Annotated in this window: 101 protein-coding genes, 3 tRNA genes, 4 pseudogenes and 1 CRISPR repeat array (1 of these 109 running past the window's edge); of the genes and pseudogenes, 54 read left to right on the forward strand and 54 right to left on the reverse strand. The window is 72.3% G+C overall.

The genetic code is table 11. The features are described 5' to 3' along the window. Positions 1-107: 107 nt before the first annotated feature. Complete coding sequence (locus ACFV57_RS02575; protein ID WP_385224872.1) at positions 108-515, reverse strand: hypothetical protein; 408 nt, start codon at positions 513-515, stop codon at positions 108-110. A 176-nt stretch (positions 516-691) separates the two neighbouring features. Between ACFV57_RS02575 and ACFV57_RS02580 the strand changes: the two genes are divergently transcribed. Both ACFV57_RS02580 and ACFV57_RS02585 read left to right on the forward strand, forming a co-directional pair. Beyond that, positions 692-1,903 carry a sensor histidine kinase gene (locus ACFV57_RS02580; RefSeq protein WP_385224874.1) on the forward strand — a complete coding sequence of 404 codons (1,212 nt, stop codon included), beginning with the start codon at positions 692-694 and terminating at the stop codon, positions 1,901-1,903. Positions 1,904-1,923: 20 nt separating this feature from the next. Continuing rightward, complete coding sequence (locus tag ACFV57_RS02585; protein WP_385225136.1) at positions 1,924-2,556, forward strand: response regulator; 633 nt, start codon at positions 1,924-1,926, stop codon at positions 2,554-2,556. Here the strand turns inward: ACFV57_RS02585 and ACFV57_RS02590 are convergent. From ACFV57_RS02590 to ACFV57_RS02610, 5 genes are all read right to left on the reverse strand, one after another. After that, entirely contained in the window at positions 2,514-2,798 is a 285-nt protein-coding gene (locus ACFV57_RS02590) for a Uma2 family endonuclease (RefSeq protein ID WP_385225138.1), read from the reverse strand. The genes ACFV57_RS02585 and ACFV57_RS02590 overlap by 43 nt on opposite strands. Before the next feature lie 24 nt (positions 2,799-2,822). Further along, entirely contained in the window at positions 2,823-3,149 is a 327-nt protein-coding gene (locus tag ACFV57_RS02595) for a hypothetical protein (protein WP_385224876.1), read from the reverse strand. A gap of 75 nt (positions 3,150-3,224) precedes the next feature. Beyond that, on the reverse strand, positions 3,225-3,809 hold the full coding sequence (locus ACFV57_RS02600; RefSeq protein WP_385224878.1) for a TetR family transcriptional regulator: 585 nt from the start codon (positions 3,807-3,809) through the stop codon (positions 3,225-3,227). 112 nt (positions 3,810-3,921) lie between these two features. Beyond that, complete coding sequence (locus tag ACFV57_RS02605) at positions 3,922-4,929, reverse strand: aldo/keto reductase (RefSeq protein ID WP_385224880.1); 1,008 nt, start codon at positions 4,927-4,929, stop codon at positions 3,922-3,924. Positions 4,930-5,156: 227 nt separating this feature from the next. Next, positions 5,157-5,639 carry a transposase family protein gene (locus ACFV57_RS02610; protein ID WP_385224882.1) on the reverse strand — a complete coding sequence of 161 codons (483 nt, stop codon included), beginning with the start codon at positions 5,637-5,639 and terminating at the stop codon, positions 5,157-5,159. Between the two features lie 65 nt (positions 5,640-5,704). On the opposite strand from ACFV57_RS02610, the gene ACFV57_RS02615 reads away from it, so the two are divergent. Beyond that, positions 5,705-6,289: a DUF3995 domain-containing protein gene (locus ACFV57_RS02615; RefSeq protein WP_385224884.1), complete on the forward strand. Its 585-nt coding sequence runs from the start codon at positions 5,705-5,707 to the stop codon at positions 6,287-6,289. 94 nt (positions 6,290-6,383) lie between these two features. On the opposite strand, the gene ACFV57_RS02620 is transcribed toward ACFV57_RS02615, so the two are convergent. Beyond that, the gene (locus ACFV57_RS02620) at positions 6,384-7,832 is read right to left on the reverse strand and encodes an MFS transporter (protein WP_385224886.1); all 1,449 of its coding nucleotides are present in this window, start codon (positions 7,830-7,832) and stop codon (positions 6,384-6,386) included. 101 nt (positions 7,833-7,933) lie between these two features. On the opposite strand from ACFV57_RS02620, the gene ACFV57_RS02625 reads away from it, so the two are divergent. Further along, positions 7,934-8,812 carry a helix-turn-helix transcriptional regulator gene (locus ACFV57_RS02625; RefSeq protein ID WP_385224888.1) on the forward strand — a complete coding sequence of 293 codons (879 nt, stop codon included), beginning with the start codon at positions 7,934-7,936 and terminating at the stop codon, positions 8,810-8,812. Here ACFV57_RS02625 and ACFV57_RS02630 read toward each other — a convergent pair. Next, positions 8,785-10,263 (reverse strand): MFS transporter, encoded by a 1,479-nt coding sequence (locus ACFV57_RS02630; protein WP_385224890.1) that lies wholly within the window; start codon positions 10,261-10,263, stop codon positions 8,785-8,787. The two genes, ACFV57_RS02625 and ACFV57_RS02630, sit on opposite strands and share 28 nt — an antisense overlap. 160 nt (positions 10,264-10,423) lie before the next feature. On the opposite strand from ACFV57_RS02630, the gene dusB reads away from it, so the two are divergent. From dusB to ACFV57_RS02645, 3 genes are all read left to right on the forward strand, one after another. Further along, positions 10,424-11,551, forward strand: a complete 1,128-nt coding sequence (gene dusB / locus ACFV57_RS02635) for a tRNA dihydrouridine synthase DusB (protein WP_385224892.1) — start codon at positions 10,424-10,426, stop codon at positions 11,549-11,551. Between the two features lie 430 nt (positions 11,552-11,981). Next, a complete protein-coding gene (gene ppdK / locus ACFV57_RS02640; RefSeq protein WP_385224894.1) occupies positions 11,982-14,720 on the forward strand; it encodes a pyruvate, phosphate dikinase in 2,739 nt (912 codons plus the stop codon). A gap of 537 nt (positions 14,721-15,257) precedes the next feature. Next, complete coding sequence (locus ACFV57_RS02645) at positions 15,258-16,199, forward strand: ArsR/SmtB family transcription factor (RefSeq protein WP_385224896.1); 942 nt, start codon at positions 15,258-15,260, stop codon at positions 16,197-16,199. A 113-nt stretch (positions 16,200-16,312) separates the two neighbouring features. Here the strand turns inward: ACFV57_RS02645 and ACFV57_RS02650 are convergent, their stop codons facing one another. From ACFV57_RS02650 to ACFV57_RS02660, 3 genes are all read right to left on the reverse strand, one after another. Further along, positions 16,313-17,266: a TauD/TfdA dioxygenase family protein gene (locus tag ACFV57_RS02650; protein WP_385224898.1), complete on the reverse strand. Its 954-nt coding sequence runs from the start codon at positions 17,264-17,266 to the stop codon at positions 16,313-16,315. 159 nt (positions 17,267-17,425) lie between these two features. Further along, complete coding sequence (locus ACFV57_RS02655; RefSeq protein ID WP_385224900.1) at positions 17,426-17,569, reverse strand: hypothetical protein; 144 nt, start codon at positions 17,567-17,569, stop codon at positions 17,426-17,428. A 105-nt stretch (positions 17,570-17,674) separates the two neighbouring features. Beyond that, a complete protein-coding gene (locus ACFV57_RS02660) occupies positions 17,675-18,121 on the reverse strand; it encodes a GNAT family N-acetyltransferase (RefSeq protein ID WP_385224902.1) in 447 nt (148 codons plus the stop codon). 248 nt (positions 18,122-18,369) lie between these two features. Between ACFV57_RS02660 and ACFV57_RS02665 the strand changes: the two genes are divergently transcribed. After that, entirely contained in the window at positions 18,370-19,302 is a 933-nt protein-coding gene (locus ACFV57_RS02665) for an SGNH/GDSL hydrolase family protein (protein WP_385224904.1), read from the forward strand. Between the two features lie 18 nt (positions 19,303-19,320). On the opposite strand, the gene ACFV57_RS02670 is transcribed toward ACFV57_RS02665, so the two are convergent. From ACFV57_RS02670 to ACFV57_RS02680, 3 genes are all read right to left on the reverse strand, one after another. After that, a complete protein-coding gene (locus ACFV57_RS02670; RefSeq protein WP_385224906.1) occupies positions 19,321-20,226 on the reverse strand; it encodes a carbohydrate ABC transporter permease in 906 nt (301 codons plus the stop codon). A gap of 3 nt (positions 20,227-20,229) precedes the next feature. Beyond that, positions 20,230-21,144 (reverse strand): carbohydrate ABC transporter permease, encoded by a 915-nt coding sequence (locus ACFV57_RS02675; RefSeq protein ID WP_385225140.1) that lies wholly within the window; start codon positions 21,142-21,144, stop codon positions 20,230-20,232. Between the two features lie 104 nt (positions 21,145-21,248). Continuing rightward, on the reverse strand, positions 21,249-22,565 hold the full coding sequence (locus ACFV57_RS02680; RefSeq protein ID WP_385224908.1) for an ABC transporter substrate-binding protein: 1,317 nt from the start codon (positions 22,563-22,565) through the stop codon (positions 21,249-21,251). Positions 22,566-22,596: 31 nt separating this feature from the next. Here ACFV57_RS02680 and ACFV57_RS02685 point away from each other — a divergent pair, with 31 nt between their 5' ends. After that, complete coding sequence (locus tag ACFV57_RS02685; protein WP_385224910.1) at positions 22,597-22,728, forward strand: hypothetical protein; 132 nt, start codon at positions 22,597-22,599, stop codon at positions 22,726-22,728. A 224-nt stretch (positions 22,729-22,952) separates the two neighbouring features. Beyond that, positions 22,953-23,255 (forward strand): putative quinol monooxygenase, encoded by a 303-nt coding sequence (locus ACFV57_RS02690; RefSeq protein WP_385224912.1) that lies wholly within the window; start codon positions 22,953-22,955, stop codon positions 23,253-23,255. A 67-nt stretch (positions 23,256-23,322) separates the two neighbouring features. On the opposite strand, the pseudogene ACFV57_RS02695 reads toward ACFV57_RS02690, so the two are convergent. Then, a pseudogene (locus ACFV57_RS02695) lies at positions 23,323-23,478 on the reverse strand (RidA family protein); the annotation flags it as partial. Between the two features lie 106 nt (positions 23,479-23,584). On the opposite strand from ACFV57_RS02695, the gene ACFV57_RS02700 reads away from it, so the two are divergent. Both ACFV57_RS02700 and ACFV57_RS02705 read left to right on the forward strand, forming a co-directional pair. Beyond that, complete coding sequence (locus ACFV57_RS02700; RefSeq protein ID WP_385224914.1) at positions 23,585-23,968, forward strand: winged helix-turn-helix transcriptional regulator; 384 nt, start codon at positions 23,585-23,587, stop codon at positions 23,966-23,968. 46 nt (positions 23,969-24,014) lie between these two features. Next, positions 24,015-24,143: a hypothetical protein gene (locus ACFV57_RS02705; protein ID WP_385224916.1), complete on the forward strand. Its 129-nt coding sequence runs from the start codon at positions 24,015-24,017 to the stop codon at positions 24,141-24,143. 34 nt (positions 24,144-24,177) lie between these two features. On the opposite strand, the gene ACFV57_RS02710 is transcribed toward ACFV57_RS02705, so the two are convergent. Then, entirely contained in the window at positions 24,178-24,303 is a 126-nt protein-coding gene (locus tag ACFV57_RS02710; protein ID WP_385224918.1) for a hypothetical protein, read from the reverse strand. 76 nt (positions 24,304-24,379) lie between these two features. On the opposite strand from ACFV57_RS02710, the gene ACFV57_RS02715 reads away from it, so the two are divergent. The 3 genes from ACFV57_RS02715 to ACFV57_RS02725 all read left to right on the forward strand — a co-directional run bounded on the left by ACFV57_RS02715 (position 24,380) and on the right by ACFV57_RS02725 (position 27,482). Next, positions 24,380-24,520, forward strand: coding sequence for an EthD domain-containing protein (locus tag ACFV57_RS02715; protein WP_385225142.1), 141 nt, complete (start codon positions 24,380-24,382; stop codon positions 24,518-24,520). A gap of 253 nt (positions 24,521-24,773) precedes the next feature. Further along, positions 24,774-26,510: a DUF4157 domain-containing protein gene (locus ACFV57_RS02720; protein ID WP_385224920.1), complete on the forward strand. Its 1,737-nt coding sequence runs from the start codon at positions 24,774-24,776 to the stop codon at positions 26,508-26,510. Positions 26,511-26,636: 126 nt separating this feature from the next. Continuing rightward, positions 26,637-27,482, forward strand: coding sequence for a TrmH family RNA methyltransferase (locus ACFV57_RS02725; RefSeq protein ID WP_385224922.1), 846 nt, complete (start codon positions 26,637-26,639; stop codon positions 27,480-27,482). 23 nt (positions 27,483-27,505) lie between these two features. Here the strand turns inward: ACFV57_RS02725 and ACFV57_RS02730 are convergent, their stop codons facing one another. Next, positions 27,506-28,387, reverse strand: coding sequence for an alpha/beta fold hydrolase (locus ACFV57_RS02730; protein ID WP_385224924.1), 882 nt, complete (start codon positions 28,385-28,387; stop codon positions 27,506-27,508). Between the two features lie 109 nt (positions 28,388-28,496). Between ACFV57_RS02730 and ACFV57_RS02735 the strand changes: the two genes are divergently transcribed. After that, the gene (locus tag ACFV57_RS02735) at positions 28,497-29,021 is read left to right on the forward strand and encodes a CGNR zinc finger domain-containing protein (RefSeq protein WP_385224925.1); all 525 of its coding nucleotides are present in this window, start codon (positions 28,497-28,499) and stop codon (positions 29,019-29,021) included. A 134-nt stretch (positions 29,022-29,155) separates the two neighbouring features. On the opposite strand, the gene ACFV57_RS02740 is transcribed toward ACFV57_RS02735, so the two are convergent. Then, positions 29,156-29,911, reverse strand: a complete 756-nt coding sequence (locus ACFV57_RS02740) for a TetR/AcrR family transcriptional regulator (RefSeq protein WP_385224927.1) — start codon at positions 29,909-29,911, stop codon at positions 29,156-29,158. 310 nt (positions 29,912-30,221) lie between these two features. On the opposite strand from ACFV57_RS02740, the gene ACFV57_RS02745 reads away from it, so the two are divergent. Then, on the forward strand, positions 30,222-30,917 hold the full coding sequence (locus ACFV57_RS02745; RefSeq protein WP_385224929.1) for a DUF2306 domain-containing protein: 696 nt from the start codon (positions 30,222-30,224) through the stop codon (positions 30,915-30,917). Between the two features lie 19 nt (positions 30,918-30,936). Here the strand turns inward: ACFV57_RS02745 and ACFV57_RS02750 are convergent, their stop codons facing one another. Then, on the reverse strand, positions 30,937-31,128 hold the full coding sequence (locus tag ACFV57_RS02750) for a DUF397 domain-containing protein (RefSeq protein ID WP_385224931.1): 192 nt from the start codon (positions 31,126-31,128) through the stop codon (positions 30,937-30,939). Positions 31,129-31,131: 3 nt separating this feature from the next. Beyond that, positions 31,132-31,983, reverse strand: a complete 852-nt coding sequence (locus ACFV57_RS02755; RefSeq protein ID WP_385224933.1) for a helix-turn-helix domain-containing protein — start codon at positions 31,981-31,983, stop codon at positions 31,132-31,134. Between the two features lie 194 nt (positions 31,984-32,177). Here ACFV57_RS02755 and ACFV57_RS02760 point away from each other — a divergent pair, with 194 nt between their 5' ends. Continuing rightward, positions 32,178-32,600, forward strand: a complete 423-nt coding sequence (locus ACFV57_RS02760) for an ATP-binding protein (RefSeq protein WP_385224935.1) — start codon at positions 32,178-32,180, stop codon at positions 32,598-32,600. Here the strand turns inward: ACFV57_RS02760 and ACFV57_RS02765 are convergent. Continuing rightward, complete coding sequence (locus ACFV57_RS02765; protein WP_385224937.1) at positions 32,587-33,342, reverse strand: protocatechuate 3,4-dioxygenase subunit beta; 756 nt, start codon at positions 33,340-33,342, stop codon at positions 32,587-32,589. The genes ACFV57_RS02760 and ACFV57_RS02765 overlap by 14 nt on opposite strands. A 200-nt stretch (positions 33,343-33,542) precedes the next feature. Beyond that, on the reverse strand, positions 33,543-35,486 hold the full coding sequence (locus ACFV57_RS02770) for an APC family permease (RefSeq protein WP_385224939.1): 1,944 nt from the start codon (positions 35,484-35,486) through the stop codon (positions 33,543-33,545). A gap of 526 nt (positions 35,487-36,012) precedes the next feature. On the opposite strand from ACFV57_RS02770, the gene ACFV57_RS02775 reads away from it, so the two are divergent. Continuing rightward, positions 36,013-36,522, forward strand: coding sequence for a hypothetical protein (locus tag ACFV57_RS02775; RefSeq protein WP_385224941.1), 510 nt, complete (start codon positions 36,013-36,015; stop codon positions 36,520-36,522). A gap of 118 nt (positions 36,523-36,640) precedes the next feature. Here the strand turns inward: ACFV57_RS02775 and ACFV57_RS02780 are convergent, their stop codons facing one another. Then, positions 36,641-37,579, reverse strand: coding sequence for an oxidoreductase (locus ACFV57_RS02780; RefSeq protein WP_385224943.1), 939 nt, complete (start codon positions 37,577-37,579; stop codon positions 36,641-36,643). 208 nt (positions 37,580-37,787) lie between these two features. Between ACFV57_RS02780 and ACFV57_RS02785 the strand changes: the two genes are divergently transcribed. Next, positions 37,788-38,510: a hypothetical protein gene (locus ACFV57_RS02785; RefSeq protein ID WP_385224945.1), complete on the forward strand. Its 723-nt coding sequence runs from the start codon at positions 37,788-37,790 to the stop codon at positions 38,508-38,510. 19 nt (positions 38,511-38,529) lie between these two features. Here the strand turns inward: ACFV57_RS02785 and nirD are convergent, their stop codons facing one another. Genes nirD through ACFV57_RS02800 form a run of 3 tightly spaced genes read right to left on the reverse strand, consistent with a single transcriptional unit; the run spans position 38,530 to position 42,835 of the window. Beyond that, positions 38,530-38,898 (reverse strand): nitrite reductase small subunit NirD, encoded by a 369-nt coding sequence (gene nirD / locus ACFV57_RS02790; protein ID WP_385224947.1) that lies wholly within the window; start codon positions 38,896-38,898, stop codon positions 38,530-38,532. Continuing rightward, entirely contained in the window at positions 38,895-41,543 is a 2,649-nt protein-coding gene (nirB, locus tag ACFV57_RS02795; protein WP_385224949.1) for a nitrite reductase large subunit NirB, read from the reverse strand. Before nirB ends, nirD begins: the two co-directional genes overlap by 4 nt. 2 nt (positions 41,544-41,545) lie before the next feature. After that, a complete protein-coding gene (locus ACFV57_RS02800) occupies positions 41,546-42,835 on the reverse strand; it encodes an NAD(P)/FAD-dependent oxidoreductase (protein WP_385224951.1) in 1,290 nt (429 codons plus the stop codon). 90 nt (positions 42,836-42,925) lie between these two features. Between ACFV57_RS02800 and ACFV57_RS02805 the strand changes: the two genes are divergently transcribed. Next, the gene (locus ACFV57_RS02805; protein ID WP_385224953.1) at positions 42,926-43,504 is read left to right on the forward strand and encodes a LuxR C-terminal-related transcriptional regulator; all 579 of its coding nucleotides are present in this window, start codon (positions 42,926-42,928) and stop codon (positions 43,502-43,504) included. Positions 43,505-43,742: 238 nt separating this feature from the next. Here the strand turns inward: ACFV57_RS02805 and ACFV57_RS02810 are convergent, their stop codons facing one another. From ACFV57_RS02810 to ACFV57_RS02820, 3 genes are all read right to left on the reverse strand, one after another. Further along, complete coding sequence (locus ACFV57_RS02810) at positions 43,743-45,227, reverse strand: hypothetical protein (RefSeq protein ID WP_385224955.1); 1,485 nt, start codon at positions 45,225-45,227, stop codon at positions 43,743-43,745. Positions 45,228-45,569: 342 nt separating this feature from the next. Then, on the reverse strand, positions 45,570-46,373 hold the full coding sequence (locus ACFV57_RS02815) for a GNAT family N-acetyltransferase (RefSeq protein ID WP_385224957.1): 804 nt from the start codon (positions 46,371-46,373) through the stop codon (positions 45,570-45,572). Beyond that, a complete protein-coding gene (locus ACFV57_RS02820; protein WP_385224959.1) occupies positions 46,370-46,999 on the reverse strand; it encodes a TetR/AcrR family transcriptional regulator in 630 nt (209 codons plus the stop codon). Before ACFV57_RS02820 ends, ACFV57_RS02815 begins: the two co-directional genes overlap by 4 nt. A 143-nt stretch (positions 47,000-47,142) precedes the next feature. Here ACFV57_RS02820 and ACFV57_RS02825 point away from each other — a divergent pair, with 143 nt between their 5' ends. Continuing rightward, complete coding sequence (locus tag ACFV57_RS02825) at positions 47,143-48,084, forward strand: beta-ketoacyl-ACP synthase III (protein WP_385224961.1); 942 nt, start codon at positions 47,143-47,145, stop codon at positions 48,082-48,084. Positions 48,085-48,133: 49 nt separating this feature from the next. Here the strand turns inward: ACFV57_RS02825 and ACFV57_RS02830 are convergent, their stop codons facing one another. Further along, positions 48,134-50,179: a glycoside hydrolase gene (locus tag ACFV57_RS02830; protein ID WP_385224963.1), complete on the reverse strand. Its 2,046-nt coding sequence runs from the start codon at positions 50,177-50,179 to the stop codon at positions 48,134-48,136. A gap of 168 nt (positions 50,180-50,347) precedes the next feature. On the opposite strand from ACFV57_RS02830, the gene ACFV57_RS02835 reads away from it, so the two are divergent. The 4 genes from ACFV57_RS02835 to ACFV57_RS02850 all read left to right on the forward strand — a co-directional run bounded on the left by ACFV57_RS02835 (position 50,348) and on the right by ACFV57_RS02850 (position 54,389). After that, on the forward strand, positions 50,348-51,259 hold the full coding sequence (locus tag ACFV57_RS02835; RefSeq protein ID WP_385224965.1) for a glycerophosphodiester phosphodiesterase: 912 nt from the start codon (positions 50,348-50,350) through the stop codon (positions 51,257-51,259). Between the two features lie 207 nt (positions 51,260-51,466). Further along, the gene (locus ACFV57_RS02840; RefSeq protein WP_385224967.1) at positions 51,467-53,086 is read left to right on the forward strand and encodes an alpha/beta hydrolase-fold protein; all 1,620 of its coding nucleotides are present in this window, start codon (positions 51,467-51,469) and stop codon (positions 53,084-53,086) included. Further along, a complete protein-coding gene (locus ACFV57_RS02845) occupies positions 53,086-53,418 on the forward strand; it encodes a hypothetical protein (protein ID WP_385224969.1) in 333 nt (110 codons plus the stop codon). Before ACFV57_RS02840 ends, ACFV57_RS02845 begins: the two co-directional genes overlap by 1 nt. Before the next feature lie 185 nt (positions 53,419-53,603). Further along, the gene (locus tag ACFV57_RS02850) at positions 53,604-54,389 is read left to right on the forward strand and encodes a sulfite exporter TauE/SafE family protein (protein WP_385224971.1); all 786 of its coding nucleotides are present in this window, start codon (positions 53,604-53,606) and stop codon (positions 54,387-54,389) included. A gap of 73 nt (positions 54,390-54,462) precedes the next feature. Here the strand turns inward: ACFV57_RS02850 and ACFV57_RS02855 are convergent, their stop codons facing one another. Beyond that, the gene (locus ACFV57_RS02855) at positions 54,463-54,795 is read right to left on the reverse strand and encodes a cupin (RefSeq protein ID WP_385224973.1); all 333 of its coding nucleotides are present in this window, start codon (positions 54,793-54,795) and stop codon (positions 54,463-54,465) included. Between the two features lie 323 nt (positions 54,796-55,118). Here ACFV57_RS02855 and cutA point away from each other — a divergent pair, with 323 nt between their 5' ends. Next, positions 55,119-55,415, forward strand: a complete 297-nt coding sequence (cutA, locus tag ACFV57_RS02860; RefSeq protein ID WP_385225144.1) for a divalent-cation tolerance protein CutA — start codon at positions 55,119-55,121, stop codon at positions 55,413-55,415. A gap of 1 nt (position 55,416) precedes the next feature. Further along, positions 55,417-56,481 (forward strand): trypsin-like serine peptidase, encoded by a 1,065-nt coding sequence (locus tag ACFV57_RS02865; protein ID WP_385224975.1) that lies wholly within the window; start codon positions 55,417-55,419, stop codon positions 56,479-56,481. Between the two features lie 116 nt (positions 56,482-56,597). On the opposite strand, the gene ACFV57_RS02870 is transcribed toward ACFV57_RS02865, so the two are convergent. Next, positions 56,598-57,302: a vancomycin high temperature exclusion protein gene (locus ACFV57_RS02870; protein WP_385225146.1), complete on the reverse strand. Its 705-nt coding sequence runs from the start codon at positions 57,300-57,302 to the stop codon at positions 56,598-56,600. A gap of 146 nt (positions 57,303-57,448) precedes the next feature. On the opposite strand from ACFV57_RS02870, the gene ACFV57_RS02875 reads away from it, so the two are divergent. From ACFV57_RS02875 to ACFV57_RS02890, 4 genes are all read left to right on the forward strand, one after another. Next, positions 57,449-57,937, forward strand: coding sequence for a gamma-glutamylcyclotransferase family protein (locus ACFV57_RS02875; protein ID WP_385224977.1), 489 nt, complete (start codon positions 57,449-57,451; stop codon positions 57,935-57,937). Between the two features lie 76 nt (positions 57,938-58,013). Continuing rightward, positions 58,014-59,057 carry an adenosine deaminase gene (locus ACFV57_RS02880; protein ID WP_385224979.1) on the forward strand — a complete coding sequence of 348 codons (1,044 nt, stop codon included), beginning with the start codon at positions 58,014-58,016 and terminating at the stop codon, positions 59,055-59,057. A gap of 156 nt (positions 59,058-59,213) precedes the next feature. Further along, the gene (locus ACFV57_RS02885; protein ID WP_385224981.1) at positions 59,214-59,669 is read left to right on the forward strand and encodes a MarR family winged helix-turn-helix transcriptional regulator; all 456 of its coding nucleotides are present in this window, start codon (positions 59,214-59,216) and stop codon (positions 59,667-59,669) included. A gap of 113 nt (positions 59,670-59,782) precedes the next feature. Further along, entirely contained in the window at positions 59,783-60,241 is a 459-nt protein-coding gene (locus ACFV57_RS02890) for a nuclear transport factor 2 family protein (protein WP_385224983.1), read from the forward strand. Positions 60,242-60,258: 17 nt separating this feature from the next. Here the strand turns inward: ACFV57_RS02890 and ACFV57_RS02895 are convergent, their stop codons facing one another. Then, the gene (locus ACFV57_RS02895) at positions 60,259-62,439 is read right to left on the reverse strand and encodes a molybdopterin oxidoreductase family protein (RefSeq protein ID WP_385224985.1); all 2,181 of its coding nucleotides are present in this window, start codon (positions 62,437-62,439) and stop codon (positions 60,259-60,261) included. 248 nt (positions 62,440-62,687) lie between these two features. Here ACFV57_RS02895 and ACFV57_RS02900 point away from each other — a divergent pair, with 248 nt between their 5' ends. The 6 genes from ACFV57_RS02900 to ACFV57_RS02925 all read left to right on the forward strand — a co-directional run bounded on the left by ACFV57_RS02900 (position 62,688) and on the right by ACFV57_RS02925 (position 70,988). Then, a complete protein-coding gene (locus tag ACFV57_RS02900) occupies positions 62,688-63,650 on the forward strand; it encodes a sirohydrochlorin chelatase (protein WP_385224987.1) in 963 nt (320 codons plus the stop codon). Further along, the gene (locus ACFV57_RS02905) at positions 63,647-64,978 is read left to right on the forward strand and encodes a deoxyguanosinetriphosphate triphosphohydrolase (RefSeq protein WP_385224989.1); all 1,332 of its coding nucleotides are present in this window, start codon (positions 63,647-63,649) and stop codon (positions 64,976-64,978) included. Before ACFV57_RS02900 ends, ACFV57_RS02905 begins: the two co-directional genes overlap by 4 nt. A gap of 316 nt (positions 64,979-65,294) precedes the next feature. Next, a complete protein-coding gene (locus ACFV57_RS02910) occupies positions 65,295-66,575 on the forward strand; it encodes an NAD(P)/FAD-dependent oxidoreductase (RefSeq protein ID WP_385224991.1) in 1,281 nt (426 codons plus the stop codon). An 87-nt stretch (positions 66,576-66,662) separates the two neighbouring features. Then, positions 66,663-67,625 (forward strand): pyridoxal-phosphate dependent enzyme, encoded by a 963-nt coding sequence (locus tag ACFV57_RS02915; RefSeq protein ID WP_385224993.1) that lies wholly within the window; start codon positions 66,663-66,665, stop codon positions 67,623-67,625. Between the two features lie 115 nt (positions 67,626-67,740). Next, positions 67,741-69,654, forward strand: a complete 1,914-nt coding sequence (gene dnaG / locus ACFV57_RS02920) for a DNA primase (protein ID WP_385224995.1) — start codon at positions 67,741-67,743, stop codon at positions 69,652-69,654. Between the two features lie 137 nt (positions 69,655-69,791). Further along, complete coding sequence (locus tag ACFV57_RS02925) at positions 69,792-70,988, forward strand: RNA polymerase sigma factor (protein ID WP_385224997.1); 1,197 nt, start codon at positions 69,792-69,794, stop codon at positions 70,986-70,988. 103 nt (positions 70,989-71,091) lie between these two features. Here ACFV57_RS02925 and ACFV57_RS02930 read toward each other — a convergent pair whose 3' ends face one another. Together ACFV57_RS02930 and ACFV57_RS02935 are read right to left on the reverse strand one after the other, a co-directional pair. Next, positions 71,092-72,531 carry an FGGY family carbohydrate kinase gene (locus ACFV57_RS02930; protein WP_385224999.1) on the reverse strand — a complete coding sequence of 480 codons (1,440 nt, stop codon included), beginning with the start codon at positions 72,529-72,531 and terminating at the stop codon, positions 71,092-71,094. 111 nt (positions 72,532-72,642) lie between these two features. Continuing rightward, on the reverse strand, positions 72,643-72,942 hold the full coding sequence (locus ACFV57_RS02935) for a YtxH domain-containing protein (RefSeq protein ID WP_385225001.1): 300 nt from the start codon (positions 72,940-72,942) through the stop codon (positions 72,643-72,645). Between the two features lie 255 nt (positions 72,943-73,197). On the opposite strand from ACFV57_RS02935, the gene ACFV57_RS02940 reads away from it, so the two are divergent. The 3 genes from ACFV57_RS02940 (at position 73,198) to ACFV57_RS02950 (ending at position 73,605) form a co-directional block, all read left to right on the forward strand. Further along, positions 73,198-73,270 (forward strand) — tRNA-Asn (locus ACFV57_RS02940). A 5-nt stretch (positions 73,271-73,275) separates the two neighbouring features. Further along, positions 73,276-73,348 (forward strand) — tRNA-Asn (locus ACFV57_RS02945). A gap of 180 nt (positions 73,349-73,528) precedes the next feature. Further along, positions 73,529-73,605: transfer RNA gene (locus tag ACFV57_RS02950), tRNA-Ile, on the forward strand. Between the two features lie 435 nt (positions 73,606-74,040). Then, positions 74,041-74,740: direct repeats of the CRISPR family, unit length 29 nt; unit sequence GGGAACAGCCCCGCACGCGCGGGGACCAC. Between the two features lie 142 nt (positions 74,741-74,882). Here the strand turns inward: ACFV57_RS02950 and cas2e are convergent. From cas2e to ACFV57_RS02970, 4 genes and pseudogenes are all read right to left on the reverse strand, one after another. Next, positions 74,883-75,248, reverse strand: coding sequence for a type I-E CRISPR-associated endoribonuclease Cas2e (cas2e, locus tag ACFV57_RS02955; protein ID WP_385225003.1), 366 nt, complete (start codon positions 75,246-75,248; stop codon positions 74,883-74,885). Next, positions 75,245-76,192, reverse strand: coding sequence for a type I-E CRISPR-associated endonuclease Cas1e (gene cas1e, locus ACFV57_RS02960; protein WP_385225005.1), 948 nt, complete (start codon positions 76,190-76,192; stop codon positions 75,245-75,247). The genes cas2e and cas1e overlap by 4 nt, the downstream gene beginning before the upstream one ends. Continuing rightward, positions 76,189-76,281: pseudogene (locus ACFV57_RS02965) on the reverse strand (type I-E CRISPR-associated protein Cas6/Cse3/CasE); the annotation flags it as partial. The pseudogene ACFV57_RS02965 and the gene cas1e, both read right to left, overlap by 4 nt. A gap of 146 nt (positions 76,282-76,427) precedes the next feature. After that, complete coding sequence (locus tag ACFV57_RS02970) at positions 76,428-80,051, reverse strand: helix-turn-helix domain-containing protein (RefSeq protein WP_385225007.1); 3,624 nt, start codon at positions 80,049-80,051, stop codon at positions 76,428-76,430. Positions 80,052-80,110: 59 nt separating this feature from the next. Between ACFV57_RS02970 and ACFV57_RS02975 the strand changes: the two genes are divergently transcribed. The 6 genes from ACFV57_RS02975 to ACFV57_RS03000 all read left to right on the forward strand — a co-directional run bounded on the left by ACFV57_RS02975 (position 80,111) and on the right by ACFV57_RS03000 (position 86,150). Further along, the gene (locus ACFV57_RS02975; RefSeq protein ID WP_125047189.1) at positions 80,111-80,290 is read left to right on the forward strand and encodes a hypothetical protein; all 180 of its coding nucleotides are present in this window, start codon (positions 80,111-80,113) and stop codon (positions 80,288-80,290) included. An 842-nt stretch (positions 80,291-81,132) separates the two neighbouring features. After that, positions 81,133-82,641: a type I-E CRISPR-associated protein Cse1/CasA gene (locus tag ACFV57_RS02980; RefSeq protein WP_385225009.1), complete on the forward strand. Its 1,509-nt coding sequence runs from the start codon at positions 81,133-81,135 to the stop codon at positions 82,639-82,641. Beyond that, complete coding sequence (gene casB / locus ACFV57_RS02985; protein ID WP_385225011.1) at positions 82,638-83,201, forward strand: type I-E CRISPR-associated protein Cse2/CasB; 564 nt, start codon at positions 82,638-82,640, stop codon at positions 83,199-83,201. Before ACFV57_RS02980 ends, casB begins: the two co-directional genes overlap by 4 nt. Then, a complete protein-coding gene (locus ACFV57_RS02990; protein WP_385225013.1) occupies positions 83,198-84,541 on the forward strand; it encodes a type I-E CRISPR-associated protein Cas7/Cse4/CasC in 1,344 nt (447 codons plus the stop codon). Before casB ends, ACFV57_RS02990 begins: the two co-directional genes overlap by 4 nt. Further along, on the forward strand, positions 84,538-85,443 hold the full coding sequence (cas5, locus tag ACFV57_RS02995) for a CRISPR-associated protein Cas5 (protein WP_385225015.1): 906 nt from the start codon (positions 84,538-84,540) through the stop codon (positions 85,441-85,443). Before ACFV57_RS02990 ends, cas5 begins: the two co-directional genes overlap by 4 nt. Then, complete coding sequence (locus ACFV57_RS03000; RefSeq protein ID WP_385225017.1) at positions 85,440-86,150, forward strand: type I-E CRISPR-associated protein Cas6/Cse3/CasE; 711 nt, start codon at positions 85,440-85,442, stop codon at positions 86,148-86,150. The genes cas5 and ACFV57_RS03000 overlap by 4 nt, the downstream gene beginning before the upstream one ends. Positions 86,151-86,505: 355 nt before the next feature. Here ACFV57_RS03000 and ACFV57_RS03005 read toward each other — a convergent pair whose 3' ends face one another. Then, positions 86,506-87,726 carry an alpha/beta hydrolase family protein gene (locus ACFV57_RS03005; protein ID WP_385225019.1) on the reverse strand — a complete coding sequence of 407 codons (1,221 nt, stop codon included), beginning with the start codon at positions 87,724-87,726 and terminating at the stop codon, positions 86,506-86,508. A gap of 94 nt (positions 87,727-87,820) precedes the next feature. Here ACFV57_RS03005 and ACFV57_RS03010 point away from each other — a divergent pair, with 94 nt between their 5' ends. After that, on the forward strand, positions 87,821-88,417 hold the full coding sequence (locus tag ACFV57_RS03010) for a TetR/AcrR family transcriptional regulator (RefSeq protein ID WP_385225021.1): 597 nt from the start codon (positions 87,821-87,823) through the stop codon (positions 88,415-88,417). 95 nt (positions 88,418-88,512) lie between these two features. On the opposite strand, the pseudogene ACFV57_RS03015 reads toward ACFV57_RS03010, so the two are convergent. From ACFV57_RS03015 to ACFV57_RS03025, 3 genes and pseudogenes are all read right to left on the reverse strand, one after another. After that, positions 88,513-88,770: pseudogene (locus tag ACFV57_RS03015) on the reverse strand (aminotransferase class I/II-fold pyridoxal phosphate-dependent enzyme); the annotation flags it as partial. Positions 88,771-88,985: 215 nt separating this feature from the next. Beyond that, positions 88,986-89,996: a LacI family DNA-binding transcriptional regulator gene (locus ACFV57_RS03020; RefSeq protein WP_385225023.1), complete on the reverse strand. Its 1,011-nt coding sequence runs from the start codon at positions 89,994-89,996 to the stop codon at positions 88,986-88,988. Between the two features lie 132 nt (positions 89,997-90,128). Further along, on the reverse strand, positions 90,129-90,551 hold the full coding sequence (locus tag ACFV57_RS03025) for a hypothetical protein (RefSeq protein WP_385225025.1): 423 nt from the start codon (positions 90,549-90,551) through the stop codon (positions 90,129-90,131). Between the two features lie 841 nt (positions 90,552-91,392). Here ACFV57_RS03025 and ACFV57_RS03030 point away from each other — a divergent pair. Continuing rightward, entirely contained in the window at positions 91,393-91,818 is a 426-nt protein-coding gene (locus tag ACFV57_RS03030; RefSeq protein WP_385225027.1) for a hypothetical protein, read from the forward strand. 15 nt (positions 91,819-91,833) lie between these two features. On the opposite strand, the gene ACFV57_RS03035 is transcribed toward ACFV57_RS03030, so the two are convergent. Both ACFV57_RS03035 and ACFV57_RS03040 read right to left on the reverse strand, forming a co-directional pair. Further along, on the reverse strand, positions 91,834-92,151 hold the full coding sequence (locus ACFV57_RS03035; RefSeq protein WP_385225029.1) for a hypothetical protein: 318 nt from the start codon (positions 92,149-92,151) through the stop codon (positions 91,834-91,836). Positions 92,152-92,564: 413 nt separating this feature from the next. After that, entirely contained in the window at positions 92,565-92,996 is a 432-nt protein-coding gene (locus tag ACFV57_RS03040; protein ID WP_385225031.1) for a PucR family transcriptional regulator, read from the reverse strand. 222 nt (positions 92,997-93,218) lie between these two features. On the opposite strand from ACFV57_RS03040, the pseudogene ACFV57_RS03045 reads away from it, so the two are divergent. The 4 genes and pseudogenes from ACFV57_RS03045 to ACFV57_RS03060 all read left to right on the forward strand — a co-directional run. After that, positions 93,219-94,025 (forward strand): annotated as a pseudogene (locus ACFV57_RS03045) (FAD binding domain-containing protein); the annotation flags it as partial. 48 nt (positions 94,026-94,073) lie between these two features. Next, positions 94,074-97,028: a molybdopterin-dependent oxidoreductase gene (locus ACFV57_RS03050; protein WP_385225148.1), complete on the forward strand. Its 2,955-nt coding sequence runs from the start codon at positions 94,074-94,076 to the stop codon at positions 97,026-97,028. A gap of 117 nt (positions 97,029-97,145) precedes the next feature. Next, entirely contained in the window at positions 97,146-97,553 is a 408-nt protein-coding gene (gene trxA, locus ACFV57_RS03055) for a thioredoxin (RefSeq protein WP_385225033.1), read from the forward strand. Further along, positions 97,546-98,142, forward strand: coding sequence for a histidine phosphatase family protein (locus ACFV57_RS03060; RefSeq protein WP_385225035.1), 597 nt, complete (start codon positions 97,546-97,548; stop codon positions 98,140-98,142). Before trxA ends, ACFV57_RS03060 begins: the two co-directional genes overlap by 8 nt. Before the next feature lie 124 nt (positions 98,143-98,266). Here the strand turns inward: ACFV57_RS03060 and ACFV57_RS03065 are convergent, their stop codons facing one another. Both ACFV57_RS03065 and ACFV57_RS03070 read right to left on the reverse strand, forming a co-directional pair. Then, positions 98,267-99,298 (reverse strand): rod shape-determining protein, encoded by a 1,032-nt coding sequence (locus ACFV57_RS03065; protein ID WP_385225037.1) that lies wholly within the window; start codon positions 99,296-99,298, stop codon positions 98,267-98,269. A gap of 87 nt (positions 99,299-99,385) precedes the next feature. Then, positions 99,386-100,453: a helix-turn-helix transcriptional regulator gene (locus ACFV57_RS03070; protein ID WP_385225039.1), complete on the reverse strand. Its 1,068-nt coding sequence runs from the start codon at positions 100,451-100,453 to the stop codon at positions 99,386-99,388. 62 nt (positions 100,454-100,515) lie between these two features. On the opposite strand from ACFV57_RS03070, the gene ACFV57_RS03075 reads away from it, so the two are divergent. After that, the gene (locus ACFV57_RS03075; protein ID WP_385225041.1) at positions 100,516-102,858 is read left to right on the forward strand and encodes an ATP-binding cassette domain-containing protein; all 2,343 of its coding nucleotides are present in this window, start codon (positions 100,516-100,518) and stop codon (positions 102,856-102,858) included. Here ACFV57_RS03075 and ACFV57_RS03080 read toward each other — a convergent pair. The 7 genes from ACFV57_RS03080 to ACFV57_RS03110 form a co-directional block, all read right to left on the reverse strand. Beyond that, positions 102,838-103,446, reverse strand: coding sequence for a hypothetical protein (locus ACFV57_RS03080; protein WP_385225043.1), 609 nt, complete (start codon positions 103,444-103,446; stop codon positions 102,838-102,840). The genes ACFV57_RS03075 and ACFV57_RS03080 overlap by 21 nt on opposite strands. Before the next feature lie 40 nt (positions 103,447-103,486). Then, positions 103,487-103,720, reverse strand: coding sequence for a Trm112 family protein (locus ACFV57_RS03085; protein ID WP_385225045.1), 234 nt, complete (start codon positions 103,718-103,720; stop codon positions 103,487-103,489). Between the two features lie 114 nt (positions 103,721-103,834). After that, positions 103,835-104,884, reverse strand: a complete 1,050-nt coding sequence (locus tag ACFV57_RS03090) for a hypothetical protein (RefSeq protein WP_385225150.1) — start codon at positions 104,882-104,884, stop codon at positions 103,835-103,837. A 7-nt stretch (positions 104,885-104,891) separates the two neighbouring features. Then, complete coding sequence (locus ACFV57_RS03095) at positions 104,892-105,686, reverse strand: class I SAM-dependent methyltransferase (protein WP_385225047.1); 795 nt, start codon at positions 105,684-105,686, stop codon at positions 104,892-104,894. Then, positions 105,683-107,308, reverse strand: coding sequence for a condensation protein (locus ACFV57_RS03100; protein WP_385225049.1), 1,626 nt, complete (start codon positions 107,306-107,308; stop codon positions 105,683-105,685). The genes ACFV57_RS03095 and ACFV57_RS03100 overlap by 4 nt, the downstream gene beginning before the upstream one ends. Further along, positions 107,305-111,933, reverse strand: a complete 4,629-nt coding sequence (locus ACFV57_RS03105) for an alpha-(1->3)-arabinofuranosyltransferase family protein (RefSeq protein WP_385225051.1) — start codon at positions 111,931-111,933, stop codon at positions 107,305-107,307. Before ACFV57_RS03105 ends, ACFV57_RS03100 begins: the two co-directional genes overlap by 4 nt. Next, positions 111,930-112,495: the 3' portion of a class I SAM-dependent methyltransferase gene (locus tag ACFV57_RS03110; RefSeq protein WP_385225053.1), read on the reverse strand. It continues 160 nt past the right edge of the window; 566 of the gene's 726 nt are visible here — the last part of the coding sequence; the start codon falls outside the window, past its right edge; it ends in the stop codon at positions 111,930-111,932. The genes ACFV57_RS03105 and ACFV57_RS03110 overlap by 4 nt, the downstream gene beginning before the upstream one ends.

Raw genomic sequence — 112,495 nt, forward strand, 5'->3', positions numbered from 1 at the left:
CTGCGCCCCCTGCGGGGGCCGCCGCCGCTCTGCCGGCCTCCACCGCCGGCGGGGCGGTAATCTCCAGCCCGGCCGGCGTCCGTTTTCCGCGAGATCGTCGCGTGGCGTCACCGGGGCGATCGCACGGCGAGCGTCGCGCAGGTGATCGCCAGCGGCAGCTCCGCGCCGACCGCCATGGCCAGCGCGCCCGCCAGCTCGCTGCCCGGCCCGGCCGTCGCCACGTCGACGCACGCGTCGGCGACGAGCAGAACCGCTGCCGCCGCCGCGGCGCCCCGGTGGCCCGCCCGCCCGTTCATCAGCCGGGTACCGGCGATCAGCAGGCACGCCGCCTCGACCGCGTCCAGCGCCACCCAGGCCGCCGCCTCCGCGGGCGGCAGGGTCCCCGCGAGGTAGCCCATCCACGGCAGCAGGGCCAGACCGGCTCCGGTCATGACCCGGCCCGCCCAGGTGCGGCGGCTTGCGGCCAGGCTGAACGAGCTTGCTCCGTATGGGGAGTTGAAGGCGACGAGGGTCATCGGTGTGCCTCTTCCGGGCTGCGGTGAACCCGGCCTTCGGGCTCACGGTCAACCCTCCTTCCGCGGCCGCGGAAGGTCAGTAACGCCCGTTGCCGACCTGGGGTGGCACCAGTTGCACCCCCGAAGCGGAAACCCGCTACATGGTCGCCCGCCGGACCCCCGCATAGCGTTGGTCCATGACCATCCCGCCCCGATTGCGCCGCGCGCTCGTACGGCTGCGGCGCGACTTGCTCTTCCTGGGGGCCGGGCTGCCGCTGCACATGGTGCCGGCGCTGCTGTTCCTGTGGGCCGCCACACAGTTCGCCGGGCTGACGACGGGCACTTCGGACGCCGCGCCCTACCTCCTGCCGATCGCGCTGACGCTGCTCGTCGTCTGCGCCTACGGCCTCACCGAGGCCCAGCGATGGCGTTTCCGCACGCTGTGCGGGATGGACCTGCCAAGGTTGCGCTTCCGTGAGAACAAGCGGCAGTGGGCCTACAACTGCCTGATCGGACCGCTTCTGGGCGTCCTCGAAGCCCTCGTGCTCACGGTGTTCGCGGCGGGCCTGTCGGCGGCGACCAGCTCGCTGTGGATCTGGACGCTCGGGGCACAGTGGCGGCTGGACCACCGCGGTTACGCCACCCCGCTCGGGTACGTCACGGCCGCCGGTCTGCTCGTGCTGGCCGCCGTGCCCGCCCTGGCCGGCGGCCTCGTACGGCTGGAGAACGTCGTCGGCCGGGCGGTGCTGTACGTCAGCCGGTCCGAGGAGCTGAAGCGGCGGGTCGAGGACCTGACGGTGAGCCGGGCGGGGGCGGTGGACGCCGCCGACGCCGAGCGCCGCCGTATCGAACGGGACCTGCACGACGGCGCGCAGCAGCGGCTCGTCGCGCTCGCGCTGAACCTCGGGCTGGCCAAGGCCACGCTCAAGGATCTGCCGCCCGAGGCGCGGCAGGTCATCGAGGAGGCGCACCGGGAGGCCAAGGAGGCCATCGAGGAGCTGAACAGCCTGGTGCGCGGTCTGCATCCGGCCGTGCTGGACGAACTCGGCCTGGACGCCGCGCTGTCCGGGCTCGCGGCACGCGCGCCGCTGCCCGTACGGCTGTGGACGGACCTGCCGGACCGGGCCGCGCCGCCGATCGAGGCGGTCGCCTACTTCGTCGTCTCCGAGGCCCTCAACAACGTGGCCAAACACGCGGACGCGACCCGGGCCGACGTGACCGTGACCCGCCTGGGGGAGATACTTCGGGTGGTCGTCGCCGACGACGGGGTGGGCGGCGCCGATCCGTCCCGGGGGAGCGGTCTGAAGGGGCTCGCCCAGCGCGTGCGCTCCGTGGACGGGGCGTTCCGGATGAGCAGCCCCGTCGGGGGCCCCACCACCATGACCGTGGAGTTGCCGTGCACGACCTGACACCCGCCGTACGCCGCGCGGTGATCGCCGAGGACTCCGTCCTGCTGCGGATCGGCCTGGTGAAGGTGCTGGAGACGGCCGGCTTCGAGGTGGCCGCGGAGGCCGGCGACGCGCCGGGGCTGCTGGCGGCGATGGCCGAGCACCGTCCCGACCTGGCGGTCGTGGACGTCCGGATGCCGCCCGGCTTCACGGACGAAGGGGTGCGCGCGGCCCTGGAGATCCGGGAGCGGTGGCCGGACACCGCCGTACTGATGCTGTCGCAGTACGTGGAGGAACGCTACGCCGCCCATCTGCTCGCCTCGAACACCAGCGGCATCGGCTATCTGCTCAAGCAGCGGGTCGCGGACGTCGAGGAGTTCATCGAGGCGCTGCGCCGGGTCGCGGACGGCGGGACCGCGCTGGACCCGCAGGTGGTGGCGCAGCTGCTGGTGCGGCGCCGGAGCGACCCGCTGGAGCGGCTGACCGGCCGCGAACGGGAGGTCCTGGCGCTGATGGCCGAGGGCCGGTCGAACGCGGGCATCGCGGCGGCCCTGGTGGTGAGCGAGTCCGCGGTGGCGAAGCACATCAACAACATCCTGGCCAAGCTGGATCTGCCGAGGGCGGACGCGGATCATCGGCGGGTGCTGGCGGTGTTGCGGTTCTTGGGGGTGTGAGGACTGCGGCGCTTTCGCCGCACGGGCTCACGGGCGAAGAACGCGGGCACACGCAGCTCCTCGCCGAACTCGGCCGACTCCCGCTCGGTATAGCCGTCCTCGCCCGGCTCCCAGAACACGGTGGTCCGCTGCTCCTCCATGTCGACCAGGAGATACACCGGCACGCCGGCTTTCCCGTACGTCCCGAGCTTGTCCCCGTAGTCGTGGTGACGCGTCACCGGACAGGTCAGCTCGACGGCCAGGGAAAGATGGTGACCGTCGAGGTGTTACTCGTCCGTGTGGAACGCGCTCTCGGCGACGACATACATCTCCGGTTGCAGGGCGCGCTCCTGCGCCGGGAAGGTGAAGAGGCAGGGGGCGCCCATGAGGACATGTCCGTCCGGAGTGAGCGGCGCCAGCTGCGATTCGATCGCCAGTATCGTGAGCGTGTAGTAGGGCGGCGGCCACGGCGACAGGACGATGCTGTCGCCGACGATCTCCGCCCGGTGGCCGTCGGGTACGTCGATGCTCAGGAGGTCATGGAGCACTCTCCGGAACCAGGTCGGGTCGTGCGGAACGCCTTCGGTCGTCTGCCGTTCGAGCATCAGTGTCATGACACACCTTCCCCCGTTGAGTGATCAGGCCGATACTCAGCGTAGGGGCTGCCACTGACAACGACCGCCGGTCCGTCAACTCCCCAGCCCCCGCAACATCAACTCCACCACCGCCCCCAACGCCTCCTCGATCCCCGGCCGTGACCACTCCGCCGCGTAGCACGGATCGTGGAAACGCCTGGTCGCGTCGAAGATCGCGCGGGCCAGGGTCGCCGAGTCGCCCGGCGCGAACGCGCCCTGGTCGATGCCGTCCTGGATGATCGCCGCCAGCTGGCCGGTCAGATCGGCTACGTGCTGTTCCACTACGCCGCCGCTCTCGCCGACCAGCGTCATGTAGGTCGCGAACAGTTCGGGGTCGTCGCCCGCCTTGCGCCGCTTCGCGGCGAACAGCGTGGTCACCCAGCGGCGCAGCCGCTCCGGCGCCGGCCCGTCCTCCGTGACGATGGCCCGCAACTGCCCGCTCGTACGGTCCAGCCAGCGTGCCGTGACCGCCTCGCGCAGCGCCGCCTTCGTACGGAAGTGGCGGTAGACGCTGCCATGGCTGACGCCCAGCGCGCGCGCCACGTCGACGACGGTGGCCTTGGCCGGGCCGTAGCGGCGCAGCACGTCCTCGGTGGCTTCGAGGATGCGTTCGGGGGTCAGGGTCTCGGCGGGTGGCATGGCGGGCGTACGGGCCTTTCGGTCGGGGGCGCCGTGCGGGGCGTCCTGGTACGGACGCGGCGGCGTCCTTCCACGGACCGTACCCGCACGGCCCCCGAGTGTGCCCCTAAGGTCAGCGCTCGCTGTCCAGAAGGGCCATCTGCTGCGCCGGGTAGCGGTCGCCGGCCGCGGCGCCCGCGGGGACCGCGCGCTCGATGGCCGCGAGGTCGGCGGCGTCCAGCGTGACGTCCAGCGCGCCCAGCGCTTCCGCCAGCCGGTCCCGGCGGCGGGCGCCGACCAGCGGCACGATGTCCTCGCCCTGGGCGAGCACCCAGGCGATGGCGGTCTGCGCGACCGTGGCGCCCTTCGCTTCGGCGATCTTGCGCAGCGCGTCGGTCAGGTCGAGGTTGCGTTGCAGGTTCTCGCCCTGGAAGCGCGGGCTGGCCGCGCGGAAGTCGTCCGCGGCCAGCTTGCGGTCGCGCCCGAAGTGGCCGCCGAGCAGGCCGCGGGAGAGCACGCCGTACGCGGTGATGCCGATGCCCAGCTCGCGCGCGGTGGGCAGGATCTTTTCCTCGATGCCGCGGGAGATGAGCGCGTACTCGATCTGGAGGTCGGCGATCGGGGCGACGGCGGCGGCCCGGCGCAGGGTGTCGGCGCCCACTTCGGACAGGCCGATGTGCCGTACGTGACCGGCCTCGACCAGCTCGGCGATGGCGCCGACCGTCTCCTCGATCGGCACGTCGGGGTCGAGGCGGGCGATCCGGTAGATGTCGATGTGGTCGGTGCCCAGGCGCTGGAGCGAGTACGCGGCGAAGCTCTTCACCGCTGCCGGGCGGCCGTCGAACCCGATGAAGTCGCCTTCGACGGTGCGCTGCGCGCCGAACTTCACGCTGGTCAGCGCCTGCTCGCGGCGGGCCGCCGGCGCGGTGCGCAGCGCCTCGTTGATCAGCAGCTCGTTGTGGCCCATGCCGTAGAAGTCGCCGGTGTCCAGCAGGGTGACGCCGGCTTCGAGGGCCGCGTGGATGGTGGCGACGGATTCGGCGCGGTCGCCCGGGCCGCCGTACACGGCGGACATGCCCATGCAACCGAGGCCGAGGGCCGAGGACTGCGGGCCTGTGGTGCCGAGGGTGCGGGTCTGCACGGGTGCTCCTCAGGAACGGAGGGGGTGGGTGGGGTGCCGCCGCGCGCCGCGCCGGACGCGCCGCGTGGCGGCACATCAACCATGACATGAGCGATGACAGATTTCAATATCTGTCATTCGCTGCTCATGCTGACCCCTGGCCCCCGGCCCCTGGCTCTTGGCTCCTGACGACGCGGTACGCGATTGCCGTCGAGGCGTGCCGGCCTGGCGGTCCGACCGGCGAGTGATCAGCAGGTGACCGTCCAGACGGGAACGGACCCGGCGCTCGTGCGCGGCCGGGTGGGCCTGCGGGCAGCGCGGTCGGAGACCAGTCCGGCGATGGCGGCGTGCGTCTCGGCGTAGTACTCGCGGCGGCCGAGGTGGCGTTGCAGTGGCCGGATCTCATGGATGGCACGGGTGACGGTGGGACGGGTCACGCCGTAGAGCTCGGCCAGTGCGGCGTGAGGCAGCTGCAGGCGCAGATAGACCACCGTGACCAGGACCCGGCCGGTGAAGACAAGTGGGTGATCCGGCCTCGCACCCACCGTGCGCTTGCGCTCGTCACCCCGGCGTTCACGCGGTGTGGACTCACGCCGGGCCGTCCACGGCGCGGCCAACTCCTCGATCAGTCCGCCGAGATGTTCTCGATCAAGGCCGCAGAAGGCGGGATGAGACAGAGCCGCACGGGTCCGGTAACGCATCACGACATCGCCAACCCGTGAGGTCACCATCAGGTCATGGCCGGACTGCCGATACGGCGTACGAGCCGTTGGACGGGCAGGGCACAATTGCGATCATGAGTCTGCGTCGTGAAACGGCGAGCTCCCCGGCCCGATGGCCTGGGTATGCCGCTGCCGTGTGGGGGTTCGCGTTCGCCGTTCCCAGCTTCTACTGGGCGATGGGCGGTCTGGCCGGGGCCGCCTCCACGATCTCACCGTCACTGGTCGAGCTGGCACGCGAGCGCAATCCCGGCTTCATCACGGTGTTGTGGGTGACCGGAGTGCTCAAAGTCGTCGGCGCAATGATGGGCCTGGCTCTGGTGCGCCGCCGCACGTGGGGACGCGGCATGAATCGCCTCCTGCAGTTGTCCGCGTGGGGCGCGGGGGTACTGCTCGTATGGCATGGAGCACTGTTCGTCGGGCAGGGACTGCTCGTACAGGCACATGTCATCGAACTCGCCCCGGAACTCCTGCCGGTCAGCCGCTGGTACACCTACCTGTGGGGGCCTTGGTTCGTGGCCGGCGGGCTCACCTTCGTATGCGCCGCACGGACTCACTTGAGCGGGGCGGCCGACCGCCGGGATGCCGTGATCGCGGGCATCGTCGGCGGCCTTGGCGCGCTGGCGCTGTCCGTGACAGCCCTGATCGCCGGAATCGGATAGGCGGCCCGGAACGGCCGCAACAGGACTCGGCCGCCTACCGCCTACGGCGGATCTCCGCTATCGCGTACCGCGTCGTGAGTCCCGGCTCCCGCCCCTACCGCACCACCCGCGGCAGCCGGAACGAGAGCGCCACATTGAGCCCCACCGTCGCCACCTGCGCGAGCAGCGCGATGATCAGCGCGTCCCGTACGCCCAGCGACGGCAGCAGCGCGAGGAAGAGCGTGCCGAGCGTCGCGACGCCCAGGGCCAGCCCAGCCTGCTGGGTGGTGACCATGGCGCCGCCGCCCACTCCGGCCTGCGCGGCGGGCAGTTCGCTGAGCACGATCCGCAGCAGGATCGGCAGGACCAGGCCCTGGCCCATGCCGAGCAGCGCCATGGCCGCCGCCATCGCGGGAGCGGACACGTCCGGCCACTGCGTACGGAAGACGAGCGCCAGCGCGAGCAGTGCGGCGGCCTGGATCAGCGACCCGGCCAGCACCACCCGCCGCCCGAAGCGGGCCACCAGCCGCGGCCCGGCCAGCGACGCGACGAAGTACGTCGCGCACAGCGGGACGAGGGCGAGGCCGGCTGCCAGCGGCCCGTACCGCAGGCCGTCCTGAAGGGCGACCGCCACCACGAACATGAACCCGCCGAAGCCGATCGAGAACGGCAGGATCACGCTCAGCCCGCTGCTTACGGAGCGCAGGCGCAGCAGGGACGGCGGCACGAGCGGGGTACGTCCGGTCCGTTCGGCGCGCCGCTCGACGACGACGAACGCCGCGGCGGCGAACGGGAAGACGGCCGGCAGCAGCCAGGACCACACCGGCCAGCCCGCCGCGCGGCCCTCGGTCAGCGGCAGCAGGAGGCTGACCAGCGCGACGGCCAGCAGCACGGTGCCGGGCACGTCGACCCGGCTGGGGTGCGGCGAGCGGGTCTCGGGGACGGTGCGCAGTGCGAGCAGCAGCGCCACCGCGGCGATCGGCACGTTGACCAGGAAGACCGCGCGCCAGCCGGTCCCGGCCAGGTCGACGGCGACCAGCAGCCCGCCGAGCACCTGCCCGAGAGCGCTGGAGACGCCGGCCGTACCGCCGTACAGGCTGAGCGCCTTGGCGCGGCGTGCCCCGCTCGTCGTGGCCTGGATGGTGGCCAGCACCTGCGGCAGCATCAGCGCGGCCGCCGCGCCCTGCGCGACGCGCGCCACGACCAGTGTCCAGGCGTCCGGCGCCAGGCCGCAGGCGAGCGAGGTGATCCCGAAGGCCGCCAGTCCCCACAGGTACAGCCGCCGCCGCCCGACCATGTCGCCGAGCCGGCCGCCGACGACGAGGAGCACCGCGTACGCGACGCCGTAGCCCGCGACGACCATCTCCAGCAGGGCCGGGCCCGCGCGCAGGTCGCGGTCGATGGTCGGCAGCGCGACGTTGACGATGAAGAAGTCGATCATCGGCAGGGCGGCGCCGAGCAGTACGGTGACCAGGCCGAGCGGGGTCAGGGCGGGGTGGGCGGGACGGGCGGGGGCGGACTCCGGAGTCCGCGTGGGGACGGTTCGTACGTCGGTATCACTCACGGGGATGACGATCGTCCGCCGCCAAGGGGGGTACCAGAGTCTCTTTATCCTGGTACCGGCGCTACCTGGCAACCCGCTGAGCACTCGGGCATCCTGGGATCATGACCGCCACCATGCCGGAGAGAACAGGGCCCGCGCGGACCGACGGCGACGTCAGGCGCGGCGAGCTGGCCGCCTTCCTGCGCAGCCGCCGCGAGCGGATCACCCCGGAGCAGGCCGGTCTGCCGCGCGGCCCCCGCCGCCGTACGCCGGGCCTGCGCCGTGAGGAGGTCGCCCACCTCTCCGCGGTCGGCGTCACGTGGTACACGTGGCTCGAACAGGCGCGGGACATCAAGGTCTCGCCCCAGGTGCTGGACGCCGTGGCCCGCGCGCTCCAGATGGACCGGGCCGAGCGCGGCCATCTCTTCGCGCTGGCCGGCGTGGCCGACCCGGTGCGGGGCAGCGAGTGCACGAGCGTGTCACCGGCGATGCGGCAGATGCTCGACCGGCTCACGCCGTTCCCCGCCGCCGTCCAGAACAGCCGGTTCGACCTCCTCGCCTACAACAGCACCTACGGGCGGCTGCTGTGCGACCTGGACGCGCTGCCCGAAGAGGACCGCAACTGCCTGTGGCTGGCGTTCACCCACGCGGAATGGCGGGCGAGCCTGGTGGACCTGGACAAGACGCTGCGCGTGATGGCCGCCAAGTTCCGCGCCTCCATGGCGGGCCACGTCGCCGAGCCGCCTTGGAAGGCGATGGTGGCGCGGCTGAAGGCGGCCTCGCCGGAGTTCTGCGAGATCTGGGCGCGTCAGGAGGTCGTACGGCCGGTGAGCCAGTCCAAGCTCTTCCGCCAGCGGGACGTCGGCCTGCTGCGGCTGTCCTCCACCAACCTGTACACCGGCCCCGCCCCGGGGCCCAAGATGATCACCTACACGCCCGACGACGAGGCGACGCGCGAGAAGCTGGAACAGCTTCAGGCTTTGATCCGCGCGGCAGGCTGACCGCCGGGCCCCTGCGGCGGGGCCTGGTCCCGCGTGGACTCCAGGCGGTCCGCGGTGCGGCGCGCAGTGCCCTGGGCCCAGCGGCCGGTGGTCAGCGCGCCCAGCAGCAGCACGGCCGCGCCGCACCCGGCGATGATCCACCAGGCGGGGCGGCTCGCCTCGACGAAGTGGCTGCCGGTGGCGGCCGCGCGGGTGCCGCCGGCCAGTACGGCTCCGATCACCGCGACGCCCAGCGTCTGGCCCACCTGCCGGCTGGTGGAGGCGATCGCCGCGGCCACCCCGGCCTGCGTACGCGGCATCCCGGACACCGCGGTGTTGGTGATGGGCGCGTTGACCAGCCCGAAGCCGATGCCGAAGAGCACGTACCCGGTGAAGAGCAGCGGTGTGCTCGCCTCCGCCTCGAAGGCCGCGAACAGCACCCCGCTGACCGCTATCGCCAGCCCGGCCAGCAGCAGCGGCGGCCGCGGCCCCACCGAGCCGACCAGCCGCCCGGACAGCGGCGCGCAGACCAGCGTCATGCCCGCCATCGGCAGCATGTGCAGCCCGGCGTCCAGGGCGGACAGGCCCCGGACGTCCTGGAGGTAGAGCGTGTTGACGAAGAGGAAACCGCCGAGCGCGGCGAACGCGCAGATCGCCACGACCGTGGCCCCGCTGAACGGCGCGCTGCGGAAGAACCGCAGGTCGATCAGCGGTTCGGTGCGGCGCCGCTCGTACAGCAGCAGACCGGCGAGCGCGGCGACGGCCGTCGCGGCGAAGCCGAGGATCAGCGGCGAGGTCCAGCCCGCCGCCGGCGCCTCGATGATCGCGTACGTCAGCGAGCCGAGCAGCGCGATCACCAGCAGCTGACCCACGGGATCGAGGCGGCGCGCCTTGGGCGCGCGCGACTCCGGCACGTACCGCATGGTCAGGAACAGCGCGACCGCCCCGATGGGGACGTTGAGCCAGAAGATCGCGCGCCAGTCGACGCTCTGCACCAGCAGCCCGCCGACGATCGGCCCGGCCGCCATGCTGATGCCGAGCACACCGCCCCACACGCCGATGGCGCGGGCCCGCTCCCGGGGGTCGGTGAACGTGTTGGTGATGATCGACATGGCGACGGGGTTGAGCATCGAGCCGCCGACGGCCTGCACCATGCGGAACGCCACCAGGCACTCCAGGTTCGGCGCCAGGCTGCACAGCAGCGAGCCGAGCGAGAAGACCACCAGGCCCGCCTGGAAGACCCGGCGCCGGCCGAGCCGGTCCGCGGTGGAGCCGGCCAGCATCAGCAGCGCGGCGAGGACCAGGGTGTAGGCGTCGATCGTCCACTGCAGGCCGGAGAGCGTGGTGTCCAGGTCCTTCTGCATGGACGGCAGCGCGACGTTCAGGATGGTGTTGTCGAGGCTGACGATCAGCAGGCTCATGCAGCAGATCGCCAGGACGAGCAGGCGCCGGCGACGGCTGAGCTCAGGCATAGATGAACGGTACAACGAAGGGGGCGCGACGGCTCCGGCGAGGCGTGGCTGCGGGTACGCGGCCAGGGGACCTACGGCTCTGGCGAGGCCGCCCCGCCGGTGCGCGACAATGGGAGGTCGCCCCCTCCACCCGCCGACCACCGAAGGAAACCCGCTCCTCATGACTCAGCTGCAGATCGGCCCGCACGCGGTGCAGCCGCCCGTGGTCCTCGCGCCGATGGCCGGGATCACCAACGCCCCCTTCCGGACGCTGTGCCGGGAGTTCTCGGGCGGCAAGGGCCTGTTCGTCAGCGAAATGATCACGACGCGGGCGCTGGTCGAGCGCAACGAGAAGACCATGCAGCTGATCCATTTCGACGAGACGGAGAAGCCGCGCTCCATCCAGCTCTACGGCGTCGACCCGGACACCGTCGGCAAGGCCGTCCGCATGATCGCCGAAGAGGACCTGGCCGACCACATCGACCTGAACTTCGGCTGCCCGGTGCCGAAGGTGACCCGCAAGGGCGGCGGCTCGGCCCTCCCGTACAAGCGCCACCTGCTGCGCTCGATCCTGCGCGAGGCGGTCTCCAACGCGGGCGACCTGCCGGTCACCATGAAGATGCGCAAGGGCATCGACGACGACCACATCACCTACCTCGACGCGGGCCGGATCGCGGTCGAGGAAGGCGTCACGGCCATCGCGCTGCACGGCCGGACCGCGGCCCAGCACTACGGCGGCACGGCCGACTGGGACGCCATCGCCCGTCTGAAGGAGGCCGTTCCCGAGATCCCGGTGCTGGGCAACGGGGACATCTGGTCGGCGGACGACGCGCTGCGGATGGTGCGCGAGACCGGCTGTGACGGCGTGGTCGTGGGGCGCGGCTGCCTGGGGCGGCCGTGGCTGTTCGGCGATCTGGTGGCGGCCTTCGAGGGCACGGGCACGTACGCGCGGCCGACCTTCAAGGAGGTCGCGGCCGTGATGCTGCGGCACGCCATGCTGCTGGGGGAGTGGCTCGGGGACGAGGCGCGCGGTGTCATCGACTTCCGCAAGCACGTCGCCTGGTACACGAAGGGCTTCGCGATCGGCTCGGAGTCGCGCAAGAAGCTGGCAATCGCCTCGTCGCTGGACGAACTGGACGCTCTGATGAGCGACCTCGACCTCGACCAGCCCTGGCCCGCGGGTGCCGACGGACCGCGTGGCCGCACATCTGGCCGGAACCGGGTGGTCCTGCCGGACGGCTGGCTGGACGACCCGTACGACCGTGCGGGCGTCACGGCCGACGCGGAACTGGACACCTCGGGCGGCTGAGCTGTTGAGGGGGTGTGCGGGCCCGGACCGGGGCGTGGCCGCGGAGGCGGCGGCAGGTCCGATTCCGGGTCCGGATGACGGGACCGGAGCGGGTGCGACGGCGTGATTCTCGCCACCCCTGATAGGGGTGGCGCTCAGATGAGCGGTTCGCGGGGGAGTGCACCTCTCCAATTAGTGGCACTGGGTGCCACCCATCTCGCGTTCGCATGATCAAGCGAATATCGCAATCCGTAGCCGACCGGCGAGTCTTCGCTAGCTGTGCGCAACCATGACTTCAGGACTTGAAGTCATGGTTTCGGCCGTCGCGACTTTCGATCTGCTGGCGGACGACCGGTTACGGGCGTATGTCGACCGAGTGGACGTACCCAGACACCTTCGATCTGGGTATGTTCCTCGCCGTCAGGGCAGCCGTCGGCGAGGAGTCAGTCCCGTGCCGGAAACACAAGATCCCCACGTAACCCCGTCCGAGCCTTCGAAGTTCGTCTACGACTTCACCGAGGGCAACAAGGACCTCAAGGACCTTCTCGGTGGCAAGGGCGCCAACCTCGCCGAGATGACCAACCTGGGGCTTCCCGTTCCGCCGGGGTTCACCATCACCACCGAGGCGTGCAAGGTCTACCTCGACAGCGGCCAGGAGCCCGCGGCACTGCGTGCCGAGGTCAGTGAGCACCTGGAAGCGCTCGAAGCGACCATGGGCAAGAAGCTCGGCCAGGCCGACAACCCCCTTCTGGTGTCGGTGCGTTCCGGGGCGAAGTTCTCGATGCCCGGCATGATGGACACCGTGCTGAACATCGGCCTGTCCGACGCGTCGGTTTCCGGCCTCGCCCAGCAGGCCGGTGACGAGCGCTTCGCGTGGGACTCCTACCGCCGCCTCATCCAGATGTTCGGCAAGACCGTGCTCGGCGTGGACGGCGACCTCTTCGAAGAGGCGCTGGAGGAGGCCAAGCAGGCCAAGGGCGTACGCGTCGACGTCGACCTGGACGCGGCCGACCTGAAGAACCTCGTCGGCCAGTTCAAGGACATCGTCTCCAAGGAGACCGGCCGCGACTTCCCGCAGGAGCCCCGCGAGCAGATGGACCTCGCCGTCCGCGCGGTCTTCGACTCGTGGAACACCGACCGCGCCAAGCTCTACCGCCGCCAGGAGCGCATCCCCGGCGACCTCGGCACGGCCGTCAACATCTGCTCCATGGTCTTCGGCAACCTCGGCCCGGACTCCGGCACCGGCGTCGCCTTCACCCGCGACCCCGCCAGCGGCCAGCAGGGCGTCTACGGCGACTACCTCCAGAACGCGCAGGGCGAGGATGTCGTCGCGGGCATCCGCAACACCGTGCCGCTCGCCGACCTCGAAGGCATCGACAAGCCGTCGTACGACGAGCTGATGCAGATCATGGAAACGCTCGAAACGCACTACAAGGACCTGTGCGACATCGAGTTCACCATCGAGCGCGGCAAGCTGTGGATGCTCCAGACCCGGGTCGGCAAGCGCACCGCCGGCGCCGCCTTCCGCATCGCCACCCAGCTTGTCGACCAGGGCCTGATCGACGAGGCCGAGGCGCTCCAGCGGGTCAACGGCGCGCAGCTCGCCCAGCTGATGTTCCCGCGCTTCGACGAGAACGCGAAGACGCAGCAGATCGGCCGGGCCATCGCCGCCTCGCCCGGCGCCGCCGTCGGCAAGGCCGTCTTCGACTCCTACACCGCGGTCAAGTGGTCCCGCTCCGGCGAGAAGGTCATCCTCATCCGCCGCGAGACCAACCCCGACGACCTCAACGGCATGATCGCCGCCGAGGGCATCCTGACCTCGCGCGGCGGCAAGACCTCGCACGCCGCCGTCGTCGCCCGCGGCATGGGCAAGACCTGTGTCTGCGGCGCCGAGGAGCTGGAGGTCGACACCAAGCGGCGCTGCCTGACCGCGCCCGGCGGCATCGTCGTCGAGGAGGGCGACGTCGTCTCCATCGACGGCTCCTCCGGCAAGGTCTACCTCGGCGAGGTGCCGGTGGTGCCGTCCCCGGTCGTCGAGTACTTCGAGGGCCGGATGCACGCCGGCGCCGACGACGCCGACGAGCTGGTCAAGGCCGTGCACCGGATCATGGCGTACGCGGACCGGGTGCGCCGGCTGCGCGTACGGGCCAACGCCGACAACGCCGAGGACGCCGCCCGTGCCCGCCGCTTCGGCGCCCAGGGCATCGGCCTGTGCCGCACCGAGCACATGTTCCTGGGCGAGCGCCGCGAGATGGTCGAGCGCCTGATCCTCGCCGACACCGACGCCGACCGCGAAGCCGCCCTCGGCGGCCTCCTGCCCCTCCAGAAGGCCGACTTCGTCGAGCTCTTCGAGGCGATGGACGGCCTGCCGGTGACGGTCCGCCTGCTCGACCCGCCGCTGCACGAGTTCCTGCCCGACATCACCGAACTGTCCGTACGGGTCGCCCTCGCCGAGTCCCGCAAGGACGCCAACGAGAACGACCTGCGCCTCCTGCAGGCCGTGCACAAGCTCCACGAGCAGAACCCGATGCTGGGCCTGCGCGGCGTGCGCCTCGGCCTGGTCATCCCCGGCCTGTTCGCCATGCAGGTGCGGGCCATCGCGGAGGCCGCGGCCGAGCGCAAGAACGCCGCCAAGGGCGACCCGCGCGCCGAGATCATGATCCCGCTGGTCGGCACCGTCCAGGAGCTGGAGATCGTCCGTGAGGAGGCCGAGCAGGTCATCGCCGAGGTCGAACAGGCCCGCGGCGTCGACCTCAAGCTGACCCTCGGCACGATGATCGAACTGCCCCGCGCCGCCCTGACCGCAGGCCAGATCGCCGAGTCCGCCGACTTCTTCTCCTTCGGCACCAACGACCTGACCCAGACGGTCTGGGGCTTCAGCCGCGACGATGTCGAGGCCAGCTTCTTCACCGCCTACCTGGAGAAGGGCATCTTCGGCGTCAGCCCCTTCGAGACCATCGACAAGGACGGCGTCGGCTCCCTGGTCCGCAGCGCCGCCGAAGCCGGCCGCGCCACCCGCCCCGACCTCAAGCTGGGCGTCTGCGGCGAACACGGCGGCGACCCGGAGTCGGTGCACTTCTTCCACGAGGTGGGTCTGGACTACGTCTCCTGCTCCCCGTTCCGCATCCCGGTCGCCCGCCTCGAAGCGGGCCGTGCGGCGGCGGAGTCCCTGGGCAGCGACAGCCGCTGACCCCCTGACGACCGGAGCCGGCCGGGACCCTACCCTCACCCCCGCTCCCGGCTCCGGACCCCGACGAGGGCGGCACCTGTGCGGAGGTGCCGCCCTCGCTTTTCTCCGGACTCCCCCCTCGGGAGCTGCCGTCAGCCATGTCGGCCTGGTTGACGGCCTTCCACGGCAAATGCTGAGCGGTCGGTTATTGCCTCGTCACCCCCCACGGGATCGAGCAATCCGTTCCATTCGCACTGCCGTCGAATTGAGTAACAGCTTTCCGGTGACCGGGGTGTTGGCGCGACCCCTTTCAACTCTGGCCAAAAGGACGTGGTGACAGGCTGTGTCTGCGTGCATACTCAGATGGCCGGGGGTCGACTAGGGAGCATTGGTGGGGGTTCGGTGCTACGCGTCCATTTCAGTGGACCGGATCTGGCACGGGTGCGCATTGCCGCGCGCCCTGACGTGCTGTGGGAGACCGTTTTAAGCTTTCACCGACTGCGCGACCGGCGGCCCGGGCAGGCCTTCGGCAAATGGCGCTCCGAGGCGCGTTGCAGGTTGAATGGTGAAACACGGCTGCTGGCGCCGCTCGTTCCCACGCGCGGCTATTTTCCGGATTTTTTGACGCCGCCGGAGGGCCTGCTCGGCCTCGGCGAAGGGCTCGAAGCGCTCCGCGCAACCCCGCCCGCGCGACTGCACGCCGAACTTTCGCGGCTGCCCGCCACCCGCCCGCTGCCTTCGTGGCTGCGGGCGCTCAGCGAGGGCGATTCCGCGGAGCTCGGCCGGCTCACCGGCGCGCTGCGCAGTTATTACCAGAACGCGGTCGAGCCGTACTGGCCGCGGCTCCAGGCCCGTATCGAGGCGGACCGTGCCGCCCGCGGCCGGGCGCTCGTGGACGGCGGCGCGGACCACCTGCTCGCCTCGCTCCCGCCGACGATGCGCTGGCGGCCGCCCGTCCTCGAAGTGGACTACCCGGTGGACCGCGACCTGTTCCTGAACGGCCGGGGGCTGCTCCTGCTGCCGTCGTACTTCTGCCGCCGTACGCCCGTCACCTTCCACGACCCCGACCTCACGCCCGTCCTCGTCTACCCCCTCGAACACCCCACGCCCCGCGTCATGCCGACGGTTGCGCCCGCCCACTCGCTGGGCAAGCTCGTCGGGCGCACCCGTTCGGCGATCCTGCACGGTGTGGGCGGCGGCTGTACGACGAGCGAGCTGGCGCGGCGCGTCGACGTGTCACTCGCCTCGGCCAGCCAGCACGCGACGGTACTGCGGGACGCGGGGCTGGTGCTGACGCTCCGTCATGGAAACGCCGTGTTGCACACGTTGACGCCACTGGGCGCGGCGCTGCTGCGGGGCGGGCCGGAGGTGGACGTCCGGGGGGTGGACACCCGGGGGCTGGAGATCAGAGGGCTGGAGATGCGGGGCGCGGAGATCAGGGGGGAGGAGGGGCGGGAGGCCGAGGTCCGGGGGGCCGGGGTGCGGGAGGTGGATGTGTGAGGAAGGGGTGCCGAAGGGGTGCAGTAACGTTCCGGCGCCCGCACCCCGCACCCCGCACCCCGCACCCCGCACCCCGCACCCCGCACCCCGCACCCCGCACCCCGCACCTGGCCTCAGTACGGACGGTCGCCCGTGATCGCCACCCGTTCGGCCACCCGGCGCCGCGATCCGTAGTCGTTGACCGCGTAGTGCTGCGTGGCCCGGTTGTCCCAGAAGGCGATGTCGCCCGCCCGCCACCGGAACCGCACCTGGAACTCCGGCACATGCGCCTGCTGGAAGAGCAGCCGCAGCAGCCGGTCGCTCTCCGCTCGCTCGCAGCCCACGATGCGGGTGGTGAAGGAGGTGTTGACGAACAGCATCCGGCGGCCGGTTTCCGGATGCCGCCGTACGACCGGGTGCTCCACCGGCGGGAACCGCTCCTGGAACGGCGCGAGCCGCTCGGCGGAGTAGAAGCGGGCGAAGCCCGGCAGGAAGTCGTGGACGGCGGTGGCGCCGTCGATACGGTCCTTCACGTCCTGCGGCAGGTTGTCGTACGCCGCCGCCATGTCGGCCCACATGGTGTCGCCGCCGAAGTCCGGCACCTCGCGCAGCTGCAACACCGCTCCCAGCGCCGGGCGTTCGCGGAACGTCACGTCCGTGTGCCAGACGTTCTCGAAGGTGGACACCGCGCTGCGGTCGAACCGTACGACGTCCTCGGCGTCACCCGTCGCCAGCAGCGGATTGGTCTCCAGCTCGCCCCAGTTGCGGGCGAACGCGCGCTGCGCCTCGGACGTGAGGTGCTGCCCCCGGAAGAAGAGCACCTTCCACTCCAGCAGCGCCCGGTTCAACTCCTCCCGCAGCGCCGGGTCGAGAGGGCGGGACAGGTCGAGTCCGCGGATCTCCGCGCCGATGGTGGCGGCTTGTGGGACGACCTCGAAGCGCTCGTACGGCCGGTCCTCCCAGCCCTCGGGGGTGCGGCGCAGGATGCGCGTGCCCTCGTACAGGCCGTCGGCGGGAATGCGGTGGTCGCGGAGGGCGGGGGAGGGGGAAACGGTGGGGGTGGTGGCGGGGTCGGTTGCGGTCGGCAACGGGGCCTCCTGGGGATGCGGGGTGGAGGTAGGGGCGCGGCGCTCGCACGGGTACGGGGTACGAGCGGCTACGGGGTACGAGTGCGGGATACGGCGTGCGGGGTGCGCGGCTGCCGCGGTGGGCGGCCGTCGCCGTCGGGAGGGCTCGGCGCCCGGAGATCACCGACAGCAGCGGAAAGCGGCGGCCGGGGGAGAACCCACCCGGCCGCGGCGGCGCAGGAACGTCATGCCGCGCGGCGCGCACTCGCCGTGGGGGCCGCAGCGCAGCGGCTCCGCCTCACGGAAGGTCGAGTACGTGGTCATGGCACGCACCGTACCTCATGACCGGGGAGAGGGACAGCGGGGCGGCGGGGGAGCGGAGACCGGGCCGGCTCTTCCGGCGCTCCCGCTGCGAACGGGCTGCCGGGGTCAGCCCTTCAGCTCCTTGTACAGGTACACGTCCTCGTGCCCGCCCGGCACGCCCGGTACGCGCCCCACCTCGACGTACCCCTGGCGCTGGTAGAACCCCGGTGCCTGGAACGTGTACGAGGACACCGTGGCGCGGTCGCAGCCGCGCCGTACCGCCTCCTCCTCGGCGGCCCGCAGCAGCTTCGTGCCCCAGCCGCCCGCGCGGCAGTCCTCCCGGACCCACAGCAGGTGGATTCCGCACAGGCCACCCCAGACCTGCGCGCTCAGACCGCCGACCAACTCGCCGTCCGCGTCCGTGACCCGCACCGAGAACTCGGTGTGCTCGGCGTTGCCGGTGGCCGCGGCGTTGAAGGCGTCGAGCCCGTCCTCCAGGCGCTTGTCCAGCTCGGGGTCGTGCTCGCCGACGGTGAGAGTCGCTTCCTGCGCCGGGGTCCTGGCATCGCTCATGCCCGAGTATCCCCACACGCCCCCTGCGCGCCGCCACTGATTTTGCGCGCCGGCGCCCGGCGGGCAGCCGTTGTCCACGGGGGCCGGGGGGCTTCCGGTGGCCGGGAGGTCCTGGGATTCTTCATTGACACGCGTCACGGAACGTGGCCCGCCTTCTCCGGGGTCCGCCCCATGCCCGCCCCCATGTCGTCGCCGGGCACGGTGCCCCGTCATCGTGCCGGTCCCCCCACGAGTAGCAGGAGAGTGCGATGGGCCCAACTCCGCTCCGAGCCGCGAGCGTTGCCGCGACCACCGCTGTGCTGGCCGCGCTCGTCACCCCCACCGCTTCGTCGGCAACCGTCCCCACCGCCCCGGCCCCCGTCCGGAAGCCGCACTACGTGGCGCTCGGCGACTCGTCGGCCGCCGGCCCGCTGATCCCTCCTCAGACCAGCCTCCCCTGTCTGCGGTCCGGCCGGAACTGGCCGGCCGTCGCCGCGGCGCGCCTGGGCGCCGAGATCACCGACGTGACGTGCAGCGGAGCCACCACCGCCGACCTGGCCGGGCGGCAGTTCGGTCTCGTACGGCCCCAGTTGGACGCCTTGCGCGCGGACACGGACCTGGTCACCCTCGCCGTCGGCGCCAACGACATCGGTCTGGGCATCGTCGTACCGTCCTGCGTCCGGCTGCATCCGCAGGCGGCGGGCCTGAGCCCCACCTGCAAGTCGGTCTACACGGCGGGCGGCCGGGACCGGCTGGCCGAGCGGATCACCCGGACGGCCCCCAAGATCGCCACCGCTCTCCGGCAGATCCACCGCCGTTCGCCGCACGCGAGGGTGTACGTCGTCACGTACGGCACCTACTACCAGCCGGGCGGCTGCTGGCCGAAGGACCCTGTCTGGCCCGTCGACGCCGACTACGTACAGAACACCTTCGACCGCCTGCACACGATGCTGGCCGAGCGGGCCGCCGCCGGAGACGCGGGCTTCGTCGACATCCGTACGCCGAGTGCCCGGCACGGAGTCTGCGCCGCGAAGGGCGAGAAATGGATGGAGGGGCTGATACCCGGTTCGGCGGCGGCTCCGTACCACCCCAACCGCACCGGTATGGCGCACTCGGGCGCGACGGTTGCCGACGCCGTCGGCCCGGTACGGTCGGCAGGGGCCCCACGGTCCGGCGCCGGCCAGGGGGACACCACGCGATGAGGCCCGGCGGGCCCGCGCTCAGTCATCGATCCCCGACCGCTCCACCCCCGCCACGATGTACCGCTGGAGCAGCACGAACACGATCACCAGCGGCGCGATCGACACGGCCGCGGCGACGAACAGTTCGTGCAGGTTGATGCTCTGCGCCGTGGTGAACGTGGACAGCGCCACCTGCACCGTCCAGGACTCGCGGTCCTGCCCGATGACCAGGGGCCACAGGAACGCGTTCCACGCGCCGATGAAGACGATCGTGCCGACGGCGGCGAAGACGGGCCGTGAGTTGGGCACCACGATCCGCCAGAACGTACGCCAGTGGCCGAGGCCGTCCACCCGCGCCGCGTCCTCCAGTTCGCGCGGGAAGCCCAGGAAGTACTGGCGGAATATGAAGCAGGCGAAGGCGCTGAACAGGGTCGGGATGATCAGCCCGCGCAGGGTGGAGATCCAGCCGAGCGACGAGACGAGGACGAAGCTGGGGACGAAGGTGACCGCGGCCGGGACCATCAGCGTGCCGAGGATCGCGTAGAAGACGGCGTTCGCGTGGCGGTACGGGATGCGGGCGAGGCCGTACCCGGCCAGTGACGCCAGCAGCACCGTGCCCACGGTCGTGGAGACCGCGATCAGGGTGGAGTTCAGCAGTGCCCGCGCCATCGGCAGATTCGGGTCGTCGAAGACCTCGGTCAGGTTGGACCACTGGATGTCGCGCGGGAAGAACGTCCAGTCGGGGGCGGTGATGTCCTGCTCGGTCGCCAGCCCGTTGCGTACGAGCAGGTAGAACGGGAGGAGGAACAGCAGCGCGAGGACGGTGACGAGCACGGCGCGCAGCGCGCGGCCGGCCCGCACGCGGCGGTCCCGCGGGGCGCCTGTCCGTACGCGGCGGTCCCGCCGGGCGCCTGTCCGCGCCTGTTCCGTGGGCCTGGGCGGCATCGGTCAGTCCTCCTTCCGTCCGAGGCCGAACCAGCGGGCCTGCACGACGGTCGCCACGGCGATGATCAGCGCCAGGATCACCGCTCCCGCGCTGCCCAGGCCGAGGTTCTGCTCCTGCCCGAGCGCGGTGTAGTAGAGGTAGACCAGCGGCGGGCGCGCGTACGGCGGGTAGCCGCGCGCGTCGGACATCAGGTTGTAGAACTCGTCGAACGCCTGGAACGCGTTGATCACCAGCAGCAGGACGACGGCGACCGACGTCGCGCGCAGCTGCGGCAGCGTGATGTACCGCAGCGTCTGCCAGCCGGGCCGCGCGCCGTCCACCGCGGCGGCCTCGTACAGCCGCGGTGAGATCCGCTGTAGCCCGGCCAGGAAGAGGATCATGAAGAAACCCGCCTGGAGCCACAGCCGTACGGTCACGATCACCAGCCAGTACCAGGGCGGGTCCGACGTGGACAGCCACGCGGTCTGGTCCGCGCCGAACCACCCCAGCACCGTGTTGGCGAGCCCGAACCGCACCCCGTTGAAGATCGACAGCTTCCAGATGAGCGCGGCGACCACGTACGAGCACGCGGTCGGCAGGAAGAAGACCGAGCGGACGAACGCCTGGGCGAAGCGCAGCCGGTTGACCATGAGCGCGAGGCCGAGCGAGAGCACGTAGGTCGCCGGCACGATGAAGGCGGTGAACAGCAGGAACGTGCCGAGGCTGTTCAGGAAGGCGTCGTCGCCCAGCATCGCGGTGTAGTTGTCCAGCCCGACGAAGTCCGTCGGATTGACCGTGTTGTGGGCGTCGAAGAAGCTGAGGTAGACGCTCCAGGCCAGCGGTACGTACGTGAACAGCCCGAGGCCGAGGGCGAACGGGCCCACGAAGGCCCAGAACCACAGGTTCCGGTTCTGCTGCCCGGCCAGTCGCGCGAGCAGCCCTCCGGCCCGCCGGTCCGGCCTCGTCCCCTTGCCCTTGTCCGGTCTCGTGCCCTTGCCCTCCTCCGTGCCGGCCGTCGCCCCGGCGTCCGCGCCCGTCCCGCTCACTTCTTCTTCGCCCGCTGCAACTCGGCCTCGACCTTGCGCACCACGGCCTTCAGTTCGCTCTCCGGATTCGCGCCGTCCTTGATGATGCGGTTCAGCGCGTCCTGATAGGCGGTGCTGCTCGGCGTTGTCCAGAGCAGCGGTTCGGCGAAGCCGTGCTCGGTGGCGTACGCGACCGCGTCGGCCGCCGCGCCCTCCCTGAGCTGCTTCGCCTTCTTGGCGAGCGAGGTGCGGGCGGGGATGTGGAAGCCGTACGAGAGGGCGAAATCCTGCTGCTTGTCGGTTCCGTCCACCCACAGCCACTTCACATACGCCTTGGCCTCCTTCTGGTGCTTGCCGCGCGAGCTGACCGCCGAGCCGTACGCGCCCACGGGGACGGCGGGCCGCCCGGCGCCGTCCTTCGGGAACGGCAGCACCCCGAAGTCGTCCCCGAGCGCCTTCTTCACCTGCGGCAGCGCCCACAGCCCCGACCACTGCATGGCGGTGAGCCCCTGTACGAACGCCGAGGGGTCGGACCAGTCCGTCGGCGCCCCCAGCAGCAACGATTCGTCGGCGTACAGCTGCCGGATCTTGCCGAGGACGCGGGCGGCGGCCGGGTCGTCGAAGCCGACCTTGCCGTCGTCCGTGATCAGGCTCAGCCCAGCGGCGAACAGCGGGGTACCGCCCAGCACCGCGGCCCCGCCGTCGTTCCCCAGGAACAGGCCCTTGACCTTGTCCTTCCGGTGCCGGGCGGTCAGCGTCCTCGCGGCCTCGACCAGCGCGTCGACGCTGCGCGGCGGTTCGACGTCCGCCGCCTTCAGCATGCTCTTCCGGTAGAACAGCAACTGCGTGTCTATGGCCTGCGGAATCGCCCAGACCTTGTCCTGCCAGATCTTCGGCTTGAGCACCGCCTGATTGAAATCGTCCTTCACGGACTCGATCTGCTCGGTCAGGTCGACAACCTGACCGCCCTTGATCTGGTCCAGCTTCGGCCCGTTGACCTCGAAGACGTCGGGGCCGGAGTCCGTCAGCAGCGCGGCGGCGGTCTGCCGGTCGTAGTCGCCGGGCCGCCACTGCACGGTGACCCGCGCCTGGTCGTACGCGACGGCGTACCGCTTGACGGCCTGCTCCGTCCCGGCCTCCCCGTACTGGTGGTACCACTGGGTGAGCGCCGGCCCCGAACCCTTGCCGTTACGGCCCGTGTTGGACCCGCAGGCCGCCAGCACGGCGGCCAGGGAGACACCACCGGCCGCGCCGAGCAGCCGCCGTCTGTTGATACCGGCGCCGGTACCTCCGTCGATACCGCTGCTGATGCTCGTACCGCTGCCGCGTGTCATGCCCGATCGCCCCCTGCGTAGCTCAAGGCCCGTGCCCGGTGGTCCGTGGTCCGTACTCGTGCTGTGGTGCGTGGTGCTGCTGTACGTAGCGCTGCCGTGCGTGGTGCTGTTCCGCGCCGTTCTGCCGGGCGGACGTGCGGTGGCCGGACCACCACCCACGTGATCGTCGATCACCGCTCGCCGCGAGCGCCCACTCTGCCGTAACGGCGTGAAGAACGCATTGCAGCCGCACGAAAACGGCCGGTGAGGAGCCCATAGGGGGAGCGCGGCGGGCGGCGGGCCCGAGGCGATTGTCAGACCCCTGGTGCATCCTTCGGTACAAGGGTCCTCGCGGCAGGAGCGCTTCGGCCCGTGGTGGTGTCCAGCACGCCTTCGAAGGAGACGTTTATGATCATCGTGTCCGGCAGACTCCATGTCGCTCCCGACGCCCGCGAGGCGTATCTGAGCGCATGCGAGGGCGTGGTCGAGCAGGCGCGGAAGGCTCCCGGCTGCCTGGATTTCGTGCTCTCGGCCGACCGTCTCGAACCGGGCCGGATCAACGTGTACGAGCGGTGGGAATCGGACGCCCACGTCGAGAAGTTCCGCAGCGGCGAAGGCGGAAGCCCCGGCGATTCGGAGCCGGGGCGGGCGGCGGCGGTTCTCGACGCGGATGTGCGCAAGTACCGGATATCCGGCGTGGAGGCGGCGTAGCCGGGACACCGGACCTCCAGACTTCCGAGCGGCCGGGCCGTCCGGCGACCGGGCGAGCCACCCCCAACAGGTTCACCACGTACTGCGTCTGCGAGACGACCTGATGGCGGGTGACACCGTAGTGGTCGAGGATCTTGTCCGCGTTGGCGTAGGCCCGGTCGAGCTGGGCGCCGAAGTCGTCCGCGGCCGGGACGTTGTGGCCGAAGGCGTCGAGGGTGGTCACGGTGCTCGCCCTTCAGGTCCGGTGCGCTCTCTTGCGGTTACTCACGAACCGTAGGAGAGTCAACGCCGGCCTGGAAGAACGCACTTTTCGGTGACGGGGGAACCAGATGGTGACCAAGCAGCTGCTCAAGGGCCTGCCCGAGGACGCGGACCTGAGGCGCGCGGACTCCCTGGCGCGGGAGATCTTCTCGGACGTCGCCAACAAGTGGGCGCTCCTGATCATCGAGGCGCTCGGCGAGCGCACCCTGCGCTTCGGCGAGTTGCGGAACGAGGTCGAGGGCATCAGCCACAAGATGCTCACCCAGAACCTGCGCCTGCTGGAGCGCAACGGCCTGGTCGACCGGAAGGTGTACCCCACCGTGCCGCCGCGGGTCGAGTACACCCTCACCGAGCCGGGCCGGGCCCTGCGCACCACGGTCGACGCCATGTGCGGCTGGACCCACCGGTACCTCGGCCACATCGAGGACGCGCGCCGCCGCTTCGACGACTGACGGGCGTACGGCGAGGCGGGGCGGCCGCCGGCGGGACCATCGTGAGGTGATCGACGGCCTGCCCAACCGGCCGTTCGAAGCAGTGGCGCGGCATCGCCACCCGCTACGAGAGGCCGCGACCACCTACCTGGCCGGACTCCACGTCGCAGGCACCTTCGCCTGGTCCGCGCGCTGATCCGACCGTCCCCCGTTCACGGACCGTCCCCCGTTCACGGACCGTCGCCCGCCGGCCGTGCCAGGTAGGCGTGGTTGTCCTCGATGAGGTGGTCCAGCGCGGCCCTGGCGGCGGCGAGGCCGTCGATGGCCTCGGACAGCCGGGCCCGCTCGCGGCCCACGCGGACAGTTCACCGATCCGCATGCCGGTCTCCTCTCATGCCGCTGACCGACTTGCCCCTGACATTGATGTGAGAAATCTGGTTCGAGAACTGGGAGGATCACGACGCCTTCTTCGCGTCCGAGAACTACCGGACGCTGGTCAACCCCGACGAAGCACGCTTCATCGACATGGACTCGGTGGCCGTGATGGTCACCGAGGAGAAGAAGGTCATGTGATGGACCGACTCGACAGACGGATACCGGCTCAGCCCTTGCGGCCGGCCCCGCGTACACGTTGACACCCGACCCTACGACCAGAGATCCGAACGGAACGGCCTGGTGCGAGGTGCAGCTCTGCACGACCCCGTGCGGCGGGGAAAGCGGCGCTGCCCGTTCGGCCCGCAGGTCTGCCCCGGTGCCTCTGGAGTCGCTCCGGTCCCGCGCGTAAGGGTGGGGAGGCTGGTTCGGCCTCGATTTCGGAGGAACGCAGATGGGCTCGTCCCGGGACAACGACAGCAAGGCCGAGAAGGGGCGCGCGCCTGAGCGGGTGCGGGCCGCTGCCGCGCCTGCTTCCGCCGGGACGGCTGGGCAACGGCTGCTCGGTTTGCAGGGTGCCGCCGGGAATGCGGCGGTCGTCCAGATGCTGCGTCAGGCCGGTCATCCGTGGGCGCAGGCTGTGCATCAGCACGGTCCTGGATGTACGCATCGGGCGCCGCGATCTCCGCAGTCCCCGCAAACGCAGGGGGCCCGTGGGCAACAGGGGGCCCAGGTGCAGCGTTCCGTGGACGGCCGTACCGTCGCGCGCGCCACGGTCGCGCGCGCCACGGAAGAGGACCAGCACGTCCATGGCGCCGGCTGCGGCCACGGCGGAGTGCGGGACACCAGCCCGGAGGGGCAGAGCGCCCTGCTGGCCGCTGCCATGCGGTCGTCCAGCCAGCCGTTGTCCTCGTCGGTGCTCGCGAAGGCCAAGCCCTTCTTCCAGAACGAGAGGCTCTCCTCCACCCGCGTCCACCGCGACGCGGTGGCCCAGCGCGCCACCGCGGCGATGGGGGCCCAGGCCATGACGGTCGGCAACCACATCTTCCTGTCCGCGGCCGCCGCGGGCAACGAGCAGGTCATCGGCCACGAGCTCAGCCACGTCGACAAGAACCTCAAGGGTGTGCGCGAAACGGGCCACAGCAATGGCGCCGGAGTCACCGTCACCGACCCGGGGCAGGGCTCCGAACGAGCCGCCGAGGCGGACGGCGCCGCCTTCGCCGCGGGCCGGGAGACCGCCCCCTCGGTAACCGCCCAGCGGAAGGCGGCGGCGACCGGCCCGCACCCGACCGTGCAGCGCGCGGCGGACACGGTCGGGGAGCGCGAGGAAGAGGACGAGGAGTCGGTGCGGGGCGGCGAGCCCGTACAGAGGGCGGCCGAGCGCGTGCCGTCCTCGGGTTCGCCGCGGGAGCCGGGCCAGGGCGGCCCCACCGTGCAGCGGTCCGGGCGCGGGTCGTCCTCAAGGCATGGGGGCCACTCCGGCCGGTCATCCGCCCGGCCGAGGCTGATACCGGTCGCGTCACTGCCGCACGCGCGGTTCATCCAGCTGCCCACGTACGGACCGACGTTCGGCCGCGGCGGTGGCGGCACGAGCGGAACCGTGATTCTGGGCCCGCACGGATTCTCGGATCAGCGAACCGACGCCAATTCCCAGCTGCCCCCGGCGATCGTCGCCGCTCGGGCGGCGTATCCGAACGAGAGGTTCAAGGCCGGACACCTGGTGAACGCGAGCTTCGGCGGTGACGGTCAGCGGTCGGCCAATCTCACGATTCTGACTTCCCGTGCCAACATCACGATGCAGAGCTTCGACAATCGGATCAAGCAAGCTCTGCGGCATGTGAACAATATCTATGAGCACCTCTCTCGCATGTCCGTCAATATCACTCCCTTGATGCTCGGCATCGCAGTGTCCGTCCGGCCCTCGGGGGAAGGGTATACGTGGGATAACCAAGGCCCCGGAAAGTACATATCGAAGTTCATCTTCTGCCAGGCGCTGGTTCGTGGGGCGGAGCGGCTCGGTGACTGGATCGCCGTGGAGTTGGCCCAGAACCCCCAGGACCAGAACTGGTTGTACGTCCAGGGGCAGCTGGCCCAAGTCCGCGGTCTGGTCGACGAAGCGAATCTCCTGGGCATGATCGACAATGAGCCGACGGCTCCCGTCCCCGCCCAGCGGAGTTCGCGGCGGCGGTGACATCGCAGAGCACGTGCCCCGCGCCCGCACGCGGCCCGAACACGATCTGAAAATCCCGCACTTCACCTCGGGCGCGAGGTCTAGGCTCCGAGCGCATCGCTGATGACGGCTCACCCTGGAGGACACGTGCCGACGCGCCGGCAGATCACGTCCCGTAACGCCCGCTTTCAGCAGTGGGAGTCACTGCTCGGCAACCGGAACAAGCGCTCGCGCGCCGGTGAATTCCTGGTGCAGGGCGTGCGTCCGATCTCGCTCGCGGTGCGGTACGGCTGGACCGTCAGGGCTCTGATATACGACGGTGAGCGGGAGTTGTCGCGGTGGGCGGACAATCTCCTGCGTACAGTCGAAGCCGAACGGATAGCCATGGCGCCCGAACTGCTGGCAGAACTCGGGGAGAAGAGCGGGAGCGCCCCGGAGATGGTCGCCGTCGTCGAAACGCCGGCCGACGATCTCGGTCGGCTCAGGGGCGGCAGTGGATTTCTGGGCGTCGTGTTCGACCGGCCGACAAACCCCGGGAACATCGGCAGCGTCATCCGTTCCGCGGACGCCTTCGGGGCCGACGGTCTCATCGTGTCGGGTCATGCCGCCGACGTTTACGATCCCAAATCCGTACGCGCCAGCACGGGTTCCCTGTTCGCCTTACCGGCCGTACGTGTGCCCTCGCCCGGCAGCGTGATGAGCTGGGTCGACGCGCAGCGGGCCGAGGGGCGGCCGGTCGTCCTGGTGGGCACCGACGAGAAGGGGGAGTGCGACGTCTTCGATTTCGACTTCACCCGGCCCGTGCTGCTGCTGATCGGCAACGAGACATCCGGGCTGAGCAACGCCTGGCGGGACCTGTGCGACCACACCGTCAGCATTCCGATGACCGGTTCCGCCAGCTCCCTCAATGCCGCCAGCGCCGCGACCGCCGTCCTGTACGAGGCCCACCGGCAACGCGTGGCCGCCGCGCGGCGCTCGGGCCGGCGTACGTGACACCGGGCGCCGCGCGCGTCGGCTCAGGAGACCGCGGCCGATCCGGTGCCGGTCAGGAATCCGCGAATGTAGCCGACCACGGTGTCCAGGTGGCTTTCGAGCAGGAAGTGTCCACCGCCGGCGATCAGGCGGATCTCCGCGTCCGGCAGGTCCCTGGAGAAGGCGCGCGCTCCGTCCGGCCCGAAGATCTCGTCGCCCGCACCCCAGACCGCGAGGAGCGGCACCTGCCGCTCCCGGAAGTAGGCGTGCACCTGAGGGTAGAGGGGTGGATTGCCGGCGTAGTCGCGAAACAGGGCGAGTTGTACGAGGTCGTTGCCCGGCCGGTTGACCTCGCGGTGGTCGGCTGCCCAGGTGTCGGGGTCGACCAGCTCGGGCCGGTCCACTCCGTGCAGGTACTGCCAACGGATGGCGTCGAGCGAGAGGGCGGCGCGGAGGGCGGGTTCGGTCCGGGGGCCCGGATTCTCGCCGTACTCCCAAATGGGCTGCCAGAAGTCCCGTACGAAGCCGTCCTCGTAGGCGTTGCCGTTCTGCGTGATCACCGCGGTGACCGCGTCGGGGTTGCGCAGGGCCAGCCGCCAGCCGATGGGGGCGCCGTAGTCCTGCACGTACAGGGCGTAGCGGGTGACGTCGAGCTGGGCCAGGAGCGCTTCGGTGACATCGGTCAGGGAGTCGAAGGTGTAGGTGAACGCGTCCACGGGCGGAGCGTCGGAGTTGCCGAAGCCGAGGTGGTCGGGGGCGATGACATGGAACCGGTCGGCCAGCGCCGGGAGGAGGTGGCGGAACATCCGTGAACTCGTGGGGAATCCGTGCAGGAGGACGAGCGTGGGCGCCCCGCGGAAGCCCGCCTCGCGGTAGAAGACGCGATGTCCCCGCACGGTCGCGTAGCGGTGGTGGACCTCAACCATGACTAACCCCTTCAGAACCTTTTGATGGTTACTCCCAGGGCGTCCAGTAGACCCCCCTTGGGGTAACCTGTCAATCGTCTTGATGGGGTTAGCGGGAAAGGTGCGGGCCGTGCTGGACGACCAAGCCCTGATGCAGGCGTTGAACAGCACTCCTGTCGCCGACGGCCGACGTCAGGACCTGTGGCGGGACGACCACGAGGTGGACCGGTGGGCGCGGGAGCACGGGGGCCTCGGCGGTGAAGAGGAGCGCCGGTGGCTGCGTACCGCCCGGGACGCGCTCCAGGCGGTGGAGTCGGGCGCGTCGGTGGAATCGGACGAGTCGGCGGAGCCCCGTCTGCTGCGGGTCCTCGCGGACGTACGCAAAGTCCCGCGGCCCGGAGCGTCGGGCATCGAGTGGCATCTGGAGGTGCCGCCGGAGCGCAGGCTCGCCGTGGAACTCGTGCTCGCGTGGGCGGACGTCAAAGAGCGCATGCCCGGCAGGCTGCGGCCGTGCGGCAACCCTGAATGCCGCCTCTTCCTCTTGGACCGCAGCCGCGCCAACACCGCCCGGTGGTGCTCGATGAAGACCTGCGGCAACCGGCTCAAAGCCCGTCGGCACCAGGCCCGGACCCGGGAGACCCCGCGTCCCGAGTAGCGCGTCGGCGGATCGGCCCGGGGCGGCGCCCCACTCGGGACGGTGCGCCGCTCGGGTTGGCGCGCAACTCGGGCCGGCTCGCGCCCGGAGGTCACGGTGGCCGGCCGGGGGCGGGGGCGGGGCGGGACGCGGTGCTACTCGGTGGAGATCCGGCCGCGGACGTCCTTGACCAGGTTGCCCATGGCCACCCGGAAGATCTCGGCCTGATGCGTACCGATGAACGCAGTGTGGCCGAACACCTCCAGGACGACGAGGCCGTGCAGGTGCCCCCACGCGCTCAGGAAGAGCGACGCCGCGGGCGGCGGCAGGGCGCCCAGGGCGTCCGGTGGCAGATGTTGCAGGTGCGCACGGAGTGACGGCGAGAGGTCCTCGGTGTCGGCCGCGGCGAGTTGGGCCGTGGTGAACCCGGCGAACAGCTCGCGCCGGAAGATCGCGCTCATCCGCTGGACGGCCTGCGTGGTGGGGCCGTCGACGGGTGCCTCGTAGTGCCGCAGCGGTGCCCCGTACAGCAGTTGGAATCGCTCGGGGTGGCGGATGGCCCAGGCGCGGTAGCCCTCGGCCGCGGCGACCAGGCGCGGCAGGGCCGTGGTTGCCGTGGTGTCGTCCGAGGCGGTTGCCGAGGAGGTGTCCACGGCGGCCGATACGGCGTCGGCGAGATCGTCGTACGCCTTGGTGATGAGTGCGGTGACCAGGGCGTCCCGGCTCGGGAAGTAGTGGTAGAGCGCCTGCACGGTCATGCCCAGGCTGCGGGCGACCGCGCGCAGCGACAGCGCGGCGGGGCCCTGCGCGTCGATGTGCTCCTCGGCGGCCGTAAGGATCTCGCGCACGGCGACGGCCCGCCGCCGCTCGCGCAGGGACGGCAGGGCGGTGGGGGACTGGTCCGTCGGCATTCGGTGATCGTACGGCGACCCCCTGACGGCGACAAGGCGAGTCAACCCCCGTCAGAAAAATCTAACACTGCCAAATTTCTTGCGCGCTCGCTAGCGTCGACACCGGCGACGGGGGCGTGCCACGCGTCCCGCCCCCGTCCCGCCCGCCCCCGCCTGCCCCGCCGATGCGTTGGTGCGTCGCGCGTTGACGCGTCGTGCGTTGATTCACCGATGCGCTGACGTGCCGTGAAACAAACGCGGTCCACCGCGCCGGGCCCGCAGGCAAAGCCTCGACACCTGCTCTTCAGCACGGACTTTCAGGGAGACCCCCATGGCAACAGCAGTCAAAACCCGGTCGGCGCGGCGGATTCGGATGTGGTGGGCCGGCTGGGCGACGCTCGCCATCTCGGCGGCCGGTATCGCCGTGTACAGCGTCCCCGCCTACCTGACCGGTGATCCGGCGGACAGCAGGCTGCCGCTCAATCCGGATGTGGCCCTGCACTACCTGTCCATCGCGTTGCACGCCCTGCCCGCGGGGCTCGTCCTCGTGCTCGGGCCGTTCCAGTTCGTCCCGGCGCTGCGCAACAGGTACCGCGCCCTGCACCGGATCGTCGGCCGGGTCTACATGATCAGCGTCGTGTTCGCCTCGGTGGCGGCCGTCCTGGCGACCACGTTCTCCGTCAACGGCTTCTCCGCGCAGGTCGCCTTCTATCTGCTGACGGCCGCCTGGCTGTACTCCCTGGCCCAGGCCTACCGGACGATCCGGCGCGGCCAGGTCCGGCTGCACCGCATCTGGATGATCCGCAACTACGCGCTCTCCTTCGCGGCCGTCATGCTGCGGGTCTTCCTCATCCTGGGCCTGGCGGCCCGCTCACGATACGAGTGGCTGACCGTGGAGAGCGTCTACACGACCTCGGCGTGGGCGTCGATCCTCGTAAGCGCCGCCGTCGCCGAATGGTTCATCGTCCAGCGCACACTGGCCGCGCGGGCTCAGCGACCGACGGCCGGAGCCGGCCCCGTCGCCTGAACGTGGGGGCGGAGACCTGTCACTGGTCGAAGCAGCCGCTGGTTACGGCGGTCCGGAACGCGGTCCAGGTGGCGAGGGAGAGCTGGAGTATGGGGCCGGTGGGGTTCTTGGAGTCGCGTATGGCGATGGTGTGGGGGTGGTTGGTGGCTACTTCGACACATTCGTGGTCGGGGTCGCTGTGGGTGGACTTGCGGTAGCTGAACTCCGTCATGGATCACAGGTCCTTACTAAGGCTGCGGATGAACGTTCGGGATGCGGGCTCGTCGAGGGCTTCTCCAGCGATTCTCTCGAACATCTCGTCGTGTTCCGTGGCCTCGTCGCCTCCTTCGATCCAGACCTGAGTGCGAGGGATCTCGATGTACACGACGTCCATGGCGCCGGGTTCGGTGAAGGAGAGGACGTTGTATCCGCACCCGATGCCAACCTGCGCCCCTGCGCTGAAGGGCAAGACGCGGACCGATACGTTCGGCTTCTCGGAGGCGTCTGCCAAATACTCAAGCTGTTCGCGCATCACGTCTGCGCCTCCGATCAGGTTGCGGAGGGCCGCCTCATAAACCACCGCGTGCAGGTGTAGGCGGGGCTCGTCGTCAAGCCGTTGCTGGCGGGCCAGCCGTGCTGCCACGAAGTTGTCGTCGGGCTTGAGTGCACGGATGTACGCCTCGCACTGCAACAAGCCGGGAACGTAGGCCACCTGCCATGTCTTGATGGCGGTCGCGGCGCTCTCCAAGGCGACGTACTCCTTCATCGCGCCAAGACCAGGGAAGTCGTTCCACCACCCCTTGGCTTTGCGTCGTTCGCGGTCCACGCGGGCCAGTTCCAGTAGTCCGCCCACCGCTGCCGGGTCGGTGACTTCGTACAGCTCGCACAGGATGCGGATGTCCGGGTCGCGCATCGGGACCCAGCCGCTCTCCATCCTGGCGACCTTGCCGGTCGAGGCGCTGATGACCTTGGCCGCTTGGCCTTGCGTCAGACCTGCTTCCAGGCGGTGCTTGGCGAGTTCGCCGCCGAGGCGGCGGCCCAGCACGGTCGACATGCGGTTGCCCTGTGGTGTCTGGCTACGTTCCATGCCGCTCACCTTTGCTGACAGGTGAACGGTTCGGGTGCGCTTACGCAGTGCCGCAACCCGCACGGGTGAAATTTGCACCACTGGATTGAGCCTGGCGCGATCGCGCCCCTACCTTCCGTAACGACACGAACTGCTCGGGCAGCCGAACCAGTTGACGCAAGAGTGTGTGCTGCCCGTAATCGGAGGTGGCGTCGATGATCTCTCCGCATGACCCCGTGGAAACCGTCCTCTACGAGGACCTGCTCGACTACTCGCCGTTCCCCAAGAGCGTGCGGCTCGCGCGGTATCGGATGGCGCGGCTGTTGTGGGAGTGGGGGTACGGGCACCTGGTGGACGACGTCGAGTTGCTCGTGTCGGAGCTGCTGACGAACGCGATCACGCACGGCCGGGTGCCGGGGCGGCTGGTGCGGGTGCACCTGACGGTGGGGAAGGAGGTGCTGCGGCTGTCCGTCAGTGATGCGCGAGGGGAAGTCCGGCCGTACGTGAAGGAAGCGACGGCGGATGACTGCGGTGGGCGGGGGCTGGTGCTCGTACGGGAGGTGGCCGCGCGGTGGGGGGTGCGGGACCGGGAGATCGGTAAGACCGTGTGGTGCGAGGTGGATGTCAGGCGGGAGTGACCGTGGGGGACGGGCCGCCCAGGACGATGTTCCAGTGGTAGGTGAGGGACGTGGGGTGGCCTGGTGGGGTGGGCGTGGGGGTGTAGGTGGCGATCAGGCGTCGGCGGGCAGCCGCGTTCGGGGCCGCGTGCAGCACTGAATCGTGGGCCAGGAGGGGGTCGCCCTCGAAGTACAGCTGTGTGACCAGGCGTTGCGTGAACGCGCGGCCGAAGAGGGAGAAGTGCAGGTGGGCGGCGCGCCAGGCGTGGTCGGGGGTGCCGAGCGGGTACGGGCCCGGCTTGATCGTGGTGAAGACGTAGCGGCCGTCGGCGTCGGTCAGGGCGCGGCCGGCGCCGGTGAAGTTGGGGTCGAGCGGGGCATCGTGCCGATCGTTGTGGTGCGCGTAGCGGCCGGCGGCGTTGGCCTGCCAGATTTCGAGGAGTTGGTGGGGGACGGGGCGGCCGTGGGTGTCCAGCACGCGGCCGGTCAGGGTGATGCGTTCGCCGATGGGGGTGCCTGCGTGGTGGCGGGTGAGGTCGCTGTCCAGGGGCGTCACGTCGGTGTGGCCGAAGACGGGGCCGTACAGCTCGGCGCTCTCCGGGGCGGCGGGGAGGAGGAGCGGCGGCCTGGTGGGTTGGCGTAGGGGGAAGCCTCGGTAGGGGGGAGGGGCGGTGGTGGGGGCGGAGCTTGGGGTGATGCCCAGTGTGGGCCCGGAGGCAGTCCCGGAGGCAGGTTCGGGCGTGGGGGTGGGTGCGGTCGGCATGGGAATGTTGTTGCACCTGGGCGACGGGCTGGGCAAGGACGGGAACCGGACCCGGCGGCCTGTCCGCCCCGCCGGGCGCCCGGTCATCCTCCCCGCGAGCGCCCCCGGCGCCCGCCCCGGCTACGGCGACCCGCGCCCACTACGCCCGCCACGCCCGCCGCATCCCTACGCCCACCGCACCCCTACGCCCACCGCGTCCTCTACGCCGACACCCGAAACCGCAACCGGCAGATCGTCGCGTCCGTGGTGCGGCGCACCGCGTGGGCGACGACCGCGCCGCGCTGGTTCTGTAGAAGGCGCTGCCACAGGTGGGCCGGTTCGACCTCGGGGATCAGGACCGTGACCCGGGCGCGGGGGTGCCGGTCGCCGAGTCCGCGTACGTACGCGGCGATCGGGCGGCCGACGGTGCGGGTGGCGGAGGGCAGTTCGAGGAGGTCCACGCCGGGATTCCACAGTTCCCAGTCGCGGCGCAGGGACTCCGCCGCGCGGCGGTCCTCGGAGGAGTCGTACGTGACGGTGACGGCCACCACCTCGTCGCCGAGGGAGACCGCGGCGTTCAGTGCCTCGCAGGTGAGCCTGGAGAGGTGGGAGACGGGGACGACGACGAGGGAGCGGTCGCGGTGCGGCTGCTCGGGGACGCGGCCCAGCCGCAGGCGGTCCGCGATACGGGCGTACGCCCGGTGGACCGCCTCGAAGACGAGGACGAGTACGGGGAGGGCGACGACGATCAGCCAGGCGCCCTCGGTGAACTTCGTCGCCGTGACGACGACGGCCGCGACGCCGGTCAGCAGCGCGCCGAAGCCGTTGAGGGCGGCCTTGCCGCGGCGGCCGGGGGCGGATCGTTCCTGCCGCCAGTGGCGGACCATGCCCACCTGGCAGATGGTGAAGCCCACGAAGACGCCGATGGCGAAGAGCGGGACGAGGGTGTTCACGTCACCGCCGGAGAAGACGAGGAGCGCGGCGGCGACGGCGGCCAGCGCCAGGACGCCGTGCCGGTGCACCTGCCGGTCGTCCTTGAGGCCGAAGACGTGCGGCAGGTAGTTGTCCCGGGCCAGCAGGCCCATCAGGACCGGCAGCCCGCCGAAGGAGGTGTTCGCGGCGAGGGCGAGCAGCAGCATCGTGGCGAACTGCACGACGTAGAAGGCCCAGTTGTGGCCCAGTGCCGCGTCCGCGAGCTGGGCGAGTACCGTGACGCCCTCCACCGGCTGGAGGTGGAAGCGCCCGATGAGCACCGAGAGGCCGATCAGCATCACGCCGAGCAGCGCGCCCAGGGCGACCTCGGTGCGCTGTGCGCGCTTGGCGGCGGGGGCGCGGAAGGACGGTACGGCGTTGGCGACCGCCTCGACGCCGGTCAGCGCCGAGCACCCGGCGGCGAACGCCTTCAGGAGGAGGAGCGCGCCGACGGAGGTCGCGTTGTCCGCCAGGACGGACGCGTGGCCGTCGGCGGACGCCGTGGAGACGGGCGCGTCCCGGAACAGGCCCACCACGACGAGGGCGAGGATCGAGCCGACGAAGACGGCGGTGGGCAGGAGGAACGCTTTCGCCGAGTTGACGATGCCGCGCAGGTTGATGGCGGTCACCAGGACGAGCACCGCCAGGCACAGCCACATCCGCCGGCCGTAGAGGGCGGGAAAGGCGGAGGTGAGCGCGGCGACGCCGGCGGTCACGGACACGGCGACGTTCAGGACGTAGTCGAGGACGAGGGAGGCCGCGGCGGTCAGGGCCGTACGGCGCCCGAGGTGGGCCCTGGCGACCGCGTACGAGCCGCCGCCGTTCGGGAAGGCCGCGATCACCTGGCGGTACGAGGCGACCAGTACCGCGAGCAGTGCCGCGATCGCGAGGGTCACCGGGAGAGTGAAACCGAGGCCGTACGCGCCGGCGGCGGCCAGGACCAGGACGACGGACTCGGGGCCGTACGCCACGGAGGCCATCGCGTCGAGGGAGAGAGCGGCGAGGCCCTGTACGGAGGTCAGGCGGTGCCGGGCGTCCGGGTCGGTGCCGGAAGGGCCGGGGCCGGAAGAGCCGGGACCGTAAAGGGCTGGGCCGGGAGGTGGTGGACCGGTGTGGGCCGGGGCGGGAGGGGGAGCGGTGGGGCCGGTCACCTGGCGCGCGGACCGGCCCGTGGGCTTCCACACCATCGACATCGTTTGCCGTACCTCCGTGAGCTGCGGGGAAAGAGCCCCGGTGACAGGGCCAGCCCAGCGTGAGCGCCGGTTCGTACGGGCACGCCGGTTCTTGGCGTGGCTTTGGCGGGTGCTCCGGCGTTCTTCACGCCTTCTTGATGCCCGGCGGGGGCGTGCCGATGCCGACGGGTGGCCGGGACACCGGGTGGTGGTGGCACGCACCGGGTGGTGCGGCCGTCCGGCCGGGGCGGCGGGCGGCGCGGGCACCGGCACGCGGGCGGCGTACGGCGGGCCGTGTTGTCAGTGGTGCGTCAAGGTCCCGTGACGCGTCGTCAGTGCCGCGTCAACATCCGGGCGGTTCGGGCATCCCGGCCCTAGCGTCACGACTATGGGACGCAGAAGGACGCCCGGGGCCGGATGGGCGGCCCACGGGAAGGGCGGCGGAGGCGACGCCGACGGTACGGACGGTACGGGCGGCAGCGGACAGGGAGGCGGTGGGGCGCGCGATGGACGGCATACGCGGGAGGGGTACGCCCTTCCACCCCCGGTGTACGGCCCGACGGCGTACCACGACCGCCGGTGGGCGGCCGAACTGCGCGCCGCGGCCTGTTCCACGGCCGGCGTCCTCGTCCTCATGCTCGCCGTCGACCTCGCCTGCCACACCCTCGACCCGCTGCGTGCCGCCTGCTGGACGGCCATCGCGGTGGTGCTCTTCGCGGCGCTCTTCCCGGCACGGGTGACGGCCGGGCCGGGATGGCTCGCCGTCCGCGGGCTGCTGCGCGAGTGCCGGGTCCGTACCGATCTGCTGGTCCTCGTGCACCGCAGCGACGGGATGGCGCCCCGGCTGGTGCTGCGCGACGCCATGGGCGGCCGCGTCGAGCTGGACCCCAAGACCCTCACCGCCAATCCCGCCCTGTGGCATCTGCTCGACACCGGCGCCCGGCTGTCCCGGGCGCGCGGTCTGCTGCGCTCGGGCGCTGAGGCGCTGCGGGTGCTGGGGGAGCACATCGACCGGGACAAGGCGCGGGAGATCTTCGAGGCGTCGGGGCTGGACTGAGAGGCGTCGGGGCTGGACTGACCGCGGACCGGCCGGATCAGCAAGGCCCGCCGGGCGGCCGGGGCCCCGTACGCTCCCCGGCCGCCCCCGCGTCAGATCGTCGTTCCCCCCGGGGCCCTCAGGCCTTCGCCCCGCCGAAGTCGTACCGCACGCCCGTGAGCTGCTCCGACGCTTCCCACAGTCGCGCCGACGTCTCGTCGTTCCTCGTCCACGGAGCGCGGAAGGACGGCGCGGTCGCGCCCCGCAGGCCGTTGCGGGGGCCGATGAAGGCGTCCGGCTTCATGTGCGGGGCGGTGGCGGCGCACAGGGTGGGCAGGGCGCCGGACTCCGCGGGCTGGGCGATGACGCGGTTGACCAGCTCCACGACGCGCTCGGCGCCCGTACGGCCCTCCATCCGTACGCCCGCGGTCTGCAGGTTGGTGTCGGCGTAACCGGGGTGCGCGGCGGCGGCCACGACCTGCGAGCCGGCCTGCGCGAGGCGGCGCGACAGCTCGTGGACGAAGAGCAGGTTGGCGCTCTTGGAGCGGCCGTAGACGCTCCAGCGGTGGTAGCCGTTCTCGCTGTTCAGGTCGGCCAGGTCGACGTTGCCGAGCAGGTGCAGGCCGCTGGAGACGGTGACGACGCGCGCGCCGTGGGTGGCCAGGAGCTTGGGCAGCAGCAGGCCGGTGAGCGCGAAGTGGCCGAGGTGGTTGGTCCCGAACTGCATCTCGAAGCCGTCGGCGGTGCGGCGCTGCGGGAGCGCCATGACGCCGGCGTTGTTGACGAGCAGGTCCAGGCGGTCGCCGTCGAAGTCGTCGAGGCCCGCCGCGAAGGCGCGTACGGAACGCAGGTCGGCCAGGTCGAGCTGCCGGAACTCGGCCTCGGCCGTCGGTACTTCGGAGCGCAGCCGGGCGAGCGCCGTGTGCCCCCGGGCCTCGTTGCGGCAGGCCAGTACGACGCGTGCGCCGCGGCGGGCGAGCTCGCGGGCGGTGATGTAGCCGATGCCGCTGTTGGCACCGGTGACGACCGCCGAGCGGCCCGTCTGGTCGGGGATGTGGCTCGTGTTCCAACGGGTCACGCCTGCTGCGCTCCTTCGCCGGGGCATCGGGATGGCCAGCGTACGCCCCGGCCGGGCGGGGCCGCGGTTGCCCGGGGTCCGGATGTGTGGATGGGGAGGAATGCCGTACCGGGAGGGCCTGGAGGGGCTGATTCGGCGCAATCATGGTGCGGGTGACAGGAACCGGACAACCGTGTTGGGGGGTACGGGCATGGCCGTACGGAGAACGGTGAGCAGGTCGCTGGTGGCGGTGCTGGCGGGTTCGGCGCTGGTCCTGGGCGGGTCGGTGGCCGCGGAGGCGGGGGACGGCGGACAGGCCGCGACGGCGGGCGGGAGCACGGTCCGGGGCGCGCCGCGGCACGGAAAGGTGGTGACTTTGCCGGCCGTCGGCATGGAGACCGGCACTTTCAAGGCCGTCGTCCCGAACCCGTACCGGCCCGACCCCACCGCGTACTTCGGCCCGCACAAGTGCAACCTCTACGTCAAGGACTACTGGCCGACCCCCGGCTGCGGCGGCTTCTCCTTCTACACCGAGCTCCGCGGCGTACGGGACCAGCCCGCCTTCCAGCAGGGCGTGGAGGAGAGCGGCTGGTTCTCCGCCACGGCCGACGTGACGCGCACGTACGGCTGTACGGGGCAGGACGGTGTCTTCGACCCGGCCACCGCCTTCGACGTGACGTCGGCGGGGGAGCGGCTCGGCGCGGTCTACCGGGAGGCGGACTGGAGCTTCCTGCTCGGCCACTACCGCGGCACGTCCTCCGGTGACTTCGGCCCGCAGTTCTTCGCGAACTTCAAGCCCGTCGAGGTCACCTGCGCGGCCGGCACCACACCGACGCAGCACGCCCTGAAGGTCGCCGGTCTGAAGGTGAGCTTCGACCACGAGTCGAAGATCCTCGGCAGCCACCGGACGTGGCGCTTCGGGACGTTCGAGGTCGGCAGCGGGAACAGCTAGCCGCTCCGCCGCCCCGCGGTCAGCCGTCCCGCCGATCGCCGACCTCCCGCACCCGGTAGACGGGCACCGACACCGCCGGATCGTCCAGGCAGGTGCCCGTCTCCAGGTCGAAGCGCTGCTTGAGGAGGGGGGAGGCGACGAACGGGCGGCCGTCCGCCGAGCCGGTCAGGCCGCGGGACAGGACGTACGCGCCGGTGAACGGGTCGCGGTTGCCGATGGCGTACGGGCGTCCCGCGCGGTCCACGAACAGGGCCACCTGCCCGCCGTCCGGGAGGAGGGCGGCGACGCCCCGGCCGGGAACGAGGGCGGAGGGAGCGCAGACCGGGAACCAGGTGCTGTTCTCCTGCTGTCCTTCGGGGATTTCTACGGCGAGTGTCGTGGGGCTCATCGGGCGGCGGTCCCTTCCAGGGGGCGGGCGTCGGAAGCGGTACGCGAGGTGCCGGCGGTGCGGCCGGCGGTGCGTACGGGAAGCGTGGGGCCTGCCAGCAGCCGCAGGTCCGGCTTGATCTGGTCGCGCTCCGGGACGAAGCGGACGGCCGGGTCCGGGGTGTCCGGCGCGTTGACGAAGGAGACGAACCGGGCGAGGCGCGCGGGGTCGGCGAGGGTGTCGGCCCACTCGTCCCGGTAGGCCGTCACATGCGCGGCCATCAGGGCCTCCAGCTCGTCGCACAGGCCCAGCGAGTCGTGCACGACCACGTCCCGTACGTGGTCGAGGCCGCCCTCGATGCGCTCCAGCCAGGCGGAGGTGCGCTCCAGGCGGTCGGCGGTGCGGATGTAGAACATCAGGAAGCGGTCGATGAGCCGGACGAGTTCGGCGTCGGAGAGATCCTGGGCGAGCAGATCGGCGTGGCGCGGGTCGGCACCGCCGTTGCCGCCGACGTACAGGTTCCAGCCGTTGGAGGTGGCGATGACGCCGAAGTCCTTGCCGCGCGCCTCGGCGCACTCGCGCGCGCATCCGGAGACGGCCGACTTGAGCTTGTGCGGGGAGCGCAGCCCCCGGTAGCGCAGCTCCAGGTCGATGGCCATCCGTACGGAGTCCTGCACGCCGTAGCGGCACCAGGTCTGCCCCACGCACGACTTCACGGTGCGCAGCGCCTTCCCGTACGCGTGCCCGGACTCGAACCCGGCGTCCACCAGCCGGGCCCAGATGCGCGGGAGCTGGTCGACGCGGGCGCCGAACAGATCGATGCGCTGGCCGCCGGTGATCTTCGTGTAGAGGCCGAAGTCGCGGGCCACCTCGCCGATGACGATCAGCTTCTCCGGGGTGATCTCGCCGCCGGGGACACGGGGCACGACCGAGTACGAGCCGTTGCGCTGGAGGTTGGCGAGGAAGTGGTCGTTGGTGTCCTGGAGGGCGGACTGCTCGCCGTCCAGGACGTAGCCGTCGGCGCCGACCGTCGGGGCGAGGCCGGCGATGATCGAGGCCACCGCCGGCTTGCAGGTCTCGCAGCCGTCGCCGCCGCGCGCCGCCTCCCGGCCGTGGCCGTCCAGCAGCTCGGCGTACGAGGTGAGGCGGCGGGTGCGGACGATCTCGTACAGCTCGGCGCGGGTGTGCGGGAAGCAGCCGCACAGGCCCTGGTCGACGGCCACGCCGCCGGCCGTCAGCTCGTCGTTGACGAGGGTGGTCAGCGCCTTGACGCAGCTGCCGCAGCCGGTGCCCGCCTTGGTGCACTTCTTCACCTCGGGCACGGTGGTGCAGGAGTGCTCGGAAACCGCGGCGCGGATGGTGCCCTTGGTGACGTTGTGGCAGTTGCAGATCACCGCGTCGTCGGGGAGGGCGCCGGGGCCGAGGGCGGCCGGTGCGCCGGTGCCCGCCGGCAGGACGAGCTGTTCGGGGGCGACCGGCGGCACGGTGCCGGTGAGCGGGCGCAGCAGGCCGTACGACTCGGCGTCGCCGACCAGGACGCCGCCGAGCAGCTCGCCGTCCGCGCCGATGACCAGCTTCTTGTAGACGCCGGAACGGGAGTCGGCGTAGACGACGTCGAGGCAGCCGGGGGCGGCGCCGTGCGCGTCGCCGAAGGAGGCGACGTCCACGCCGAGGAGCTTGAGCTTGGTGGAGGTGTCGGCGCCGGTGAAGGCGGCGGCCCCCTGGTCCCCGGCGATGGTGGCCGCCGCCGTCGCCGCCATCTCGTAACCGGGCGCCACCAGGCCGTACACCCGCCCGTCGGCGGCCAGCGCGCATTCGCCGATCGCGTACACGGCCGGGTCCCCGGTGCGGCACCGCTCGTCCACGACGATGCCGCCGCGCTCGCCCACCGCCAGCCCGCAGTCGCGGGCGAGCTGATCGCGCGGGCGCACCCCGGCCGAGAAGACCACCAGGTCGGTGTCGACGCGCGAGCCGTCCGACAGCTCCATGGCCCGCACCGCGCCGTCCCCGCCCGCGACGATCTCCTTGCCGCCGACGCCCGTGTGGACGTGCAGGCCCATCTCCTCGACGGTCCGGCGCAGCGCGCTGCCGCCGCCCTCGTCCACCTGGACCGCCATCAGCCGCGGCTGGAACTCGACGATGTGGGTGCGCAGTCCGAGCCCCTTGAGGGCGCCGGCCGCCTCCAGGCCGAGCAGGCCGCCGCCGACGACGGTGCCGGTGCGGCAGTTCTTCGCGTACTCCTCGATGGCGAGCAGGTCCTCGACGGTCCGGTAGACGAAACAGCCGGTGCTGTCCGCGCCCGGCACCGGCGGCACGAACGGGTACGAGCCGGTGGCCAGGACGAGCGTGTCGTACGGGACGGTCAGCCCGGAGCGGGCGGTGACGGTGCGCGCCTCGCGGTCGACGGCGGTGGCCGGGTCGCCGAGGTGCAGCTCGATGCCGTGGCGGGCCATGAACCCGGCGTCGGCCAGCGCCAGGTCGTCCGGGGTGCGGCCGGAGAAGTACGAGGTGAGCTGGACCCGGTCGTAGGCGGGGCGGGGCTCCTCGCACAGCACGACCACCCGGGTGCGCGCGGTCGTACCGCGGTCGGCGAGGGCTTCGAGGAACCGCTGGCCGACCATGCCGTGGCCGACGAGCACGAGGGTGGGAACGGCGGTAGCAGCCATGGTCAGGAGCCTCCGTCGGTGCGGGAAGGGGTGGCGGAATCGGTGGTGAGGAGGTGCAGGAGGGGGGCCGTCGGCGGCAGCGGGTCGTCGGCCTCCCAGGTACGGGCGAGGGTGCCGACGGCACCGAGATCGCCGAGCAGGATGCCGCCGACCAGGCGGTCACCGCGGACGATGACCTTGCGGTAGGCGCTGCGGGTGGCGTCGGAGAGGTGGACCACGTCGTCGCCGGGGCCGGGGGAGGGGGCGCCGAAGGCGGCGAGGTCCAGGGGGGCGGAGTCCGCGCCGGGGACCGGGCCGGTGAGGGTGAGGCGGGTGAGGGCGCGGGTGCCGCGGTAGCGGGCGGCGGCCTGCGCCCCCAGAATCCTCGCCAGCAGGTCGGCCTGTTCGAGGGCGGCGCCGGCCAGGCCGTACACCAGCCCGTCGTGCTGCGCGCAGTCACCGATCGCGTGGATACGGGGATCGGCCGTCCGCAGCTGGTCGTCGACGACGATGCCGCGGCCGACCGGCAGCCCGGCCGCCCGCGCGAGGCCGACGCGCGGGCGCACCCCGCAGGCCAGGACGACCAGGTCGGCGTCGGGCACGTAACCGTCCGCGAGTTCCACGGCCCGTACGCGGCCGTCCGCCACGCGCAGGCCGCGTACCCGGCACTCCGTATGGACCTCCACCCCCAGCGCTTCGAGGTGCGAGCGGAGCAGGGCCGCGGCTCCGGCGTCCAGCTGACGTTCCATCAGGTGCTCGCCCTGCTGGGCCAGCAGGACCGGGACGCCGCGCTCGGCCAGCGCGCGGGCCGCCGACACGCCGAGCAGCCCGCCGCCGATCACCACGGCGCGTGCGCCGGGGCGGGCGGCGGCAGCGGCGAGCGCCGTACAGTCGTCCAGCGTGCGGAACGGATGGACGCCGTGCGGCAGCTCGTCCTCGCCGGGCGGGAAGAGGCCGCGCAGCGGCGGGAGCACGGGGTTGGAGCCGGTCGCGAGGACCAGCCGGTCGTACGGGACGGCCCGCCCGTCGTCGCACAGCACCGCGCGGTCCTTCCGGTCGATACGGACCGCCCGCACCCCGCCCAGCCACCGCACCGTGTCGTGCGGGGCCGGCAGGGCGATGACCTCGCGCGCGTAGCGGCCGGCCAGTACCTCCGCGAGGAGGACGCGGTTGTACGGCGCGTGCGGCTCCTCACCGAGGACGGTGAGCGCCGAGCCGCCGGCGGCGGTGGCGGCGGCCGGGCCGAGGCGCGTCGCGAGCCGGGCGGCGGCCATTCCGCCGCCGATCACCACCACACGCTGTTGCGAGGTCATGTCCGCAAGCGTGCGGTGCGGCTGTTACCCGTCCGCATCTGCGCTGTTTCCCGTGGGGAACGCTGCCCTCAGCGCGGGGGAGGGCGGGGTGTGAGGGCCGCAGCGGCGGGGGCCCGGGGGGCCGGGGCGTGGAGAGCGAGAGCCGAACACCGCCCGGACGCCGCCGTCATCGACATCCGGCTGCCACCCGGCCATACGGACGAGGGCCTGCGCGCGGCCGTCGCCATCCGCCGGGAACGGCCCGGCACCGGCGTACTGATCTTCTCCCAGTACGTGGAGACCAGATACGCGGCGCAGCTGCTGGGCGACGGGGCGGCGGGCGTCGGCTACCTGCTCAAGGAACGCGTGGTGGACATCGCCGAGTTCGTGGACGCGCTGCGTCGCGTCGCGGCGGGCGGCACCGCGCTCGACCCGGAGGTCGTCACCCAGTTCTTCGGCGCCGGCCGCCGCGCCGCCGCCCTGGGCACCCTCACCCCACGCGAACGCGAAGTCCTCTCCCACATGGCCCAGGGCCGCACGAACCAGGCCATCGCCGCCTCCTTCGTGGTCACCGAACGCGCCGTCGAGAAACACATCGCCCACATCTTCGCCAAACTCGACCTTCCCCCGTCCGAAACCGATCACCGCCGGGTGCTGGCGGTGCTGCGGTATCTGGAGGCGGTGGGGTAGGGCGGACCAGGCCGTTCCTCCGGTGGGGTAGGGCGGACCAGGCCGTTCCGCTCAGATCAACGGATCGCTGGTCCGGGTGTGCGCCGCTGACCGACGCCGAGGGGGCTCGGATCGAGCCGCTGCTGCCGCACCGGTGTCCGGCTCGGCAGCGTCGGCTCGGTCCGCGGCCCCCGGGCGCCGGCCGACGCCGCCCGCTGTCCGGCAAATCGATGATGCGACGGAATCGGACCTGGGCCGCTTACTCCGGGTCCACCGCCAGGTCCCGGGATTTGGCAGGCGTCTGTTTGCTGTCCGACGTCTTTGGCGGCCACTCGTACGGCGGCAGCCTTCGGTGCAGGGGGCGCCCGGTCCCCTCGTGCTTACCCTCGAACGAGTCGGCCCGGATCGTGCCGAAGGTGACCGCACTGTCCCGCATCACGTCCACCCCCTCCTCGCGGAAGGTGATCCATCCCGCGCCGGGCATAGGCCCGGACACCCAGGGGGTGACGACACTGCGGACGTTGGTCTCGCCCGCCACGATGGTGCCCCTGTGGCCTTCGGGATCGGTGATCTTCACACCTGTGTCGGTGAAGGCAAGGCGGCTCTTCGTACCGTTGCGGCCCTCGACCCACTGTGCGGTCACTTCGTTCAGGTCCGCCTTGTCGGCCGAGAGGGCGCCCCACGCCTGGCCCCCGTCCTTGCGGATGTCGACCCCCGCCTGGGGGAATCCGATCCAGCCCTTGCCCCCGTCGCGGTCGCCGACCCACGTGGTGTTGACGCCGGTGGCGTTGACGGTACCGAGGTCCCGGTCCGGGCCGTGGTGGACGGTGATGCCGGTGTCGGGGAAGTCGACCCAGCCGGAGCCGGGGGACCGCCCCTTGACCTTGGCGGCCTTCACGTCGTTGACGTCGGCGGTCCCGCCCGTGACCGTCCCCGGGACACCGTTGCGGTCGTCGACGCTCACGCCGTCCCCGCGGAAGGTGATCCGGCCCCGGTCTCTCGTCCCTTCGACCCACGGGGCCCGCGCCCCGCTTTCGAACTCCGGGATGACCGCGTGGACCGTGGTGGTGAGGTAGTACCCCGGCCACACTGTCCCGTTGCTGCCCGTCTTCCCGGCTATGAGGGTGTAGGTGGTGCCCCGCGACAAGGGGCGGGTGGGTATGTGCTGGTGGGGCCCGTACGGGGCCGGGGGGCTCTGCGCCGGCGGGCTGACGGGTTCCGAGGACCCGTCCGGGTAGCCGATCCAGTAGTCGAGGTGGTTCGGCCCGTCCCAGCGCAGGACGACGCCTTGGCCTGCGCCCACCAGGGAGCGGTCCGCGCGGAAGTTCTGCGGGATCTGCGGCGTCTGCTTCACCAGCGCGAGGTTGGTGACCGAGGGCCAAGGGGCCGGCGGCTTGCCCAGGTCGCCGCCCCAGGCCAGCTCGTTGATCGCGATGAGGACCAGCCCCGCCTTGTCGGAGACCGGGATGTTCTCCAGTTTCAGGACGAAGGACTCCTGTGCGGGCAGCGTCATCTGTCCTCGCGAGGGAGCCGCGGCCCGGAAGCGGTTGTCCTTGAAGTAGGTGAAGTTCGGTGACTCCTGACCGGGGTCCGGTGTGTAGGGTTTGGCGACGGTCGCCTTGATCGCCTTGATGTCGTTCGTCAGGTCGCCGCTGTCGGTACCGTGCGGTACCAGGACATCGATGTGCCGCCATGTCACATCGGAGAGATGTGTGTTGGAGACGACCACGTACAGCGTCCCCATGGACGGCGCCCCGGGGAACGAGGCTTGAAGTGATGTCGGATCCGTAAGGATTTCGTAGTGCAGCACGGAGGGCACGGGTAAGGACCCCCTACCTTTTCTTTCACACGATGCGGGCAGAAGAAGCGCAGTGGAGAAGGGGTGTTGCCGGGTGCCGTTCACATCTTTCCAGGCCACGCGCCCCGACCCGGAGCAGGTGGCGACAGGTTCCTCGACAGTAAGCACCCTCACCTGACCGGGCACCGTGATCCTCCGGCACTGGCCCGAACTGCACCCCAGCCTGACCCGAACACGCCACAGGAATCCGCCGACCCCTGACCCGAGCCAGAACCTGACGAAGCACTACTACGGCGTGGTGGCGTCCGGCGGGGGCGACAGCTTCCACAGTTGCCCCAGCGGCCGCAGGCCCAGCCGGGCGGCGACGTTCTGGGAGGAGTGGTTGGCGGCGGTGGTGCTGTAGAAGAGGTGGCGGCCGGTGGGGGCCAGCAGGCGGGACCAGGCGGCGGTGGTCGTGGCGGCGTGCCCCCGGCCGCGGTGCCCGGGGCGGGTCCAGGTGCCGGCCTCGGCGCCGTGCCCGGTCCAGCAGGGGGTGTGGCAGATCGAGACGACGTGGGCGGGGCGTCCCGTGTGCGGGGGCGGGGCGGCGGGGTCCAGGGCCATGGCCCACGGGCCGAGTTCGCCGTCCAGCAGGTCGTGCCATTCGTCCGTACCCCAGTTGCCGGGGTTGGCGTCGCGCAGTGCGGTGATCGCGGCCGGGTCCTCGGCGTCGGACCGGACGACGGGGGCGGTCGGGGCGAACCGGATGCGGCCGGGGAGGACGAGGTAGCTCGGGTCCGAGGTGATGTGTACGGGGCCGAGGGCCGCCTCCAGGAGGTGCCGGAGGCGGGGGAGGGCTGGGGGCGGTGTCCCCGGTAACACCGGGGACGGGGCCAGGGGGACGGGCTGTGGCGTGACGGCCGCCAGCAGGCCGGCGGCGAGCGCGTCCGGCAGGTGGCCGGCCGCGGCCGGAACCTGGTGCCGTCCATCGGCCGATACGGCGACCACCGCGTGGTGCGGCCCGCTGAAGCGGCCTCTCGCGTCCGTACGCCAGTTGACCTCGATCTGGGTCCTGAGCAGCTCCGCGACGTGTGGCGGACCGGCGCCCGTCACCGGGCCGCCCCCGGCGTGGGCGCGGTCGCCAGCAGGCGGGTGAGCGCGCGGCGGGTGCGGTCCTGGGCCATGGGGTCGGCGAAGAGCTGGATGGCCTGGTTGAGGCCCGTGTAGAGGCCGATCAGTTCGAAGACGAGCTGGTCGGGGTCGGTGTCCGCGGGCAGCTCGCCCGCGTCGACGGCGTACCGGATCTCGTTGGCCAGGCGGCGGCGCCAGAGCGTGGAGCGGCGTACCACGGCGTCCCGGATGGGGCCCCCGCGCGCGTCGAACTCGACGGCCGCGGTGGTGAAGAAGCAGCCGCCGGGGAAGGCGCCGTGCTCGCGCTCAAGGTAGGTGATCCAGTACTCGCAGATGGCGCGGAGCCGGGCCAGGCCCGGAGCCGTATGCGCGGCGGGTTCCCACACCGCCCTGGAGAAGATCGCGGACGCGCCGTCCAGGGAGGCGAGCTGGAGCGCCTCCTTCGTGCCGAAGTGCCCGAGGACACCGGCCTTGCTCATGCCCAGGTCGGTGGCGAGGCGGCCGATGGTCAGCCCGTCCAGCCCTTCGACCGAGGCGATCGCGATGCTGCGGTCGATGATCCGCTCGCGGGTCCTGCGGGACTCGGCGACGGACTTGCGTGGGCTCATACCGCCATCGTAGCCAGCGTGGTCACTCCGGCCCCGCGATTAGCTTCCGACCGATCGGTTGCTATATTTCCGGCCGGTGCGGCCGGCACCGCCGTGGCAGGCGCACCGGCCGTGCCGTGCCGTCCGCGACCCGAGGAGAGAACGTGCCGGGAACCCGTATCGCCGCGCTGGGCCACCACCAGCCGTCGCGCGTCCTGACCAACGACGACCTGGCGGGCATGGTCGACACCAGCGACGAGTGGATCCGGCGGCGCACCGGCATCGCCACCCGCCGGATCGCCGACGACGAGTCCGTCGCCGACCTGGCCACCGCCGCGGCCGCCAAGGCCCTGGCCGCGTCCGGGCTGGAACCCGGCGACATCGGCCTGGTCACCGTGGCGACCTGCTCGGCGATCGACCGCTGCCCGTCCACCGCCGCCCAGGTCGCGGCGGCGCTCGGCATCCCGTCGGCCGTCGCGTACGACCTGAACAACGGCTGCGCCGGCTTCTGCACCGCGCTCGCCTGCGCCGACCACGCGGTCCGCGCGGGCGCCGCCCGGCACGCCCTGGTCATCGGCGCCGAGAAGATGTCGGACGTCACGGACTGGACCGACCGCAGTACGTGTGTGCTGCTCGGCGACGGCGCGGGCGCCGCCGTGGTGAGCCCCGCGGAGTCCGCGCACATCGGGCCCGTCGTCTGGGGCTCCGACCCCACCCGCTCCCAGGCGGTGCGCCTGGTGGGCGACTGGCACCCGCGCTTCGCGCAGGAGGGGCAGACGGTGTTCCGCTGGGTCACCACCGAACTCGCCCCGCTGGCCAGGGAGGCCTGCGACCGGGCCGGTGTCGCCCTCGCGGACCTCGCCGGTGTCGTCACCCACCAGGCCAACCTGCGCATCATCGAGGCGGTGGTCCAGCAGCTCGGCCTGCCCGAGCACGTGGTGATCGCCCGGGACGTGGTCGAGTCGGGCAACACCTCCGCCGCCTCCGTCCCCCTCGCCCTGTCCAAGATGGTCGAACGCCGCGACCTGCCGTCCGGCGGGCCCGTACTGCTGCTGAGCTTCGGTGGCGGGCTGTCGTTCGCCGGGCAGGTGGTGGACTGCCCGTAGGGGCGGCAGGCCCGGCCCGGTCGGAGCCGGGGCCGGGCCCGCACCCGCGTCAGCCCGTACGCGTACCCGTATCGGTGCCCGCGCCTGTGCCCGTCACCTTCGCCGGGCACAGCCGCCGCGGCTGCTCGTCGCCGCGCAGCTTCGCGTCCACGCAGCCGCCGGGGAGACCGGCGTACGGCGTGCGGCCGAAGTTGGCGGTGACGGTGAGCCTGCCGCCGCCGAACTCCGTCCGCTGGACCAGGTTGTCGCCGGTCAGCCGGCGGAACGAGGTCAGCTTCTCGGTGCCCGCCGCCTTGTGCAGGGGTGCGAAGTACTTCTGGAGGGCGGCCAGTTCCGGGCCGGTCTTCTTGAGGGACGGGCCGTCGAGCACGTAGTTCAGCGGAATGTTGTAGAGCATCGCGAGCAGCGCGCGGTCGGTCTTCTGCGCGGGCAGCTTGCCGTACGACAGTTCCCAGCGTTCGGCGTTGACGAGCGAGCTGTGCAGCGCGGTCTCGTACAGCGGCACCCGGTAGGCCGGGTCGTACATCGCCTTGGCGAGGTCGGCGGGCAGCCGTACCGGCTTGAAGAACGCGCCGGGGGCCTTCTCGGGGTAGTAGCCGCCCCAGTTCTTCCGGTCGCGCTGGAGCTTCCACAGCCCGTCGGCGACCGGCGTGGCCGCCCCGTGGTCGAAGGCGATCTCCTTGTTGGCCCAGGACTGCGCGCTCTCCGAGCCCAGCACGAGCTTCTTGTCCTGGGCGAGGCGCCGCATCCGGGCCAGCCGGTTGTCGCGGTCGCCTGCCTTGGTCATCGGGTGGCCGGCGCTGTGGTCGCGGAACAGCTCGCCGGTCGCGTCGACGTCGAGGAAGTAGCTGTCGGCGCCGTTGGCGGTCATGGCGCGGGTGCGGTCGGCGAGGTAGTGGTGCTCCGGCTCGGCCTGTTCGAAGGCGCGCGAGCTGAGGTAGCAGCCGCGGTTGCCGAATCCGGTCGCCGGCTTGCCCCGGGCGTCCTCGACGCAGAAGTCCGGGTAGACCGTGCCGGGCCACACGGAGGTGGGGGAGTCGGCGGTCTTCGGGTCCTGGCCGTTGGCGAACGTGTCGTACGGGCCCACGAGGTAGCCCGCCTTCTTGGCGGCCTTGACGGCGGCGGCGTCCATCGGGCCGGGCCCGGAGTCGTAGCCGAGCCACATCCGGTCCACGCCCAGCTTCCGCAGTTCCTCGACGCCCGCGGCCTTGCGCGCGTCGCCCCATACATAGGCGTGGAAGGCGCCGAGCAGCCTGCCGTTGGCCGGGTTCGCACGGATCTTGTCGCGGAGGCTGCCGAGCTGCCCGTTCTCGGCGAGCCAGGAGCGGTAGTCGGCGCCGGGTGCGACGGGGTTGCCGTCGGTGAGGGCGAAGGTGACGGTGTAGTCGCGGGTGCCGTCGCCGCCGTTGAAGTCGTGGGTGGTGGAGGTGCGCAGCTGCCCGCCGTCGGAGCGGAACTTCAGCGAGGTGCCGAGGTCGGTGGGGGTGAGGTAGCTGACGCCGTGTCCCTTGCCGAGCGTGTGGCCCCACAGGGGCAGTTCGAGCTGGCCGAGGTCGATCGCGTCGCCGGTGAGCCCGCCCTTCGCGGAGTTCCAGAACGTGTCGCGTACGGGGATGTCCAGGCCCTCGCCGCGCGGCAGCTGCACGGACGACACGGACCGGTCGGTGCCGGTGACCGGCCAGGTGACGGAGCCGTCGCGGTCCGCCTTCATACTGACCCGCAGCCGCCCGTGGTCGGCGCGGGCGGTCACGGTCAGCCCCCGGTCCGGATAGCTCCAGCGGGCGCCGCCGCCGGTGCGTTCGACGGGTCCCGGCTTGCCGAGTCCGGTGCCGGACGGGGCGGAAAGGACCAGGTCCCTGCCCTCGGCGGTGCGGGCGTGCACGGCGAGGGTGCCGGTGTCGACGGTGGCCGTACCGCCCCGTACGGGAAGGGTGACGTGCCGCCCTGCGACGGTTCCGGCCACGGCCTGGCTGCTGCATCCGGAGGCGCCGACGGTGACCGTGGCGGTCAGGGCGAGGGAGACGGCGAGCGCGCGCGTGCCGGTGCGGGTACGGGTGCGGGGGCGGTCGCCGCTTGGGGCGATCTTGGAATCCATGGACACGTGGATAGTGAGCGGGCTTAAGAACTCTCTAAGAACCCCCGGCGTGGCACGGGTGACCGCTCCTTCCGAGGCATGGGGTGATATGCCGCTTTCCTCCTGCCATGACGTACATGGCATACACCTTGGCCACGTAACCGGATGCAGGCGAGTTACCGTGATCCGGTGACAAAGCGAATATCGGTGCGATTGGCGGCTCTTGTGGCGGCCGTGTCCGCTCTCGTCGGCGGCTGCGGAGCCCGGCAGGCGGAGCAGCGGCCGGCCGTCGCCGGGTCCCCGGCGGCCCTCTCGCCGCAGTGCACGGTGCCGGCCGTCATCGGACATCGCGGCACCCCGGCCGACGAGAACACGCTGCGGGGGTTCGAGGACGCCGTCGCCGCCGGCGCCTCCGGTTTCGAACTGGACGTGCACTGGACCCGCGACAACGTGCCGGTCCTCTCCCACGACCCGACGGTCGACCGCACCACCGGCGGACACGGCGAGATCGCCGCCATGACGGCCGCCCAGGTGCGCGGGCTGCGCACCGACCGGGGCGAGCCGGTGCCCACCCTCGCCGAGGCGCTGAAGTACGCCGCTGCCCACCGGCTCACCGCGATGGTCGAGCTGAAGCCGACGCCGACACCCGCGCAGGTGCGGTCGCTGCTCACCCTGGTCCGTGCCGCCGGCGCGGGCCGGTACGTGATCGTGCACTCCTTCAACAGGGCCGCGGTGGACGCCGTGCGGCACCGGGCGCCCGAGCTGCGGACCGGACTCACCCACGACCTGACCGCCATCAGCGGCGCCGAGGCGGCCAGGCACGGTACGGAGCTGAACGTCTCCCGGTTCCTGGTCACCCCGCAGCGGGTGCGCCAGTGGCACGCGGCAGGGCTGCGCGTCTACGCCTGGACGGCGAACTGGCCCCCGGCGTGGGAGAAGTTGCGGGCCGCCGGGGTCGATGTGGTGCTCACCGACCGGGTGGGGCCCTATCGCGAGTGGGCCCGGAAGGTGTGCGGTCCCGGCGCCGGTTCGGCTCCGGGCGCGCTGCCTGTCGAAGACGTGGACCGGGAGGGCGCGCCCCGGGCGCGAGTGGAGCCGTGAGCTGCGGCAGGTTCCCGGGCCGGAGTCCGCGGCGCGGGGCCGGACGGCCGGCTGCCGCGCCCGCGGGTGTTGTCGGATCACCGAGTGGGGGATTAGGTTAGCCTTACCTAAGTCGAGGTCGCGGCGCATCGCGTACGGCCCGGCCGAAGTCGTCTGTGCCCGCGCCGATGCGCCGGGCGGGAAAGCGGGTTGTCGATGGGAGCGTCGATGAAGACATCGGTGGGCACGTCGACGGGCGCGGCAGGGGGAACCCTGCCGGGCGGTCCGGCGGGTACGGCGACGGGGGCGGCAGAGGGGACGGTGCCGGGCGCACCCTCCGGCGGACCGGTGGGAGCGGAGGCGGCGGAAGCCGTGCCCGCCGGCCCGCCGCGTGCGTCGCGTCCGGCACCGGCCGACATCGTGGACAGCCCGCGGATCGTCGCGCTGGCCGCCTCCGTTGCGGGCGGACGCGACGCCGCCGTACGGGAGTTCTGGGCCGAGACCGAGGCGCAGGGCACTCCGCTCGTCGAGCCGATCCCGTGGGACCCCGAGCACCGGGCCGTCACCTTCCTGTGGCGCGGCACGGAGCCGACCCGGCGGGTCCTGCTCCTGGTCAACCGCTTGGTGGACCGCGCCCACCTCGCGGGCAGCCTGATGCGCCGCATCCACGGCACCGACGTCTGGCACCTCACCTACCGGCTCCCCGCCGACTACCGCGGCGCGTACCTCGTCGCGCCCGACACGGGCAGCGGCGGCAGCCGTCGGCGCACCGCGCCCGCACCCGGGCCCGCGTCGGCGTTCACGCCCGAGCGCACGCCCGCGTCCGCGCCCGCACCCGGGCCCCTGTCCGCCCCGGACGCCGTACCCGCGGACGACTTCCAGGCCCGGCTGCTCCCGCTGCTCGCCGCCGCGGGGCCGGACCCGCTCAACCCCCGCGTCCTCCCGTCCCGTTGGCGCGGCGCGGGCGGATCGGTCTTCGAACTGCCGGACGCCCCCGCGCAGCCGTGGCAGCCGTGGCAGCCGTGGGTGTCACGGGTGTCACGGGTGCGCGCCGCCGGACCGGCCGGGAACGGCGCCCGGGGCGTGGTGGAACGGCACCGGCTGACCAGCGCCGCCCTCGCCGCGCGGCGGGACGTCTGGACGTACGTACCGCCGGGGCCGCTCCCGGACGGCGGGGCCGACACCCTGGTGCTGCTGGACGGCGACATGTGGTTCGGGCGCCTCGGCGTGCAGGACCTCTTCGACCGGCTGATCGCGGACGGCGTGCTGCCGCCCCTCGTGGTGCTCGCCCCGGACGCCGTGGACAACGCCACCCGCGCCCGCGAGTTCGGCGGCCGGCAGGCGTACGCGAACTTCCTCGCCGCCGAGCTGCTGCCCTGGGCGGCCGGGCGGCTGCCGGTGACGTTCGACCCGTCGCGCACGGTCGTCGCGGGCGAGGCCCTGGGCGGGCTCACCGCGCTGTACGCCGGGTGCGCGGCGCCGCGCCGGTTCGGCAAGGTGCTGGCCCAGTCGCCCTCCCTGTGGTGGCGGCCGGAAGGCGCGGGACCCGTGAACGGAACCGACGCCCCGGAGCGCGCCTCCTGGCTGGCGGCGGAGTACGCCAAGGGCGCCCGCCGCGAGCTGCGGACACACCTGCGCGTCGGCCGGTACGAGGGGGACATGCGCAAACGGTCCCGGGAACTGCGCGACACCCTGCGCGCCCTGGGGCATCCCGTCACGTACACGGAGTACAACGGCGGTCATGACCACGCCTGCTGGGCGGGCGGCCTGGCGGAGGGGCTGGCCGACCTGCTGGGGCGCCCGGACCGGGTGCCCGGTGCCGACGCCGGAGGATCGGGGTGCGCCTGATGTCCGCCATGCCGCGCCGTGCGTACTACGTCCTCAAGTGCCGCGCGTACCGGGCCGTCCTGCGGATGTCCCGGGTCCGTACGGCCGGGCCCGCGGCGCCGACGGCCGCGGAGCACCGCCCGGAGCGCCCCAAACGGCCCGGCACGGCGGCCCGTCCGGAACGGTTCGGCACGGAGCGTCCGGAAGGGCTCGGCACGGACCGCTCCCGGCGGCCCGGCGCGAGCCGCCCCCAACAGCCCGGCGCCGACCGCCCGCCGCGCTTCCCCACGGACCGCCCCCAGCGGTCCGCACCAGACCGTCCTCACCGGCGTACCAAGGCCCTCGCCGGGTGACGGACGCGGCGCCCCGCCCCACCAGTGCCGGGGCGGGGCGCCCTTGGAACGGACGGGCGGTGGGCGGCAGTCACGGGCCGCCTCCCGCCTGTCCCTCCGGTGACGTGCACTCGTCCCGCCCATCCCTTCTGTGACTCCCACCACGACAGCCACACCGGCCTCGTCCGGCTCCCTAAGATCGGCCGGTGCCCGCTGACATAAGCCTGACGACGACCCTGCTGCTGTGCCTGGCCGCCCTCGCGGCGGGCTGGATCGACGCCGTCGTGGGCGGCGGCGGACTGCTGCTCCTGCCGGCGCTGCTGGTCGGCCTGCCGCACACACCCGCCGCGTACGTCCTGGGGACCAACAAGTCCACGGCCGTCGTCGGCACCGCCGCCGCGGCCTACACCTACGTACGCAAAGCACCCATCGACCTGCGGAACGCCCTGCGCATCGGCCTGACCGCGCTCGGCGGCTCGCTGGGCGGCGCGTTCTTCGCGGCGGGCATCAACAGCGAGGTGCTGCGCCCGCTCATCATGACCGTCCTGGTGGGCGTCCTGGCGTTCGTCCTCCTCCGCCCGGCCTTCGGCACCGCCCCGCCGCCCTCGGGGCCCGTCACCCGGCGGCGCGTCCTGGCCGCGGTCCTCGTCGCCGGGCTGGGCATCGGCTTCTACGACGGCCTGATCGGCCCCGGCACCGGCGCCTTCCTGGTCGTCGCGCTCGCCGCGATCCTCCACATGGACCTGGTGACGTCCTCGGCCACCGCCAAGGTCGTCAACGTGTGCACCAACATCGGCGCGCTGGCCATGTTCGCCTACCAGGGCACGGTGCTGTGGCAACTGGGCGCGCTGCTGGCGGTGTTCAACTTCGTCGGCGGTACGGTTGGCGCGCGCATGGCCCTCAAGCAGGGGGCCGGGTTCGTGCGCGGGGTGCTCGTCGTGGTCGTCGTGTCGCTGCTGTGCAAGCTGGCCTTCGACCAGTGGGTGGCCTGAGAGGCGGGGCCGCCGGCCCCGCCTCCCCGGCCGGCGGGCCGGAATCCGGAGCCGGCCCGCACGTCACGTCACGTCAGTTCATGGTCTTCGTCGCGGTGACGGCGGTCAGCAGGACGGCGGAGTCCTGCAGCGCCTTCAGACCGTGCCGCTCGTGGGGAATCGGCGTGACCTGCCCGGCGATCAGGTCCCGCTCGTCGGCGGTCCCGGTCAGCCGCACCCGGCCGTGCAGCACCTGGAGGCTGGCGGCCGGCGGCGTGTTGTGCTCGTCCAGGGCGGCGCCCTCGATGAGCGCGATCACGGTCTGCCGGAGCGGGCCGTCCTGGAGGAAGAGATGGGCACTGCGCCCGTGCGCGGAGGCCCTGGCGTCGTCGAGCTGGCGGCGGGCGAGCGAGCTGAGGTCGTCCATGACGCGGCCTTTCGATCGGGACCGCGGCGCCGGGACCGGCACCGGTGGCGGTACTGGTACCCGTACGGGCTCCGGTAACCGCACGGGCGCCGGTCCTGGTCCATCCTGACGGGTGGCCGGGCGGCTGCCGAATGGCCGGTGCGCGCCGGATGTTCCGTGGCCGGGAGCCGGATGATCACGGAGGTCCGTACGATGCGGAGGGACCTGATCACCGACCAGTGCCCGAAGGGGGCGTTCGCATGCGAGGCGAACCGGCGGAACACGGCAGGGGGACGGCGGCCGCGGACGGTGCGGACGACGGCCCGGCCGGCTTCCTGACCGTCATGACCACGACCGACAGCGCCGAGAAGGCGGAGGCGCTGGCGCGCGGCGCGGTCGAGGCGCGGGTGGCGGCGTGCGCGCAGATCAGCGCGCCCGTGACGTCCGTGTACCGGTGGGAGCGGGCGATCGAGACGGCCCAGGAGTGGCAGGTGCTGTTCAAGACCACCGCCGCCCGGTACGAGGCGCTGGAGGCGTATCTCCTCGGGGCGCACGACTACGACACGCCGGAGATCATCGCCACGCCCGTCACACGGGGCGGGGCCGGTTACCTGGCGTGGGTCGCGGAGGAGACGAGCTGACATGGGACGGCGATCCGAGAAGAGAAGATCCGGGGCACCGGGGGCCGGGGCACAGCCGTCCGAGGCCCAGGATTCCGGGGCCCGGCCGTCCGGGGCCCAGGAGCCCGGAACCCGGCCCTCCGGGGCGCGGCACGGCCGCGGGCGCCGGGGCAACTGGCCGGTCCGCGGCCGGGTGGGCCTCGTGGGCGCCGGGCTCGCCCTGGGCCTGCTGGTGGCGCCCGCGAGCGGGGCGACCGCCGACGACGATGACGGCGCGAGCGGCTGGACGAGCGAGGCGGCGGCGCAGTACTGGACGGCCGGGCGGATGGCGTCGGCGACGCCGTCCGGCGCGGGCACCGCGAAGGCCGCGGGGCCGTCGGCCGCGCGCTCCACGGCCGCTGCCGCCGGTTCCGCCCAGCACTTCGACGGCGTGCCCTCCGTGGGTGTGCTCTTCTCCGTGGACAAGGACGCGCGGGCCCACCACTGCACCGCCAGCGTCGTCCGCAGCCCGCGCCGCAATCTGATCCTCACGGCCGGGCACTGCAATCCGGGGTCACGTGCGGCTTTTGTCCCGCAGTATCGTTCCGGCGCTGCCACCCAGCCGTACGGAGTGTGGGCCATCACCCGCGGCTTCACCGACCCCGGGCGCACCGACACCGGTCCGGGCTCGGACCTGGACTTCGCGTTCGCGACGGTCGAACCGGACGACGAGGGGCGCCCGCTGGAGTCGGTCACCGGCGGCAACATCCTGACGCGCACCCCCGGTTACGCCACCGACGTCACCGTCATCGGCTACCCGTCCGTCCGCAACGACCCGGCCGACCAGGCCATACGGTGCGCGGTGCGGACCACCCGGCTCACCGGGCAGCGGCAGCTGCGCATGGAGTGCGGCGGTTTCTACGGCGGCACCTCGGGCAGCCCGTGGCTGAGCCGCTTCGACGAGCGGACGAAGACCGGATACGTGGTCGGCAACATCGGCGGCCTCAACGGCGGCGGCCCATCCGGCCCCGACAGCGACCGGACCTCCTACAGCCCGTTCTACGGCCCGGAGGTGTTCCGCCTGTACGCCCGCGCCGTCGCGGGCTGACGGTCACGGCCACGACTGACGGCCACATCTGACGGCCACGGCCACGGCCACGGCCACGTCCGACGGCGGCGGCCCACGCGCCCGTACCCGCGCTCCGTGCCCCCGCGGCCCTGCGGCTACCGCAGGGCCGCCGCCACCCCGTCCTCCCGCGGCCCGAGGAACCGCGGATCGGGCCGTACGGCTGCCTCGGCCGCCGCCTTCACCGCCGCGAACACCTCGCGGGTCCCGCCGTAGTACCAGGTGACGTCGTGCCGGTCGTCGACACCGACCCCGTACGCGTCGACGCCGGCCGCGCCGCACAGCGCCAGCGCGCGCCGGATGTGGAAGCCCTGGCTGACCAGGACGGCCCGGTCCACGCCGAAGACCCGGCGGGCGCGCGTGCACGAGTCCCATGTGTCGAAGCCCGCGAAATCGCCGACGATCCGGTTCGCCGGGACGCCGTGCGCGACCAGATACGTCCGCATGGCGTCCGGTTCGTCGTAGTCCTCGCGGCTGTTGTCGCCGGTGACGAGGACCGCGCGGACCGTGCCCCGGTCGTACAGGCGGGCGGCGGCGTCCAGCCGGTGTGCCAGGTAAGGGGACGGCTCGCCGTCCCACAGCCCCGCGCCGAAGACGACGGCGACCGGCGCCGCCGGGACGTCCTCGACCGTACGCACCCGGGAGCCCGCGGCGGCGTTCGTCCACGTCGCGGGCAGCAGCGCCAGCACACTGGCCAGCACGGCGACCTGGAAGGCCCGCCGCTGCCCGCGCCGCGTCCTGGGCAGCCGGGCCCGGCCCGCCACGCGTCCCGCCAACCGCCGTATCCGCATCCGTATCCGCATCCCACGTGCCACCGCGAAAGCCCCCGTTCGTTCCGTAACCGCTCGTTCCGTAAGCGCCGTGAGCAGCGACGCTCCGCGGCCTGGCATGGTTGCGCCAAGGGCCGGGCGGAGCGGCCGCCCGCGCCCGTCACGAAGGAGCCGCCCGGATGACCACCGAGCCCGAGCGCCTGCCGTTCTTCGTCTACGGCACGCTGCGCCCCGGCCGGGCCAACCACGCCCGATGCCTGCGCGGCCGGACGGCGGACGAGGAATCCGCGCTGGTCAGGGGCATGACGCTGTACGAGGGGCCCGGCTATCCGTACGCCGTGACGGGCCCCGCCGAAGCGGTCGTGCACGGCGATCTCATACGGCCGAGGGCGGACGCCTACGACGCCGTGCGCGCCGCCCTGGACCGGCTGGAGGGCCACGTCCCCGGCGCCCCCGGCAACCTCTACGAGCGGGTGGCGCGGCAGGCCGAGTGCGCGGACGGCCGGAGCGTACGGGCGTGGGTGTACGTGGCGGCCGAGCCGCTCGCCGGGCAACTGCGCGCGTCCGGCACGCCGGTCCCGGGCGGCGACTGGCCGCGCGGACGGACGGCGGACGGGGCGCACCGCGCGGACGCCCCGTCCGCCGGGCCGCCGTCGCCGCCCCGATAACCTGGACGACTTGCCCCGTACCGCACAGGACCCGGCAGACCCGACAGCCCCAGCAGCAGACAGGTGTGATCCCAGCGTGCCCCCCACCTCCCCGGACCCGGCCCCGGCGCAGAACGCGGCGAGCCCCTCGCCCTCCCCTCTCCCCAAGGCGGAACTGCACCTCCACATCGAGGGCACCCTGGAACCCGAGCTGGCCTTCGCCCTCGCCGAACGCAACGGCGTCACCCTCCCGTACGCCACCGAGGACGAGCTGCGCCGCGCCTACTCCTTCAGCGACCTCCAGTCCTTCCTGAACCTCTACTACGCGCTGATGGCGGTGCTGCGCACCGAGGAGGACTTCGCCGACCTCACCCACGCCTACCTCGCCCGTGCGCGGGCGCAGGGCGTCCGGCACGCGGAGATCTTCTTCGACCCGCAGGCGCACACCTCGCGCGGCGTGCCCGTCGGCACGGTCGTCGAGGGCCTGACCCGGGCCCTGGACACCGCCGAGGAGCGCTACGGCATCACCACCCGCCTGATCATGTGCTTCCTGCGCGACGAGAGCGCCGAGTCCGCGCTGGCCACCTTCGAGGCGGCCCGCCCGTACCTGGACCGGATCACCGCCGTCGGCCTGGACTCGGCGGAGGTCGGCCACCCGCCGTCGAAGTTCCGGGAGGTCTACGCGCTGGCGCGGGAGGCCGGGCTCAAGTGCGTGGCCCACGCGGGCGAGGAGGGCCCGCCGTCGTACGTGTGGGAGGCGCTGGACGTCCTCGGCGTGGACCGCGTCGACCACGGCGTGCGCTGCCTGGAGGACGAGCGGCTCGTCGCCCGCCTGGTCGCCGACCAGGTGCCGCTCACCGTCTGCCCGCTGTCCAACGTCCGCCTGCGCGTCATCGGCGACCTGGCCGACCACCCGCTGCCCGCGATGCTGGACGCGGGCCTGCTGGTCACCGTCAACTCGGACGACCCCGCCTACTTCGGCGGCTACGCCGACGACAACTTCACCGCCGTGCGCGACGCCCTGCGCCTGGACGAGGAGACCCTGCGCACCCTCGCCCGCAACTCCTTCCGCGCGTCCTTCCTGGACGAGGCCACCCGCGAGCGGTACCTCAAGGAGGTCGAGGCGCACGGACGGGGCTGAGCGGGGCCGCGGGGCGGGCGGCGGGGCGGCGGTGACCGGGGGCACCGCCCCGCCCCGCCGTTGACCTCAAGTGCGGTTGAGTTCCTAGGTTCTCCTCATCGGGCACGCAGCCCCCGCCGGGCACCGGGCCCGCGCGAAACGAGGAGGAAAACCACCATGGAGTACTCGCACCCCGACGCCGAACTCGCGGGCCAGCCCATCGGCTACTGGGCCTGGGCCGCACACACGGCGGCCGTCACGCACATCCGCGCCGGCCTGGCCCGCCACGGCCTCGGCCAGCCCCAGTGGTGGGTGCTGAACCAGCTGGCGGGCCACGCCGACGGCCGCGACCGGGCCGAGGTGACCGACATGCTCAAGGGCTACCTGGACGTCGGCGCCGAAGCCCTCGCCGCGGACATCGACGCCCTCCGCGACCGCGGCCTGCTCACCCTCGACGGCGGCCGTCTGCACATCACCGGCGAGGGGGCCGAGGTGCACGCCCGGTGCGCGGCCCTCCAGAAGGAGATGCGCGCGACGCTCCACGACGGCATCGGCGACGAGGAGTACGTCCGTACGCTCAAGGTGCTCCAGCGGATGATCCACAACGTCGGCGGGAAGATGTGGCACCACTGAGCGCCCATTACCCCCGGAGTAATCGACCGGCGCCCCCGCCCACGGCAAGGTCGGGCACACCGACGCAAGCCCCCGCCGGGACCGGTCCCGGCCGCAGCCACGAGGAGAGCGCCATGTCCGCCAACCCCACCGCCGCCACGGCGGGTTCCGCCACCACCGAGAACGCCGTCGCCGAGGCCACCCGGGCCGTCGTACAGGACTTCATCGCCGCCCGGATGGCCGGCGACACCGCACGGCTCGTCGAACTCTTCGCCGACCGGGTCGACTGGCTGCTCGCCGAGAACCCCGTCGTCCCGTGGATACGCCCGCGGTCCACCGGCGCCGAATGCGCGGCACAGGCGGCGGAGCTGGCGGAGCACACGGTGCCCGAGGACTCGCGCGCCTCCCTCGACGCCTTCCTCGTCGACGGCACGGACGCCGTCCTGACGGGGCACGTGTCGGGAACCGTACGGGCGACGGGCAAGACCTTCGAGGGCCCGTTCGCGCTGCGCCTCACCGTCGAGAACGGCCGGATCACCCGCCACCACCTCTACGAGAACAGCCTGTCGATCGCCGAGGCCTGCACCCCGTGAGGACGCGGGCGGCAGGGTCACGCCCGGCCGGAGCCGTCCGCCGCCCCCGCTTCCGCCGTCGCCTCCACCGGCTCCAGCCGTACCGCGCACACCTTGAACTCCGGCATTCCCGACGTCGGGTCCAGTGCCGGGTTCGTCAGGGTGTTGGCGCGGCCGCGGCCCGGCCAGTGGAAGGGCATGAAGACGGTGTCCGCGCGGATGTCCTCGCTGTAGCGCGCGGGGGCCACCGCGCGGCCACGGCGGGAGACCACCGCCACCGGGCGGCCGTCCCCGATGCCGTACCGCCGGGCGAGGCGGGGGTGGATCTCCACGTACGGGCCGGGGGCCGCGCTGTTCAGGCCGGGTATCCGGCGGGTCTGGGCGCCTGACTGGTACTGGGCCAGGACGCGGCCGGTGGTCAGTACGACGGGGTACTCCTCGTCCGGTTCCTCGGCCGCCGGACGGTGGGCGACCGGGGCGAAACGGGCCCGGCCGTCGGGGGTCGCGAAGCGGTCCAGGAAGAGGCGCGGCGTACCGGGGTGGTCCTCGTCCGCGCAGGGCCAGAAGACGCCGTCCTCGGCGGTGATCCGCCGGTAGGTGATGCCGGCGTAGTCGGCCGGGCCGCCGGACGAGGCGCGGCGCAGCTCGTCGAAGACCTCCTCCGGGTCGGCGGGGAAACCCTTCTCCCAGCCGAGCCCGGCGGCCAGCGCGTTGAGGACCTGGAGGTCGGTGCGGACGCCGGGCGGCGGGTCCAGGGCGCGGCGGCGCAGCAGCACCCGGCCCTCCAGGTTCGTCGTCGTGCCGGTCTCCTCCGCCCACTGGGCGACCGGCAGCACCACGTCCGCCAGCGCAGCCGTCTCCGACAGCACGACATCGGCCACCGCGAGGAAGTCCAGCGCCCGTATGCGCCGCTCCACGTGGGCGGCGCGGGGCGCGGAGACGACGGGGTTGGAGCCCATGAGGAGCAGGGCGCGCACATCGCGGCCCAACGCGTCCAGCAGTTCGTACGCGCTGCGGCCGGGGCCCGGAAGGGAGTCCGGGGGCACGCCCCACACGCCCGCCACATGCGCCCGCGCGGCCGGATCGGCCAGCTTGCGGTAGCCCGGCAACTGGTCGGCCTTCTGGCCGTGTTCGCGCCCGCCCTGCCCGTTGCCCTGGCCGGTCAGGCATCCGTAGCCGCAGTGTTCACGTCCCGCGCGGCCGGTCGCCAGGCACAGGTTGATCCACGCGCCGACCGTGTCGGTGCCCTTGGACTGCTGCTCGGGGCCGCGCGCCGTGAGCACCATGGAGGTGTCCGCGTCGCAGAACAGGCGCACCGCCGCACGGAGTTGGGGGACCGGTACGCCGGTGACGCGCTCGACCAGTTCCGGCCAGTGCGCCATCGCCGCGGCCCGCGCGGCCGGCCAGCCGCTGGTGCGCGCCGCGATGAACTCCTCGTCCGTACGGCCCTGCGCCACCACCAGGTGCAGCAGGCCGAGCGCCAGCGCCAGGTCGGTGCCGGGGCGCGGCGCCAGGTGCAGGTCCGCCTGTTCGGCGGTCCGGGTACGGCGCGGATCGACGACGATCAGCCGCCCGCCGTTGTCCTTCAGCTCCGTCACGTAGCGCAGCGCGGGCGGCATGGTCTCGGCCAGGTTGGAGCCGACGAGGACGACGCAGCCGGCGCGGGCGATGTCGGCCAGCGGGAAGGGCAGCCCCCGGTCCAGGCCGAAAGCCCGCTGGTGCGCGGCGGCGGCCGAGGACATGCAGAACCGGCCGTTGTAGTCGATCTGCGAGGTGCCGAGCACCACCCGCGCGAACTTGCCCAGCGCGTACGCCTTCTCGTTGGTCAGCCCGCCCCCGCCGAAGACGCCCACCGCGTCCCTGCCGTACACGGCACCGGTACGGGACAGCCCCGCGGCGACCCGGCCGAGCGCCGTGTCCCAGTCCGCCGGCACGAGACGGCCGGTCGCCGGATCGCGCACCAGGGGCTCGGTCAGCCGGGCCCCCGGCGCGAGCAGTTCGGCGGCGGTGCGGCCCTTGCCGCACAGAGCGCCCCGGTTGACGGGGAAGCCGGGGCGCTCCACGACCTCGGCCGGGGGAGCGGCGGCCCCCGGCGGGGTGCGGCGCAGGCCCATGCCGCACTGCAGGGAGCAGTACGGGCAGTGGGTGTCCACCTGCGCGTGCGCTTCCTGCGGCGGGGCCGCCGGGGCGGTGGCGGTGCGGGGGGTGGCGGCGTTCATACGGCCAGCCTGCGGCGCCCGTGTTTCCGCCGGTCCGGAGCGGCGTTACGGGCCGGGGAAGCCCGCCTCACCGTGCCGGTACCCGGCGGGTGAGGAGATTCGTGCCCGGCGATCGAGGAGCACCGGGCACCGGGCACACCGCACGCCCGATTCACCTCACGCCCCGCACCCGCGGCCCGACAGCCACCGGAAACCAGCCGTCACGCCGCCGCAACGGCCCGGCAACGCCCGGCTGCCAGGCTCCTCCCATGAAGGCGTCGATACCGCCCCCGCCCCCCGCGGTCCCTTCGCACACCGCGGTCCCTTTCGACAGTACGGCGCAGCTCATGACCGAGATCACCCACCAGCTCAGCGACCGCCTCAGCCGGATCGGACTGCGCGGCCTGCCCCGCCGGGACCCGGCGGTCCGCGCACCGGACACCTCCCGGCCCTTCCCCGATGCCCCAACGGCCCGGGAGGTGCCCCCACTCGTCGCGGTGGCGCACGGCAGCCGTGACCCCGCCGCGCTGCGCACCGTCACCGCCCTCCTGGACCGGATACGGCGACTGCGCCCCGGACTCACCGTCCGCCTCGGCCACATCGAGCTGAACGCGCCGCTGCTCCCGGACACGCTGGCGGAGCTGAGCGGCCCGGCCGTGGCCGTACCGCTGCTGCTCGCACGCGGACAGCACGCCGGCCGCGACATCCCCGCGGCGCTGGCCGGCGCGCCCCACCTCACGGCACGCCTCGCCCGCCCGCTCGGCCCCCACCCCCTGCTCGCCGAAGCCCTGCACGCCCGCCTCGAAGAGGCCGGTGCCCGGCGCCCGAGCGCCGTCGTACTGGCCGCCGCCGGCTCCCGCGCCCCGGAGTCGGCCGCCGACACCGCCCGTACCGCGCGGCTCCTGTCCGACCGGCTCGGCGGCGTACCCGTCCTGCCCGCCTACGCCTCGGCGCCCCCGCACGGCGGCCCGCCCGGCACCCCGCTCTCCGTCCCCGCCGCGCTGCGCGTCCTCGCCGCCCGCGGCCACCACCGCCCGGCCCTCGCCGCCTGCTTCACCGCGCCCGGCCGCTTCGCCGCCCAGTGCGCCGCGGCCGCACCCGGGCCCGCCGCCGCGCCGCTCGGCGACCACCCCGCGCTGGCCCGGCTGGTCCTGCACCGTTACGACCAGGCACTCGCTGCGCGCAGCGGGTGCGACCACGACTCCGCCGGGGCGGCTACCGTCACCGTATGACGGGCACACGAACGACGACCGGCCGCGAAGCGGGCCACGACGGCACGGGGTACGGCGCCGCCGACACCGAACGCTGGGTCCCCGAGCCCGACAAACGCCCGGGACGCACCGCCTTCCAGCGCGACCGGGCCCGGGTGCTGCACTCGGCCGCGCTGCGCCGCCTCGCGGGCAAGACCCAGGTCGTCACCCCCGGCACCACCGAACACCTGTGGGACGCCAGCCCCCGCACCCGCCTCACCCACTCCCTGGAGTGCGCCCAGGTCGGCCGGGAACTGGGCGCCGCCCTCGGCTGCGACGCGGACCTGGTGGAGACCGCCTGCCTCGCCCACGACCTGGGCCACCCGCCCTTCGGGCACAATGGCGAGCAGGCCCTCAACGAGGTCGCGGCGCCGTGCGGTGGCTTCGAGGGCAACGCCCAGTCGCTGCGGCTGCTCGCCCGCCTGGAGCCGAAACGGTTCGTGCCCGACACCGACGGTACGGCCGTCAGCGTCGGCCTCAACCTCACCCGCGCCGCCCTGGACGCCGCGACCAAGTACCCGTGGCCGCGCGGCGGGCACCCCACCGACCCCGGTTCGCCCAAGTTCGGGGTCTACGAGGACGACCTGCCGGTCTTCGCCTGGTTCCGCCACGGCGCGCCGGAGGCCGCCCGCAGCTTCGAGGCGCAGGTCATGGACTGGGCCGACGACGTGGCGTATTCGGTGCACGACGTCGAGGACGGACTGCACGCCGGCTACGTGGACCCGAACTGCCTGCTCGCCGAACCCGAACGTGCCGAAGTGTTCGCGATCGCCGTCGAACGTTACGCGCCCGACGCCGGCCCCGAGGAACTGGGCGAGGCCCTCGACCGGCTGCTCGACCAGGCGTGGTGGCCGCACGGCTACGACGGCACGGCCGTCGCCCAGGCCCGCCTGAAGGACGCCACCAGCCAGCTCATCGGCCGCTTCTGCCTCGCCGCGGAGACCGCCACCCGCGCCGAGTACGGCACCGGGCGGCTCACCCGGCACCGCGCCCGGCTCGTCGTACCGCGCGGAACCCGCCTGGAATGTGCCGTGTTGAAGGCCGTCGCGGAACGCTACGTCATGCGCCGCCCCGACCAGGAAGCGCTCCGCGCCGACCAGCGCGTCGTCATCGCCGAACTGGCCGAGGCACTGGTCGCCCGCGCCCCGGACGGCCTGGACCCGCAGTTCCGCGCCCTGTACGACCAGGCCGAGGCGGCCGGCGACGACACCGCCCGGATGCGCGCCCTGATCGACCAGATCGCCGCCCTGACCGACGTCTCGGCCCGCTCCCTGCACGCCCGGCTCACCCGGCCGCGGGGCACGCTCTGACCAGCGCCGCCCCCAGCACCGGGCCACCATGGACGGGGCCCGTGCGACTCCTGGGAAGCGCGCCCCCTTCCCGCGGCACGCCCGGTGCGGGACGCTCGGGCTTGAGTGTTTCGGACGGGGGAAACAAAACAGGGGCACGACGGGGTGGACGGCCGCGGAACGCGAAATGACACAGCGGCGTCACACGACCGGGCGGGGACACGCGACCGGCCGCGCCGGGCAGTACGCGGCGGAAGCACCACGGGGGGTAGAACGGGGACACGACCGGGGGCGTTCACGGACGCGGACGCACCGCGCCGCAGCGAGGAGGAAGCAAGTGGTCGACGCACACCAGACGTTCGTCATCGTCGGGGGTGGCCTGGCCGGGGCAAAGGCCGCCGAGACCCTGCGGGCGGAGGGCTTCACCGGCCGGGTGATACTGATCTGTGACGAGCGCGACCACCCTTACGAGCGCCCCCCGCTCTCCAAGGGGTACCTGCTCGGCAAGGAGGAACGCGACAGCGTCTTCGTCCACGAGCCCGCCTGGTACGCCGGCGCGGACATCGAACTGCACCTCGGCCAGCCCGCCGTCCACCTGGACCCGGCCGCCCGCACCGTGCGGCTCGGCGACGGCACCCTGATCGCGTACGACAAGCTCCTGCTGGCCACCGGCGCCGAGCCGCGCCGCCTGGACGTCCCCGGCACCGGCCTGGCGGGCGTGCACCACCTGCGGCGGCTCGCGCACGCCGAACGGCTGCGCGGCGTGCTGCGCTCCCTCGGCCGGGACAACGGCCACCTCGTCATCGCCGGCGCCGGCTGGATCGGCCTGGAGGTCGCCGCCGCCGCGCGCTCGTACGGCGCCGAGGTGACCGTCGTCGAGCCCGAGCCGACACCGCTGCACAGCGTCGTCGGGCCCGAGCTGGGCAGCCTCTTCACCGACCTGCACCGCGAGCACGGCGTCCGCTTCCACTTCGGCGCCCGCCTCACCGAGATCGCCGGGCAGGACGGCGTGGTGCTGGCCGCGCGCACCGACGACGGCGAGGAGCACCCGGCCCACGACGTGCTCGCCGCGATCGGCGCCGCCCCGCGCACCGCCCTGGCCGAACAGGCCGGGCTGACCCTGGTCGACCGGGCGCACGGCGGCGGCATCGCGGTGGACGCCGCGCTGCGCACCTCCGACCCGAACATCTACGCCGCCGGTGACGTCGCGGCCTTCCCATACTCGCTCCTGCCCGCCGCCGACGACGGCGGTCCGGCCGGCCTGCGCGTCGAGCACTGGGCCAACGCCCTGAACGGCGGCCCCGCCGCCGCCCGCGCCATGCTCGGCCAGGACGTCGCCTACGACCGCATCCCCTACTTCTTCTCCGACCAGTACGACATCGGACTGGAGTACTCCGGCTACGCGCCCCAGGGCTCGTACGACCAGGTCGTGTGCCGCGGCGACGTCGGAAAGCGGGAATTCATCGCCTTCTGGCTGTCCGAAGGGCGGCTGCTGGCGGGCATGAACGTCAACATGTGGGACGTCACCGAACCGATCCAGAAGCTCATCCGCTCGGGCCGGACCCTGGACCCGAACGCCCTGGCGAACCCGCAGGTGCCCCTGGACTCGCTGCTCTGAGCCCGGCGCCGCCCGCGCGCCGGGCGGCGCCGGCCCGTACCGCAGCCGACGCCCAGGACCGCAGCCGATGCCCGGGGAGCACCACCCATGACCGAAGCCACCGTCACCCTGGACGACGTCCGGGACGCCGCCGCCCGTATCAAGGGCGTCGTCCACCGCACCCCCGTGCTGCGCTCGCGCACCCTCGACGCCCTCGTGGGCGCCGAGGTGCACCTCAAGTGCGAGAACTTCCAGCGCGTCGGCGCGTTCAAGTTCCGCGGCGCCTACCACGCCGTGTCGCGGCTGGCGCCGGAGCGGCTCGCGCGCGGCGTCGCCGCGTTCTCCTCCGGCAACCACGCCCAGGCGGTCGCGCTGGCCGCCCGGGAGCTGGGCAGCAGCGCGGTGATCCTCATGCCGGAGGACTCACCGCGCTCCAAGCGGGACGCGACCGAGGGATACGGCGCCCAGATCGTCACGTACGACCGCTACACCGGCGACCGGGCCGCGCTCGGCGCGAAGCTCGCCGCCGAGCGCGGCCTGACCCTGATCCCGCCGTACGACCATCCGCACGTCATCGCCGGACAGGGCACCGCCGCCCTGGAGCTGATCGAGGCGACCGGCCCGCTGGACGCCCTGCTCACACCGGTCGGCGGGGGCGGGCTGATGGCGGGCTCGGCCGTCGCCGCCACCGCGCTGTGCCCCGGCATCCGCATGATCGGCGTCGAGCCGGAGACCGGCGACGACACCCGGCGCTCGCTGGCGGCCGGCGAGCGGGTGCGCATCCCCGTACCGCACACCATCGCCGACGGGCAGGCGCTCGCGGAGCCCGGCGAACTGACCTTCCCGATCAACCGGCGGCTGCTGGACTCGGTGGTGCTGGTCACCGACGACGAGATCCGGGCCGCGATGCGGCTGGCCTTCGAACGGCTGAAGATCGTCACCGAGCCGAGCGGGGCCTGCGCGCTGGCCGCCCTGCTGGCCGGGGCCGTCGACCCGCTGCCGCGCCGCGTCGGCGTGGTGATCTCCGGCGGCAACATCGGGCTGGACCGCTTCCTGGAGCTGATGGCCTGAGAGCGGCGGACCCGGCGGTGTGGCCCCCGGCCGCCGGGCGGGGCCGCGGGGGACCGCCGCACCCGGCCGGGCGGGCCCGGCGGGGACTGTCGTACCCCACCCGTAGAATTCAGGCGTGGCAGGCAGGATCAACGATGACGACGTGAAGGCGGTGCGGGACGCGGTCCCGGTCGACGCCGTCGTGTCCGAATACCTCCAGCTGCGCAACGCGGGCGGCGGCAATCTGAAGGGCCTGTGCCCCTTCCACGACGAGAAGTCCCCGTCGTTCCACGTCAGCCCCGCCAAGGGGCTCTACCACTGCTTCGGCTGCCAGGAGGGCGGCGACGTCGTCGACTTCATCATGAAGCTCGACCACCTCTCCTTCGCCGAGACCATCGAACGCCTCGCCGCCCAGGCCGGCATCACCCTGCGCTACGAGGAAGGCGGCTACGCCCCCGGCCGCCAGCAGGGCGAGCGCACCCGCCTGGTCGAGGCCCACAAGGCCGCGGCCCAGTTCTACATCGAGCAGCTGGACGGACCCGAAGCCGAGATCGGCCGCAAGTTCCTCGCCGAGCGCGGCTTCGACCAGGCCGCCGCCCAGCACTTCGGCGTCGGCTACAGCCCGGCCGGCTGGGACCACCTCACCCGGTTCCTGCGCGGCCGCGGCTTCAGCGACAAGGAGCTGATCCTCTCCGGCCTCTCCCAGGACGGCCGCCGCGGCCCCATCGACCGCTTCCGCGGCCGGCTGATGTGGCCGATCCGCGACATCGCCGGCGAGGTCGTCGGCTTCGGCGCCCGCAAGCTGCGCGACGACGACAACGGACCCAAGTACCTGAACACCCCGGAGACCCCCCTCTACCGCAAGTCCCAGGTCCTGTACGGCATCGACCTCGCCAAGAAGGAGATCGCCAAGACCAGCCGCGCGGTCGTCGTCGAGGGCTACACCGACGTCATGGCCTGCCACCTCGCGGGCATCACCACCGCCATCGCCACCTGCGGCACCAGCTTCGGCGAGGGCCACATCAAGATCCTTCGCCGGCTGCTGATGGACAACTCCGGCTCCGAGGTCGTCTTCACCTTCGACGGCGACGCGGCCGGCCAGAAGGCCGCGCTCCGCGCCTTCGAGGACGACCAGAAGTTCGCCGCGCAGACCTCCATCGCCATCACCCCCGGCGGCATGGACCCCTGCGACCTGCGCCTGGCCAAGGGCGACGCGGCCGTAGCCGGTCTGGTGGAGTCCCGTACGCCGCTGTTCGAGTTCGCGCTGCGCCAGGTCGTCGCCCGGCACAACCTGGACACCACCGTCGGCCGCGCCGCCGCCCTCGACGAGGCGGCGCCCATCGTCGCCAACATCAAGAACAGCTCCATCCAGCACGAGTCCGCGGTGCAGCTCGCCGGGATGCTCGGCATCCTCGACACCCAGTTCGTCGTCCGCCGGGTCGGCCAGCTCGCCCGCTGGGCCCGCGAGCGCGGCAGGGACGGCCAGGAACCGGGCCGTACGGGCCGCCGCGCCGCCCCCCAGGCCCCCGAGGCCGTCCAGCCGCCGCCCGGCCCCCGCGGCCCCGCCCTCAACCTCCGCAGCCCCGCCCACCGCGTCGAGCGGGAGCTGCTCAAGCTGGCCCTCCAGCGCCCCGACCTGGTCTCGCCGGCCTTCGACGCGTACGGCGCCGACGAGTTCACCGCGCCCCCGTACGCCACCGTCCGCCGGTGCATCGAGGACGCGGGCGGCGCACTGTCCGCCGCGGGCGACAACGGCTACCTCGCCCGGGTCCGCGAGGCCGCCCCCGACGACACGGTCCGCGCCATGGTCACCGAGCTGGCCGTGGAGCCGCTGCACACCCGCCGCGACGCCGACGAGGTGTACGCGGGCGTCCAGTTGGTGGCCGTCCGGCTGGCCGCAGTCAACCGCCGCGTCACGGAGATCCGCGGCTCCCTCCAGCGCCTCGGCCCGAACGCCGACCCCCAGCACCTGGCCGCCGTCCAGAACGAGCTGTGGGTCCTCCAGCAGTACGGCCAGTCCCTGCGCGAACGCGGCTACGCGGCGCTGTAGCCGCCGGCGCCCGTCCCGCTGCCGCCCGCGCCCGGCCCGTAACCACCCCGCCGTAGCCGCGCGGTCACCGTCCGGACCCAAAAAGTGCCCGCACGCCCCTCGTGGCGGGCCTGTGTCGTACTCCACACTGAGGAGCGGTGCCTGAGTCCTCGGAGCGCGGCGGGTCCGGACGTACGGAACCGGAATCCCCCGCGGAACCGCTCTTGATGTACGGGACGGACAGCGGCTCGGCCGCAGACGCTCCCGGCCCTTCCGCCGCCTCAGCAGCGATCACACTGGAGGTCGCCCCCGTGCAGACCCGGACCCTCGCCGACGCGCCGGCCGCGGATTCGGCCACCGTGCCGCAGCAGGCCGAGCCGCCCGCGCCCGAAATCCTCGTGGAGGAGATCGCCCCGGAGCCGCCGCCGCGCCCCGAGGCCGGCGGCCCTTCCTCCGACCTGTTCCGCCAGTACCTGCGCGAGATCGGCCGGATACCGCTGCTCACCGCCGTGGAGGAGGTCGAACTGGCCCGCCGCGTCGAGGCCGGACTGTTCGCCGAGGAACGGCTGCGGCTCGCCCCCGACCTGGACTCCCAACTGGCCCTGGACCTCGACAAACTGGTCGTCCTCGGCCGGATGGCCAAACGCCGCCTCATCGAGGCCAACCTGCGCCTGGTCGTCTCCGTCGCCAAGCGCTACGTCGGCCGCGGCCTGACCATGCTCGACCTCGTCCAGGAGGGCAACCTCGGGCTGATCCGCGCCGTGGAGAAGTTCGACTACGCCCGCGGCTACAAGTTCTCCACGTACGCCACGTGGTGGATCCGCCAGGCCATGTCCCGCGCCCTGGCCGACCAGGCCCGCACGATCCGCGTCCCGGTGCACGTCGTGGAGCTGATCAACCGCGTCGTACGGGTGCAGCGCCGGATGCTCCAGGAGCGGGGCTACGAGCCCACGCCCGAGGAGGTCGCCGCCCAGCTCGACCTGCCCCCGGAGCGGGTCAGCGAGGTGCTGCGGCTCGCCCAGGAACCGGTGTCCCTGCACGCCCCCGTGGGCGAGGAGGACGACGTCGCGCTCGGCGACCTCATCGAGGACGGCGACGCCGCGTCCCCCGTCGAGTCGGCCGCCTTCCTGCTGCTGCGCGAACACCTCGAAGCGGTGCTGTCCACCCTCGGCGAGCGGGAGCGCAAGGTCGTCCAGCTGCGGTACGGGCTCGTCGACGGCCGCCCCCGCACCCTGGAGGAGATCGGCCGGATCTTCGGCGTCACCCGCGAGCGCATCCGGCAGATCGAGTCCAAGACGCTGAACAAGCTCCGCGACCACGCCTTCGCCGACCAGCTCCGGGGCTACCTGGACTGAGCCGCGGCCTCCGGACGGCCCGGAGCGGCCCGGCCCGCACGGCGCGGAGCCGCCAGGAGCGGTCCGCACGCCCCGGAGCAGCCGCCCGGCGGACCTACTGCGCCTACTGCGCGGACAGGAACGCCCCGGCGTAGCTCTCCTCGCGAACCGCGATGTACTGCTGGCGCACCGCCTGCCCGACCGGCAGCTCCTCGCCCGGCTCGAAGACCTGGCTGGCCGCCGCGGGCCAGCGCGGCGGATCGTGCGGAGCCAGTGTGCCGTGCGCCACGCCCAGCGCCCAGGCCGCCTGCCGGGCCGCGCCCAGCGCCGCGTAGTCCGCCGGCTGCGGCACCACGACCTGCGCGCCGAACAGCCCCGGCGCCGCGGCCTGCACGGCGCCCAGCTCGGCCGCCGCGCCCAGCAGGAACACCCGGTGCACCTCGACACCGCGCCCGCGCAGCACGTCCAGCGCGTCCGCCAGCCCGCACAGCATGCCCTCGAAGGCCGCCCGCGCCAGGTGCTCCGGCTTCATGCTCTCGCGCCGCAGCCCGTGCAGGGACCCCGCCGTGTGCGGCAGGTGCGGCGTCCGCTCGCCCTCCAGGTACGGCAGCAGCACCATGCCGTACGACCCGGGCGTCGACTTCAGCGCCAGCTCGGACAGGCCCTGGAGATCGGTGCCCAGCATCTCGGCCGTGCCGCGCAGCACCCGTACCGCGTTGCTCGTGTGCACCACCGGCAGGTGCATCCCCGTCGCGTCGGCGAACGAGGTGATCGTGCCGTTGGAGTCCGCCAGCGCCTCGTGATGGATGCCGAAGACCGAACCGGAGGCGCCCAGCGACACCACCGCGTCGCCCGCGCCGACCCCCAGCCCGAAGGCGGCGGCCATCGTCTCGCCCGTACCGGCGGAGATCAGCAGGCCCTCCGGCGTGAACCCGGCGGTGCCGGACGGACCCAGCACCTCCGGCAGCCGCACCTGGTGCCCGAGCGCCAGTTCCACGAGGTCCGGCCGGTACGCGCCGGTCGCCGCCGACCAGTAGCCGGTGCCGGAGGCGCCGCCCCGGTCCGTCGTACGCCGCGCCGGCCGCCCCAGCAGCTGCCACACCAGCCAGTCGTGCGGCTGGAGCACCTCGGCCACCCGCGCCGCGTTCGCCGGCTCGTTACGCGCCAGCCAGCGCAGCTTGGTCAGCGGCTGCGCGGCGTGCGGGACGGCGCCGACGGCCTGCGTCCAGGTGGCCCGCCCGCCGAGCGAGTCCAGCAGGTCGGCCGCGGCGCTCTGCGCCCGCTTGTCGTTGCCGACCAGCGCTTCCCGTACGAGGGCGCCGTCGGAGTCCAGCGGCAGCAGCCCGTGCTGCTGCGCGGACACCCCGATCGCCTGCACACCCTCCAGAAGCCCGTTGCCCGCGGCCTCGCCGAGTGACATCAGCCACGCCTGCGGGTCGATCTCGTGTCCCTTTTCGGCGGGGTGCGGCGCATACCCCTGCCTGATGACGGCACCCGTGTCCGCGTCGCAGACGACGATCCGTGTGCTCTCGGACGAACTGTCCAGCCCGGCGACTATCCCCATGCCCCCAGATGATGCCCCATCCGCGGGACGCGACGGCGGTCAGGTTCACACCCCCGGGGGCGCGGACGGGGGACGCGGGCGGCCGCTCCGGGCCGCCCGCGCGGCCCGGAATCAGGTGTTGCTCGTGCCCCAGTCGTCGTCCTGGGCGCCGCGCTGCTCGCGCAGCGAGCGGATGCGCTCGGCCACCGGCCCCGGCATCCGGTCGCCGACCTTGGCGGACACCTTGTCGAACGCCTTGGTCGCCACCTCACGGCCGCCGAGCGCGGCGGACTCCGCGGTGTTGCGGACAGCCGGGTTCTGCGCGATCCGCCGGGCGCTCTTGCGGAGCTGCTCGTAGCGCTCCCGGCCGGCTTTGGTGCCGAGCACGTATCCGATGGCCAGTCCCGTGATGAACGTGAGCCGATAGCGCATCGTCGCTCCACCCTTCCCTCTTCGTCGGTCTCGCTCGCGCGCGCTGTGCGTCGGGCCGCTGGGCCGTGCTGCCCGCGTACCCGCGGACCAGAAGATCATCCGGGAGCGCCCGCAGCCATACCGAAGATCATCCGGGAGCGCCCGCGACCCTACCGATTGGCGGAGCACCCCCCTGCTTGCGCTAATGTATGTGCAGCAGCGAGCGCACGCCGTCCGGAGCCCCGGATCGGAGTGCATTCGAGGCACACAGAGCATTCCCCTGTAGCTCAATTGGCAGAGCAGCCGGCTGTTAACCGGCAGGTTACTGGTTCGAGTCCAGTCGGGGGAGCTCGGTCCCCTGTAGCTCAATTGGCAGAGCATTCGGCTGTTAACCGGAGGGTTACTGGTTCGAGTCCAGTCGGGGGAGCAGGACGGAAGAGGACCCCCGAGGGGGTCCTTTTTCCTGTCCGGGGGAACCGAACACCCGGTGCCCGGAGTCCTCTTGAACGAGCATGGCGGCCCATCGAGGACCCACCCGCGCAACAGATCGTATGAGCGGCTATGCTGCGGCAGACGGCGCGCACAAATGTGCGCGGCGCGCCGTTTCGGGGCGGTAGCTCAGCCGGTTAGAGCAGCGGACTCATAATCCGTCGGCCGTGGGTTCGAGTCCCACCCGCCCCACCAGAAAAATCGATCTGACCTGCGAAAACATGGTCGAAGAGGTCGTTTGCGTGAGGCGTTTGCCTCGGCGTGGCGAGGCAAACGCGGGTTTGTGCGACCTGGTCGAGGCTCCGGGGTCCTGGTGACCTGGGGTTTTGGGGTGGCGTTGGGGTGGGAGTCGTGGTTGATGCTGCTACGGCTGGTGGGGAAGGCGTTCCCGCCTCCACTCCCACCTGTACCGGGCGTCGTCTCGTTGTCGTCTCCACTCGGTCTCGGAGCCGGGGCCTATTTCGCAGTCAGAACGTGGTCGTGACCGTCATGCCTTCGGGGCGGCCATGCGATGTGCCTCTGTGTTCCTCCAGGGGAGGGGCTGGCGGTTGTGTAGGGGCTTGGGTGCGGGGTCTCTGAGGTGAAGGTCGGGGATCACGTCAGACGCCGGGCCGGCGTCATCGGCGCCAGGGGAATAGCCCGGCAGGCGCGGGAACCACGCGCTGGTGGAAGACGGCGGCCAGACCGTGGAGGGAACAGCCCCGCACGCGCGGGGACCACTCACGCCGCCTCGCCCAGCTCGGCGCCGTACAGGGAACAGCCCCGCACGCGCGGGGACCACTTGCCCTCGCGGGACCGTTTGGGGAGGTTCTCGGGAACAGCCCCGCACGCGCGGGGACCACTTTCGTCTCCTGCGCACCGTGTCCGGCGCCGTGGGAACAGCCCCGCATGCGCGGGGACCACCGTCACCAGCTGGGCCGAGACCCACGCCGCGAAGGAACAGCCCCGCACGCGCGGGGACCACGAGATCCACGGCGGGGTGATGCGCTCGGTCGCGGGAACAGCCCCGCACGCGCGGGGACCACGCCAAGGCAGAGCACGAATCCCAGCAGGGAGAGGGAACAGCCCCGCACGCGCGGGGACCACTCGCGGACCCGGGCGACCAGATCGATGAAGCCGGGAACAGCCCCGCACGCGCGGGGACCACGTCGTGCTCGAAGCCAGGGAACTGGCCTCGCTGGGAACAGCCCCGCACGCGCGGGGACCACCTAGACAATCACTTCGTGGTAGATCCCGCGAAGGGAACAGCCCCGCACGCGCGGGGACCACGGGACGGTGCCGGCGCTGGGGGCGTCGGCGAGGGGAACAGCCCCGCACGCGCGGGGACCACAGGCCGTGACCAGCGGCTTTGTCAGGCGAGGGAGGGGTTTTTACTTACTTCCAGGGATTCCGACATAACAGGCATATGTTCCGGCATTGGCAGGCTGCTCCATTCATGCGGGACGCGGGCCGCGGGGCGCGGGCCGGGGTGGCTATCGGCGGCCGTATTTGCGGCGTTGGGCGGCCTTGCTCCAGTTCTGTTTCGGGGGCTGCGGTGGGCGGCTGGCTTCCGGTGGGGTGGTTCGGGGAGCGGGTCGGTGGAGGAGGGTGAGTCCTTCGTGGTCGGTGGGGTGCCAGGCGTGGTGGTGGGTGCGGAAGGTGAAGCCTTGTTCGGTGTCGGTCTGGTGGACGAGGAGGGCGCGGCCTTGGTTGGCGTACTGGCGGACTTCGTACCACAGGAGGTCGCGGATGCGGGCGGTGGGGGAGCCGAGGAAGACGCCGGGGGAGATTTCCAGGAGCCAGCGGGTGAGGAAGCCGCGCAGGCCGGCGGGGCAGTTGGCGAGGATGATGACGGTCACCACAGCACCTCGTCGCCGTAGTTGCGGCCGCTTTCCAGGTGGGTGTCGCCGTCGGATTGCAGGGTCACGCGGTCTTCGCGATCCATGGCGTCGGGGGCGTCGTTGTGGTGGAGCAGGGTCTTGATGTCGTTGACGCAGCGGTCGAGGAGGCCGGTGTCGTTGATGCGGTTGCGCAGGGCTCGGCGGGTGCGGGAGGCCACGTCGTCGATGCCGTCGGCGGCGGCGTCGAAGGCGGCGGGGATGGCGGTGTCGGTTTTGTAGAGGTCGGCGATGTCCAGGACGAAGGAGCGTTCGTGGCCGGAGTGGACGAAGCCCAGGGCGGGGGAGCAGCCCAGGGCGGTGACGACGGCGTGGGCGATGCCGTACATGCACTGGGCGGCGGCGGTGACGGCCTGGTTGGGGGCGTCGCCGGCGGCGAAGTTGTCGCGGTGGTAGTCGCGGCGGGTCCAGGGGACGCCGGTGCGGGCGGATTCGCGGCGGTAGCAGTCCTTGAGGCGGCGCCCTTCCATGGACAACAGGTCCTGGCGGGTGCGGCCTGCGGGGTCTTCGTCGGGAAAGCGCAGGCGGTACATGGCGCGGGCGACCTCCAGCCGGGTGCGCCGGTTGGCCCAGGCGGTGGCCTGGGCTTCGGCCAGGGCCGAGGAGCGGGTCAGGGCGCGGCCGCCGGCGTAGAAGCGCACGCCGTGCTCGCCCACCCAGGCCACACCGGCGCCGCATTCGCCGAGGACGGACATGGCCTGGTGGGTGATGCGGGTGCCGGGACCGAGCAGGAGGGTGCCGATGGTGGCGGCCGGGATGTGGGTCGTGCCGTCCGCGTCGGTCGCGGTGATGGCGTTGGCGTCGCGATGCACGGTGCACCGCTCCAGGTAGATGAAGGAGAGCCGGTCGCCGACCCGGGCCAACTGGCGTGGGGTGGAGGTGCTGCGGCGGTTGACGGTGCTCATCGGCCACCTGCCGGGGCGAGGGTCATCAGGCCGCAGCCGTACGCCTTGGACTTGCCCAGTCCATGGGTGAGGGTGCGGCGGAAGGCGGCGGAACTGGAGTGATTGCTGGTCGCGCACGATGAGGTCATATGCGTCGCCGAACTGCGTCAGGCGGCGGTCGGTGGGCTTGGGGACCACAGATCGGCTCTCAGTGTGAGCGCGCGGTGTGTGACCCGTCGGGCCGCACGGGCAAAGCTCACGGTTCCGTCCTCCTCGCCATCCGGTGCTGGTCGAGAACACCGGCGACCTGGGACACCGCGTCCGGGGCTGTGCGGCCCAGCACTGGCAACGTCCAATACCAGCTGTCGGTGGCCAGGGCTTCGAGGACGAGGTTTCGCGCAATGGTGGTGTCGTCGGCCTCTGTCGGGCGCGTGTGGTGTGCGAGGGCTCTGAGCACAGAAAGGGTCCAGTAACCCTCGTCGGCAGCCACATCCAGATGCGGCGGTACGCCGGCCAGGTACGCGGCCACGACCGACTGGGCAACGCCTCGGGCAGCAGGGCCAGGCAACTTGCCGATCGTGCAGTACGCGCGCTCGACGTCACCGTGGGTAGCCCGGAGCAGGGCGAGTCCGGTAGCGAACAGGGGTTCCGTGCCGAGCCGTGCGTGAGCTGCGGCTTCCAGGGAGGCGAGCTGGGCGTCCGTCCGGGCACCGGTAGCGTGATCACACAGCGCCTTGAGCAGTGCGGTTCCGGACGTGTCGAGACCAGCTCTCGGCAAGCCACCAGCGATGGCACGTGCAACGACGGCCTCCGGTTCGAGGCCCATCTCGACGGCCAAGGCAGCCCGCCGGTACGGAATGCCCGCCCTGCCGAGCGGCTTGCCTCCGTGGGGGAGGGCGGCCCATCGCTTGGCCCGTTGGGAGTCACCTGCATGAGCGAACGCCTGGGCGACCAGGGCCCTGATCTTCGGCTGCAATGGGTGCGGCATGTGTTGGGCAATGTCGGCTGCCCCTTCCGCGCACCGCAACGCCTCGTCGCGGCGCTGTGCGTCTGCGTGAGCCATTGCGGCCGAGGTCAAGACCTGTAGGCGCAGGAGAGTGTCGGACAGCTCGGTCCTCAAGAGTGAGGTGACCTCTTCGACGGGATCGAGAACGCCGAAAAGAGCTTCCGCGAGGAAGGGCAGCCATGTGACGGGGGCGCTCCCATCGGCAGCCCGCCTTGTGAACCGGTCCAGGCACCGGCGTAGGTGGGGGCCGTCTCCGAGGTCGGACAGACGCGTCATTTCCTTGAGCAGTTCTTCGTTTTCCTCCGCCTCCGCTGCTTCGGCGGATTCCCGTGCTGCGGTCTCGTCGTCGAGACGACCGTCGTGCGACTGCGAGGCACATGAGGTGTCGTCAGTGGGCGCGCCAGGGGGCAGAACGCGCACCTTCCTGGGTGTCTCTCCCACGTCGAGCAGCGCTTGGGTTACCCGGCTCATGGACTCCCGGAGCCTTCCCTCCGGGACGTCGCCCGAAGCTCTCTCCGCCTCGCGCATGGCGGTGTGCGCCAGCCGGCGGGCTTCCTCCGGCATGGCTTCGGCGAGCACGGAGGCCGTGAGCGCGCAACAGTCGACTGCCGTCAGGACCGGAGCCACCAGGGCCACGCTTTCGGCGAACTCCTTCATCCTGCGGTGGATCGACTCTGCCCGGCTCGGCTCAGCCGTGGCTACGGCTGACCAGATCTCCACCGCGAAGACGGGGCGCCCCTCTGCCCAATCCGCATGACCCTCCGCTTCCAGCAGGAGTTCGTCGAGCAGCTCAGCCGCGACGGCCGGTTCGGTAACGAGCAGCAGAGCTGCGGTCTCGGCAACCGCCGCGACGTTCTCGGGCCGGCAGATGTCGACCGTTGCCAGCAAGCGGACCGCCTCGCCCGGTGATCCCGCTGCGGCGAGCGTGGCGGCGGCCCGGGGGACGAGCGCCTGGATCTCCAGCTCTGCTGTAGGGGCGGTCTCCGCTTTTTGCCGCTGTGCGTGCGTGGCCCACGCGGCGGCTTCACCCGCCAGGCGTCTCGCCCGCTCCGCAGCCTCAGCTTGCAACGGCCCCATGGACAGGGCCGCCTGAACCACCTCAATGAGCCGTACCGCTTTGGAAGCTGGGTCAACGGCCGAGAGCGCGAGCGACCAGGCGCGGGTGAGGTCTCCGACCACGACCAGAGCGCGGAGAACCTCACGTGGTACCGGTCGGCTCCTCGTATTGAGGAGGGACCGGGAGGCGGCTGCCGATGCCCTGCCAGCGGGTGCCGGGCGCGCCTGCATGACGCGATCGAGCGAGGCGAGCGCGAGGTCGGCACGACCTCGGTCCGCGAGGCACAGCAGACGGCGGTGATCGAGCGCGAAGGTATGCCAGCGGTTGAGGTCACCACCATTCCGGAGCAGTTCAGGGTAGTGGTGGAGCAGATAGGTGGGGGTGGAGTCGGGCCAGCCGGCGGCCCGGTAGCGGTCGGCCCAGGTGTGCAGGTGCTGCGTCAGTTGGGTGAGCTTCCTGGGGCCTAGCCCTTCCTTGGTCGCCTCGTACAGTTCCTTGTGTGCCAGGACGAGGGTGTCGGGTCCCAGGTCTTCCGGCCCGAAGACCCGGCCGGCCACGCTGTGAAGCAGTCTCTCCAAGTCGGCGGGCATCAGCTCGGTCGTGTGCCCGCTGTACTGGAGCAACTCGTCCAGTTCGGTGACGCTGAGCCCGCCGTCTGCCAAGGTCAGGTAGCCGAGGACGTCGCGTACCCAGCCTCTGGTGTCCTCGAACAGTGCGGCCAGATCGTCCTTGGCGGTCTGCCGCAGTACGCCGGCCTCCGGCGAAGGCCGGAATCGCGGTATCTGCTCGGCGTGCCGTAGCGGGTGGTCCTGGCGTACATCACCGGGCAGGGGCGGGTGCCACCGGCGGCTGACCAGGACGCGGAGACCGGGGTGGGGTTGCTGTGGCAGCAGCGAGGCGATGCTCTGTCTACGCCTACTTTCTCCGGCGTCCTCGTCCAGTCCATCGATGACCAGGAGAAGATTCCGACCAAGCGCGACACTCTTCTGGGAGGCTTCCTTGTAGAGGGTCAGCAGGGTGGCTTCGTCGGTCGCGTCCGACGGCTTGTCTCGCGCATGCCGCGACAGCTGCTCGATCATGACCTTGCGAAAGTTCGAAGCGTTGTCCGTCCCGTGCCCCCACCGGACGAAGTAAGCGATGAGGTCCATGTCGTCGGCCTCATACGTTGCGACGAAAGTGGCCAGGAACGCGGACTTGCCCGCCCAGGCCGGGGCGACGAGGGACAGGTATCCCTTCGCGCTGCGGATCAACTCCGGCAGTCGGTCCAGGTGTTCCTGCCGGTCCGCCAGTTCCGGCGGCCGGTACTGCTCGGCAGTGTGGAGGTACCGGAAAGGGGCGATCTTGGCCGGACGGAATGCGGTGGTCGGCCGCCCACCGCGGTTGCTCCGGCTTTCGTCCACGGCCTCCTTGATGAGTCGCTGCCACTCCCTGCGGGGGCGAGCAGGTCTTTGGACGCGCCCCTCCAAGTAGTCGATCAGAGACGAGTACTTGACGACGCCTCGCTGGGACGGCGCGGCCGTACCGTTCAGCCAGTTACTGATCGTTGAGGTAGAGATGCCCAGCTTGGTCGCGAGTTCTTCCAGCGTGATCCTTCGTCCGCATGCCCTTTGGGCTTCCTCAAGCAGCGCCTGCAAGCAACCAGCGAGCCGCATGCGGGCGATCTCGGGGCGACCGTCGGTGCCTCCGGCCTCCTGAGCGTTCACATCATCTCCCACCCGGGAAAGTCCCTGGAAACTTTTTGCGACGCGTGAGAGCAGCGCGAACGCTATCTGCCCAGGGCTTTCGACATCGCTGGAAACCCGCTGGACGTGGGACAACTGCCCCACCCGCCGCCCGGCAGATCCGCTGGCCGGCCTGTACGGGAGGGAACTTGACCATGTCCGCACTGCCGACCCTGCTGACTGATGCCACGGTACTGGCCGCCGCCACGGGGTTCAGCTACTCCGTGACTCTGCTCGGCGTCGCACTCGTCTCGGTCGCCTCCCGCTCCTCGGCCCGGCGCCGTGACGCGCGGGCGACTCTGGCGATCCTGCTGCGGCGAAAGCCCCGCGAGTGAGCTGTTGTTGGGCTGCGCGGCAGATCGCTGGCGCGATCGGCGCGACTCGGCTGAGTTGGTCAGACTCCGGTTCCCTCAAACGCTGGGTACGCATCGCCGAGGCGTGCCACAGTGAGCCTTGGCGGTGCCCCACACCTCCGCTGGTCCGCTCCCTGGCAGGCGCCAGAGAGCGGAGTGAAGGAGGGGTACCTTGCGCGCGCAATCATGGCGCTGGCTCAGGGCCTGCCTGGTCGACACAAGGGGGTGGTTGCGGAGACACCGGGACGACATGGTCTGGTTGATGATCGAAGTCGTCGTCGCGGCCGTGGTCTCACGTCTCATGACGCTCATGTGAAGACGGTCTCTCCCGACAGGCCAATTGCCGGGAGAGGCCATCTTCAGGCCACGGGGCGACGTTCGTTCGCCCGCAGGGCGTGATGTGTCGGCCGTGGCGGTCTTCAGGTACTCCGGGACCATACCGGAATTCATCGGATCGGAGCTATGCAACCCCTGCGCCGGCAGGGCTGAGCCCTCGGCGGAGTTCGTCAGCGGACACGCCTCGCTCATTCCCCGCGTCGGCGGGGACGGAAGGACGTACCTGCTGACGAGTCGACGGGCTGTATGCGCATCATCTGCCGGCCGGGCGGAGCCGACGTATCTGTCCGAGGCGCGCTGCGGCTCTCGCGCCTCGGCCCTGTCATCAGTCACCCACCCATTCCGCACTCCACTCAGGTGGATGCGAGATTCCGAGGTCACGCGCCATGCACCCGGCTGATTCAGCCCCGCTCGATGCAATGAGCGACCGCCCTCGTTGGGACCCTCGCGTGCGCCCATGCGTACAAGCCCTGTCGTTGGACGGCGAGGTGGTTCAGCAGGACCTGACGGGGCTCTTCACGCAGGCCGAGGAGCTGACGGACATCGACGGAGACACTCCGGGGGAAAAGGTCGCCCTCGTCGAGTTCCTGCTCGCTCTGTGCTATGCCTCGGGTACGTATCCCACGTCGGCGGAAGAGTGGCAGGACTGGGTGCAGGAGGGCCACCCCCTGGATGCGGTTTCCTCGTGGTTGGCCGAGCAACCGGGCGATGACTGGGACTTGTTCCATCCCGAACGGCCCCTGGGACAGAACTCCCTTCTCGCGCCGTTCATGGAGGAGCACGGCACCGGGACCGCCCAGCTGGTGATCGAATACGCGGGTGACTACAACCAGTTCGCTGACCATCACCACCTGGATCACTCCAAGCCGCTGCCCGCGGCGAGAGCCTTCCGGGCGATGCTGACTCAGCATGTCTTCGGCCTGTCCGGTCGCGCCCGGATATCAGGCAAGGCCACGCTGGGGGCGGCCATCACCAACCTGGCCACCGGACGGCTCGGCGGCCGGATCAGGGTCCTCGCTCTGGGCCGGACGCTGGGCCACACCCTGCGTCTCAACCTGGTGCCGACCGCCGATGACCCGCGCGTGCTCAACCTGACCTGGACGCGCGGGCCGATCGAGCGAAGGGGCTTCAAGGCCAAGCCGCCGGCCCGTGCCGTACGGGGGTATGCGGACCTGCACAGCTACCTGGGCCGTTCGGTGCTGATGCGTCCGAAGCCTGGGCGCGATGGTGAAGAGGCCGGCGTCGACCGTGTGCTCATCGGGGCCGGTGAACTGCTTGAGCTGGACACCGAACTGCACCTTCAGGACGCCGTCATGTCCCAGACCCGTACGAGGGAGGACAAGCCACTGTGGCCTTCGCCCACCCGTGATCTCTGGCGTGAAGCGCACGCCCTCTACGCTGCGGTGAAGAACGAGGCCGGCGGCCTGTACGCACGCCTCGCGAAGCTCCCCAAGGAGCGGAGAACCGAACGCCACCCTTTCGATCTGCTGGCGGTCGGCCTCCTCTCGAACAAGACCACTCCCGTCGGTTGGGTCAGCAGCGTCTTCCCTTTTGCGCCGGGCCAGGCCCCGGCCCTCTACCAGGCGTCGCTGCGCGGCTCCGAGGTGGCAGAACACATCGCCCGCAGCCTGGACCGGGCGGCGTACGCGGCCTGGGCCATCACGTACCCCAATCCCAAACCCAGCGACAAGAAGGCACAGCTCGCCCGCTTCGACGCGCGAGGCGAGCAGTGGAAGGCGACCGAGGAACCCTTCCACACCCTGCTCCTGGACGTGGCCGAGGGCGCGATGGTGACCGACTGCATGCCCGGCTACGTGGAGTGGCTGGTGCAGATGGCACGAGAGTTTCTGGACGCCCGGCTGGACTCGTTGCCGAAGAACGGGCCGGGGCTGCGGGCCCGCGCGGCGGCACGCAGGAGCTTCGAGGCCGAACTCACCAGTTCCCGGGCTCCGGTCGACCTCACCGACCTCACCGCCCTCAAGAACGGAGGAGCATGACCAGCGAATCATCCGGGTGGGAGACCACGGAGCTGGGGGCAGCCCGGCTCACCGCTTGGCTTCTCACGTTGGTGCACAACCGCGAGTACGGCGATCTCGCCCAGCTCCGGCGCGCCACAGCCGGCACCAGCGCCAGCATCCGGGCCGGCTGGTACTCCCCGGACCAGGACAACCAGACCAGCAGGGAGATCTACGAGCAGGTCGCCTTCCTGTTCGCCGTCTACCACCGGGGTGTGGGGCGGCCCACCCAGGGCTTCGGCAGTTTCGGTACCGCGGCCCGGAGAATCGGCAGGCCCGGCAGCCGCGGCCCCGACGATCCCGGTGCCACGCGGCTGGTGGACCGGATCGTGGCCAGCCGACGCATTCCGTGGCGGCACCTCCAGCACGGCATCGCCCGGCTGCGCGCCTGCGAGCAGCAACCGCCGTCCTGGACCGACCTCGTCGCCGACCTTGAGCGATGGAACGACCGGAAGGCCCGCATCGCCTACCACTGGGCGGTCGACTTCCACGCACCGTACGACACCGGCAGGAAGAGCACCCAGAAGGGCAGCAGCACGTGACCGAGACCTCCGCCCCACGCGGCCAGTTCCTCTCCCTCCATCTGCTGGAGACACTGGTCGCGGTCCTGCCGGTACGCGATGAGAACGGATCACCGAAAACGATCGTCTTCGGCGGCGTCGAACGGCACATGATCACGAGCCAGGCGCGGCGGCGGGCCGAGCGGGTGCACGCCCGCAACCGGGCCAACGCCGGAGTCGGCCCGCTGGCCGGGCGCACCACAGGGGTGCGTACCCGCGAGTGGGCGCTGCTCACCGCGCGCGTACTGGAAACCGTCCACGGCTGGGAGAAGGAAGAGGCCGTCGTCACTGCGCGCGCCGTGCTGGAGGCCACGGGCCTGAAGTTCGGCGACCCGGCCAAGAAGACGGTCGCCAACCTCACCAAGGTGCTGCTGTTCGCACCGGCCGACACCGGCGAGCGGATCGCCGGGCACATCGCGGCAGCGGACAGCCTGCGCGGGTGGCGGGACGAATACCTCGCCGCCCAGGCAGCCAGCGCAAAGCCGAAGCGAGGTGCGCGCAAGGCAGCCGAAGAGTCCGCGAACGGAGACGGCGAGGCCGCGGAGACGAAAGATCTGCCATCGCTCCCCAAGGAGACGCGTGCCGCGGTGCTCACGGCACTGGCTCCGCGCGACGCCATCGACATTGCGCTGTACGGCCGCTTCCTCGCGGAGATCGCCGATTCGCCCAACGTGGACGGCGCCGTGCAAAGCGCGCATGCCTTCACGATCCAGGAGGCCGAACAGGTCGACGACTTCTACGCCGCGGCGGACGATGCCAAGCTGGAACGGAAGAAGAACGCGCTGGATTTCCTGGACGCGGCGGACGACGCGGGCGCGGGAATGACGGGTTACCAGTCCCTCATCTCCGGCACGTTCTACCGGCACGCCGTGCTGGACCGGCGCCAGTTGAAGGTGAACCTCCAGGCCGCCGGCATGACCGAGGCGGAGGCAGCAGAGGCCGCGGTCGCTGCGGAACAGGAATTCGTCAACGCTTTCGTCGAGGCGTTTCCCGAGGCGAAGAAGAACTCCACGGCCTCCACCGGCTCGCTGCCGGCCCTGGTCCTCGCCTTCGAGGGCGAGCGTCCGTACAGCTACGCCGGCGCCTTCCAGAAGCCTGTCGACGAGAATCCGGAGGACAAGAAGGGCAAGGGTGGCGAAGGGCCGGCCGGGCCCGCCGGCGTCAAGCGTCTGCTCAAGCACCATGCTTTCGTCAGCGAGCGCCGCCCCGACATCCGTACGGCCCGTCTGCTCACGTACGACCCGCAGGTCGACGAGCTCCTGGACGACCTGGATACCTCAAGCGCAACCCGGGTGGACTCCATCGGGGGCCTGACGCCGTGACCTACGTACTGCTCCTACGGCTGGCCGGGCCCCTGCAGTCGTGGGGCATGGCCAGCCGCTTCGCCGCCCGCCGTGACTCGCACAGCCGTCCCACCAAGTCCGCCGTGATCGGCATGTGCGCAGCGGCCCTGGGGTTGCCCCGGACCATGGGCCTGGCCGAACCGGACAGGTCCTCGGAGGGGAAGGCGCACACGAAGCCGACTCTCCTGGGGCAGCTGGCCGGGGCCGCCTTCGGGGTACGTGCCGACAACCCCGGCGTCCCCGTCCGGGACTACCACACTGTCGGCGCGGGCTCCTACCCGTTGCGCCCCCGCGATCTCATCACCGACCACCGCCGAGCCGCCGCCGTCTCGGCCAGCCTCGACGCGGCCACCGGGGACCAGTTCGGCCGGCACGCGCTGGCCGGGTGGTACGGAGCACCCAAGAAGATCGCGACCGACCCCCACTCCGGCGTACTGGTCTCCGGCGAACTGCACCGCTCCAGCCTCATCACCGAGCGGTGGTACCTGGCCGACGCGACATTCCTGGTAGGGCTTCAGCACGAAGACGAGGACTTCCTGCAGACCGTGGCCCGTGCCTTGGAGCACCCGCGGCATCTGCTGTGGCTGGGCCGCAAGTCCTGCCCGCCGTCCGGGACCCTCGCCCTCAAAACCGTCCCCGGCGACCTGGAGACGGCGTTCCGTACCCACCGGCTCCTGCCCGGACCCGATGGTACGACCGATCCGACGCGCAAGCCCTGGGCGTGGCTCCAAGTCCGGCCTTCCGAGCGGGGCGCCACGCCCGTGCAGGACCAGCCGGTGAGCTTCGACTCGCTGCAGCCTGAGCACACCACCCGCTGGGAGGTCCGCCGCAGGGTCACGATCGCCGCGAACGCCACCGAATGGAAAGACATCATCCCGTGAGCATCTCTCCGCAGCCCCGCACCGCGACGGCTCGCTTCGTCGCGACCCATTCCGTGCTCACCTTGGATGCGCGCCACCCCTACGTAGCCAAGTCGCTGATCGACGCCCAGGACATGCACCGCACGGTGATGAGCGGATTCCAAGGGTGGGTCGACGACGGCAGTCCGGACGCCCGTGCGCAGCTGGGCGTCCTGTCGACATGGGCGCTCGACCTCAAAGCGGCCGCCCTCGTCCTGGTCGTACAAGCCAAGGTCGCCGCGGATTGGGGGCACGTGCCCAAAGCCGCACTACGAGATGCCCCGCATCTCATCACCGTCGACCGTACCTTTCGCGCCGGTGACACCGTCGGCTTCCGCTCCGTCGTCAACCCCACGTACAGCAAGCACCGAACTACCCCGGACGGGCAGCCTGTCAGAGGCCAACGGGTTGCACACACCAAGCCGGACGGCGTCAGGAAGTGGTGCGGCCGCCTCTTCGGAGATGGGCACATTCCCGGCCGCGTCGGCGCCTCTGCGGACCCTGACGCCATCTCCGTGCGCATGCTGCCCACGGTGTCCAGCCCCGCACCCCACAAGGGATTGAAGATCGCTCGCGCCGAACTGCGCGGCTCCCTGACCATCACCGACCCCGCAGCATTCGTCACCGCCCTCTCCGAGGGCATCGGCCACGCCCGGGCGTACAGCTGCGGGCTCATCCTGACTCGGTGACATTTTGTGCGTGCTCCTCCTACTTCGCCTCCGTCTCCACTCGACTCTCCTCCGCCGGTTCTCCACCTGTGGGACAGAAGCGATCAACGCGCGTCCGTTTGCCGCGGAGCTGAGCCAAGCATGTGGGGCCTAAGGGAAGCCATCGGGAGATCAGCTCTGTATGCGCAGGGCTAGCATCAGACATCGCCGAGGTTGCAGCTCTTCAACGAGATGACAGCTCCGCACGCGCGGGGACCACGTCGACCTGCACGGGCCGGACGTCGAATGGCGCGGTGGTGGTCCCGGGCGGACCGGACGTCGGGGCCCGTCCGGGACCACCACCGCGTCGCGAGCGCCGCGCGGTCAGGCCACGTTCTCAGGCGCCTTCGGCCATGACGTCGTCCAGCCAGTCGTACACGCGGGCGAAGGCCAGGCGTTGGGCGCCCGCCTGGCAGTGCGCGTCCGCGCCCAGTGCGGCGGTGAACTCCAGCAGCGTCTTGGGGCAGGTCAGGTGCTCGTGGAGCAGTTCGGGCTGGCTCTCGAAGAACACGTCGTCCGGGGCCGAGCAGACCAGGGTGGGGCAGGTGATCTTCTGGGCGATGCCGTCGCGCAGGTGATAGTCGAGGAAGGTGGCGAAGACCCCGCGCGGGGTGTCGGCCCCCATGACGTACGTGCCCTGGTCGACGATCCAGCGAATCTTGGGACTGGCGGCCATGGCCGCCTCCACGGCGGCGTCGAGCTCGGGGTCGCGGTCGGCGCGCAACCGTCGTTCGGCCTCGGTGCGGTCGAGGGACAGGAGGCTGGTGGCCATGTCGCCCATGTCGTAGACGCCGTCGAGGGCGATGACGGCGGCGAGGCGGTGTTCGAAGGCCGCGGCGCGTGGCGCGAGCAGGCCGCCCATGCTGTTGCCCAGCAGGGCGATCCGGGCGGGGTCGACTTCGGGGCGGGTGAGGGCGTAGTCGAGGACGGGGCCGACCGCGTTCTCCCAGTCGGGGCGGAACACCAGGCCGTGGTGGTGGCGGGTGCCCGGCTGGCCGGGGCCGTCGAAGGACAGGACGTTGTAGCCGCGCTCGACTGCCGCGGCGGCGCCGGCGAAGTGCATTTCCTCGGCCGTGCCGTCGAATCCGTTGAACATGACCACGGTCGGCCGGGCGGCGCCCGAGCCGTCGGCGCGGTACAGGTACCCCGGCAGCACGGTGTCCTCGTAGGGGATCTCCACCGGCTCGATGGCCGGGGTGAACAGCGCGGCGGCCTGGCGGAAACACCTCACCGACGCGTCGTATGCGTGCAGGATGCGCGGGTCCGTGGCGTCGCCGTGCAGGAAGAACTCGGCGCTTCGGTAGTAGTTCGACGCCCGCAGGAAAGCGTCCCGGGCGCTGACGCGGTGCCCGCCGGCCAGGGCCGTACGTCCCTCGTCGGCCACCCGGTCGGCGGTGGCGAGCCACTCGTCGTGCCAGCTGTCGTAGTCGCCGGCGGTGATCCGCTGAGTGGTCACCACGACCTCCCCGAAGTCGGCGCCGCCGTAGGCGATGTGACCGAAGGACCGCAGTGTCTCGAACCAGAACGAAGGGTTGTGCGGGAAGAACAGGGGCTCCATTGGTATTCCTAAAGCAGTTCTTGGCTGCGTTTAGTGGGACTGTAGGGTCACGGAAACAGCAAACGCAAGTCGCGACTGCGTTAAAGTGGGGATCATGGAGAGGCAACGAGAGCCGGCCCGCCGGCCCGGTGGACGGGCGGCCCGCGTCCGCGCGGCAGTGCATCAGGCGGTCGCCGACCTGGCCGGCGACCGCGGATACGGGAACTTCACGGTCGGCGACGTCGCCGCCCGCGCGGGCGTGGCCGACACGAGCATCTACCGCCGTTGGGGAAACCTGGAAGCCCTCCTCTCGGACGTGGCCATCACCCGGCTCACCGCGACCTCCCCCACCCCCGACACCGGGAGCCTGGAGGGCGATCTGCGTAGCTACGCGGCCACCGTCGCCCGCGATGTCACCGGGCCGGACGGGATGGCGATACTGCGCCTGGCCATCTCCCTGTCCAACTCCGGGCAGCCGGGCCTGGAGGCCCGCGACGCGTTTCTCGCCGAACGCACCCGTCAGCTACAGGCCATGCTCGACCGGGCCCGGGACCGAGGCGAACAGCCGCCGGACGTCCTCCAGGTGCTCGATCTCATCCTGTCCCCGATGTGCATCCGCATCCTGTTCGGAGCGGGCCCGCTCACTCCCGCCTACACCGACGAACTGGTCGACCGCCTGCTGTGCCTGCACACCGCCGCCGGAGGGGCGTGAGTTCTCCTTGAGTCCTACCGGGGCCTCCGGTGCGATCTGCCGTCTCAGCCTCTCGGACGGGTCTCGAACTTGGGGCAGAGCTGACGCGGTCTCCGGCGGTCGCGGTACAGCGCCACACCGTCCGGGGCGTCCGTGGAGCGGAAGAACTCGTGGTACGCCTCGTCGAGCACCACTCAGGACGTCCTCGGGCACCTGGTCCAGGCATCGCTTCAGCCGACCCGCCCGGACCGCGGTCCCGGTCGGGTTGTCGGCTCGCAGAGGAAGACGGCTCTCGTCCGAGAGGTGAGGGCCGCGGCCATGGCCTCCAGGTCAGGGGTCTCGTCGGTCAGCGGCACACCTACCGGAACGGCGCCCCTGTCCGTACGACGATGGGAAACGCCGGTGGCAGGCATCGGACGGCGCGGCTAGTGAGTGTGGTGCACAGGACGGCGGGGCGGCCACAGGAGTGGCCGCCCCACCGGAGGTGGTCCCCGCCGCACGTGCTCCAGCATCGCCCGCAGAGGCAGGCAATAACTCGTGCGCAGTCTGCAAAAGATTGACAGCGGAGTGCGAGGCTTGTCGACGGGCCTTACCGCGAGGCGCAGGGGCCGGTGGAGCCGCGTACGACGAGTTCCGGCTCGAAGAGGATCTCGTCGCGGACCACTTCCCTGCCGTCGATCTGCGCCGTCAGCAGCTGGACGGCGGTGCGGCCCAGCGCGTCGATCGGCTGCCGGACGGTCGACAGCGGTGGTTCGGTGACGGTCATCAGGGGCGAGTCGTCGTACCCCACCACCGATACGTCCTGCGGGACGTGCAGCCCGCGCCGGCGTGCGGCGCGCACCGCGCCCAGCGCGATGATGTCGCTGGCGCAGACGATGCCGGTCGCCCCGGCGTCCAGCAGCCGGGAGGCCGCGGCGTGGCCGCCTTCCATCGAGTACATGCCCCGCACCACGTACTCCTGCGGCAGTTCGGCGCCTGCGGCCCGTGCCACGGCCTGTCCGGCGGCCAGCTTGCGCCGCGAGGGGATGTGGTCGGACGGGCCGAGCGCCAGGCCGATCCGCTCGTGGCCGAGCGACGTGAGGTGGCGCCAGGCCTGTTCCACCGCGACCGCGTCGTCGGTCGAGACGCAGGGGAAGTCCAGTCCCGGGATCGGCGCGTTGACCAGCACCACCGGCAGGTTGCGGTCGTGCAGCAGTCGGTAGTGGTCGTGCGGCGCGTCGGCCTGGGCGTACAGCCCGCCGGCGAACACCACGCCTGAGACCTGCTGCTGGAGCAGGAGGTCCACGTAGTCGGTCTCCTGGATGCCGCCGGGCGTCTGGGTGCAGAGCACCGGGGTCAGGCCGCGCTGGGCGAGCGCGCCGCCGACGACCTCGGCGAAGGCGGGGAAGATCGGGTTGGACAGCTCGGGCAGCACCAGCCCGATCAGTTTGCCGCGCTCACCGCGCAGTTGGGTCGGGCGCTCGTAGCCGAGCACGTCCAGCGCGGTGAGCACCGCCTGGCGGGTGCCGTCCGAGACGCCGGGCTTGCCGTTCAGGACCCGGCTGACGGTCGCCTCGGAGACGCCCACCTTCTTCGCCACCTGCGCAAGTCGTCGCGTCATATGCGCAACGTTAGCGCAAGTGGTGCAAGCAGCTTGCGCTGTCGGCAGGTTGATACGGGCCCGACGGCGGACGCGGCGACGCGTGCGCCGGTTCCGGTGCCGGCCGGGCCCGCTCTGCTCCGGTGGGTGCCGTCACTGCTGGGGGCGGAAGAACTCCCATTCGACCTTGTCGACCTTGTCGGTGCCCCAGGGCACGATCTTGCGGAAGGCGTTCTCGCTGAGAACCAGGTCGTTCGGGCCGCAGGAGGTGCACTTGTCCCGGACCCATACGTCGATGATCGTGCCGTTGTACGTGACCGTGACCTTGAGGCCGCAGAGTTCGTCCTTCGTCGAGTCGGCCGCGGTCCACAAGGAGGCGTTGACGGCGGCCAGGTCCCCTGCGCCGGTGTTGATCCACGTACCGCAGGGGCCCTTGCCTATCTTCTCGTAGAAGTCCAGCTTGCCGGTTATGGTCTGTCCGATCGGCACGGCATGGGCCGTTCCCGTGCCGAGAGCGATGCCGGTGACGGCGGCCACGCCGCAGATCATCGTCTTCCAGCGTCTGGATGCGCGCATGGATTCTCCTCATTCGAGTTCGTCCGATGGTGCGTGACGGCAGGGAGCGGGCGACGCGTCGTCGCCGCCGGTGCGCTCGGCTCACCGGTGCGCGGACTTCAGGCGGCAGCCCACGAAGCACTCCCGTGCACATGATGGCCATGATCCTCGACAGCCCCACAAGCCCCAATGGGCGCAGATGTCCTGAAGTCGCGGATATGAGCGACGGGTTGGCGCGGAACGGACGGCCCGCTTCCACGTCAGCGGACGGTCGGCGCTGCCCACGTCCGCCCCTGCCCCCGCCCCTGCGCCTGTTCGGACGGCCTCCGGAGGTGGCGGCCCGATGGCCTCGCGGGCAGGCGCAGGGGTGGGGGTGGTCAGCCCGGACGGGTGGAGGGTCGGGGGTGGTCGGCCCGGACGGGCGCACTCTCGCGACCGTTGGCGACAGCGCCACCGCGAGGTTGCCGGGATGGGGCACGGGACTGATCGTCGGGCGAAGGCCCCCAAGGGGGCAAAGGGGTCAAAGGGCTCGTGGTCCTCGGCCGTGGGGTCGAGTCCCCTCCGGCCAATCCCCGCCCATGCCATTCGGGTCGTCCGCGGGCTCCGAGGGGGCCAGCGTGAAGTGAGGGGGGTTCGGCGCCGGAACCGGACAGCGGGCCACCAATTGTCCGGCCGGGCTGTTCGCCCCGGTTGTTCGACCCTGATTGCCGCGTGAACCATGTGGTCGGCAGCTCAGCCGGGCCGTGACCGAATGCCGATTCGAACGCCCCGCTGACCGATTGCGCACGATGTGTTCCCGTGCGGGCGGCCCTAGCGTGATCCCGCCTCTTCTCAGCACGCCGACGAGAAAGGAACGGACGCCATGGCGGTCATCAACCTCATGATCCTCGAAGGGGACGAGCAGGAGCCCGAGGGCTGGACGAAGATCAGCAAGGACCTGAACGCCGGCGCAGGCGGTCAGTACCTGTACTTCGCCTTCGAGACCGACAGCAAGCTCGCCGCGCCCAACGCCGCGTTCGGCCCCATCACCGACATCGTCTTCCTGGGCAAGGGCGACGAGCCCCCGCACGGCTACCGCAAGCTCAACAAGGACCTGAACTCCGGCGCCGGCGGCGAGTACATCTACGCCGCCTACACCCGCAACCCCGACCAGGGCTCGCCGGTCAACTCCCTGGACGTCGCCCTCACCGACAACCGCGACTACCAGCCCCCGAAGCCCTGGGAGCGCTACGACAAGGACCTCAACGCGGGCGCTGGCGGGAAGTACGTGTACCTGCTGCACATCTGATCCGGGCATCAACAGTCAGAAGCGCGCGGGCGGGGCGGTGGATGCCGTCCCGCCTTTCGGGCGCTTCGGCGGTCGGCTCTCGTCGGGCGGAATGACGAAGCCCCGGGTGGGACCGCTATCGGGGCCTCGGGCGGGTTCCGGTTCTGCCGCCCGGAACTCGGCGACGACGGCCGTGAGAGCGTCGGCGGTGGTGTCCTTCCGCGTCGCGGGGGCGGGGCTGTCGTACACGCGCCACGCCCCTGCCGCGTCGTCCGGATCTTCCGGCGCGACGACCCCGGGGATACCCGGCCGCCTCAGCGTGGCGTCGACGCGCCGGGCTTCTTCCGCGTCCATGCCTTCACCTTCTCTGCTGTGGGTGCGGGGAGCCTGGCCCCCCTCGCCGCCGCCGTGGGTGGCGCAATTGCCGGGGCTGATAGGGCCGCAGCCTCCTGGCTTCGGGGCGTGTGAGCAGCTTGCCGCCACCGGGACGAGGGCTTTGGGGGGCCGTCCACAGCTCGCCGTCCGCGCTGTGACCGGCTTGTTCGATCAGGTCATCCCCCGCCGTTCACGGAGTCGTTGGACGCGCTCGCCCGGCGTCATGTCGTCGGGGAAGTCGGCGTGGAAGGAGGGGCGCTCCGTCATGTGGTGCTCTCTGGCGCGAAGTCGAGCCCTTTCGGGCAGCGTACGCCGGGGCGTGCCAGTGAGCAGAGGATCGCTTCCGGAGCGGGAGCCTGTGGAGTCCCACATCGAGAACGGCACGGAAAGCGTCACCGGCTGACCGGGTCACGCACGGCCGCATCGTCCGCAGCCCCCGCGCCGTCCCCCTGTGTCGCCTTCGAGCCCTCCCCCTGTGCCGCCCCCGCGCGGCACAGCAACGCCGCGTGCAGGTCGAGGCGGTGGCTGAGGCGGGTGAGGTCGCGGCCGGTCAGGTGTTCTATGCGGTGGATGCGGTAGCGGATGGTGTTGACGTGGAGGTGGAGGGCGGCGGCGGTGCGGGACCAGGAGGCGTCGTGGTGGAGGAAGACCTCCAGGGTGTGCAGCAGGGTGCCGGTCCGGTCGTGTTCGGAGAGGAGCGGGCGCAGGGTGCGGGTGCTGAAGACGGCGCGTACGTCGGTGGGTACGGAGGCCAGCAGCCGTTCGAGGGTGAGGGCGGCGGGGGCGGAGCCCTCCCCGGGGGCGGGCGGGGTGGTGTGCGGCATGGGGTGTGCTCCTCGTACCGACCCGGGCGCCGGGCCCGGGGCATTGCCGTGCGCACTCGCCAGGTGAGAGCGCGCAATCGCATCGTAAATGCCAGGCGAATGGGTGTGTAGTGGCGCTGATGCCAGGCCTGTGGATGGGCGCTGGGGTGCTGAGGGAGGACGCGGGCCGGTTCCCGTGCGTCGCGTCGGCGGTCGGCGGGGCGCGCTTGCTTCACTCGGTCCATGGACCTGAATACGGTGCGGGAGGTCCGGGACGCCCGGGAGCGCTTGCGGTGGCGGCCGGGTGATGCCTGGCTCGGCGGCGGTACGTACCTCTTCTCCGAGCCGCAGCCCCGGTTGCGGCGGCTGCTGGATCTGAGCCGGATGGGCTGGGAACCGCTGCGGTGGCGGCCGGACGGCGGGCTGGAGATCGCGGCGACGTGCACCGTCGCCGAGGTGTCCCGGTTCGGGCGCGGCACCGGCCGGGCGGCGGGGCCGCTCTTCGACCAGTGCTGCCGGGCCTTCCAGGCGTCGTTCAAGATCTGGAACACGGCCACCGTCGGCGGGAACCTCTGCCATGCGCTGCCCGCCGGGCCGATGATCTCCCTCACGGCCGCGCTGGACGGCACCTGCCTGCTGCTGGCCCGGGACGGTACCGCCCGGCGGCTTCCGGTGACGGACCTCGTCACCGGCGCCGGTCACAACGCCCTGGCGGAGGGCGAGTTGCTGCGCTCGATCACGCTCCCGGCCCGCGCGCTGGACCGTCGTACGGCGTTCCGGCAGACGTCGCTGTACGGGCTCGGGCGCTCGGCCGCGCTGCTGATCGGGACGCTCGACCCGGTGGACGGGGCGTTCACCCTGACGATCACCGCCGCCACCGTACGGCCGGTACGGCTCCGCTTCTCCGCATTGCCGGACGCCTCGGCGCTGCGGGCGGCGATCGGGCGGGCCGTGCCGGACGGCGGCTGGTTCGACGATGTGCACGGGATGCCGGAGTGGCGGCGGCACATGACGTATCGGATGGGGGAGGAGATTCGGGGGGAGTTGGGAGGGGTGGGAAGGGCGGGGGAGTCGGAGGGGGCGGGCGAGGGGGTGGGGATGTGTGGGCGAGGGGTGGAGGTCCTCGGTCCGGTCGTACGGGCGCGGCTTCGGGGCGGATTCCGTACCGAGATCAACGGCGCCGTCACCGACGCCGTGCCCCGCCCCGGCCAGTGCCTGCGTACCTACCTGCGCGAGCGCGGGTGGTTCGGCGTCAAGAAGGGGTGTGACGCGGGGGACTGCGGGGCGTGCACGGTGCATGTGGACGGGCAGCCGGTGCACAGTTGTGTGTATCCGGCCGTGTGGGGGGAAGGGCGGTCGGTCACCACTGTGGAGGGGCTGGCTGACGCGGAGAGCGGGCAACTCCATCCGGTGCAGCGGAGGTTTCTGGAGGCGCAGGGGTTTCAGTGCGGGTTCTGTACCGCCGGGTTCCTGATGACCACCGCGGCGCTCGACGACGGACTGCTCGCCGACCTGCCGCGCGCCTTCAAGGGGAACCTGTGCCGCTGCACCGGCTACCGGGCCGTCGAGGACGCCGTACGGGGAGTCCGGCACACCGAGGAACCGGCGGAGGGGCGCGCCGTCGGCCGTAATGTTCCGGCGGCCGGCGCCGAGGACGTGGTCACCGGGACGGCCCGCTACACCTTCGACGTGGACACCGGTCTGTCCGGCGCTCTGCTTGACGGTCGGCCCGGCGGCCTTCTGCACATGAAGCTGCTGCGCTCGCCGCACGCGCACGCCCGGATCGCCGACGTCGACACCCGGGCCGCGCTGCGGGCGCCGGGCGTGCACGCGGTGTTCACCCACCGCGACGCCCCTGACCAGCACTTCTCCACCGCTCAGCACGAGCACCCGGAGGACGATCCGTACGACACCCGCCTGCTGGACGACACGGTCCGCCATGTGGGCCAGCGGGTGGCGGCGGTGGTCGCGGACAGCGAGGCGGCGGCGGAGGAGGGCTGCCGTCGCGTCGTGGTGACGTACGAGGTGCTGCCCGCGGTGCTCACACCGGAGGAGGCGATGCGGCCGGGCGCCCCTGTGGTGCACGACAAGGGGGAGTGGTCCGGAATCGCGCGGCCCGTGAGCAATGTGGCGGGTGAGGTGCACGGGGAGGCCGGTGACGTACGGCGCGGGTTCGCGGCGGCCGACGAGGTGTACGAGGAGACCTTCCGTACGCAGCGGGTGCAGCACGCGAGCCTGGAGACGCACGGCGCGCTCGCCTGCTTCGAGCCGGCACCGGGCGGCGCCGATCCGGCCTGGCCGGCACCGGGCGGCGCCGACCCGGCCCGGCGGCTGGTCGTCCGGACCAGTACGCAGGTGCCGTACCTCGTGCGCCGTTCCCTCTGTACGTTGCTGGATCTGCCGCCCACGGCGGTACGGGTCGTCGCGGGGCGGGTCGGCGGTGCGTTCGGCGGCAAGCAGGAGATGCTCGTCGAGGACATCGTGGCGCTGGCGGCGCTGCGCACCGGGCGCCCGGTCAAGCTGGAGTTCACCCGGGCCGAGCAGTTCACCGGCGCCACCACGCGGCACCCGTTCACCGTACGGGTCAGGGCCGGGGCGCGCCGGGACGGCACCCTCACCGCGCTCGAACTGCACGTGGTGTCGGACACGGGCGCTTACGGCAACCACGCCCGGTCCGTCCTGCTGCACGGCTGCGGCGACGCCCTGGCCCTCTACCGCTGCCCGAACAAGAAGGCGGACGGGTACGCCGTCTACACCCACACCGTCCCGGCCGGGGCCTTCCGCGGATACGGGCTCGGGCAGGTCGTCTTCGCGCTGGAGAGCGCGCTAGACGAGCTGGCACGGCGGCTGGACATCGACCCGCTGGTGCTGCGGGAACGCAATGTGGTGCGGCCGGGGGACGCGCTGGAGACGGTGGTCGGAGGGGAAGGGGGAGAGACGGGGGGAGGGGAAGAGGGGGCGGCAGGGGGAGGGGAAGAGGGAGAGGCAGGGGGAGGGGAGACGGATCTGTTCATGGGGAGTTATGGGCTCGGTGGGTGTCTGGAGGTGTTGCGTGAGGTTTCCGAGTCCGAAGGGGCTGTGCCTGAGGGGCCTGCGGCCGAGGTGCCCGCGTCCGAGGGGTCCGCGTCCGAGGGGTCCGCGTCCGGTGCCCCGGGCGTGCCGGGCGTGTCCCACGTGCCCGACGGGTGGCTGGTGGGCGAAGGGAGCGCGCTGTCCGTGATCGCTGCCGGTGGGCCCGGTGGGCACTTCGCCGATGCCCGGATCACGCCGGCCGCCGACGGCACGTACGAACTGGCCGTCGGCACGACCGAATCCGGCAGCGGCGCCACCACCGCGCTCCGCCAGATCGCCGCCGCCGAGCTGGGCACCACCGCCGCGCGGATCACCGTACGGCAGGCCGACACCGACGCGGTCGGGCACGACACGGGCGCCTTCGGTTCGGCCGGGACCGTGGTGACGGGCAAGGCCGTACTGCGTGCGGCGCGGTCCCTGGCCGGACTCCTCCGGGAGCGGGGCGCCGGCGACGGGCCGCCGACCGGTTACGGGCACTTCGCCGGTACGCCGCGTACGGTCGCCTTCAACGCGCACTGGTTCCGCGTCGCGGTCGATCCGGACAGCGGTGAGGTCCGTGTCCTGCGCAGCGTGCACGTGGCGGACGCCGGGACTGTGATCAATCCCATGCAGTGCCGTGGGCAGGTCGAGGGCGGGGTGGCGCAGGCGCTCGGGGCGGCGCTCTTCGAGGAGGTACGGCTGGACGGGCGCGGCGCGGTGCGCACCGCGGCGTTCCGCGAGTACCGGCTGCCCGCCTTCGCCGACGTGCCGCGTACCGAGGTGTATTTCACGCCGACGTGCGACGCGATCGGTCCGGTGGGCGCGAAGTCGATGAGCGAGAGCCCGTTCAATCCGGTCGCGCCGGCCCTGGCCAACGCGCTCCGCGACGCCACCGGCGTGCGTTTCACGCGGCTGCCGCTGACCCGGGACCGGGTGTGGCGGACGCGGGCCGGCGGGGATGGCCGGACGCCGCCGGGTGGCCGGAAAAATTCGCATGGATAGGACGGCGTTTGCTGGGCAGGGGTGCGGGACGGTCCGGCGTGCGGAATAGGTCATGTGATGAACCCGTTGTCGCAGCGGGACCGTAAACAGACCGGAACCGGAAGCAGGGAAGTACGCATGAGCACGGTTGAGCTCACCAAGGACAACTTCGACGAGATCGTCTCCGGCAACGATTTCGTCCTGATCGATTTCTGGGCCGAGTGGTGCGGCCCGTGCAAGCAGTTCGGCCCGGTTTTCGAACGGTCGTCCGACAAGCACGACGACCTGGTCTACGCGAAGGTCGACACGGAGGCGCAGCCCGAGCTGGCGGCCGCCTTCCAGATCCAGTCGATCCCGACCGTGATGATCGTCCGCGAGAACATCGCGGTGTTCTCGCAGCCCGGCGCGCTGCCGGAGGAGGCGCTGGAGGACGTCATCGGCCAGGCCCGTGCCCTGGACATGGACGAGGTCCGCGCCTCCGTCGAGGAGGCCCAGAAGCAGGAGCAGGGCCAGGCCCAGCCGGAGGGGCAGGCAAGCGGTGAATGAACTGCTCCTGATCCGCCACGGCGAGACGGAGTGGAGCAGGTCGGGGCAGCACACCAGCTGGACCGACCTGCCGCTCACCGCCCGTGGTGAGGAGCAGGCCCGCTCCCTGCGGCCGGTCCTGGCGGACCGGAAGATCGGCGCGGTGATCAGCAGCCCGCTGCGGCGGGCCCGGCACACCGCCGAGCTGGTGGGGCTGCCGGAGCCGCGGATCGACGCCGATCTGGGGGAGTGGGACTACGGCGGGTACGAGGGCATCTCCACCGCCGAGATCCACCGGACCCGGCCCGACTGGTTCCTGTTCACGGACGGGGTGACCGCCGGGCCGCCCGAGCACCCGGGGGAGTCCCCCGAGCAGGTCGGCGCGCGCGCCGACCGCGTGCTGCCCCGCATCGAGGAGCAGCTGAGCGCGGCCGACGGCGATGTGGTGCTGGTCGGCCACGGGCACTTCCTGCGGGTACTGACGGCCCGCCGGCTGGGCCTGCCGGCTTCGGCGGGCGCGCTGTTCACCTTCGAGACGGGCACCGTGGGTGTGCTCGGCGCGGAGCACGGGCGTCCCGCGGTGGTGGGCTGGAACACCCGGGAGCTGTGAGCGGCGAGGGCCGGGACCGGGCCGCGGTGCCCATGGTCCGGCGGTGCCCGGCCGCAGTGCCCATGACCGGGTGGCACCCCGCCGCGGTGCCCGTGGCCGGGTGAGGCCTGGTCGTACCGGTCTTTCAGGTGGCCATCGGATCGAGGTGCAAGGGTTCGACCTTGCCCTCGATCATGGCCCCCAGTCCCAGCACCGCACAGGTGTCCGGCCGCTCCGCGATGTGCACCGGCATGGTCGTGGCCTGCTGGATCATCGACTGGAGGCCGGGGATCAGCGCGCTGCCGCCCGCCAGCATGATGCCGCGCTCGCCCAGGTCCGCCACCAGGTCCGGCGGGCAGCGGCGCAGCACCGCCCCGATCCCGTCCAGGATTGCGGTCAGCGGTGAGGCGATGGCGCGCTGGACCGGCTCGGTCTCCACCATGACCGAGCGGGCCAGCCCGCTGACCACGTCTCGGCCGTGCACCTCGGTCGGGCCCGCCGCCAGGTCGCCGTTGCCGGACAGCATCAGATGCAGCGGCCGTACGGACTGGCCCGGCAGCATCAGCTTGTGATGCAGCCTCAGGTGCTGCACGACGGCGTGGTCGATGGCGTTGCCGCCCACCGCGACGGTCTCCGCCGCGACGATCGAACCGAGCGAGAGCACCGCGATCTGCGTCGTACCCGCCCCGCACACCACGATCATGGTGGCTTCTGGGTGCTCCACCGGCAGGTCGCAGCCGACGGCCGCGGCGACGAGGGTGTCGACCATCTCCACCCGGCGGGCGCCGATCCCGTTCAGCGTCTCCACCGCGGCCCGCTGGGCCAGCGGCTCGCTGCCGTACGGCAGGCAGACCGCGGCCCGCATGGTGGGTCTGCGCCGCCACGCCTTGCGCAGCTTGTCGTCGACCAGGTTGCGCAGCAGCCGCTGGGCCATGTCGATGTCCACGACGGTGCCGCCGGAGACCGGGCGTACGACGCGGATGTGGTCCGGCGTGCGGCCGTCCATCACCTCCGCGCGGTCACCGACGGCGATCAGCGCGCCGGTGCGGATGTTGACGGCCGCGACGGTCGGCTGGTCCACCACCAGGCCCTGGTTCTTGACGTACATCCGGGTGCGGGCTGCGCCCAGATCGACGGCGACCGAGCAACGGAGCAACTGAGCCAGGCTGGCGGTCATGGATGGTGCCTCCCCGGGAAGCGTTCGGCGGTTCGGGTCGAGTGGCCGCCGGCGGCCACTCGTAAGCCATCGTGTGCCAACGGGTCGTCAGGTGCGCGTTGAGGAGGTCCGGTTGGGGGACACGGCGGCCTGTGGGGCCGGTGAGACGGCCGTGGCCGGTGAGGACGGTGGGGCCGTGGAGCGGTGCGAGGCGTCGAGGAGGCGGGTGCCGAGGTCGCGCAAGTAGGCGATCAGTTCCGGCGGTTCGTGCACCTCGAAGGGGACGCCCAGCAGGCCCAGCCGGTACGCGAGCCAGTCCAGGGCGTCGCCTCCCGTACGCAGCAGGCAGGAGCCCGGCGTGCGCGGCTCCAGGATGCCGGTGCCCTCGGGGAGGCGGGCGGCGGCGTCCTCGATGGTGGTGTGCAGGGTGACCAGCGCCCGGTGCCGGGCGCGGTGGCTGGTGATGGACTCGGCGACGAACGCGGCGGCGTCGGAGGCGGGCGGGTGACGGTCCGGTGCGCAGCGGGCACCGGTGGGCCGGGGCGCGCCGATCCGGTCGGCGCGGAACGTACGCCAGTTCGCGCGGTCCAGGTCGTAGGCGACGAGATACCACCGGTGGTCCGCGCTGACCAGGCGGTACGGCTCGGTGTGCCGTTTGCTCGGGGCGCCGTCCGCCGCCGCGTACGCGAAGCGGACCCGCTCGCGGCGGTGGCAGGCGCAGGCGAGGGCGGTCAGCACGGCCGGGTCGGTGGCGGGCGCGTCGCCGCCGCCGGTGAGCAGACCGTAGAGCGGGACGGTCGCCTCCCGGAGGGCGGTGACGCGGTCCCGGAGCCGGGCGGGCAGCACCTGTTCCAGCTTGGCCAGGGCCCGTACGGAGGTCTCGGCGACGTCGGCGACCGTGCCGCCCGCGGCGGCGTGCAGGCCCACGGCGATGGCCACGGCCTCGTCGTCGTCCAGGAGGAGCGGCGGCATGGCGGTGCCGGAGGCGAGGCGGTAGCCGCCGACGGCGCCGAGGGTCGCGTCCACGGGATAGCCGAGGCCGCGCAGCCGGTCGATGTCGCGGCGGACCGTGCGCGGACTGACGCCCAGCCGCTCGGCCAGCTCGGTGCCGGTCCGCTCGCGGCCGGTCTGCAGGAGGGTGAGGAGCTCCAGAAGGCGGGCCGGGGTGTCGCTCATGCCTCCAGAGTGCCGCAGAAAGCGGTCATGATCTGACCTATTTCGTTCCTAGCGTGGCCGGTATGGGAGCACAGAACGCGGACAGCACCGGCACCGACCGCATCACCATCACCGGGGCGCGTGAGCACAATCTCAAGGACGTGGACCTGGAGATCCCCAAAGGGCGCATCACGGTCTTCACCGGGGTGTCCGGCTCGGGCAAGTCCTCGGTGGTCTTCGACACCGTGGCGGTGGAGTCGCAGCGCCAGCTGAACGAGACGTTCACCTGGTACATACGCAACCAGCTGCCCAAACACGAACGGCCGAAGGCGGACACCATCGAGCGACTCGCCCCGGCGATCGTCGTGGACCAGCGGCCCATCGGGGGCGGCGCCCGGTCCACCGTCGGCACGCTGACCGACATCCACGCGATCCTGCGGGTGCTGTACTCGCGCTGCGGCACCCCGAGCGCCGGCGAGGCCACCACGTACTCCTTCAACGACCCCGCCGGGATGTGCCCCGAGTGCGCCGGGCTGGGCCGCACCACCCGTATCGACCTCGACCGCTTCCTGGACACCGGCCGCTCCCTCAACGACGGCGCGCTCCGCTTCCCGCCCCTCGCCGTCGGCACGGCGGGCTGGCAGATCTACGCGGCCTCCGGCCTCTTCGACCCCGACAAGCCGCTGAACCGGTTCACGCCCCGGGAGTGGGACCTCCTCCTGTACGGCAAGGGCTTCAAGGTCAAGCGCGGCGAGCAGGCCTACAACAACACGTACGAGGGACTGGTCGAGAACTTCGACCGGCGCTATGTGAAGCGGGACCTGTCGGCGCTCGCCGAGAAGACCCGGCAGATGGTGCGCGGCTTCGTCGAGGAAGGGACGTGCCCGCTGTGCCAGGGCGGACGGCTCACCGCGGCGGCGCTGAAATCCCGGGTCGCCGGACTGTCCATCGCCGAGATGGCGGCACTGGAGGCCACCGAACTGAGCCGGGTCCTGCGGGGCATCGACCCGGCGGACGAGCCGGTGGGCGCGGCCATCGCGGCGCGCGCCGTCACCGCGCTGGACCGGCTCACCGACATCGGCCTCGGCTACCTCAGCCTCGACCGCCCGGCCGGCACCCTGTCCGGCGGGGAGGGACAGCGACTGAAGACGGTGCGGCACCTGGGCAGCAGCCTGACGGGCATGACGTACGTCTTCGACGAACCGAGCGCCGGGCTGCACCCCGGTGACGTACGCAGGCTCAACGACCTGCTGGTGCGCCTGCGCGACAAGGGCAACACCGTGCTCGTCGTCGAGCACGACCGGGACGTCATCGCCATCGCGGACCACGTGGTGGACATGGGCCCGGGGGCCGGGACGCAGGGCGGCGAGGTGGTCTTCGCCGGGACGGTGCGCGGGCTGGCGGCGGCCGACACGCCGACGGGGCGGGGACTGCGGCGCGTGACGGGCGTGAAGGAGGAATTCCGTACGCCGGGTGGCTGGCTGACCGTACGGGACGTGACGCTGCACAACCTCAAGGGCGTCGACTTCCGTGTGCCCACCGGGGTGCTCTCGGTGGTGACGGGCGTGGCGGGGTCGGGGAAGAGCACGCTGGTGTCCGGGGCGTTCGTGGGCGCCCACCCGGAGGCGGTCGTCGTCGACCAGTCGGCGATCGGGGTGTCCGCGCGGTCCACACCTGCCACGTATCTCGGGGCGATGGACGCCGTACGCACGCTCTTCGCGGGGGCCAACGGCGTGCCGGCGGGGCTGTTCAGCTTCAACGCGGCGGGGGCGTGCGAGGCGTGCCGGGGGCGCGGAGTGATCCACACGGACCTGGCGTACCTGGACCCGGTGACCACGACCTGCGAGGTGTGCCGGGGGCGGCGCTTCAAGGACGAGGTGCTCGGGCTGACCCTGCGGGGGAGGTCGGTCGCGGACGTGCTGGAGATGACGGCGGTGGAGGCGGTGGCGTTCTTCGGGGCGGACGGCTCCGCTTCGGGCGATCCCGCTTCCACCGGTGGCGACGAGGCGGCGGGGATCGTGCGGAAGCTGGCGTCCCTGGTCGAGGTCGGGCTCGGCTACCTGACGCTGGGGCAGTCGGTGTCCTCCCTGTCGGGCGGCGAGCGGCAGCGCCTCAAGCTGGCCACCCGGCTGCACCGCACGGGGAGCGTGTACGTGCTCGACGAGCCGACGACCGGGCTGCACATGGCCGACGTGGACGGACTGCTGGAACTGCTCGACCGGCTGGTGGACGGCGGCAACACCGTGCTGGTCGTCGAGCACGACCTCGACGTGGTCAAGCGGGCGGACTGGGTGGTCGACCTGGGGCCCGGCGGCGGCCGGCGGGGCGGCGAGATCGTGTTCGCCGGGACACCGCGCGACCTGCTGTCGGCACACGGCTCGGCCACGGCCGCCTGCCTGCGGGCGTCACTCGACGGTGCGCTGTAGCAGGCCCCAGGTGAACTCCGCGACGGTGTCCCGCGGTTCGCCGTTCGCGTCGGGCGCCGTGAAGGCGAGCCGCCAGCGGGTCGGTGCGGTGCCCTCCATAGGGCGGGCCGGGGCGAAGGCGCGGGCCACCTCGTCGACCGTGCAGGACCAGGGCACCAGGTCGTCGGCCGTACGCAGCGCGGGGGCGGCGGCGCCCGGCGCCCGGACGAGCCACGCGTTCCACGCGGTGCCCCGCGGGCCGGTGAGGACCTCGAAACGCAGATCGGGCCAGAGCGGTACGGGCCAGGTCAGCGCCTCGCAGGTCAGGTCGCCGATGCGGCGGGTGGCGACGGACTCGGGGCGGCCGAGCAGCGAGCGGTAGCGCCGCACCTCGCCGCGGGAGCGGGGCGAGTGGGCCCACGCCTGCCAGCGGCGGTTGGCCTCGCGCAGGTCGGCGCGGGAGGCGCCGAGGGTGCGCAGCGCGTCCTCGACCAGGCCGGGCTGGTGGTCGGCCATGCGGCGCAGCAGGACGAGCTGGAAGGCGAGGGGGCCGTCGTCGGGGCCGTCGTCAGGGCCGCTGTCGGGTCCGTTGTCAGTGGTGGGGTCCATGATGGACATGTTCGCGGACGGAGGGGGCGGGCGGGCCCGGTCAGGGCTCCTCGGGTGGGCGTTCGTCCGCGGGCAGACGGCGCAGGATGGCTTCGTGTTCGGTCTCGGTGACCTGTTCACCGCAGGAGGGGAGGAGCTGGGGAATGTTGTCGAGAATCGGGTAACGGCGGCGCAGCCGCGGGTTGTAGAGGGCGTCGCCCGGGACGAGCAGGGACAGCGGGCCCTTGTCGATGGGGCAGGCGAGGATCTTCAGCAGCGGGTCGTCGGGTGTCATGCCTCAGCTCCGGGGGAGGTCGGGTTCCGTTGGCTCGGGGTGGAGGTGATCGGGTCGGGCATGCTCGGGGCGGGGCGGGTGTGCTCGGGGCGGGCCGGTAGGGGGCGGTTCGGTTCAGGGTGGCTCTGTTCGGGCGGGTTCCGTTCGGGGCGGTTCGGTTCGGGCCGGTTCGGTTCGGGCGGGTTCCGTTCGGGCCGGTTCGGTTCGGGGCGGGCCGGTCTCCTGGACGGCGGAGGTGTCCTGGTCAGGAGAGGTGTCCTGGTCAGCAGAGGCGTCCTGGTCGGCTGGGCCGTCCTGGCGGGGCAGGGCCAGCAGGACGAGTACGGCGACCGCGGTGCCGCCCAGGCGCAGGCCGAGGCGCAGGGGGTCGGCGGGCAGCGGCTCGCCGAAGGCGACCGTGCCGCAGGCGACGGTGAAGACACAGGTCACGGTGGTGCAGACCGGGACAATCAGGGAGGCGCGGCAGCGTTGGAGCGCGGTCTGCGACAGCACCAGACCGACCGCGCCGGTGAAGAGCAGCAGATACGGATAGGGGGAGGTGAACAGGTCGCGGACGGCGCCCGCCGGGTCGCGCGCGCTCAGCAGTCCGGAGACGCCCTTGATGGCGAGCGAACTGACGCCGTAGAGCAGGCCGACGGCCACCCCGTAGGGCACGCCCGAGGACGGCTGGCGGTGGCGGCGCCGGGCGCGCTGTTCGGCGGCACCGTACAGCCACAGCCCCGCGGCCAGTGAGGGCAGCGCGATGGCGAGCAGCGTGCCGGTGGGGGCGGTGCGGGTGACGGTGCCGGCGCCGCTGCCCTGGAGCGACGCGACGACCATGCCGAGCGCGAGCAGGATCGCCAGGATGCTCTGCCGTTCGCGGCCGGTGGTGCGTTCGCCGAGGAAGACGGAGGACAGGAGGAGCAGCAGGACCAGGCCGGAGACGAAGATGCCCTGGGCGGCGGCGATGGGCAGGGTGCGGTAGACCGCGAGCTGGGCGGCGAAGCCGGCGGCGAGGGCGAGCGAGCCGCCCAGCCACAGCGGGCTGCTCAGCAGGTGGCGGACGAGCCGGGCGGGCTGCCGGGTGCTGAGTGCGGGCAGCGCGGACAGGGCGCGCTTCTCCAGCACGAACCCGGTGCTGTACAGGACGTTGGCGAGCAGCGCGGACGCCACGCCCCACCACAGCACTGCCCTACTCCCTTCTCCGGCGGGCATGGACGAGCAGGACGGAGGCCAGCGAAGGCAGCCGGCAGGCCGCGCGGTCCAGAGGCCGCAGCGGACGCGGTACGTCGTGGTACGGCGCCCCCGCGATCCGTACGACTTCGAAGCCGCAGGCCGGCAGGAAGCCGCGCAACGCGCGGGCGGTGTAGAGGCGCAGATGGCCGACCACCTGGGAGCCGGGCCGGCCGTGGATGCCTCGCATGCTCACCTCCGAGAAGACTGGCTGGACTCCCGCCAGGAGGAGTCCGCGGTTGTACCAGGCGGCGAGATTGGGGGTGGAGAGCATCAGGTGACCGCCGGGGCGCAGCACCCGGCGCAGTTCGTCGAGGGCCGCGTCGGGGTCGACGAGATGCTCGATGACCTCGCTGAAGAGGACGGCGTCGGCGGTGGCGTCCGCGAACGGCAGCCCGCCGCCGCCCAGTTCGCCGCGTACGGCGTACGGGACGCGGGACGCCGCGCGGCGCAGCGCGTCCTGCGACCAGTCGACGCCGACGATGCGGTGGCCGGGCAGGACGGTGGCCGCGACGGCCGCGGCACTCCCGTCGCCGCAGCCGATGTCCAGGACGGTGGCCGGGGGCGCGCCGGGGCGTACGGGCCCCAGGGCGTGGGCCAGCATCAGCGCCTGGCGGCGGCTGCGGGCGTCACCCGAGGCGACGGGTACGGCGGGGTTCTCGTAGAACTCCCGTAGGCCGTCGGAGGGTTCGCGGTGCGCGCCGTCCCGGTTGGGGGTGGGGGCGGGAGTGGCGGTTGAGGCTTGCCGTGTCACGGGGCGCCTCCTGCGACCCCCGGCTTTCCGGGCCCCGGTTTCCCGGCCTCCGGTTCCCCGGGCCCTGGTTCTCCGGCCTCCGGTTCTCCGTCCCCCGGTTCCCCGGGCCCTGGTTCCTCGGCCTCCGGTTTTCCAGGCCCCGGTTCCCCGGGCCCCGGCCCCCCGCCCCCCGGCCGCCAGGAAGTGGCCGCGAGGGAGCGGGCGAAGAGGGAGCCCAGGCGGGCGCCCGCCTCGTCGTCCAGGAGCGCCCGCGACCAGCGCAGGGCCAGCTGGACGCGCCCGCCGACGGAGACGGTGGTGACGGTCAGGCCGCGCGGCATCCGGGCCGGGGCCGAGAACCACACGGCGGTGGGGCGCCCCGCGTCCCCGAAGTCGAGCGGATAGGGGATGCGGCCGATGTTGGACAGCAGCGTGGTGGACGCCAGCGGGGCGGCGGCGGTGCGCAGCGCTCGCGTGAGGACGCCGCGCGCGCCGACGGGGAGCACCGGTGCGGTCAGCAGCGCGGCGCCGAAACCGAGTTGGGAGCCCGGCGCGGCCTTCAGCGACCGGGTGCGGGCGGCGGTGCTCCGCAGCAGCCGGGCGACCGCCGCCGGGTCGGGCGGATCGGCGGTGAGCAGTGCGGCGTCCCGCCGTTCCGCCGGTCCGAAGCCGACGGAGACCAGGCGGGTGCCGTTGCCGATGGGCATGTCCGTACCGCGCGGGCGGTCGTCCACCGGCATGGTGACGACGACGGGGCCGCCCGGCCGTCCGTGGAGGTGGTTCCAGCGGGCCACCATCAGGCAGGTGGCGACGAGCAGTTGGTCGTTGACGGTGAAGGCGGCCACGCCGTCGGTGCGGGGCGGGCGGGCCGGCACGGGCAGCTCGACGATGAGCATGCCGTTGCCGTTGCCGTTGCCGCTGTCGCTGCCGGTCGCGCGGCGGCGCCCGCGGTCGGCGGCGATCCGTACCGGACGCTCCAGGCGGTGCCCGCCGAGCGGCGGCGCTTCCGGCGGCACCCCGCCCGCGCTCGCTGCGCCCCCGGAGGTCCCGGCGGCCCCGGTGGCGCGGACGGGCGGAGGTGCCGGGGAGTTGTCCGCGCCGCCGTAGAGCTGGGCGGCGGTGGCCAGCACCCGCAGGCAGGCCGGGCCGTCCAGCGCGGTGTGGTTGATGGTGACGAGCAGCACCGTGCCGCCGTTCCCACCGTCCCCGCCGCCCGCCCCCCTGTCGACGACCTCCAGGCGTACCGGCGGTGAGGCGTCCAGCGGCGGGCAGTCGGTCAGCGCCCGCTCCCGGGCCCGTTCGAGGGCGTCGGGGCCCGGCGGCGGGAAGACGACCGGGTCCACATCGGGTACGCCGGTCAGCTCCCACGCGTACCGCCGCCGCCACCAGCGGTGCGGGGCCTGTCGCATCAGGATGCGCGGATGCCGGCACAGCGCCTCCCGGAACGCCGCCCGCAGCCGGTCGGGGTCCGGCCGTCCGGGCAGGTGCACCTCGATGTGCACGGTCTCCGGTTCCTCGTCCGTGAGGCAGTGCCGGGTGATCTCGTCCACCACCGGGAACGGAACCCGCCGTACGGTCCGGCCCGCCGCACCTGGCGGCCCGTCCCCGGCCGGTTCCTGCCGTGCCGGCTGAAGTGCGGTCATCGGGTGGGTTCCTCCCCGCTGCGGTCGGATGGGTCGCTGCGGTCCGGTGGGCCTGACGGGCCTGACGTGCCTGACGGGCCTGACGTGCCTGACGAGTCCCGTGGTGACGGCGAGTCGGATGGGCTGGACGTGCCAGTGGTGCCAGTGGTGTCGGTGGCGCCGGACGGTCCGGACGCGTCGGACGGCCCGACGGGCCCATACGGACCAGACGCCCCGGACGGCGGCGCACCACCCGGCCCCGTCTCCTGCGGCGACCCGCCCCCCGGAGCCGCCCGCCGCCTCCGACGCCGCGGCAACGGCGGCGCGGCAGGCCCTGACGGCGCGGCAGGCCCCGGCGGCCCCGCCCCCACCCCCTCAGCCCCCGACGCCCCTGCCCCTCCCGCTCCTGCCCCTTCCACCCCTGCCCCTTCCGCCCCCGACGCCCCCGCCTCTCCCGGCGCCCCGGCCATCGCCGGTTCCGCGCCCGGTCCGGGGACCGCTCCCGCGTGCGCCCCGCGCCGCGCCTTCGCGCGCGGCACCGTCACCACCGCCGCGGCGAGCGCCAGCAGGGCCAGCGCCTGGGCGGTGGCGCTGAAGGCCCCGGCGTCCGCGGCGGCCGGTTCGCCCGCGCCGAGGGCCGCGGTGATGCCGGCCCCGGCCATGGCCGACAGCGCGAGGGGCACGAGCAGCCCCGGCCGGAATCGCGCCACCAGCGCCAGCAGCGGCACGATCGCGGCGTACGGGCCGGCGGCGAGCGCCACGACCACGGTGAGGGCGACGGCCCCCAGCAGCCAGGACGGCGCGGGCGGCGCCGGTGGCTCCTGCGGGGTGCGCGGTGCCCGGCGTACCAGGGCGGAGCCGATGAGCACGACGATGCCGAGGGCGCCGCCGAGCAGTCCGAGGTCGTACGTCGTGGACGGCTCGTACGCCAGTTTCACCAGGCCGCTCTCGCCTGCCGGGATCAGGAACCCCTGCTGCCAGCCGTCGAGCCGGACCGGTGACAGTTCGCGCCCGTCGAGCGTCGCGTGCCAGCCGTCGTTGGCGTTCTCGTACATCTGGAGGTACGCGGCTCCGCCCACACCCACCCGCACCGACCGCCGGTCGCCCGCCCAGTCCTGTGCCGTCACCGTGCGCCGCCCGATGGTCGGCGCGGGGGCGCTGCCCCGGGTGAGGGTGATGTCCGTCAGCGCCAGCGGGCCCTGGTCGCCGGCCTCCACCCGGTGCTGTCCGGAGGGGAGGGCCAGCTGTCCGTCGCGTGCCGCGCCCGCGCACAGTTCGACCTTGACGGGCCGGCGTCCGGTCAGGTCGCGGACGTATCCGGAGGCCTTGGTGGCGTGCAGGGTGCCGTCCACGGCCAGCGGCGGGCCCTCGCCGCACGCGAGCGAGAAGCGGTCGCTCGCCGAGGGCGGCGGGGTGCGCAGCGCGTCCAGGGCCGGGATGTAGACCTCGCTCAGTCCGACGGGCAGTTGGAGGGCCTGGTCCGCGACCGGGTTGTGGACGGTGAGCTCCTTGGCCTTGCTGATGGTGATGTCGAGCCGGTCGGTGGTGATGGGGTCGAAGCGGGCCTGGCCGTTCTCGTCGACGTCCGCGGTCGCCGCCCCGTCGGGCGAGTTGACGAGGATCTGTTCGGGGCGGGTGGACAGCCCGCCCGCCGCGGCCAGCACGATCTGGTCGATCTTGCGCTTGCCGGGCCAGCGCAGGTGCAGTGTCGGTTTGCCGCCCGCGATCCAGGCGGTGGTGAGGTCGCCGTCGACGAGGTTGCGGGGGCTGAGGGAGCGGCCGGAGCCGAAGGCGGTGGAGTCGGCGGTGACGGTGATCCGCTGCTTCTGTCCGGGGGCCACGCGGTCCAGCAACTGGTCGAGTTCGGGTCCCGGTACGGCCAGTGCGCGCGCCGCGACCTCGTACGACGCGCCGGCGCCGGTACGGAACTGGCGGTGCAGCCCCACCTCGGCGGATACCGGCGACAGGCCGCCGGGGTCGCTGCCGCGGTGCAGGGAGTACGTCGCGGCCGGGGCCGTCGACTTCTCGGCGTCGGCGGGGAGCCGCAGCAGCCGGGTGACCTGCACGCCCGGTACGGACACCTCGGAGAACCCGGCGCCGGACAGTCCGGCGCGCGGCGTCTGCGACCCGGTGATGGTGATCTTCAGCCACTTCGCGAGGCCGGCCGGCGCCCTGACCCGCTGCCGGGCCCCGTTGGTCAGCAACTGGCTCTCCACACTGCCCCGGTCGGTCTGTACGCGTACGGCGGTCGGCGCCGCGCGCGTCCCGTCGCCGGGCAGCGGCGTCAGCGTGATCATGGTCGGGACGGGCGTGGGCCGGGTGAAGCCGACGCGCAGCCACTGGCCGACGGGCTCGCCCGCGCTGCCCTCGGCCCAGCCGGTGTCCGGATCGCCGTCGAAGGCGTGCACCGGGTCGTACTGCGGCAGGTGGAAGAGCCAGTTGCCGCTGCTGGACGCGGTGACGGAGGCGGCGCCGCGCAGCACCGCGGTGGTCTGGTGCGCGATGCCCTCGGACGGCAGGATCTGCCGCGGCGGGCGCCCGGGGTCCTGGACGCTGTCCGGGTGATTTCGCTCGCCGGGCGTATACGTATAGGACGTATGGGAGTTGACCAGCCCGAACCGGGTGTCGGCACGGCGCAGCCCGTCGCCGGTCAGCTGGAGCGGCGGAGTGCCGACGCCCGGGTGGTTGTCGCCGGTCAGCACGGCCGGGCGGGCGCGCAGCGCGGGGTCGGCGGACAGCGGGAGCAGCGCCTCCGGCCCGCCGCTGACCTGGACGGTGTCCGCGACGGGCTTGGCGGTGACCGGTCCGGGCCGCGGGGTGTCCACCGGTTCGTAGATCTCCACCGACCGCTGGCGCGGGTACAGGCCCTGGATCTGCACCGGTGTGCCGGGGGCGATCTTCCCGTCCGTGGCCAGCGGGCCGAACCCGGCCACCTTGCGGTAACCGGACGCCTCCAGGGTCCGTTTGACGGTCTGCGTCGGCACGTAACCGATCTGGTCCGGGTCGAGGTCGTTGCGTACGACGACGTCGTACAGACCGGCCCGGTGCAGGTAGTCGCGCAGTCCCGGCACCTCGGAACCGGACATCAGGGCCTGTTCCACGGCGTCCAGGGCGCGCCGTACGCCCGGCGTGCCGAACGGCACGAAGTCGCGCTGCGCCCACCGGGACCGGGCCAGCACGTCCAGGGGCTGGTCGATGGGCGAGCCCCAGGTGTAGATGCCGTGGGCGGTGGCGGGGACGACGAGGGCGCGGTTGTCGGGCGTGTTCTTCTCCAGCCAGTCGGCGGTCCGCTCCCAGGCGGACGGCAGCCTCTTGAAGGCGCCGGGCTGGAGGACGGTGCCGTCGAGGTACGGCAGGGCGAGCGCGGGGAGCGTCAGCAGCGCCACGATCAGCGGGAGGTGGCGGCGTCCGGGGACGCGCCGGGTGCCGCGCCGCTCACCGGCCACCCCGATCAGGTGCGCCAGGCCGAACGCGAGCGCCAGCGCCAGGCCGGGCTGGAACTTGTAGATGTTGCGGAACGGCCGCAGCCAGCCGTCGAGCCAGTCCTGCCACAGCCCGTGGAACGGGCCGCCCAGCGAACCGGCGTACCCGGTGAGGCAGATACCGGCCACGACCAGCACGGTCAGCAGCAGCCAGCGCCGCTCCGGCACGTCCCGGCGGGCCAGTCCGGCGAGGCCCAGCGCGGCGGCCAGTGCCGAGCCGATGATCGCGAAAGCCCCTGCCGCCATGGTCCAGCCGGCCGGCAGCCAGGGTTCGCCGAAGTTGAGGTAGCCGGTCCAGTTTCCGGCGCCGCGTAGCAGCTCGGTCGCGGACATGGTGCCGGTGGTGGTCCCGGCCTGTTCGATGTACGGCATGAAGTTCTCGCCGTGCACCCCGAGCAGCAGCAGCGGCACCGCCCACCACGCGGTCGCGAGGACGACGCCCGGTATCCACCACAGCAGCAGCGACCTGCGCCGGGGCCCGGTACGGATCAGCACGTAGAGGAGGACGGGCAGCAGCGAGGCCAGCGTCGAGGCCGCGTTGACGCCGCCCATGAACGGGATGAGCAGCGCGGAGCGGGTGGCGGCCAGGCGTGGAGTGACGCGGTGGCCGGTGAGCGGCAGCAGCACCCAGGGGAGCAGCGCGCCGGGCAGCGCCGCGGCGGATGTGGAGCCGACGACCATGGTGAACGTCGGCCACAGCGCGTACGCGACGGCGCCGAGCAGCCGGGCCGGTGGGGAGCCGACGCGCAGCCGCTCGGCCAGCCGCAGCGCGCCCCAGAAGGCGGCGGTGACGATCAGCGACATCCACAGCCGCTCGGCGAGCCACACCGGAAGGTGCACGAGGTCCGTCAGGGCGTAGTACGGCAGGGACGGGAACGCGTAGCCGATGTACTGGTCCGTGATGCCGCCGAACCCCGCCCGGTCGTGCCACAGCTGACCCAGGTCGCCCAGGAACCGCCAGGGGTCGGTGGTCACCCCGAGCTTCGTCTCGAAGGTCATCTTCCCGAAGGACGGGGCGAGGAAGAGCACGAAAGTGACGGCCCAGAACGCCAGGAGCCAGCGCCGGGACCGGGGCGGGCCGGGCGGCGGCGCGCCCGGCGCGGACGCCGGGGTGCCTCCGGCGTCCGGCGATCCCGGTGAGCTGGGCACGAGCGTCTGGGTCATGGCAACCGCCGCAGGATGAGGAGGAGGTTCCAGGTGGCTACTTCGCGTACGCCCGGCAGGCGCGGGATCGTTTCGGCGAGGAACGGCGCGTAACGGGAGCGGGCCGTCACGATCCATACGTCCTCACGGGCCCTGACCTGGCGCAGCGTCCGCCCGACGTGCAGCGCGAAGAGGTTCTCGCCCAGGGTGTGCTTGGCCGCCCGCCCGGTACGCCGCCGGTAGCGCTCGCGGGCCCGACGGGCGCCCAGGTAGTGCCACGGCGCCGTCTCGTGCCCGCCCCACGGGGAGAGCCAGTTGGTGAACGACAGATAGATCAGGCCGCCGGGCCGGGTGACCCGCACCAGCTCGCTGAGGAAGGTCCGCGGGTCCGCCACGTGCTCCAGGACGTTGGAGGAGAAGCAGATGTCGGCGGCGCCGTCGGCCAGCGGGAGGAGGTAGCCGTCGGCGAGCACCGCGCCGCGCGGCGGGCGGCCGCGGGCGGTCAGTTCGCGCGGGTCGGGCTCGAAGAGGAAGCCGTGCGCGCCGCGGCGCCGGAACTCCTCGGTGAAGTGCCCGCTGCCGC

Origin of the sequence: Streptomyces sp. NPDC059788 (assembly GCF_042732265.1) — a bacterium.
GTDB lineage: Bacteria > Actinomycetota > Actinomycetes > Streptomycetales > Streptomycetaceae > Streptomyces.

Excerpts from the sequence above, each read along its gene's own strand:
- ACFV57_RS03085 (WP_385225045.1), bottom strand. The coding sequence starts at position 103,720 with ATGACACCCGACGACCCGCTGCTGAAGATCCTCGCCTGCCCCATCGAC.
- ACFV57_RS02890 (WP_385224983.1), top strand. The coding sequence starts at position 59,783 with ATGTCCGCCAACCCCACCGCCGCCACGGCGGGTTCCGCCACCACCGAG.
- ACFV57_RS02930 (WP_385224999.1), bottom strand. The coding sequence starts at position 72,531 with ATGGGGATAGTCGCCGGGCTGGACAGTTCGTCCGAGAGCACACGGATC.
- ACFV57_RS03080 (WP_385225043.1), bottom strand. The coding sequence starts at position 103,446 with ATGGACCCCACCACTGACAACGGACCCGACAGCGGCCCTGACGACGGC.
- ACFV57_RS03010 (WP_385225021.1), top strand. The coding sequence starts at position 87,821 with ATGGAGAGGCAACGAGAGCCGGCCCGCCGGCCCGGTGGACGGGCGGCC.
- ACFV57_RS02935 (WP_385225001.1), bottom strand. The coding sequence starts at position 72,942 with ATGCGCTATCGGCTCACGTTCATCACGGGACTGGCCATCGGATACGTG.
- ACFV57_RS02975 (WP_125047189.1), top strand. The coding sequence starts at position 80,111 with ATGTCCGCACTGCCGACCCTGCTGACTGATGCCACGGTACTGGCCGCC.
- ACFV57_RS02595 (WP_385224876.1), bottom strand. The coding sequence starts at position 3,149 with ATGACACTGATGCTCGAACGGCAGACGACCGAAGGCGTTCCGCACGAC.
- ACFV57_RS02820 (WP_385224959.1), bottom strand. The coding sequence starts at position 46,999 with ATGAGCCCACGCAAGTCCGTCGCCGAGTCCCGCAGGACCCGCGAGCGG.
- ACFV57_RS02655 (WP_385224900.1), bottom strand. The coding sequence starts at position 17,569 with ATGACCACGTACTCGACCTTCCGTGAGGCGGAGCCGCTGCGCTGCGGC.
- ACFV57_RS02865 (WP_385224975.1), top strand. The coding sequence starts at position 55,417 with ATGGGACGGCGATCCGAGAAGAGAAGATCCGGGGCACCGGGGGCCGGG.
- ACFV57_RS02580 (WP_385224874.1), top strand. The coding sequence starts at position 692 with ATGACCATCCCGCCCCGATTGCGCCGCGCGCTCGTACGGCTGCGGCGC.
- ACFV57_RS02875 (WP_385224977.1), top strand. The coding sequence starts at position 57,449 with ATGACCACCGAGCCCGAGCGCCTGCCGTTCTTCGTCTACGGCACGCTG.
- ACFV57_RS02870 (WP_385225146.1), bottom strand. The coding sequence starts at position 57,302 with ATGCGGATACGGATGCGGATACGGCGGTTGGCGGGACGCGTGGCGGGC.
- ACFV57_RS03035 (WP_385225029.1), bottom strand. The coding sequence starts at position 92,151 with ATGGACGCGGAAGAAGCCCGGCGCGTCGACGCCACGCTGAGGCGGCCG.
- ACFV57_RS02665 (WP_385224904.1), top strand. The coding sequence starts at position 18,370 with ATGGGCCCAACTCCGCTCCGAGCCGCGAGCGTTGCCGCGACCACCGCT.
- ACFV57_RS03030 (WP_385225027.1), top strand. The coding sequence starts at position 91,393 with ATGGCGGTCATCAACCTCATGATCCTCGAAGGGGACGAGCAGGAGCCC.
- nirB (WP_385224949.1), bottom strand. The coding sequence starts at position 41,543 with ATGGCTGCTACCGCCGTTCCCACCCTCGTGCTCGTCGGCCACGGCATG.
- ACFV57_RS02905 (WP_385224989.1), top strand. The coding sequence starts at position 63,647 with ATGACGGGCACACGAACGACGACCGGCCGCGAAGCGGGCCACGACGGC.
- cutA (WP_385225144.1), top strand. The coding sequence starts at position 55,119 with ATGACCACGACCGACAGCGCCGAGAAGGCGGAGGCGCTGGCGCGCGGC.
- ACFV57_RS03050 (WP_385225148.1), top strand. The coding sequence starts at position 94,074 with ATGTGTGGGCGAGGGGTGGAGGTCCTCGGTCCGGTCGTACGGGCGCGG.
- ACFV57_RS03025 (WP_385225025.1), bottom strand. The coding sequence starts at position 90,551 with ATGCGCGCATCCAGACGCTGGAAGACGATGATCTGCGGCGTGGCCGCC.
- ACFV57_RS03075 (WP_385225041.1), top strand. The coding sequence starts at position 100,516 with ATGGGAGCACAGAACGCGGACAGCACCGGCACCGACCGCATCACCATC.
- ACFV57_RS02730 (WP_385224924.1), bottom strand. The coding sequence starts at position 28,387 with ATGGTTGAGGTCCACCACCGCTACGCGACCGTGCGGGGACATCGCGTC.
- ACFV57_RS02810 (WP_385224955.1), bottom strand. The coding sequence starts at position 45,227 with ATGGGGACGCTGTACGTGGTCGTCTCCAACACACATCTCTCCGATGTG.
- ACFV57_RS02740 (WP_385224927.1), bottom strand. The coding sequence starts at position 29,911 with ATGCCGACGGACCAGTCCCCCACCGCCCTGCCGTCCCTGCGCGAGCGG.
- ACFV57_RS03005 (WP_385225019.1), bottom strand. The coding sequence starts at position 87,726 with ATGGAGCCCCTGTTCTTCCCGCACAACCCTTCGTTCTGGTTCGAGACA.
- ACFV57_RS02895 (WP_385224985.1), bottom strand. The coding sequence starts at position 62,439 with ATGAACGCCGCCACCCCCCGCACCGCCACCGCCCCGGCGGCCCCGCCG.
- ACFV57_RS02830 (WP_385224963.1), bottom strand. The coding sequence starts at position 50,179 with ATGGATTCCAAGATCGCCCCAAGCGGCGACCGCCCCCGCACCCGTACC.
- trxA (WP_385225033.1), top strand. The coding sequence starts at position 97,146 with ATGAGCACGGTTGAGCTCACCAAGGACAACTTCGACGAGATCGTCTCC.
- ACFV57_RS02885 (WP_385224981.1), top strand. The coding sequence starts at position 59,214 with ATGGAGTACTCGCACCCCGACGCCGAACTCGCGGGCCAGCCCATCGGC.
- ACFV57_RS03020 (WP_385225023.1), bottom strand. The coding sequence starts at position 89,996 with ATGACGCGACGACTTGCGCAGGTGGCGAAGAAGGTGGGCGTCTCCGAG.
- ACFV57_RS02750 (WP_385224931.1), bottom strand. The coding sequence starts at position 31,128 with ATGACGGAGTTCAGCTACCGCAAGTCCACCCACAGCGACCCCGACCAC.
- ACFV57_RS02755 (WP_385224933.1), bottom strand. The coding sequence starts at position 31,983 with ATGGAACGTAGCCAGACACCACAGGGCAACCGCATGTCGACCGTGCTG.
- cas1e (WP_385225005.1), bottom strand. The coding sequence starts at position 76,192 with ATGAGCACCGTCAACCGCCGCAGCACCTCCACCCCACGCCAGTTGGCC.
- ACFV57_RS02915 (WP_385224993.1), top strand. The coding sequence starts at position 66,663 with ATGACCGAAGCCACCGTCACCCTGGACGACGTCCGGGACGCCGCCGCC.
- ACFV57_RS03065 (WP_385225037.1), bottom strand. The coding sequence starts at position 99,298 with ATGACCGCCAGCCTGGCTCAGTTGCTCCGTTGCTCGGTCGCCGTCGAT.
- ACFV57_RS02615 (WP_385224884.1), top strand. The coding sequence starts at position 5,705 with ATGAGTCTGCGTCGTGAAACGGCGAGCTCCCCGGCCCGATGGCCTGGG.
- ACFV57_RS02600 (WP_385224878.1), bottom strand. The coding sequence starts at position 3,809 with ATGCCACCCGCCGAGACCCTGACCCCCGAACGCATCCTCGAAGCCACC.
- ACFV57_RS02855 (WP_385224973.1), bottom strand. The coding sequence starts at position 54,795 with ATGGACGACCTCAGCTCGCTCGCCCGCCGCCAGCTCGACGACGCCAGG.
- ACFV57_RS02575 (WP_385224872.1), bottom strand. The coding sequence starts at position 515 with ATGACCCTCGTCGCCTTCAACTCCCCATACGGAGCAAGCTCGTTCAGC.
- ACFV57_RS03040 (WP_385225031.1), bottom strand. The coding sequence starts at position 92,996 with ATGCCGCACACCACCCCGCCCGCCCCCGGGGAGGGCTCCGCCCCCGCC.
- nirD (WP_385224947.1), bottom strand. The coding sequence starts at position 38,898 with ATGAGCCCCACGACACTCGCCGTAGAAATCCCCGAAGGACAGCAGGAG.
- ACFV57_RS02690 (WP_385224912.1), top strand. The coding sequence starts at position 22,953 with ATGATCATCGTGTCCGGCAGACTCCATGTCGCTCCCGACGCCCGCGAG.
- ACFV57_RS02840 (WP_385224967.1), top strand. The coding sequence starts at position 51,467 with ATGAAGACATCGGTGGGCACGTCGACGGGCGCGGCAGGGGGAACCCTG.
- ACFV57_RS03070 (WP_385225039.1), bottom strand. The coding sequence starts at position 100,453 with ATGAGCGACACCCCGGCCCGCCTTCTGGAGCTCCTCACCCTCCTGCAG.
- ACFV57_RS02670 (WP_385224906.1), bottom strand. The coding sequence starts at position 20,226 with ATGCCGCCCAGGCCCACGGAACAGGCGCGGACAGGCGCCCGGCGGGAC.
- ACFV57_RS03105 (WP_385225051.1), bottom strand. The coding sequence starts at position 111,933 with ATGACCCAGACGCTCGTGCCCAGCTCACCGGGATCGCCGGACGCCGGA.
- ACFV57_RS02625 (WP_385224888.1), top strand. The coding sequence starts at position 7,934 with ATGACCGCCACCATGCCGGAGAGAACAGGGCCCGCGCGGACCGACGGC.
- ACFV57_RS02680 (WP_385224908.1), bottom strand. The coding sequence starts at position 22,565 with ATGACACGCGGCAGCGGTACGAGCATCAGCAGCGGTATCGACGGAGGT.
- ACFV57_RS02700 (WP_385224914.1), top strand. The coding sequence starts at position 23,585 with ATGGTGACCAAGCAGCTGCTCAAGGGCCTGCCCGAGGACGCGGACCTG.
- casB (WP_385225011.1), top strand. The coding sequence starts at position 82,638 with ATGACCAGCGAATCATCCGGGTGGGAGACCACGGAGCTGGGGGCAGCC.
- ACFV57_RS02660 (WP_385224902.1), bottom strand. The coding sequence starts at position 18,121 with ATGAGCGATGCCAGGACCCCGGCGCAGGAAGCGACTCTCACCGTCGGC.
- ACFV57_RS02745 (WP_385224929.1), top strand. The coding sequence starts at position 30,222 with ATGGCAACAGCAGTCAAAACCCGGTCGGCGCGGCGGATTCGGATGTGG.
- ACFV57_RS02800 (WP_385224951.1), bottom strand. The coding sequence starts at position 42,835 with ATGACCTCGCAACAGCGTGTGGTGGTGATCGGCGGCGGAATGGCCGCC.
- ACFV57_RS02900 (WP_385224987.1), top strand. The coding sequence starts at position 62,688 with ATGAAGGCGTCGATACCGCCCCCGCCCCCCGCGGTCCCTTCGCACACC.
- ACFV57_RS02720 (WP_385224920.1), top strand. The coding sequence starts at position 24,774 with ATGGGCTCGTCCCGGGACAACGACAGCAAGGCCGAGAAGGGGCGCGCG.
- ACFV57_RS02770 (WP_385224939.1), bottom strand. The coding sequence starts at position 35,486 with ATGTCGATGGTGTGGAAGCCCACGGGCCGGTCCGCGCGCCAGGTGACC.
- dusB (WP_385224892.1), top strand. The coding sequence starts at position 10,424 with ATGACTCAGCTGCAGATCGGCCCGCACGCGGTGCAGCCGCCCGTGGTC.
- ACFV57_RS02630 (WP_385224890.1), bottom strand. The coding sequence starts at position 10,263 with ATGCCTGAGCTCAGCCGTCGCCGGCGCCTGCTCGTCCTGGCGATCTGC.
- ACFV57_RS02765 (WP_385224937.1), bottom strand. The coding sequence starts at position 33,342 with ATGCCGACCGCACCCACCCCCACGCCCGAACCTGCCTCCGGGACTGCC.
- ACFV57_RS02610 (WP_385224882.1), bottom strand. The coding sequence starts at position 5,639 with ATGGTGACCTCACGGGTTGGCGATGTCGTGATGCGTTACCGGACCCGT.
- ACFV57_RS02760 (WP_385224935.1), top strand. The coding sequence starts at position 32,178 with ATGATCTCTCCGCATGACCCCGTGGAAACCGTCCTCTACGAGGACCTG.
- ACFV57_RS02845 (WP_385224969.1), top strand. The coding sequence starts at position 53,086 with ATGTCCGCCATGCCGCGCCGTGCGTACTACGTCCTCAAGTGCCGCGCG.
- ACFV57_RS03100 (WP_385225049.1), bottom strand. The coding sequence starts at position 107,308 with ATGACCGCACTTCAGCCGGCACGGCAGGAACCGGCCGGGGACGGGCCG.